This window comes from Acinetobacter sp. (assembly GCF_036666595.1).
GTDB lineage: Bacteria > Pseudomonadota > Gammaproteobacteria > Pseudomonadales > Moraxellaceae > Acinetobacter.
Genome location: NZ_JAVWVO010000002.1, coordinates 213,476 through 328,818, shown reverse-complemented (window position 1 = coordinate 328,818; position 115,343 = coordinate 213,476). Strand labels below are relative to the sequence as shown.

At 41.8% G+C, this 115,343-nt stretch carries 100 protein-coding genes, 7 tRNA genes, 1 other RNA gene and 1 pseudogene (1 of these 109 cut by a window edge); 47 read left to right on the top strand and 62 right to left on the bottom strand.

Annotated features, from left to right (window positions below):
- On the top strand, positions 1 to 281 hold the end of the coding sequence (gene trpD / locus RR876_RS04770; protein WP_332476552.1) for an anthranilate phosphoribosyltransferase. Its footprint begins 766 nt before the window's first position; the window shows 281 of its 1,047 coding nt (coding positions 767–1,047); the start codon falls outside the window, past its left edge; its stop codon occupies positions 279 to 281.
- 16 nt (positions 282 to 297) lie between these two features.
- Positions 298 to 1,104, top strand: coding sequence for an indole-3-glycerol phosphate synthase TrpC (gene trpC, locus RR876_RS04765; RefSeq protein WP_332476553.1), 807 nt, complete (start codon positions 298 to 300; stop codon positions 1,102 to 1,104).
- Between the two features lie 112 nt (positions 1,105 to 1,216).
- Here the strand turns inward: trpC and RR876_RS04760 are convergent, their stop codons facing one another.
- On the bottom strand, positions 1,217 to 3,871 hold the full coding sequence (locus tag RR876_RS04760) for a LuxR C-terminal-related transcriptional regulator (protein ID WP_332476554.1): 2,655 nt from the start codon (positions 3,869 to 3,871) through the stop codon (positions 1,217 to 1,219).
- Positions 3,872 to 4,227: 356 nt separating this feature from the next.
- Between RR876_RS04760 and RR876_RS04755 the strand changes: the two genes are divergently transcribed.
- The 6 genes from RR876_RS04755 (at position 4,228) to RR876_RS04730 (ending at position 9,309) form a co-directional block, all read left to right on the top strand.
- On the top strand, positions 4,228 to 4,743 hold the full coding sequence (locus RR876_RS04755) for a 2,4'-dihydroxyacetophenone dioxygenase family protein (RefSeq protein WP_332476555.1): 516 nt from the start codon (positions 4,228 to 4,230) through the stop codon (positions 4,741 to 4,743).
- Positions 4,744 to 4,790: 47 nt separating this feature from the next.
- Positions 4,791 to 6,425, top strand: a complete 1,635-nt coding sequence (locus RR876_RS04750) for a long-chain fatty acid--CoA ligase (RefSeq protein WP_332476556.1) — start codon at positions 4,791 to 4,793, stop codon at positions 6,423 to 6,425.
- Between the two features lie 32 nt (positions 6,426 to 6,457).
- On the top strand, positions 6,458 to 7,279 hold the full coding sequence (locus RR876_RS04745) for an SDR family NAD(P)-dependent oxidoreductase (protein ID WP_332476557.1): 822 nt from the start codon (positions 6,458 to 6,460) through the stop codon (positions 7,277 to 7,279).
- A gap of 255 nt (positions 7,280 to 7,534) precedes the next feature.
- Complete coding sequence (locus tag RR876_RS04740; protein WP_004695682.1) at positions 7,535 to 8,221, top strand: Smr/MutS family protein; 687 nt, start codon at positions 7,535 to 7,537, stop codon at positions 8,219 to 8,221.
- A 93-nt stretch (positions 8,222 to 8,314) separates the two neighbouring features.
- Complete coding sequence (folE, locus tag RR876_RS04735; RefSeq protein ID WP_171054237.1) at positions 8,315 to 8,863, top strand: GTP cyclohydrolase I FolE; 549 nt, start codon at positions 8,315 to 8,317, stop codon at positions 8,861 to 8,863.
- Positions 8,864 to 8,949: 86 nt separating this feature from the next.
- The gene (locus RR876_RS04730; RefSeq protein WP_010327244.1) at positions 8,950 to 9,309 is read left to right on the top strand and encodes a cupin domain-containing protein; all 360 of its coding nucleotides are present in this window, start codon (positions 8,950 to 8,952) and stop codon (positions 9,307 to 9,309) included.
- A gap of 56 nt (positions 9,310 to 9,365) precedes the next feature.
- Here the strand turns inward: RR876_RS04730 and RR876_RS04725 are convergent, their stop codons facing one another.
- The 5 genes from RR876_RS04725 to hemE all read right to left on the bottom strand — a co-directional run bounded on the left by RR876_RS04725 (position 9,366) and on the right by hemE (position 15,413).
- Positions 9,366 to 10,742 (bottom strand): diguanylate cyclase, encoded by a 1,377-nt coding sequence (locus RR876_RS04725; protein ID WP_332476559.1) that lies wholly within the window; start codon positions 10,740 to 10,742, stop codon positions 9,366 to 9,368.
- Between the two features lie 196 nt (positions 10,743 to 10,938).
- Entirely contained in the window at positions 10,939 to 12,822 is a 1,884-nt protein-coding gene (locus RR876_RS04720) for a DUF4105 domain-containing protein (protein WP_332476560.1), read from the bottom strand.
- 69 nt (positions 12,823 to 12,891) lie between these two features.
- Complete coding sequence (locus tag RR876_RS04715; RefSeq protein WP_332476561.1) at positions 12,892 to 13,362, bottom strand: DUF3015 family protein; 471 nt, start codon at positions 13,360 to 13,362, stop codon at positions 12,892 to 12,894.
- Positions 13,363 to 13,508: 146 nt separating this feature from the next.
- Positions 13,509 to 14,306, bottom strand: a complete 798-nt coding sequence (locus tag RR876_RS04710; protein WP_332476713.1) for a DUF817 family protein — start codon at positions 14,304 to 14,306, stop codon at positions 13,509 to 13,511.
- A gap of 36 nt (positions 14,307 to 14,342) precedes the next feature.
- Entirely contained in the window at positions 14,343 to 15,413 is a 1,071-nt protein-coding gene (gene hemE / locus RR876_RS04705) for a uroporphyrinogen decarboxylase (protein ID WP_062034002.1), read from the bottom strand.
- Positions 15,414 to 15,615: 202 nt separating this feature from the next.
- Between hemE and RR876_RS04700 the strand changes: the two genes are divergently transcribed.
- From RR876_RS04700 to RR876_RS04690, 3 genes are all read left to right on the top strand, one after another.
- A complete protein-coding gene (locus RR876_RS04700) occupies positions 15,616 to 16,857 on the top strand; it encodes a L,D-transpeptidase (RefSeq protein ID WP_332481830.1) in 1,242 nt (413 codons plus the stop codon).
- 82 nt (positions 16,858 to 16,939) lie between these two features.
- Positions 16,940 to 18,001 carry a hypothetical protein gene (locus RR876_RS04695; protein ID WP_332476563.1) on the top strand — a complete coding sequence of 354 codons (1,062 nt, stop codon included), beginning with the start codon at positions 16,940 to 16,942 and terminating at the stop codon, positions 17,999 to 18,001.
- A 121-nt stretch (positions 18,002 to 18,122) separates the two neighbouring features.
- Positions 18,123 to 18,818 (top strand): pirin family protein, encoded by a 696-nt coding sequence (locus RR876_RS04690; protein WP_332476564.1) that lies wholly within the window; start codon positions 18,123 to 18,125, stop codon positions 18,816 to 18,818.
- Positions 18,819 to 18,895: 77 nt separating this feature from the next.
- Here RR876_RS04690 and RR876_RS04685 read toward each other — a convergent pair whose 3' ends face one another.
- The 3 genes from RR876_RS04685 to RR876_RS04675 all read right to left on the bottom strand — a co-directional run bounded on the left by RR876_RS04685 (position 18,896) and on the right by RR876_RS04675 (position 20,930).
- Entirely contained in the window at positions 18,896 to 19,249 is a 354-nt protein-coding gene (locus RR876_RS04685; protein ID WP_332476565.1) for a DUF1304 domain-containing protein, read from the bottom strand.
- Between the two features lie 67 nt (positions 19,250 to 19,316).
- Complete coding sequence (locus RR876_RS04680; RefSeq protein ID WP_332476566.1) at positions 19,317 to 20,294, bottom strand: zinc-binding dehydrogenase; 978 nt, start codon at positions 20,292 to 20,294, stop codon at positions 19,317 to 19,319.
- A 3-nt stretch (positions 20,295 to 20,297) separates the two neighbouring features.
- Complete coding sequence (locus RR876_RS04675; protein WP_259233076.1) at positions 20,298 to 20,930, bottom strand: TetR/AcrR family transcriptional regulator; 633 nt, start codon at positions 20,928 to 20,930, stop codon at positions 20,298 to 20,300.
- 171 nt (positions 20,931 to 21,101) lie between these two features.
- Here RR876_RS04675 and RR876_RS04670 point away from each other — a divergent pair, with 171 nt between their 5' ends.
- Positions 21,102 to 22,250: a heparan-alpha-glucosaminide N-acetyltransferase domain-containing protein gene (locus tag RR876_RS04670; protein WP_332476567.1), complete on the top strand. Its 1,149-nt coding sequence runs from the start codon at positions 21,102 to 21,104 to the stop codon at positions 22,248 to 22,250.
- Between the two features lie 139 nt (positions 22,251 to 22,389).
- Here RR876_RS04670 and RR876_RS04665 read toward each other — a convergent pair.
- From RR876_RS04665 to greB, 6 genes and pseudogenes are all read right to left on the bottom strand, one after another.
- Positions 22,390 to 23,263 (bottom strand): annotated as a pseudogene (locus RR876_RS04665) (EamA family transporter).
- 25 nt (positions 23,264 to 23,288) lie between these two features.
- On the bottom strand, positions 23,289 to 24,194 hold the full coding sequence (locus RR876_RS04660; RefSeq protein WP_332476568.1) for an EamA family transporter: 906 nt from the start codon (positions 24,192 to 24,194) through the stop codon (positions 23,289 to 23,291).
- Positions 24,191 to 24,769 carry a TetR/AcrR family transcriptional regulator gene (locus RR876_RS04655; RefSeq protein WP_332476569.1) on the bottom strand — a complete coding sequence of 193 codons (579 nt, stop codon included), beginning with the start codon at positions 24,767 to 24,769 and terminating at the stop codon, positions 24,191 to 24,193. Before RR876_RS04655 ends, RR876_RS04660 begins: the two co-directional genes overlap by 4 nt.
- A gap of 560 nt (positions 24,770 to 25,329) precedes the next feature.
- Positions 25,330 to 25,419 (bottom strand) — tRNA-Ser (locus RR876_RS04650).
- A 220-nt stretch (positions 25,420 to 25,639) separates the two neighbouring features.
- A tRNA-Ser gene (locus RR876_RS04645) sits at positions 25,640 to 25,729 on the bottom strand.
- Between the two features lie 89 nt (positions 25,730 to 25,818).
- Positions 25,819 to 26,313, bottom strand: coding sequence for a transcription elongation factor GreB (gene greB / locus RR876_RS04640; protein ID WP_332476570.1), 495 nt, complete (start codon positions 26,311 to 26,313; stop codon positions 25,819 to 25,821).
- Between the two features lie 365 nt (positions 26,314 to 26,678).
- Here greB and RR876_RS04635 point away from each other — a divergent pair, with 365 nt between their 5' ends.
- The gene (locus tag RR876_RS04635) at positions 26,679 to 27,791 is read left to right on the top strand and encodes a transglycosylase SLT domain-containing protein (RefSeq protein ID WP_332476571.1); all 1,113 of its coding nucleotides are present in this window, start codon (positions 26,679 to 26,681) and stop codon (positions 27,789 to 27,791) included.
- Positions 27,792 to 27,857: 66 nt separating this feature from the next.
- Here the strand turns inward: RR876_RS04635 and RR876_RS04630 are convergent, their stop codons facing one another.
- Entirely contained in the window at positions 27,858 to 28,241 is a 384-nt protein-coding gene (locus RR876_RS04630) for an SCP2 sterol-binding domain-containing protein (RefSeq protein ID WP_004695646.1), read from the bottom strand.
- A 227-nt stretch (positions 28,242 to 28,468) separates the two neighbouring features.
- Positions 28,469 to 29,392 (bottom strand): tRNA 2-thiocytidine(32) synthetase TtcA, encoded by a 924-nt coding sequence (gene ttcA / locus RR876_RS04625; protein WP_332476573.1) that lies wholly within the window; start codon positions 29,390 to 29,392, stop codon positions 28,469 to 28,471.
- A 503-nt stretch (positions 29,393 to 29,895) separates the two neighbouring features.
- On the opposite strand from ttcA, the gene RR876_RS04620 reads away from it, so the two are divergent.
- Together RR876_RS04620 and htpX are read left to right on the top strand one after the other, a co-directional pair.
- Positions 29,896 to 30,768 carry a lytic transglycosylase domain-containing protein gene (locus RR876_RS04620; protein WP_332476574.1) on the top strand — a complete coding sequence of 291 codons (873 nt, stop codon included), beginning with the start codon at positions 29,896 to 29,898 and terminating at the stop codon, positions 30,766 to 30,768.
- 117 nt (positions 30,769 to 30,885) lie between these two features.
- The gene (gene htpX, locus RR876_RS04615) at positions 30,886 to 31,791 is read left to right on the top strand and encodes a protease HtpX (protein ID WP_004695643.1); all 906 of its coding nucleotides are present in this window, start codon (positions 30,886 to 30,888) and stop codon (positions 31,789 to 31,791) included.
- Between the two features lie 83 nt (positions 31,792 to 31,874).
- Here the strand turns inward: htpX and RR876_RS04610 are convergent, their stop codons facing one another.
- The 4 genes from RR876_RS04610 to RR876_RS04595 all read right to left on the bottom strand — a co-directional run bounded on the left by RR876_RS04610 (position 31,875) and on the right by RR876_RS04595 (position 37,528).
- On the bottom strand, positions 31,875 to 32,228 hold the full coding sequence (locus RR876_RS04610; protein WP_332481829.1) for a hypothetical protein: 354 nt from the start codon (positions 32,226 to 32,228) through the stop codon (positions 31,875 to 31,877).
- A gap of 6 nt (positions 32,229 to 32,234) precedes the next feature.
- Positions 32,235 to 32,828 carry a DUF4112 domain-containing protein gene (locus RR876_RS04605; protein ID WP_332476714.1) on the bottom strand — a complete coding sequence of 198 codons (594 nt, stop codon included), beginning with the start codon at positions 32,826 to 32,828 and terminating at the stop codon, positions 32,235 to 32,237.
- A 115-nt stretch (positions 32,829 to 32,943) separates the two neighbouring features.
- Positions 32,944 to 34,290: a magnesium transporter gene (gene mgtE / locus RR876_RS04600; protein WP_332476577.1), complete on the bottom strand. Its 1,347-nt coding sequence runs from the start codon at positions 34,288 to 34,290 to the stop codon at positions 32,944 to 32,946.
- A gap of 133 nt (positions 34,291 to 34,423) precedes the next feature.
- Positions 34,424 to 37,528 (bottom strand): multidrug efflux RND transporter permease subunit, encoded by a 3,105-nt coding sequence (locus tag RR876_RS04595; RefSeq protein ID WP_332476578.1) that lies wholly within the window; start codon positions 37,526 to 37,528, stop codon positions 34,424 to 34,426.
- A 257-nt stretch (positions 37,529 to 37,785) separates the two neighbouring features.
- Between RR876_RS04595 and RR876_RS04590 the strand changes: the two genes are divergently transcribed.
- Both RR876_RS04590 and RR876_RS04585 read left to right on the top strand, forming a co-directional pair.
- Positions 37,786 to 38,925: a glycerophosphodiester phosphodiesterase gene (locus RR876_RS04590; RefSeq protein ID WP_332476579.1), complete on the top strand. Its 1,140-nt coding sequence runs from the start codon at positions 37,786 to 37,788 to the stop codon at positions 38,923 to 38,925.
- 215 nt (positions 38,926 to 39,140) lie between these two features.
- Positions 39,141 to 39,515 carry a diacylglycerol kinase gene (locus RR876_RS04585; RefSeq protein ID WP_332476580.1) on the top strand — a complete coding sequence of 125 codons (375 nt, stop codon included), beginning with the start codon at positions 39,141 to 39,143 and terminating at the stop codon, positions 39,513 to 39,515.
- Between the two features lie 103 nt (positions 39,516 to 39,618).
- On the opposite strand, the gene RR876_RS04580 is transcribed toward RR876_RS04585, so the two are convergent.
- Positions 39,619 to 41,223 carry an isocitrate lyase gene (locus RR876_RS04580; RefSeq protein ID WP_332476581.1) on the bottom strand — a complete coding sequence of 535 codons (1,605 nt, stop codon included), beginning with the start codon at positions 41,221 to 41,223 and terminating at the stop codon, positions 39,619 to 39,621.
- 646 nt (positions 41,224 to 41,869) lie between these two features.
- Between RR876_RS04580 and RR876_RS04575 the strand changes: the two genes are divergently transcribed.
- The 4 genes from RR876_RS04575 (at position 41,870) to RR876_RS04560 (ending at position 46,299) form a co-directional block, all read left to right on the top strand.
- Positions 41,870 to 42,859 (top strand): LysR family transcriptional regulator, encoded by a 990-nt coding sequence (locus tag RR876_RS04575; protein ID WP_332476582.1) that lies wholly within the window; start codon positions 41,870 to 41,872, stop codon positions 42,857 to 42,859.
- A 129-nt stretch (positions 42,860 to 42,988) separates the two neighbouring features.
- Positions 42,989 to 44,317 (top strand): hemolysin family protein, encoded by a 1,329-nt coding sequence (locus RR876_RS04570; RefSeq protein WP_332476583.1) that lies wholly within the window; start codon positions 42,989 to 42,991, stop codon positions 44,315 to 44,317.
- 235 nt (positions 44,318 to 44,552) lie between these two features.
- On the top strand, positions 44,553 to 45,893 hold the full coding sequence (locus RR876_RS04565; RefSeq protein WP_005400436.1) for a CitMHS family transporter: 1,341 nt from the start codon (positions 44,553 to 44,555) through the stop codon (positions 45,891 to 45,893).
- 121 nt (positions 45,894 to 46,014) lie between these two features.
- The gene (locus tag RR876_RS04560; protein ID WP_332476584.1) at positions 46,015 to 46,299 is read left to right on the top strand and encodes a hypothetical protein; all 285 of its coding nucleotides are present in this window, start codon (positions 46,015 to 46,017) and stop codon (positions 46,297 to 46,299) included.
- A 48-nt stretch (positions 46,300 to 46,347) separates the two neighbouring features.
- Here the strand turns inward: RR876_RS04560 and RR876_RS04555 are convergent, their stop codons facing one another.
- On the bottom strand, positions 46,348 to 46,860 hold the full coding sequence (locus tag RR876_RS04555; protein WP_004695616.1) for a hypothetical protein: 513 nt from the start codon (positions 46,858 to 46,860) through the stop codon (positions 46,348 to 46,350).
- Positions 46,861 to 47,033: 173 nt separating this feature from the next.
- Here RR876_RS04555 and RR876_RS04550 point away from each other — a divergent pair, with 173 nt between their 5' ends.
- Positions 47,034 to 47,762, top strand: a complete 729-nt coding sequence (locus RR876_RS04550; protein WP_279043662.1) for a hypothetical protein — start codon at positions 47,034 to 47,036, stop codon at positions 47,760 to 47,762.
- Positions 47,763 to 47,800: 38 nt separating this feature from the next.
- Here the strand turns inward: RR876_RS04550 and RR876_RS04545 are convergent, their stop codons facing one another.
- A complete protein-coding gene (locus tag RR876_RS04545; protein WP_332476585.1) occupies positions 47,801 to 49,567 on the bottom strand; it encodes an alkaline phosphatase D family protein in 1,767 nt (588 codons plus the stop codon).
- Between the two features lie 213 nt (positions 49,568 to 49,780).
- On the opposite strand from RR876_RS04545, the gene RR876_RS04540 reads away from it, so the two are divergent.
- Positions 49,781 to 49,866, top strand: a tRNA-Leu gene (locus tag RR876_RS04540).
- Positions 49,867 to 49,963: 97 nt separating this feature from the next.
- Complete coding sequence (locus tag RR876_RS04535) at positions 49,964 to 50,332, top strand: hypothetical protein (protein ID WP_332476586.1); 369 nt, start codon at positions 49,964 to 49,966, stop codon at positions 50,330 to 50,332.
- 55 nt (positions 50,333 to 50,387) lie between these two features.
- Here RR876_RS04535 and RR876_RS04530 read toward each other — a convergent pair whose 3' ends face one another.
- The 4 genes from RR876_RS04530 to rlmE form a co-directional block, all read right to left on the bottom strand.
- Entirely contained in the window at positions 50,388 to 50,699 is a 312-nt protein-coding gene (locus RR876_RS04530) for a DUF5713 family protein (protein WP_004982696.1), read from the bottom strand.
- A gap of 160 nt (positions 50,700 to 50,859) precedes the next feature.
- Positions 50,860 to 51,711 carry a dihydropteroate synthase gene (gene folP / locus RR876_RS04525; protein WP_332476587.1) on the bottom strand — a complete coding sequence of 284 codons (852 nt, stop codon included), beginning with the start codon at positions 51,709 to 51,711 and terminating at the stop codon, positions 50,860 to 50,862.
- A 134-nt stretch (positions 51,712 to 51,845) separates the two neighbouring features.
- Positions 51,846 to 53,738 (bottom strand): ATP-dependent zinc metalloprotease FtsH, encoded by a 1,893-nt coding sequence (gene ftsH / locus RR876_RS04520; protein ID WP_005400430.1) that lies wholly within the window; start codon positions 53,736 to 53,738, stop codon positions 51,846 to 51,848.
- Positions 53,739 to 53,870: 132 nt separating this feature from the next.
- Complete coding sequence (gene rlmE / locus RR876_RS04515; protein ID WP_004695608.1) at positions 53,871 to 54,521, bottom strand: 23S rRNA (uridine(2552)-2'-O)-methyltransferase RlmE; 651 nt, start codon at positions 54,519 to 54,521, stop codon at positions 53,871 to 53,873.
- 194 nt (positions 54,522 to 54,715) lie between these two features.
- On the opposite strand from rlmE, the gene yhbY reads away from it, so the two are divergent.
- The gene (yhbY, locus tag RR876_RS04510; RefSeq protein ID WP_004982701.1) at positions 54,716 to 55,039 is read left to right on the top strand and encodes a ribosome assembly RNA-binding protein YhbY; all 324 of its coding nucleotides are present in this window, start codon (positions 54,716 to 54,718) and stop codon (positions 55,037 to 55,039) included.
- 12 nt (positions 55,040 to 55,051) lie between these two features.
- A complete protein-coding gene (locus RR876_RS04505) occupies positions 55,052 to 55,591 on the top strand; it encodes a DOMON-like domain-containing protein (RefSeq protein ID WP_332476589.1) in 540 nt (179 codons plus the stop codon).
- Between the two features lie 86 nt (positions 55,592 to 55,677).
- On the opposite strand, the gene RR876_RS04500 is transcribed toward RR876_RS04505, so the two are convergent.
- Positions 55,678 to 56,124 (bottom strand): hypothetical protein, encoded by a 447-nt coding sequence (locus RR876_RS04500; RefSeq protein ID WP_010327273.1) that lies wholly within the window; start codon positions 56,122 to 56,124, stop codon positions 55,678 to 55,680.
- A 308-nt stretch (positions 56,125 to 56,432) separates the two neighbouring features.
- Between RR876_RS04500 and carA the strand changes: the two genes are divergently transcribed.
- The 4 genes from carA (at position 56,433) to RR876_RS04480 (ending at position 62,224) form a co-directional block, all read left to right on the top strand.
- Positions 56,433 to 57,575 carry a glutamine-hydrolyzing carbamoyl-phosphate synthase small subunit gene (gene carA, locus RR876_RS04495; RefSeq protein WP_332476590.1) on the top strand — a complete coding sequence of 381 codons (1,143 nt, stop codon included), beginning with the start codon at positions 56,433 to 56,435 and terminating at the stop codon, positions 57,573 to 57,575.
- Between the two features lie 14 nt (positions 57,576 to 57,589).
- Complete coding sequence (gene carB, locus RR876_RS04490) at positions 57,590 to 60,823, top strand: carbamoyl-phosphate synthase large subunit (RefSeq protein WP_332476591.1); 3,234 nt, start codon at positions 57,590 to 57,592, stop codon at positions 60,821 to 60,823.
- A 93-nt stretch (positions 60,824 to 60,916) separates the two neighbouring features.
- Positions 60,917 to 61,393 (top strand): transcription elongation factor GreA, encoded by a 477-nt coding sequence (gene greA / locus RR876_RS04485; RefSeq protein WP_332476592.1) that lies wholly within the window; start codon positions 60,917 to 60,919, stop codon positions 61,391 to 61,393.
- 213 nt (positions 61,394 to 61,606) lie between these two features.
- The gene (locus RR876_RS04480; protein WP_332476593.1) at positions 61,607 to 62,224 is read left to right on the top strand and encodes a CatB-related O-acetyltransferase; all 618 of its coding nucleotides are present in this window, start codon (positions 61,607 to 61,609) and stop codon (positions 62,222 to 62,224) included.
- Here RR876_RS04480 and RR876_RS04475 read toward each other — a convergent pair.
- Both RR876_RS04475 and RR876_RS04470 read right to left on the bottom strand, forming a co-directional pair.
- The gene (locus tag RR876_RS04475) at positions 62,196 to 63,083 is read right to left on the bottom strand and encodes a P-loop NTPase fold protein (protein WP_332481834.1); all 888 of its coding nucleotides are present in this window, start codon (positions 63,081 to 63,083) and stop codon (positions 62,196 to 62,198) included. The genes RR876_RS04480 and RR876_RS04475 overlap by 29 nt on opposite strands.
- Positions 63,084 to 63,107: 24 nt before the next feature.
- Complete coding sequence (locus RR876_RS04470; RefSeq protein WP_332476594.1) at positions 63,108 to 63,623, bottom strand: P-loop NTPase fold protein; 516 nt, start codon at positions 63,621 to 63,623, stop codon at positions 63,108 to 63,110.
- Positions 63,624 to 63,920: 297 nt separating this feature from the next.
- Here RR876_RS04470 and RR876_RS04465 point away from each other — a divergent pair, with 297 nt between their 5' ends.
- Positions 63,921 to 64,361: a universal stress protein gene (locus RR876_RS04465; protein WP_004695589.1), complete on the top strand. Its 441-nt coding sequence runs from the start codon at positions 63,921 to 63,923 to the stop codon at positions 64,359 to 64,361.
- A 43-nt stretch (positions 64,362 to 64,404) separates the two neighbouring features.
- Here the strand turns inward: RR876_RS04465 and RR876_RS04460 are convergent, their stop codons facing one another.
- Positions 64,405 to 64,728: an MGMT family protein gene (locus RR876_RS04460; protein WP_332476595.1), complete on the bottom strand. Its 324-nt coding sequence runs from the start codon at positions 64,726 to 64,728 to the stop codon at positions 64,405 to 64,407.
- 114 nt (positions 64,729 to 64,842) lie between these two features.
- Entirely contained in the window at positions 64,843 to 66,342 is a 1,500-nt protein-coding gene (locus RR876_RS04455; RefSeq protein WP_004695584.1) for a cation:proton antiporter, read from the bottom strand.
- A 223-nt stretch (positions 66,343 to 66,565) separates the two neighbouring features.
- On the opposite strand from RR876_RS04455, the gene RR876_RS04450 reads away from it, so the two are divergent.
- A complete protein-coding gene (locus RR876_RS04450; RefSeq protein WP_332476596.1) occupies positions 66,566 to 67,123 on the top strand; it encodes a hypothetical protein in 558 nt (185 codons plus the stop codon).
- Positions 67,124 to 67,176: 53 nt separating this feature from the next.
- Here the strand turns inward: RR876_RS04450 and RR876_RS04445 are convergent, their stop codons facing one another.
- Both RR876_RS04445 and RR876_RS04440 read right to left on the bottom strand, forming a co-directional pair.
- Positions 67,177 to 68,082, bottom strand: coding sequence for a neutral zinc metallopeptidase (locus tag RR876_RS04445; protein ID WP_332476597.1), 906 nt, complete (start codon positions 68,080 to 68,082; stop codon positions 67,177 to 67,179).
- A 41-nt stretch (positions 68,083 to 68,123) separates the two neighbouring features.
- Complete coding sequence (locus RR876_RS04440) at positions 68,124 to 69,050, bottom strand: DUF808 domain-containing protein (RefSeq protein WP_279734907.1); 927 nt, start codon at positions 69,048 to 69,050, stop codon at positions 68,124 to 68,126.
- Between the two features lie 197 nt (positions 69,051 to 69,247).
- Here RR876_RS04440 and trpS point away from each other — a divergent pair, with 197 nt between their 5' ends.
- From trpS to RR876_RS04425, 3 genes are all read left to right on the top strand, one after another.
- On the top strand, positions 69,248 to 70,261 hold the full coding sequence (gene trpS, locus RR876_RS04435) for a tryptophan--tRNA ligase (protein ID WP_126037504.1): 1,014 nt from the start codon (positions 69,248 to 69,250) through the stop codon (positions 70,259 to 70,261).
- A 460-nt stretch (positions 70,262 to 70,721) separates the two neighbouring features.
- On the top strand, positions 70,722 to 71,366 hold the full coding sequence (locus tag RR876_RS04430; RefSeq protein ID WP_332476598.1) for a YqiJ family protein: 645 nt from the start codon (positions 70,722 to 70,724) through the stop codon (positions 71,364 to 71,366).
- A 45-nt stretch (positions 71,367 to 71,411) separates the two neighbouring features.
- Entirely contained in the window at positions 71,412 to 73,124 is a 1,713-nt protein-coding gene (locus RR876_RS04425) for a flotillin family protein (protein ID WP_087012764.1), read from the top strand.
- 298 nt (positions 73,125 to 73,422) lie between these two features.
- On the opposite strand, the gene RR876_RS04420 is transcribed toward RR876_RS04425, so the two are convergent.
- A complete protein-coding gene (locus RR876_RS04420; protein ID WP_332476600.1) occupies positions 73,423 to 73,797 on the bottom strand; it encodes a hypothetical protein in 375 nt (124 codons plus the stop codon).
- Between the two features lie 433 nt (positions 73,798 to 74,230).
- Between RR876_RS04420 and pgaB (RR876_RS04415) the strand changes: the two genes are divergently transcribed.
- Entirely contained in the window at positions 74,231 to 75,391 is a 1,161-nt protein-coding gene (gene pgaB, locus RR876_RS04415; RefSeq protein WP_332476602.1) for a poly-beta-1,6-N-acetyl-D-glucosamine N-deacetylase PgaB, read from the top strand.
- Here pgaB (RR876_RS04415) and pgaD read toward each other — a convergent pair.
- From pgaD to sdhC, 13 genes are all read right to left on the bottom strand, one after another.
- On the bottom strand, positions 75,288 to 75,848 hold the full coding sequence (gene pgaD / locus RR876_RS04410; RefSeq protein ID WP_332476603.1) for a poly-beta-1,6-N-acetyl-D-glucosamine biosynthesis protein PgaD: 561 nt from the start codon (positions 75,846 to 75,848) through the stop codon (positions 75,288 to 75,290). The two genes, pgaB (RR876_RS04415) and pgaD, sit on opposite strands and share 104 nt — an antisense overlap.
- Complete coding sequence (gene pgaC / locus RR876_RS04405) at positions 75,835 to 77,109, bottom strand: poly-beta-1,6-N-acetyl-D-glucosamine synthase (protein WP_332476604.1); 1,275 nt, start codon at positions 77,107 to 77,109, stop codon at positions 75,835 to 75,837. Before pgaC ends, pgaD begins: the two co-directional genes overlap by 14 nt.
- Positions 77,109 to 78,944 (bottom strand): poly-beta-1,6-N-acetyl-D-glucosamine N-deacetylase PgaB, encoded by a 1,836-nt coding sequence (pgaB, locus tag RR876_RS04400; protein WP_332476605.1) that lies wholly within the window; start codon positions 78,942 to 78,944, stop codon positions 77,109 to 77,111. Before pgaB (RR876_RS04400) ends, pgaC begins: the two co-directional genes overlap by 1 nt.
- The gene (pgaA, locus tag RR876_RS04395; RefSeq protein ID WP_332476606.1) at positions 78,944 to 81,400 is read right to left on the bottom strand and encodes a poly-beta-1,6 N-acetyl-D-glucosamine export porin PgaA; all 2,457 of its coding nucleotides are present in this window, start codon (positions 81,398 to 81,400) and stop codon (positions 78,944 to 78,946) included. The genes pgaB (RR876_RS04400) and pgaA overlap by 1 nt, the downstream gene beginning before the upstream one ends.
- 214 nt (positions 81,401 to 81,614) lie before the next feature.
- Positions 81,615 to 82,505: a succinate--CoA ligase subunit alpha gene (sucD, locus tag RR876_RS04390; protein ID WP_317113070.1), complete on the bottom strand. Its 891-nt coding sequence runs from the start codon at positions 82,503 to 82,505 to the stop codon at positions 81,615 to 81,617.
- Between the two features lie 11 nt (positions 82,506 to 82,516).
- Positions 82,517 to 83,683, bottom strand: coding sequence for an ADP-forming succinate--CoA ligase subunit beta (gene sucC / locus RR876_RS04385; protein ID WP_005400414.1), 1,167 nt, complete (start codon positions 83,681 to 83,683; stop codon positions 82,517 to 82,519).
- Between the two features lie 172 nt (positions 83,684 to 83,855).
- Positions 83,856 to 85,289, bottom strand: coding sequence for a dihydrolipoyl dehydrogenase (gene lpdA / locus RR876_RS04380; RefSeq protein WP_332476607.1), 1,434 nt, complete (start codon positions 85,287 to 85,289; stop codon positions 83,856 to 83,858).
- A gap of 59 nt (positions 85,290 to 85,348) precedes the next feature.
- The gene (gene odhB, locus RR876_RS04375) at positions 85,349 to 86,563 is read right to left on the bottom strand and encodes a 2-oxoglutarate dehydrogenase complex dihydrolipoyllysine-residue succinyltransferase (protein WP_004695562.1); all 1,215 of its coding nucleotides are present in this window, start codon (positions 86,561 to 86,563) and stop codon (positions 85,349 to 85,351) included.
- Positions 86,564 to 86,579: 16 nt separating this feature from the next.
- The gene (locus RR876_RS04370) at positions 86,580 to 89,402 is read right to left on the bottom strand and encodes a 2-oxoglutarate dehydrogenase E1 component (protein WP_332476716.1); all 2,823 of its coding nucleotides are present in this window, start codon (positions 89,400 to 89,402) and stop codon (positions 86,580 to 86,582) included.
- A gap of 804 nt (positions 89,403 to 90,206) precedes the next feature.
- Complete coding sequence (locus tag RR876_RS04365) at positions 90,207 to 90,917, bottom strand: succinate dehydrogenase iron-sulfur subunit (protein ID WP_125280000.1); 711 nt, start codon at positions 90,915 to 90,917, stop codon at positions 90,207 to 90,209.
- Positions 90,918 to 90,931: 14 nt separating this feature from the next.
- Positions 90,932 to 92,830, bottom strand: a complete 1,899-nt coding sequence (sdhA, locus tag RR876_RS04360; RefSeq protein WP_332476608.1) for a succinate dehydrogenase flavoprotein subunit — start codon at positions 92,828 to 92,830, stop codon at positions 90,932 to 90,934.
- Between the two features lie 12 nt (positions 92,831 to 92,842).
- Positions 92,843 to 93,208: a succinate dehydrogenase, hydrophobic membrane anchor protein gene (gene sdhD, locus RR876_RS04355; RefSeq protein WP_004695554.1), complete on the bottom strand. Its 366-nt coding sequence runs from the start codon at positions 93,206 to 93,208 to the stop codon at positions 92,843 to 92,845.
- Positions 93,208 to 93,606, bottom strand: a complete 399-nt coding sequence (gene sdhC / locus RR876_RS04350; protein ID WP_005400408.1) for a succinate dehydrogenase, cytochrome b556 subunit — start codon at positions 93,604 to 93,606, stop codon at positions 93,208 to 93,210. Before sdhC ends, sdhD begins: the two co-directional genes overlap by 1 nt.
- Positions 93,607 to 94,632: 1,026 nt before the next feature.
- Between sdhC and gltA the strand changes: the two genes are divergently transcribed.
- The gene (gene gltA, locus RR876_RS04345) at positions 94,633 to 95,907 is read left to right on the top strand and encodes a citrate synthase (RefSeq protein ID WP_004695551.1); all 1,275 of its coding nucleotides are present in this window, start codon (positions 94,633 to 94,635) and stop codon (positions 95,905 to 95,907) included.
- Between the two features lie 146 nt (positions 95,908 to 96,053).
- On the opposite strand, the gene RR876_RS04340 is transcribed toward gltA, so the two are convergent.
- From RR876_RS04340 to RR876_RS04325, 4 genes are all read right to left on the bottom strand, one after another.
- Positions 96,054 to 97,646: an NAD(P)/FAD-dependent oxidoreductase gene (locus RR876_RS04340; RefSeq protein ID WP_332476610.1), complete on the bottom strand. Its 1,593-nt coding sequence runs from the start codon at positions 97,644 to 97,646 to the stop codon at positions 96,054 to 96,056.
- An 18-nt stretch (positions 97,647 to 97,664) separates the two neighbouring features.
- A complete protein-coding gene (locus RR876_RS04335) occupies positions 97,665 to 98,510 on the bottom strand; it encodes an SDR family NAD(P)-dependent oxidoreductase (protein ID WP_332476611.1) in 846 nt (281 codons plus the stop codon).
- 15 nt (positions 98,511 to 98,525) lie between these two features.
- Entirely contained in the window at positions 98,526 to 99,482 is a 957-nt protein-coding gene (locus tag RR876_RS04330) for a metal-dependent hydrolase (RefSeq protein WP_332476612.1), read from the bottom strand.
- A gap of 183 nt (positions 99,483 to 99,665) precedes the next feature.
- The gene (locus tag RR876_RS04325; RefSeq protein ID WP_332476613.1) at positions 99,666 to 100,172 is read right to left on the bottom strand and encodes a type IV secretion protein Rhs; all 507 of its coding nucleotides are present in this window, start codon (positions 100,170 to 100,172) and stop codon (positions 99,666 to 99,668) included.
- Positions 100,173 to 100,375: 203 nt separating this feature from the next.
- Between RR876_RS04325 and RR876_RS04320 the strand changes: the two genes are divergently transcribed.
- On the top strand, positions 100,376 to 102,001 hold the full coding sequence (locus RR876_RS04320; RefSeq protein WP_332476614.1) for an NAD+ synthase: 1,626 nt from the start codon (positions 100,376 to 100,378) through the stop codon (positions 101,999 to 102,001).
- Positions 102,002 to 102,118: 117 nt separating this feature from the next.
- On the opposite strand, the gene RR876_RS04315 is transcribed toward RR876_RS04320, so the two are convergent.
- Positions 102,119 to 102,195: transfer RNA gene (locus RR876_RS04315), tRNA-Met, on the bottom strand.
- A 178-nt stretch (positions 102,196 to 102,373) separates the two neighbouring features.
- Here RR876_RS04315 and RR876_RS04310 point away from each other — a divergent pair.
- Entirely contained in the window at positions 102,374 to 102,790 is a 417-nt protein-coding gene (locus tag RR876_RS04310) for a hypothetical protein (RefSeq protein WP_332476615.1), read from the top strand.
- A gap of 173 nt (positions 102,791 to 102,963) precedes the next feature.
- On the opposite strand, the gene RR876_RS04305 is transcribed toward RR876_RS04310, so the two are convergent.
- The 4 genes from RR876_RS04305 to coaD form a co-directional block, all read right to left on the bottom strand.
- A tRNA-Met gene (locus RR876_RS04305) sits at positions 102,964 to 103,040 on the bottom strand.
- Between the two features lie 73 nt (positions 103,041 to 103,113).
- Positions 103,114 to 103,491: RNase P RNA component class A (gene rnpB / locus RR876_RS04300), an RNA gene on the bottom strand.
- Positions 103,492 to 103,517: 26 nt separating this feature from the next.
- Positions 103,518 to 103,781 carry a YfhL family 4Fe-4S dicluster ferredoxin gene (locus RR876_RS04295; protein WP_004695536.1) on the bottom strand — a complete coding sequence of 88 codons (264 nt, stop codon included), beginning with the start codon at positions 103,779 to 103,781 and terminating at the stop codon, positions 103,518 to 103,520.
- A 1-nt stretch (position 103,782) separates the two neighbouring features.
- Positions 103,783 to 104,274, bottom strand: coding sequence for a pantetheine-phosphate adenylyltransferase (gene coaD, locus RR876_RS04290; protein ID WP_004695534.1), 492 nt, complete (start codon positions 104,272 to 104,274; stop codon positions 103,783 to 103,785).
- Positions 104,275 to 104,415: 141 nt separating this feature from the next.
- Here coaD and smpB point away from each other — a divergent pair, with 141 nt between their 5' ends.
- Positions 104,416 to 104,892, top strand: a complete 477-nt coding sequence (gene smpB, locus RR876_RS04285) for an SsrA-binding protein SmpB (protein ID WP_004695532.1) — start codon at positions 104,416 to 104,418, stop codon at positions 104,890 to 104,892.
- A gap of 41 nt (positions 104,893 to 104,933) precedes the next feature.
- Here smpB and RR876_RS04280 read toward each other — a convergent pair whose 3' ends face one another.
- From RR876_RS04280 to rluD, 3 genes are all read right to left on the bottom strand, one after another.
- Positions 104,934 to 105,500, bottom strand: a complete 567-nt coding sequence (locus RR876_RS04280) for a flavodoxin family protein (protein WP_205667703.1) — start codon at positions 105,498 to 105,500, stop codon at positions 104,934 to 104,936.
- Between the two features lie 107 nt (positions 105,501 to 105,607).
- Positions 105,608 to 106,348, bottom strand: coding sequence for a peptidoglycan editing factor PgeF (pgeF, locus tag RR876_RS04275; protein WP_332476616.1), 741 nt, complete (start codon positions 106,346 to 106,348; stop codon positions 105,608 to 105,610).
- A gap of 30 nt (positions 106,349 to 106,378) precedes the next feature.
- On the bottom strand, positions 106,379 to 107,431 hold the full coding sequence (gene rluD / locus RR876_RS04270; protein ID WP_332476617.1) for a 23S rRNA pseudouridine(1911/1915/1917) synthase RluD: 1,053 nt from the start codon (positions 107,429 to 107,431) through the stop codon (positions 106,379 to 106,381).
- Between the two features lie 71 nt (positions 107,432 to 107,502).
- Here rluD and RR876_RS04265 point away from each other — a divergent pair, with 71 nt between their 5' ends.
- Both RR876_RS04265 and RR876_RS04260 read left to right on the top strand, forming a co-directional pair.
- Positions 107,503 to 108,486: an outer membrane protein assembly factor BamD gene (locus RR876_RS04265; RefSeq protein WP_332476618.1), complete on the top strand. Its 984-nt coding sequence runs from the start codon at positions 107,503 to 107,505 to the stop codon at positions 108,484 to 108,486.
- A 193-nt stretch (positions 108,487 to 108,679) separates the two neighbouring features.
- Positions 108,680 to 110,575, top strand: a complete 1,896-nt coding sequence (locus RR876_RS04260) for a DNA primase (RefSeq protein ID WP_332476619.1) — start codon at positions 108,680 to 108,682, stop codon at positions 110,573 to 110,575.
- A 24-nt stretch (positions 110,576 to 110,599) separates the two neighbouring features.
- Here the strand turns inward: RR876_RS04260 and hemA are convergent, their stop codons facing one another.
- Positions 110,600 to 111,883, bottom strand: coding sequence for a glutamyl-tRNA reductase (gene hemA, locus RR876_RS04255; protein ID WP_332476620.1), 1,284 nt, complete (start codon positions 111,881 to 111,883; stop codon positions 110,600 to 110,602).
- Between the two features lie 78 nt (positions 111,884 to 111,961).
- Between hemA and RR876_RS04250 the strand changes: the two genes are divergently transcribed.
- The 5 genes from RR876_RS04250 to RR876_RS04230 all read left to right on the top strand — a co-directional run bounded on the left by RR876_RS04250 (position 111,962) and on the right by RR876_RS04230 (position 115,340).
- Positions 111,962 to 113,671 carry a hypothetical protein gene (locus RR876_RS04250; protein WP_279045086.1) on the top strand — a complete coding sequence of 570 codons (1,710 nt, stop codon included), beginning with the start codon at positions 111,962 to 111,964 and terminating at the stop codon, positions 113,669 to 113,671.
- Between the two features lie 5 nt (positions 113,672 to 113,676).
- Complete coding sequence (lolB, locus tag RR876_RS04245; protein ID WP_332476621.1) at positions 113,677 to 114,258, top strand: lipoprotein insertase outer membrane protein LolB; 582 nt, start codon at positions 113,677 to 113,679, stop codon at positions 114,256 to 114,258.
- A gap of 11 nt (positions 114,259 to 114,269) precedes the next feature.
- A complete protein-coding gene (ispE, locus tag RR876_RS04240; RefSeq protein WP_332476622.1) occupies positions 114,270 to 115,100 on the top strand; it encodes a 4-(cytidine 5'-diphospho)-2-C-methyl-D-erythritol kinase in 831 nt (276 codons plus the stop codon).
- A 1-nt stretch (position 115,101) separates the two neighbouring features.
- A tRNA-Gln gene (locus RR876_RS04235) sits at positions 115,102 to 115,176 on the top strand.
- Positions 115,177 to 115,265: 89 nt separating this feature from the next.
- Positions 115,266 to 115,340 (top strand) — tRNA-Gln (locus tag RR876_RS04230).
- The last annotated feature ends 3 nt before the right edge of the window (positions 115,341 to 115,343 follow it).

Sequence of the window (115,343 nt, the reverse complement as noted above, 5' to 3'; positions counted from 1 at the left end):
GGATCGAATCGCAAACTTTAACTGGTTTAATCATTCAAGATTCTGCTGAAAGTTTAAGCCTAATTAAAGATGCCTTAGGTAAAAACAAATCCGATAAAGGCGAAAAAGCAGCCACTATGATTGCTTTAAATGCAGGTGCCGGTTTATATGTCTCTGGACTTTGTACCAGTTATAAACAAGGCGTGGCTTTAGCACATGACATCATCTACGGCGGACAAGCCTTAGAAAAGATGAGCATCCTTGCTGAATTCAGCAAAACCCTTAAACAATACGACGCTTGATAGACAGGATTTTGTCATGGTAGATATCGCAAATACGATTTTAGGCAAAATTGTGGATCGCAAGCAAGAAGAGTTTGCTGCACGCCTCAAACTACGTAGCTATAAAAATGTTGAAGAATGGGCACTTGAGGCAACTCCTGTGCGTAGTTTTGCAAAATCTTTACTGAGCAAACAACCGGGTGTAATCGCTGAAATTAAAAAAGCATCACCATCTAAAGGCATCATTCGTGAAAACTTTGATCCTGCTGAAATCGCGCAGCAATACGAAGCCGCAGGTGCAGCATGTTTATCGGTTTTAACCGATGTCGATTTTTTCCAAGGTGCCGATGAAAATATTCAAATTGCACGTTCTCACTGTGCCCTGCCTGCATTACGTAAAGACTTTCTGATTGACCCTTATGGGGTGATTGAAGCACGTGCTTTACACGCGGACTGTATTCTTCTGATTGTGGCCTGCTTGTCCGATCAACAACTCGAAGAAATGTCTAAAACGGCTTTTGAGCAGAATTTAGATGTCTTGGTTGAAGTACACGATGAAGCAGAACTTGAACGTGCTTTGCGTCTATCTGAGCGTTGCGTATTGGGTGTCAATAACCGTAACTTAAAAACCTTTGATGTTGACTTAAACACCTCGATTCGTTTGAAAAAACTGCTTGAACCGTCTCGTCTACTGGTCACGGAAAGCGGTATTGCGACCCCAGCAGATGTGGCGATGATGCAAGAGCATGACATTCACACTTTCTTGGTCGGTGAAAGTTTTATGAAGCAGCCGCGTCCAGATCACGCCTTTACCGAGCTGTTTGGAACACCTAAATCACTTTAATGGCATATTCAGGGTAAGGCATGCTCTTGCCCTGAATACTTTATGATGTGCACTTTCAAAAAGCTGTTGAAGATCTCGTTAAACAGCAACACATAAAAAATTCAACCTTAAATTACTCAATTAAACCCTGCTTCTTGGCCTCATTCACCGCTTCCATTCGAGAGCGGACCTGCAACTTGTTATAGATTTTACGCAAATGCCATTTCACCGTATTGATGGACAAAAAGATCGACTCGGATATTTCAGCATCGGTACAGCCGTGGCTTAATTTTTCTAAAATCTGGATTTCACGTTTCGATAAGGCCTCAAGACCAGAACTGCCGATCAAAGCTTCAGCACTGATTTCAGCTTGATTGAGCTTTTGCAGTTGCTGGATATATTCTAGCAACATAGCTGTATGTTTTTGCTTCTGCCGACTTAAATGCTGACTTAAGCCGCTTAACATATCCCAAATTAAAGGGTCTTCATCTAGAACGACTCGCACCGCCTGAGTCGGCATGAGGGTTTCAAGTGCTTGTTGTAGCGCCTCAAAAGCCAGTTCATGTTGATTCAACTGATACAGGGCAAGTGCAAACAAGATTTGAACACGCGCATGGCGTATCGGATAAATCCTAAAAAATGCTAACTGCTGGCTTAAATATTCTTTGGCTTGCTCGGCTTGCCCCATGAAAATTTGCTGACGTACCAGCATTAAATCATCGCCACGCAGCAAATGCGTAAAATTTAAATACGGCTGAAATGCTGCCTGTTCAGTATCAGCTAATGCAGAAAGCAGGCTTGATTGTTGCGCATAGGCTTGTATGGTTTGGGCAAGTCGAGGTAATGACCATTGGGTACTGCGGGTGTGTGCTTGGTGCAAACACGTTTGTATCGTGGCTTGATCTTTATGCAAGGTAGCTAAACGCATTTGTAAAATGTAGCCCACCACCACCATATCAGGTAGTGCTAAATGATCGCCGCCATTGAAGTCCATTAATGCCGCTTCGACTTGCGATATTTGGTTCATTTCATAATAGAGGTCTGCTTTAAAGCTGCTCAGAATATTCATGATGACCGCTTGATTGTCTTCATCTAAGCCCAATTTACGATATTCCTCGCTCTGCCCAACTTGAGCAAATTTTTCTGCTGCGAGTAGTGAATCTCCCAATAAATAATCACATAGGGCGTCAATACAATCGACTATCGCCAAACCATATAGGTTATGCCCTTGCAAATAGATAATGCGCGTTTGTAGTAATAGCTTTCGGGCTTCGCTCATTTGCCCCAAACAAATGTGGTACAAAGCCCCAATTCCGATCAGCGGAGCACGAGCAAAATAAGCCGTACTGGCCAGCTGTGCTAAGTTTTGTTGCGCTAAGGCATAAGCCACATCTAACTTGTCTTCTAAAACTGCAATGAGAGGCGCTAAACCCAATTGATCCTTATGTTGTAATAAGGTTTCATGTTGATCCACGCTATGCCAGAGCTGTAGATAATGATTGGCTAAGGCACTTTGATGAGTCAGCACCAAGGTCCAAATAATGTCATAGAGCAAATTTGGGTTTTGCACCAAAACAGAATCAGGGATCTGTTTGACCAACTCCAACAAGGTATAGTGTCGGCCTTCTAAAATTAGTTCACGACACACCGAATTGAGCAATGACAAAATCAACTGCTGATCTTCTGCCTGTTGGGCGTGATAAATCGCCTCCATCAGATAACGCTGTTGTTTGAACCATTCTGCCGCTTTACGATGCATTTGCTGATATGCATTGGGCTGTAAAAGCTTAAACTTGGATTGCAAAAAGTCCCGAAATAAATGATGCACGCGATACCACGTACGCTGTTCATCTATTGCTTGAATGAACAAACCTTTTTGGCTGATAACATCGAGAATCTGCTGTGCAGCATGATTACCCGTTAAAGCGATAACTAAAGCTGGATTAATTTTCCTCAGTACACTAATTTGCAATAAAAATTGCTGAATTTCAGGGTCTTGTTGTAAAAAAACCTGCTCACTGAGGTAATTCACAATTTGATGGTGTGCACCACTTAAGTTTTGAATAAAGCCATGAATATCTTGGTGTTCTTTCAAATATAAATTGGTGAGCTGAATGCCTGTAAACCAGCCTTCCGTTTTATCAATCAGTTGTTCTGCGAGTTCTGCACTTAAAGCCACATGATCAAAATTTTGCTGCTCTAAAAAATGAATGAGCGCACTGCTTTCTTGCTGTTTGATGCTGAGGTGGGACTCTGTGACCCACTTTAAACGGCCTAATAGATATTCTTTTGCAAAACTCCAGTTGGGCTTCACCCTTGAGGCAATCACCAAATGACAATTTTCAGGTAAATACAGGTACAACCACCAGAAAATATTTAAGCACTCAACATTTTCCAATACATCAAATTCATCAATAAACAAAACAATATCAGCATCCATTTCTGCTATTTTTTGTACCAACTCAATGATATGTTGCTTATGAATCTGTCCATGAGAGATCGAATGCGGCGGTTCTAAATCTAAAAACGCCAAACGCAAGTATTGATAGAGTCGAATCGGGTCATTGTCATCATCATCCAAAGTCAACCAACAGACTTTCTTTGCTTTTGCTAAAAGAGACTCTGAGAGTTGATGCATCAGTGTGGTTTTTCCATAACCCGCAGCAGCATGAATAAACACCAAAGAAGACTGACAATAGTCCACGATCTGACCTAACAGTTCGGGACGTTGCATTGCCCTGTTCTTCATGATGTTTGGACGACTGAGTTTAGTCTTCAATACGTGCATCTATACTCATCCAATCTTGCTTATTACATTGCATTAGCTGAATTCACTTCCCTGAATTTCGCACTTAGCCGAACATGGTTTTCGACCGCGATCTTATGCTGATTTTGAATTAAAAGCGCTTATAAATTAGTAGCGGTGATGTGATTACGCAATGTGAAATTGAATCAAAATGACCATTTCACATTAATATCTTTTCAACCTTCCATTCGAACAGTTATCAAACAATGTTAATTCCATTCTTTCGAGTGGTTTGCATCACCCAAAACCTTGCTATGCTCAAGTATATGGAAATAACAAATATTTGCTGTTCAGTATTTTGATATCTCATTCTCAAAAAGACATACATGGAGTTTGTCATGAACATTGCACAGTCTATCAATCATGCAAAGCACTTATTAACAATCAATGTTAATCATGATGGCGAAATCAGAGATGCTTTGCCTGGCGTTCATGTCAGCCCATGTTTTCTAGATCTGGACAATGGAGTATGGGTTATTTACACACGTTTCGATGCTAGCACGCTTTTACCACGCAACTTCCACACAGGTGTTGTACATTTCTACACCACAGCAGGTTCATGGAATTATGTCGAATATCCAGAAGATGTTCAAACAGCGGGTAGCTATTTGTTTGAACCTGCAGGTTCTATTCACACCTTCTCTTCAAAAGAAGGAACCGAAGGTTTCATGGTCATTAATGGCGCGAACGTGAACTTAAATGATGACGACTCACTGATGCTCATTATGGATGCTGGATGGATTGAACGCACATTGCATGCTATTGCACAGCAATCAGGTCAAAAATCACCTCGATATATCAAGCCTAGTTCGGCAGTTAATTTCAGTGACAAACACCCTCTTAATGGCTTTTAACTTCGATTAAAAGTCTGTTTATAACTTAGCCACCAAGGATGAATAAAATGTTTGGCAAGATGATGCACCAATCTTTGTTGATTAGTAACTTAATCGAACATGCAGCAAAGTACCACGCAGATACTTCTATTTTTTCACGCGAAGTAAATGGTCAAGTGACCACCACCAACTGGCTGCAGGTCCAACAAAACAGCAAACGTTTAGCCAATGCTTTCACGTCTTTTAATGTTAAACAAGGTGATCGTCTTGCAACGATCGCGTGGAACAACCATCGTCATTTAGAATCTTGGTACGCTATTTCAGGGAGTGGTTATGTTTGCCACACCATCAACCCTCGCTTGTTCCCAGAACAACTGGTGTTCATTATTAATGATGCACAAGACAAAGCAATTTTCTTTGATTCGACTTTCCTACCGTTAATTGTCGCAATCCAAGGCAAAGTACCAACCGTTGAAAAATTTATCTGTTACGGTGCACATGATGAAAAAATCTTAGCCGCACTGCCAGATGTTATTTTCTATGATGATTTAATTCAAAACCAATCTGCTGAATTTAGCTGGCCACAATTCGGCGAAGAAACCCCAAGTTCTTTATGTTACACCTCAGGCACCACAGGCAATCCGAAAGGCGTCCTATATAGCCACCGTTCTACCCTACTCCACACCATGGCGATTAGCTTACCAGACTCCTTAAACCTGTCTGCAAATGATGTGGTCATGCCTGTTGTACCCATGTTCCATGTCAACGCATGGGGTGTACCATATGCAGCAGCGATGGTCGGTACCAGTGTGGTTTTACCAGGACCAAACCTAGATGGTGACAGTCTCGTTGATCTGATCGACAGCTATAAAGTTACTGTGGCTTTAGGTGTACCCACCATCTGGCAAGGCTTACTTGCAGCTGCGAAAAAACGCGGGACAAGCTTAGAGAGCATGACGCGTAACATCGTGGGTGGTGCTGCGTGCCCACCGTCGATTATTCGTGATTTCAAAAACAACTATGCTTGTGACACCATTCATGCATGGGGAATGTCTGAAACCAGCCCACTCGGGACAGCGAACCAACCGAAAGCCAAACATGCCATTTTAAGTGCTGAAGACTTTGAAAAGTTACGCTTAACCCAAGGTCGTCCACCTTTTGGGGTTGAATTACGTATCGTTGATGAAAGCACCAATCAAGTCTTAGCCAACGATGGCCATACCCAAGGAAATCTACAAATTCGTGGCCCTTGGATTGTCGATCATTATTTCAACCAAGAGCAAAGTGCGACCACAGCAGATGGCTGGTTCGACACGGGTGATATCGCGACCCTAGATGCAGACGGTTATATGACCATCTGTGACCGTGCCAAAGATTTAATCAAATCGGGCGGTGAATGGATTTCTTCGGTTGAACTTGAAAATATTGCCGTGGGTCACCCTGAAATTCGTATGGCAGCAGCCATTGCGGCACGTCATCCAAAATGGGATGAGCGTCCAATTTTGATTGCCGTAAAACAAGAGAACTCAACACTGACTGAAGAAGAAGCGCTGGCTTACTTTGATAATAAAATTGCCCGCTGGCAGATTCCTGATGTGGTTATTTTTGTTGATGCACTGCCAATCAACGGTACAGGTAAAATTGTGAAAGCGGAACTGCGTAAACAATTTGGTCATGTTTTACTTCAAGACGAAGTCGTTTAAGACTCATTCGAAACATTCAAAAGGATATTGATGTGAAGAAGAATTTGAAAACAGCTTGGGTGACAGGCGGCAGTAGTGGTATCGGTCTTGAGTTGACTAAACGTTTACTTAAAGACAACTTCCAAGTGTGTATTTTTGCCCATGCTGGGATTGAACAAGCGGTGATTGAGTTGCAAAAGTGTTCTCCTGCTGTCTGTGGTTTTGACGTGGATGTGCAAAATGAAAGTACGATGGAGGCAAAATTTGCTGAAGCGACTGCTCAATTTGGTGCACCAGATTTGTTGGTTAATTCAGCAGGGATCAGTATTGCTAAGAATTTCGATGAAATGACTTCTCAAGAATTCGAAAGACAAATCAATATTAATCTTATCGGTAGCCGTAATGTCGCACATGCTGCATTACCGCATCTCAAACAAGCCGTTCAACAGGGTAAACATCCGAAACTGGTGTTTATTGCCTCTGCTGCGGGCTTAGTCGGTTGTTATGGTTATACAGGTTACTGCTCATCTAAATTTGGTGTCGTCGGTTTGGCTGAAGTGCTACGTATGGAACTTCGTAGTCAAAAAATTGACGTTGCTGTGGTTTGCCCGCCCGAAGTGGACACGCCACTTGTAACGGAAGAACGTAAACACGGTTCGCCAGTCACAGCGGCATTAAAGCAATTGGGTGGTAGTATGCCTGTGGAGAAAGCCTGCCAAGAAATTTACATCGGCATTTTTTCTTCGCAATTTATGATCATTCCAAGTGCTCAAGCACGTATTCTTGCGAAAATTTCGCGGGTCTTGCCTGACCTTTATCGTAACCAAATCGATAAAAAGCTGGATAAAATCATCCGTACTTTACGGGCAAGTTAAGTCGCGACTGACTTAGCACGCCAAACCTGAACCCGAGTACATCATTTGTCTATCTAGATAGAATAATGGTTACTCGGGTTCAATCATTTTAAGTTCTTCCACAACTATCGTTCTCTTGAACACCCCGCAGAATACTGTTAGCCATTTGACATGCAATTTTTTGCCATTCTCTATGAATGCAATTCAGTTCAAATATAGGGAAAATCAGACTATAATTATCGCCTAATTCCTTATTTTGCATATTTTTCTGACACTATGAGCAAACATGATTCATCGCTTTCTAAAGAACAGTTTAATTTACTGAAAGACTTTAAAAAGCAAATCACCAATCCGCATTCGACTGCCATCAAACAGTCTGAGGCCCAAGCTCAAGTTGCTCCGCCCGAGCCAGAAGATGATTTCGCGTTGTTTCAAAAACAAATGCAAGGTGTCCAAAAAATGGAGACCGCGAACATTGCCAAAATAGAAAAAAATCCAAAGAAAAAAATCGATGCGCAAACTTTAGCAAAACGTGCAGCGGCTGAAGGCCCAATGCATACCGATGCAACTGAGCTATCCGATACTCAAGCAATGCTCAACCCTGTAGCGAGCCAAGCCGCACTCAGTTATCGTATTGCTACACTACAACACAAAGTATTTGAAGATTTAAAAGCGGGTAACATTCGTTGGTTTGAAGCAGTCGACTTGCATGGTTGCACCGTTGAAGAAGCCCGTGTCGCAGTTTTACAAGTCATTCAAATGGCCAAAGATGAAAATCAAAATGTCATTAAAATTGTACACGGCAAAGGTCCAGAAGCCATTTTAAAAACCTATGTGAATGGTTGGCTGCGTCAACACCGCGATGTATTGGCTTTTGTAAGTGCACCAGAGAAACAAGGTGGCACAGGTGCAGTTTTAGTGTTGCTAAAACGTGCTGAAAAGAACCCAAAGTTTAAACAGTAATCGGATTTTTGTCCAAAATAAGGCATTGGAATAGTTTTCTGCTACAATGCCGTCCTTGTTCAATATCAGTGTAAGTGAACACGTCTTATGTCTATGCAGCAATCCTACGCTAACATCTTAACTGCCGTTGGTGAAGACCTAACCCGTCCAGGTCTCCTCGATACGCCTATGCGTGCTGCTAAAGCTTTTTCGTATTTAACGTCTGGTTATAGCAAAAGCTTAGAAGAAGTGACCAATAATGCGGTGTTCCCATCAGACAACCGTGAAATGGTGCTGGTTAAAAATATCGAATTTTATTCACTCTGTGAACACCATTTATTGCCTTTTTATGGTCGCGTACATATTGCGTATTTACCTGAAGGCAATGTCCTTGGACTCTCTAAATTTGCACGCATCACCGAAATGTTTGCACGTCGTCTACAGATTCAAGAAAACCTGACGCAGCAGATTGCAGAAGCGGTTGCAGAAGTGACAGGTGCACGTGGCGTGGCTGTTATGATTGATTCTGCACATATGTGTATGATGATGCGCGGCGTCGGCAAGCAAGAATCGACTACACGTACCGTTTCCTTTATTGGTGACTTTAAAACCAATAAAGAAGAGCGCCGCGAGTTTTTAAGTGCAGTCCCTGAAAGCTATTAATTGAAACATTAAGCCTCAACCTTTGTTGAGGTTTTTTTTATGCATATATCATTGAACGATTCATTTTTTGTTTAGAGGAATACGCAATGTCAGCAATTTGGTTAGCAGGTCATGGTTTGACCCAAGGCGAACAGAGTATTGATTTTCCACGTCCAGACCGTTTGGTTCAAGGCAACCCACAGCGCCAGACCTATAGTCTATATGAACACCCACACATGGGCTGCGGGATTTGGCACTGTGAGGTTGGTTCATGGAATATTCAATTTGCCGACAATAAACAAGAATTCTTTCAAGTGATGGAAGGCAGCATCCGTATTCATGATGCCCACACTCAAGACTTCATTGAAGTCAAGGCCGGTCAGGCAGGAATTATTCCACCGAGTTTTATCGGCACATTTGAAGTGGTTGAAGCTGTTAAAAAATACTATGTGATTGTTGAGGTATAAATACCTCAACAACCGATTGGAAACGTCTTAGAACAGCTCGTGTTTAAGTCTGAGATTTAAACACTTAGCACTTTTTCAGTCACATGAATACAGTTACGCCCTTTATTTTTGGCGGCATAGAGTGCCGAATCGGCAGTGTCTAAAAAGCGTTGATAGTCAGGATGACCATTATAAACCGTACAACCAATACTGACGGTAAAACTAAAACTTTGCCCATGAGCGGTACGAATTGGGGTTTCCTGTATCCGCATGCGAATCGTTTCAGCAATTTGTAAAGCACGTGTGAGATCACTGTCGACCAACAGCAATAAGAACTCTTCGCCACCGACACGGAAGGCATAGTCACTACCCTTCGCAACATCTAACAAGACTTCAGCAATAAAACGCAGTGCCAAGTCCCCTGCGGTATGCCCATACTTATCATTAATACGTTTGAAATAATCCGCATCAATTGCTAGTAAGCTCAACGCAGCATCATTTTTACGGGAAAAATTAATTTCACGCGACACAATCGTACTTAAATATCGACGGTTTAACAGCTGAGTCAGCGAGTCATTGCCTGAATCTATATATTCGGTCACTTGAAACAGTTGATCGACCAAATGCTGAATCTGTCGATTCACATCACGAATTTCTTGAATGCGTTCTACCTTCTGAGTCTGATCCTGACAGTCGAGCACGTCAAAATTGAGGGTATCGACCTGTTGAATCAGCCTGATAATGGTCTCAACCTGCTCTGCACCCGTAAAGGCATACGCTGCTTTATGCACAAACCATAGACCAAATTCCGACTTAGACAAAGCAATATGTTGCAACTGCGGATGCTCGGAGAAAACTTTGAACATCAACTCATTTTCCCAGTCGAGCAAAATGCTACGCTGCTTATCTTTTTGTACCGCGACATCTTGCATTGCAGAAAATAAACGATAGCTATGCTTAACCTCATGGCTCCGCTCGGTATTGGCTTCATAGGATCTGCACATAATTTCTGTCGCAAAACCCATAATTTGCAGCATATAACTCAGCATGTGGTGGTTATTTTCTAGCGGAAGTCCAGCCAAGAGTTCCAAGATCTTGTTTTCAATCTCACGAATACCGCGCATGATCAACCAAGAAGGAATGCCCACCCGCGCATGTACCTGCCCAACTTTTTGTTGTTTTTCAACTGCTGCATAATAAGCTTCATTCACAGCCACGTCGAAACTTTCAATGAGCCATTGGTTTAAACTGTTTTTTAAACGTTGTTGAATGATGTCATCTTTAAAAAAATCTGCAGCCTCAGGCTCCAAGACAATATTGCTATAAAATTCATTGACCAATACAGACGAATGCTGCTGAATAAAATTTTGCGCTTTAACGTGATCATTCACTGAATAATGTTGGCAAATTTTCCCCCATTGCTCGGCCAATTTAGCCATGCATTCATCATTCATAAAACTTACCTATTTATATATTTTTGAGACTTACTAGACATTTATGTGATTAATATAACAAATTTCAATACTTATTTTCACCATCAGCATTCATTTTCAGCACTTTATAAAAAGTAAGGCTCACGTTTGGTTGTTTTAACAGCAATGACTTTCATAAAAAAAGCCCCTTTATTGGAGCTTTGAAAAGAGGATCGAACTAAAAGAAATGGATATAACTCAAACCCGTCTGATCCCAATCTTTGCCTTTTTGCTGTTGATACTGCCAATGAAGCCTCAACGCATTTTGCTGATTGAATAAATATTGCAACTGAGTATTCAGTCTGACTTGCCATTGATGGCTATCTTCCCAATATGGCAGCTCGACCTGTACCAAACTATTGATATGTTCGCTCCAGATGTTCTGGCAGCCTACCGTTGGCCCAAGTCCCACGCGCCAACCTCGGTCTAAAGCTTTGCCTGCTTGAACATGATTTTGCAATTGTGCATAGCATAAATGTTGACGCTCTTGATCTGCCACACTATAGCCAAACTGACTGGATAAATTGAATACACCGTGTTGATCCTGTTCACTAAATGTACCATCTCGATCTAGTGCCTCTTGTTGCCAGCCCATGTTAAAACCCCAGCTTAATGGTGTTTTAAAGGCAGTCAGTGGACTGTAGGCATTGACCTCCAGCACATTCAGCTCTTGCAGTTTTAGTCGATCATCGCGATATTCGAGGCTACCATCTAGAAACTTAAGCTGTGTACCCAAACGAAAGCCGCCTTGTGGGTCAATCAAGTCATGATAGGCCTGACGATGACTCAGTCGGAAATAAGAGTCTCCTTGTACTTCACCCGATTCAAGCTGGACCGTTCGCGCCTGATGACCTTTTACTGGATCTACTTTTGGCGCTTCGACCACTTGACGTTGCTTTTCCAAGTCAATCTGACTCCGCAAACCCAGCAGTTGTCGAATACGCGGCTGGGCGTCTTCTGCCGCAATCTTTTGTGCAATTAACTGTAAATACACATGGTCATAGGCCATTTCTAAAATACGTGCCTGATCCACCAACGCATAGCGATTCAAATAATCTTGCATTTGAGCAGGTTCAAGTTGCGCAACCTGATGCGCAGCCGCTGCCAAGGCTTGTCCGTGTTGTTTGGCTTGTGCCAACAACTGAGTTTCTAAAGCTGGACGGTAAACACTTTCTGCAATTAAATGGTTTTCATCGACCGCTTTAATAGTCTCAACAGGAATCGCAGCAGTTTTAAATTGTTTTTGTAGGTTGACCTCTGGCCGTACCAAATCAATTAAACCCAGTAAACGATAGGCACAGTTATCACTAATAAAATAGTAAGGAAATTGCACATGCTTGAGTTCCCAAATATGCTCAACCATAGTTTTGGTTTCTTCTGGCGTCAGGGCTAACTCATACTCCCACAAATCGCGGCTTTCCAAATCACCATATTCTTTCACTTTTCGATAGTACGGCATGAGTGAGTACTCACCTGGGTACTGCCCGGTTAAGCCCTTCCATGCAAAAGAAAAACTGTCGCTATTGGCCACTGTCGCTGCATAATTCACGGCATAAGAGACTAAGTTCAGCTGTTTTTGGTCTTTAGGATCGAGCCTTAACAGGGTATGGCCAAACATCGAACTGGGATTGCCCATAAAGTCCGTGGCGTAAATTAAAGTCGCCTTATACGGCTTAATTTGCCCAAGCCACTCATCCAGCTCAGGACATGAGGCTTTAGGCAATTGAGTCGATGCAATATTCAGTTGTTCTATAAGCCATTTTGAACGTGCTGGAAAGCGGCACTGAATCGATTGATTGGCTGCGGCTGGAGTAAAAAGTGCTGCAATATTGGCATCAAGCTCTTGTTTAAGCTGATTTTGTCCGTGTTCACTATAAAAAAACGGACGGTATGTGACTTCACTTTGTCCTGAAGCATTGGCATACATCAAACGTTGCCACGTCACATTTGAAGCTAGCTTAAGCTGCTGTGCTTTTTCAATATAAACCTCTGCTGAGCTAGGTGCTTGAGCAAAGATGCTGGTGCTGAATAGCACACTAAAGAGGAGGACAACAGATTTCATGCAGTGTTAGCTATTCTTCTTTTTTAGATATGAAAAACCCTGCCTGAATGGCAGGGTTTTATGGTGCAATTAAACGTATGCTTTTAATACGCTATCTGTTGCCATGACTGCTTGTAAAGATGCTAACACTTGAAGTGCATCTTGGTTTTCAGCTGAATAGATTTTTGCGAAGTTTTGTTTAGACACTTCAAAGAAACGTGCTTTATCATCAGACTGGATGTTCAGTAATTCAGCCAGTACATTTAGACTTTCGCCCTCACCAACTGCCATATCACGCGCCAATGCTTCCGCATTTTCGTTGGTAAATGTTACTGCCTGAGCAGTCACTGTACCTGTACCGCTACAACCTAAAGTACCAAAGGTAATACCGAAAAGTTGGTTAGCAAAAAGACCATTGGTTGTACCCGCTAAAATTTTAGCGACTTTACCAGACTGGCCAGCCCAAATTTGTGAACCAATACCACAACCTACATCTTTATCTGCAAATGCAGCAGTAGAACCAACAGCCAAAACTGCAGCCAATGCCATTTTTTTCAACATAAGGTTTCTCCAGACTCGATTATCTCCGAGTATTTTTATTGTTCCTATTGTGTGTATTTTGAGCTACACCCTTGTAAGATAGCGGTAACAAGCCCATAACGCAAAACATTTTATATTAAAGTGAAGCAGGTCTTAAAAAATGTGCTTTAGCGGTATAATGACCAACTGCCACGTAGGTCTCGTTTCCCTAAAATCTTTAGCACTAACACCAGACTGAGCAATAGTAATAAATACCAAGAACCCAACTTGCCCCAACCGACCATATGCCATGCATCGACTTGACTTGGATACAGCCAGATTTGGTAAAACGTACTGATATTTTCCGCAATCCAAATAATAAAAGCCAACAGTAAAAGTACGGGTAACATCGGTAGTTGAAAACGATGCTGCTGCAATTCAAAGCCAATCTTGGTTTTGCAAAACAGCACTACACTCCATGCAAACAACAGATAGCGAATATCGGGAATAAAAAACTTGGACATAAAGTTGATATAAGACAACACCGCCAAGGTTAGCATGGCTGAGAAACGGGGTAAGTGTTCAAAAGAAACATGATAGAGACGTAATGAGCGCGCAAAAAAACTGCCTACAGCCGAATACATAAAACCTGCAAACAACGGCACGGTGAGAATTTTAAACACGGCGGGATGCGGATATTGCCAAGATGCAATTTGCGGATGGGTCAAAAAGATTTCCATCACCATCGCCATCACGTGAAATAGCGCAATCACTTTGGCCTCGGCCCAAGACTCAAGTTTTAAATACAGCAGACAAACTTGAATCAGCACGGCATAAAACAGGAGATAGTCATAACGGAAAAATCCGAAATATTCCTGACTTCCCATACTGGCTGTGAACGCAAAAGCCAATAACAGTAATATCCCAAATAAGGCAGCCGAAGCTGCCTTAGATGAGAACTCAAAACATGATTTTAAAATCGTGATCACGCATGAACCCTAATAGAATTGAAGCAGTGAAACTTAGAGATATTTGGCACTGTATTCATGCACAGTATCAATAAAGGCTTTCGGGTTTTCAGGATCAACCCACTGAGTAATGCCGTGACCTAAGTTTGCAACATAACCCGTTTTCTCACCGCCTGCATAAGCGTCATCTAACATGGCTTTGGTGGCTTTAACGATGGTCTCATGTGAACCATATAATGTTGCAGGGTCTAGGTTACCTTGTAGTGCCGCACGGCCAGCCACCGTTTGGCGAGCCACATTTAATGGCGTCGTCCAATCTAGACCGAAAGCATCCGCCCCTGTTGCCACCATTGGCTCAAGCCACTGACCGCCACCTTTGGTGAATAAGATCACAGGCACTTTACGTCCTTCATTTTCACGTTTTAAACCTGCAACAATTTTTTGCATGTATTTTAAAGAAAACTCTAAATATTCACGGTGCGCCAATGCCCCGCCCCAACTGTCAAAAATCTGTACGGCTTGAGCACCTGCATCAATTTGCGCATTTAGATAGTCAATCACCGCATCAGCCAAACGATCGAGCAACGCATGTAAAACTTCGGGTTGCGCATACATCATTTGCTTGGTGAAACGGAAATCTTTGCTCGAACCACCTTCAACCATATAAGTTGCCAGCGTCCAAGGGCTACCCGAAAAGCCAATTAATGGTACTTGTCCACCTAAGGCTGAACGAATCGTCTTGACTGCATTCATCACATAGTCGAGATCAGATGCAGCATTAAACTTAGGTAAATTCGCCACATCTTGTTCAGTACGAACCGTTTTATGAAATTTAGGCCCTTCCCCAGCTTCAAAATAAAGCCCTAAACCCAAAGCATCGGGTACAGTTAAAATATCTGAAAACAAAATGGCAGCGTCGAGCTCATAACGACGTAAAGGCTGTAAAGTCACTTCACAAGCAAATTCGTTATTTTTACACAGCGAAAGGAAATCACCCGCTTGAGCACGGGTTGCACGATATTCAGGTAAATAACGCCCTGCTTGACGCATCATCCAGACGGGTGTGGTATCTACAGGTTCACGTAATAAAGCACGTAGAAAACGATCATTTTTAAGCGTCGTCATTTACTTTCCCATCTCAATTAAATTTGCCCACCATCATAACAAAAAGGTCGAATTTTTAATAACTTCTCATAACACTAAAATTCGATCAGGACAAAGATACAAACGAATATTTACACAAAACAAATACTGCATCTCCATCTTTTTTCTGTAATACTTCACTAGTTTTTACTTTGTAAATGAATAATTCTTAAGGTTGAATTACATGTTCGTTCGCACAATACTCGCGATGAGTTTAAGTTGCATTCTTGCTGGTACAGCGTTTGCTGCATCTACTACTGAACAACCCTTGACGCCAAAAAAGATCATTGATACTTCAGTTCAAGATCCTATTGATCCTTTAGCAACAGATGTCGCTTCAGCTTCTACTGCGGTTGCAAACAGCCAAATTACAGCAAAAGAACAAGCAGACTTAAACCAAGCTTCGCAAACTTTAGATCAACTTGAACGATTTGAAGATAAAACAGCTGACGTTGGTGCGGCTCCAAGCAAAACCAGCACTGCACCGACCACCACGACGACCAATCCTGCTGCAGCAAAAGCATCGTGGACATTAAATGGTTTAAACAGTGCAGAATGGTTTGACAACATTGGTAAAGGCCAATTTCCTGTCTATGCACGTGCTCACGTGATGCTAAATAATGCGCATGCGTCTCCGGGTGCAATTGATGGCATGAGCGGTAAAAATACCCTCAAAGCCATTGCCTCGTTCCAGCAAATGAGCGGTTTAAAAGCAACAGGCACTTTAACCAAAGAAACTTGGGATGCCCTACTGGCAAGCCAAGGTTCTAAGCCTGCATTTATTGAATACACCATTACCGAAGCAGACCTAAAAGGTCCTTATGCCGCATCAATTCCACGCGATTATGCACTACAATCCAAAATGAAAGGTTTGTATTACACTCGCGTGACTGAAATGTTAGGTGAAAAGTTCCATATGGATGAAGACTTCTTGCAGAAGTTAAATCCAAAAGCGACCTTCAAAAAAGCGGGCGAAAAAATTATTGTGGCGAATATCCGCAATGAAGTGCCAGAAGACATTCATTTGATCGTTGCGCACAAAGGTGCAAAACAGCTGTATTTATTTAACAGCCGCAACCAAATGATTGGTTCTTTCCCTGCAACCATTGGTAGCTCGGACACTCCATCACCAGCGGGTACCTATAAAGTCACTGGTGTTGCGCCAAATCCTTGGTATAGTTACTCACCAAGTAACTTTGTACAGGGTAAAAACTTAAAACCACTTTCTCTACCACCAGGTCCAAATGGTCCTGTAGGGAATATCTGGATTGGTTTAAGCAAAAAATCATTTGGTATCCACGGTACACCAAACCCTTCTGCTATTTCTAAAACAGCATCACACGGTTGTATCCGTTTGACCAACTGGGATGCCAATGATCTTGGCAAAAAAGTGAAGTCGGGTGTAACGGTTAAATTCTTAGAATAATTGGCTTTCTAAAGCATTTACGCTATAAAAGGTGTTCTCTTGAGAGCACCTTTTTTTCAATTACAACAACATAAAAATGACGATGAACGCTTTAAAAATAATACTGCCCGTGGCCTGCTTACTAGCTTTCTCAACTTATAGCTTTGCCGAATTAGATGAAGAAATCGTGACCAGCGTGGATGCTTCTGCTTATGCGGTGGAATCTGACAATCCATATGACAATCTGGATGATCATGAAAAAATCCGCCATCCCTTATACATTCCAGAGCAAGACAGTCTCAGAGAGCCACTTTTGAATGCACGCTATTACGTCATCGCAGGTAAATCTCCGATTCACTATTACGCGATTCGAACGGGGCAAAAGCCTAAACTGCTTTATTTAAACTCGCCCCACTCGGCAGTTTTTTCAATAGGCGAGGCTTATGCTGAAAATCGAGAAAAAATCACCCTACAGCCCCAACTCAACAACACCGTCAAAGATCATGAGCTGTTTTCGATTATGCCTGTCGCTCAGCATTTCGCCCTGATCTTTCGTACTCGCTATGCCTATACTCCTACAGAGTTAAAAGCCAATGCGGTCATGAACTCCATCTATACCAACAATCGCTACCGATACAGCTATGAAATTATTGAAATCGACACGAATGCCAAACAACTCCACCACGTGCAATTTGTGGCTCCAGCCATTGAAGATGGGATGAGTTTCGGTCCCAAATGGGATGAAGACTTATCAGATTATAATAATGCAATACTTGAATACAGTACCAAGTCTCCAGGCGACTACCAAACCGTGCATCCTTATAATATTGAAACCCGGTATGAATACAGACAAGGTCAATTGAAGCACTTTGAACAGAAAATTCTACTCACCGCCAGTGACAAAGTATTTTTGAAGAATCCACCCAACTCGATTAACTATGAAAATTATCTCGATGATCAAGATGTACCGCTCTCCGTTGAAAGCAGCACTTGCCTTGATGACTATTTTGTTTTTAAAGACAAAGCGGCTCCGCTCGGTGTGAAATGGGGCAATGACTGGATGCAACAGCAGCCGAAGCTACATCAACAATTTTTAGCTGAATATGCGCAAGGCAAAAACTACGTCTGGAAAGATTTCCGTGTACGGTATTGTGATTTAGACTGAGGCTGGAATGTGTGTTGTATCATTTCAATATTGAAACGCAACATTGCAAATGCACTATTTTAGAGATAAATATAAAACGCTAAAATTACTCCATAGATTAAAAATAAGATTGGAGTTCAAAATGGATGCATTCATTCATCGCAGTCAAGACCGTGGTCATGTCAATATCGGCTGGCTAGAGTCTAAACACAGCTTTTCTTTTGGCAGTTGGTATAACCCTAAATATATGGGTGTAAGTGCTTTACGTGTCATCAATGACGACGTGATCGCGGGCCATCAAGGTTTTGGACAACACCCCCATGACAATATGGAAATCTTGACCTGTGTGATCAAAGGCACCATCACCCATAAAGACAGCATGGGCAACCACGGCGGTATTTCTGCAGGTGAATGGCAACTGATGAGTGCAGGTACGGGTGTACAGCACAGTGAAATGAATCAGGGTGATGAGCCGGTACATTTACTACAAATTTGGATTACCCCAAATCAAAGAGATGCAGCGCCAACCTATCAACAGATTCGTCTTGATCCACATGAGCAGCCAAATCAATGGCATGTGATCTGTGGTCCAAATGACAATGCTGCAATGCATATCCGTCAAGATGCCGAAGTCAAAACAGCTGTGATTGAAAAAGATCAAATGCTAGAAGTTAAAGCTACACAGCATATTAACTATGTGCATGTGATTTCAGGTTCAATCCAAATTGCAGAACATACTCTTCATGCAGGTGACGCGATTGCGTTCTTAGAAACAAGCGACGTTAAAGCTTTAGAAGATGCACAAGTGATTTGGTTTGATTTGCCTGAAGCCAAATAAGTCCTCACTCACAATAAAAAGCCAACGTCGAGAAGTTGGCTTTTTTAATGTAGAACTCAAGCAATTTTTCTCTTGCCTTAGAAAAAATTCACCACAAGTAACGCCACAGCCGCAGGTAAGGCTTGAATGTAGATAATTTTCTTACTGGCGGTCAGGCCACCATAAATCCCAGCAACCAAAACGCAGCCTAAAAAGAAATTGGCCAGTGGCAGTGCATAAGTTTCAGGTGCACATAACGCCCAAAATAGACCTGCGGCCAAGAAACCATTGTATAAGCCTTGATTTTGCGCCATAACTTTGGTCAGTTGTGCTTTTTCAGGCGTATTGCCAAAGGCCTTTAAGCCATATGGCTTATCCCATAAAAACATCTCTAAAACTAAAATATACACATGCAACAGTGCAATTAAAGCAATCAAAATTTGTCCCATCATACGCTTTATCCTTATTTTTTGATGAATGATGCTAGATCAGCTTCACAGCTGACCTAGGTCGAAACTATTAGGGTTTCAAAAGTACTTTACCCTGACGTGCGCCTTGCGTCGCTTTCAGTGCAGCATCTTTAATTTGTGCAAAGCTGAAGATACCTTCAACAGGCAAAAGTAACTTTTTCTGTGCAGCAAGTGTCAATAACTCCACAATTAACGCCTTTTTGCGCTCAGCAGACAATTGCTTATTCACCACACTCGCCCAAAAACCTTTGACTGTAGCTTGTTTAAAAATCAGATCTCCCGAAGAAATCTGCATGGTCTCACCCGTCATGCTACCAAATGAAACCAATAGACTATTTTCACTCAGCAAAGCCAACATTTCACCACTGGCCTGACCACCAATGGAGTCTACACCCGCGATCAGTGGCTGATCTGCATGAATCGCTTTGACTTGTTCCTTCCAATCGGCTTGGTCTGTTGCCACCACATTTTGAATGCCTAAGGCCTGCATTTCAGCTACAGCCTCAGTACGGCGAACCAAATGAATCACCTTTTGACCACGCGCTTTTGCAATCATTGCTACGGTTTTACCCACCGCACCATTGGCGGTGTTCTGAATCAACCACGAATCTTCCGGTAAGTCGATAAAATCTAAGAGCATCAGTGCACTGATCGGCATCCCAATCAACTGAGCAGCCGTTTCATCATCAATCGCATCAGTTAAAGGCACGACGCCATGCGCTGGCGCAATAAAATACTCAGCCCAACTGCCATGAATTCCTGCAACCGCTACACGCTGCCCTACCGATACGCCTTGTACACCCTCACCAAGTGCATCAATTACACCCACAGCTTCGCTGCCACCAATCGCAGGCAGTGTCGGTTTATAACCATAACTACCACGCACTGTCCACACATCATGGTTATGCATTGGTGATAGAATCATTTTAAGACGTACTTCACCCGCTTTTGGTTCAGGTTGCGGCATATCCGCAGCTTCCAAGACGTCAACAGGTTCACCAAAATGGTGATGAATAATACTTTGCATTTGCTATTCCTTTATCGGTTGTAATAGTTGTTGAGTAGTTTCCAAAGCGAGGTAAAGGGGCTGCTTATCTTGGGCCAGTCTTGCCAATAAAGCTGCCCCCAACCACAGTTGATACATCGTCTGTGCCATTTTTTCAGCATCAATATGCGCTGGAATTGAACCGTCTTGCTGCCCTGCTTGGATTAGACCCGAAATACGTTCTGTTAACTTACGCACCCCGAAGTTCAAAATCTGACGCATATCTTCAGACAAATCTGAGACTTCTGCTGCCAATTTGACGATCAAACAATTCTCCGCCCATCCCCCATCGCTATGATGTTCAACGCCACTTTCAATATGTGATGGGTTATCAATCCATGCTTGCCAAAGTGCCACGAGACTTGCATAGGCGCTTCGCTGTTCTTGCTGTATCAGCTGATCGATTTTGACTTTATAGTCGGCCAGATACTGCTGGAGTAGCGCACAGCCGAAAGCCTCTTTCGAAGCAAAGTAGTAATAGAATGAACCTTTCGGCACATCACAATTCTTTAGAATTTCCTGTAAGCCCACTCCGACAAAACCTTTATGTAATACCAGTTGAAAACTGCTATTTAAAATGTGTAGTCGTGTTGCTTCACTTTTATCTGATCGTTTCATATCCACACTATAAATCAATAATAGACCAGTCGTCTATAAAATAATGCATCTACCTTTGATACTTCATCTCGAATCATTGGATTACATATAAATTTTGCTGATTAAATTTTAGATATAAATGATTGAAATAAATGTTACATTATACTATAACACTAACTTTCAATTCATCTTATGTCTATACCTTCACAACGTTTACAAGCAATTGATGCCCTCAGAGGACTGGTTATTCTGATTATGATGGTCGACCATGTCAGAGAAACTTTTTATCTGCACCAGCAAGTCCCCGACCCGATGCTGATTCCAGGAACCGAAGAATCCCTTTTCTTTAGCCGAATCTTGGCTCACTTATGTGCCCCTGTTTTTGTGGTTTTAACAGGCTTATCAGCTTATCTTTACCAAGCAAAAAACAACAGCGTTCAAATGACACGTGAATTTTTACTCAAACGCGGTCTATTTCTGATTTTTCTCGAACTGATCATTATCAACTTCGCTTGGACTGGACAGTTCCCGCCCGATGTCATCTATTTACAAGTGATTTGGGCCATTGGTCTCAGTATGGTTGTTTTAGCAGGCTTGATTGGGCTATCGCAAAAATGGCTCTGGGTGATCAGTCTCAGCATTATTTTTGGACATAATGCGCTGGATCAAGTGTCATTTTCACAAATACCTATCCTGCAAAATCTGTGGTTTATTTTACATGAACGTGGTTGGATCGAATTTGGAGATCTGATTCGCTTTAGAACCTCCTACCCAGTACTGCCTTGGATTGGGGTGATTACCCTTGGCTATTGCATCGGTCATACCATATTTAACAGCACACATGATGTCGCGAAAAGAAATCAAATCTTATTAGGCTTCGGGCTTGCCAGTATCAGCTTATTTATCGTTTTAAGAATGGTTAATTTCTATGGCGACCAAGCATGGTCAATCATGCCGACCAGCACTGAAACCGTTATGAGTTTTTTGAACTTGACCAAGTATCCGCCATCGCTGCTGTTTATTTTGTGGAATGTCGGACTAGGTTTAATCCTGTTAGTGTTACTTCAAAAGGTTGAAAGTAAACCTTGGATCAAGCCCTTGATTGTCTTTGGTTCCGTGCCGATGTTCTTCTATATCATACACTTATATATGCTAAAGGCCCTCTATCTCATTGCAGTCGCACTGTTTGGCACGACCCATGGCGAATACTTCGGAGTCGATCATGTCTCCACCCTCTGGCTCATTTCGATTATCTTAACTGTGGCTCTCTATCCATTGATGTTGAAATTCTCAGCCTTTAAACATAAAAACAAACACATTCGCATTCTTAAATACCTCTAAGAATTTAAGATGTATAGCCAATTTCACTGAAATAAGATTGATGCTTAGTCCAACGAGGCATCAATCTTGACCTTATATCGGGTTATAAATAATGGCGCTTAAATAGTGTACTGCCCTGCTTTAACTTTTATAGACAGATCTAGTCTGCACATGTTTGAGCGATAACTGTCTTTTGATAAGAACAATAGAAGAATCCTGCACACGATGCCATGATAATTGACACCCCTGTCATTTGATAAAGGTTTAAATTTTCACCTAAAATAAGCCACCCCGCCAATGCACTGACGATTGGTGAAGCACTTAACAACACCCCCAAATATTTTGGGTGACAAATGCTTCATTGCAAAAATATCCAGTAAAAATGGAATACAACTCGACAGCAATGACACCACGATGCATAGACCGAATACTCCATATGTACTAAAAGCCTGTCCAACATTAGATATTCCAAAAGGAACAATACATAGCGTCGCAATCATCATGCCGATTGCTACCGTGTTACTGCCGCCTTTGGCCACTTTGGTTCCATAAATAATATACAGTCCCCAGCAGATAGCTGCACCAAGCGCATATAACATGCCAATATAGCTAAAATTATTATCCGCCTTCCCTAAGGGAAATAAGATTAAACCAATCAGCGATAAGCCACCCCAGACAAAGTCCGATTTATTTCGTGACATAAAAATAGCTACAGCCAAAGGCCCTAAGACCTCAATTGAAATCGCGATCCCGACCGACATATAGGAAAAGGCTTTATAAATAAGTAAATTCATCAAGCTTAAAATCACGCCATAACAAAAGAGATCTTTCCATTCCATGCTGTTTTGACGAAAAGTTTTCCATGGCTGAAATACAATCCATAAAAAGACAGCGGATAAACCCAAACGCACCAAAGCGACCGTTTCAGCTCCAAGGATGGGAAAAAGCATTTTTGCAAACGTAGCACCTACCTGTACTGAAATTAAAGACAATACGGCTGCGAAAAGCGCTGTTTCTTGTTTATGTATCATCATGTATGAAACGACCCAATCAGAAAATTTACTTTGCTTTGGTGAGTAATGCTAAGCAGATTGAAATTAAAACCATCCCAATCCAACCGATTGGTGCAAGTTGTTCTCCCACCAACAGGATTGCAAAAACAGCAGCAACCAAAGGTTCAAACAATGTCAAAGTAATGGCTTTACAGGCAGGCACAGTTTTTAAGCCATATCCAAATAAAACATAGCCCAAAAACATGGGGATCAACATCATATACCCCACGACATAAAGGTTGATGTTTTCTTCAAACAAGTTTGAACCCGTTATCCATAAAGTCGGAAGTAACAATAAAGACCCGAGTCCGAAGATGAGCCCCATAGACGCTTTTGCATCCACTCCTCGGTCAATCATTCGTTTTGCCGCCCAAGAATATAAAGCATAGGTCAATCCAGCAACCGTCCCTAAAGCAATACCCAACATTGGTCGGTTTTGGGACAGATTCTCCGTGGTTGCCACAGCATGTGATTCCCCGAGAGAAAGTAGCGCAACGCCCGTCACGCCCAATACGAAACTCATCAGCCATGTCATCGAAAGCGCTTTTCGGTCAAACAGCCTTTCTAAAAGTGCGGTAAATAAAGGCGCCGTACCAATCGAAACGACTGTCCCAATGGTGATCCCTGCATAGTGCATAGATGAATAAAAGGCCAAAGGATAAATAAAAACCGCAATTACGCCTACACCGAGCATCACAACATGGGCTTTGATATGTGCCAGATGGTAGATAATACTTTTTCGCGCCAAAAGTGCCTGCAACAGTCCACCACCGCCCATGGCGGCAGCGCCAACAGCCAAAGGACTCAAATTAGGTGCAAAAGATGCGACTGTGCCCGTCGTTCCCCATAGAAAAGCAGCGAACAGCACAGCGAAAAAACCATAATTTGGTACCGCAGAAACAGACTGATTCACGTACTGATTTCCTGTGCTAAAAGTATTTTCACCATCGCTGTTGCAGCTTGCACTTTTTCACTCGAGCTTTCCAAGCCTGCTCGCGCAATCGATCCCTCTAAAACAAAAGACAACAACAAAGCCATTTGTTTGACCTTGTCTGCGTCCGAAATGATATAGGCAAGCTGTGTAGAGATAATGTTTTCAATTTCATCCTTATGCGCTTTCACAGCCAAACGCTCGGCGCTGTGTGCTGGGAACTCAGCAGCAGCATTCAACAAACCACAGCCCCGAAAGCCTTTTTCATAGGCAAACTCGGCATGGTCTTGATAGGCCTCAAAAACCGCGACAATTTTATCAATAGGAGTATGTGCTTGTTGATTTCGAAGCGCATACAAATCTAACCACTCTTGATGCCGTGCTTCTATATAAGAGGTGATCAAGTCAGCCTTAGTCAGGAAATTATTATATAAGGACATTTTGGCAACTTTGGCCTTATCGGTAATGCTGTTAATCCCTGTACTGGTGATGCCATCGTTATAAAACAAAATCGCGGCTGCATCTAAAATTTTCTGTTTCGCAGTTTTTGCATTCATCACATTCAACTAAGTAGACCGATCTACCTAATTTATAGAATCTGTAAAAATATACAAGTCACCTTTGCTTATTTAATGGAGGAAATATCAGATGAATCAAATACGGGAGAATACCCTTCAATCACCCCATTACAATGACGGTGGATAAAAAGCGAAACAGAACAATCGCTCTATACTTTTACACAGCATATGTAGTTCCAACTTATATACAATGAGTTGCTATATAGGCTGAACAACGCGTGCTAAAAACCTCTCAGATGAAATTGAAAACTGATCTATAGAAATGACTGCTACACAGTCCAGTCTATTAACTGCTTGTCTGAAACGAATAGCGAATCTAAAAAGGGATCAAGTTGGACAGCTCAATATAGCTAAATAGTTATAAAAAAGGCTTAAATACCTTAAATAAAAAAAAGCAGCAAGAGAAGGTCTGACTGCTTTTTTTAGAATTTGATCACTGACATTATATGTGCTGTTCCCCACACTACTTGACGTAATGGCTCAACTTAAATTTGGGTTATCGATTAATGATTAGTTTTAATTTGTATTTAAAAATAATTTGGCGGAAGCGGTGAGATTCGAACTCACGGAGGACTCACACCCTCGTCGGTTTTCAAGACCGGTGCATTAAACCGCTCTGCCACGCTTCCATGGGCGCTATCATATAAATAAAAAAAAAATTTGGCAAATATTTTTCATCTCACGGCCTTCAAAAAGCCACTATTCAGCTAAAAAATGTTCAATCTCAATAAGATATTAAATTTACAGCCTCTATAGGATGGAAAATTGATCAATAACTCTGGCATCTTTTAAAAATTAACTTTAAAAAAGGCATAAAAAAAACCCTGACTGAATCAGGGTTTTTGAATTTGGCGGAAGCGGTGAGATTCGAACTCACGGAGGACTCACACCCTCGTCGGTTTTCAAGACCGGTGCATTAAACCGCTCTGCCACGCTTCCATGGGCGACATCATATAAACATTCAATCTACTTGGCAAATACTTTTCTTCAAAAATCACACCAAGTGGCTAAAATTAAAACAAAATCTTTTAGTTCTCTGAACTTTCAGGTCTGTCATAACGAATTGAATTGACATACCAGTGTTTTTTTCCAGTTGGGGTCAACACTTCAATTTCATCATCGACTTGTTTGGACAGTAAAGCACGTGCCATCGGCGAGTCGATGGAGATGTGCTGCGGGTGATGATCGTAAATTTCATCCACCCCTACGATGCGTAAGGTTTTTTGTTCCCCTGCGTCATTTGCAATTTCGACCCAAGCCCCAAAATAAATCTTGCCAGCCTGCTCTTCAGAAAAGTCGATAATACGAAGTTCTTCGAGACGTTTTCCCAAGTAGCGAACCCGTCGATCAATCTTACGTAAGATCTGTTTGTTGTACTGATAATCCGCGTTTTCACTACGGTCGCCAAGGCTCGCCGCCCAGTTTACTTTCTTGGTAATTTCAGGGCGTTCTTCATGCCAAAGCTGCTTTAATTCCGCCACCAATTTGTCGTGACCTGCACGTGTAATTAAGTTTGATTTCATGATGAATGCCGTCTAAATCTGCTTATTGATTTACAACAAAGGATTATTTTATCCCTTATTTCTCCACAACAGAAGTCTATAAAATAAATTCATGAATTAAATTAAATCGTTATGTTACATTTTTCAAAAAAATATTGCACAAAATTTGACACTTTTAAAATTGCTATATATTATGCGCACATCTTAAATTAGTTGCCTATTTTTTAATCTATGTAGTTTTTCTACATAATCTTCTTAATCCCATGTCATTTTGAATGACGTCATGAATGCCCAACCTCTTATTGAATTTAGACAACTTGAACTCGTTTTAAGGCATGTTTTTGCCTTTGCGTTCTAGGGCATAAATTACTTGTAGCGGAGACAACATGCACAGTAGTTCAACTTCTGGATCGAGGCTTTGCCTTAATTCATTAACTTTCTCTCTCCCGTTGAAAGCCCTTGCTTTAAGTACTTTGTTAATTCCATTTCATAGTATTAATGCAAGTAAGACCTACCAATATGATAACGTCGTCAATCATAATAAATTGACTGTCGTTTCAGTGGAAAACCCAACGACCGTTTTTAAAGATGGTCAGCATTTGCATGGTTTTGGTTATGACCTTGCACGTAACTATGCAGACAGCTTAAATGTAAAGCTAGACTTCAAAACCGTCCCCGATAATGCTACAGCACTTAAGTGGGTAGCACAGGGCAAAGCAAATTTTGCAATGACGACAGCAAGTGTTCAAACTATTGAACAAAAAAGTCTCGCAACCTTTTCTGCAACTTGTGGTGATTTAAACGTTTTACGTAAAAATGGCCTCAATACTGAGCTGAACTGGGTGTTTAAACATGCGAACGATCCATTGACGCAAACTGCGAGTGGATTTGTCTGCCGTGGTAAACAATCTGGTTCAATTGGTCAATTGGCTTCTTTTTACAACCGCAATGTCGTGAAGCCTGAAAACTGGAATACGATTCAACGCGATTTGCGTCAGCGTATGCCGATCTATAAGGCTAGTTTTAAAAGTACAGCGCAAAAGTACGATTTAGATTGGCACTTATTGGCAGCGATTGGTTATCAGGAGTCTTATCTTAAGCCGAACTCCGTTTCTCCCACGGGTGTACGTGGTTTGATGATGTTGACCAATAGCACAGCCAAAGCCATGGGTGTAAGTAACCGTACCGATCCAGCGCAAAGCATTCAAGGTGGTGCCAAGTACTACGACCAAATGCTGAGTCGCTATGAGAATATCCCCTTTCCTGACCGGAACTGGTATGCACTGGTTGCGTACAATATGGGACCGGGTGCGGTGAATCAGATTCAAAAACGCATTCAGGCACAAGGTAAAGACCCAAATAACTGGCTCAATTTGTATGCTTACTTACAACAGAACCAAGCGAAGAATGGCCGTTACCGTCAAGCACTACAGTATGTGACACGTATCCGTGCTTATCTTGAGCACATTAAAACCACGCCGCAGTTGGTCAATATCTAAAAGATCATCTCTATCGGCATAAAAAAAGCTTACCTATAAAGGTAAGCTTTTTTTATTTCAGAACACTTAAGCCGTTTGCTCAAGCACTTTCTTAAATAAATCTTTTTGCTCTTGGCTAGGCTTCGCTGTTTGCAATGCCATCAACTGTGACATATCACCTTGAACTTTTATTTTACCCGTCATGAACGCTTGCATTGCTGCAGCCATATCAAACTCAAGGAACACCTTACGTAGTGTTTCAGCATCCATGTTCAAGGTTGTTTTCGCGTTCGAAGACAAACCTTTTTTAATTGCGCCACCATCTAAAGATAATTCGGTATTACCCGCATTGTCAGCAACAACTAAGTTAATTGCAAGATTCGCAAGTGCTGGCGGCAGGTTCAAATTCCCCGCTTGAGCAGTTAATGTTTCTACAGTTGAAAACCAATCATCAGTTAAAAAAGCAGGCATGATGTTTCCTCAATTCTTTGTTCGTTGTGTGCTGCCTATCCAGACGGCATCATTGTGAAGCTAAATACGCTCGGAGATTGTTATAGCATGTATATCCTACATGTGCCTAAAGTTTTTTGTACGTACCGTTCATATTTTATATTTCTTATACAAAGTTTATCAAAATCATCCACATAAAAAAAACACCAATCATTGATTGGTGTTTTACATTGGCCTAACTGACAAAATTAGTCTACAGCAAAGCCAAGATTAACCATGTTAATGCGTTTGTTCTCCGGTTCATCTTCCGTTGAACAACTTTCACCTTTAAAGTCGAATTCACGTTCACTATCTAACGCTTCAAAGTCGAATAACTCACGGTCTGCCAGCTGCGATGGCGAGACATTTTGCAAAGCACCAAAAATACTGTGTAGACGCTTTGGATGTGCTTTATCCCACTCACGCAACATGTCATTTAACATGGCACGTTGCAGATTTTCCTGAGAACCACACAAGTTACACGGAATAATCGGGAACTGACGCATTTCAGCATATTTAATGATGTCTTTTTCTTCCACATAAGCCAGTGGGCGAATCAAGATGTTCTTTTTATCTGAGGATAACAATTTAGGAGGCATCGCCTTTAAGCTGCCGCCATGGAATAAGTTCAAGAAGAAGGTCGCCAAGATATCATCACGGTGATGGCCCAACGCCACTTTGGTCGCGCCAATTTCTTGCGCAAAGCCGTATAAAGAGCCACGGCGTAAGCGTGAACAAACTGCACAGTAGGTTTTGCCTTCAGGCGTTAAGCGTTTGGTGATGCTGTAGGTGTCTTTTTCTAAGATATAGTAGGGAATATTATTCTCTTCTAAATAACGTGGTAACACGTCCTCAGGGAAACCGGGTTGCTTCTGGTCCAAATTCACAGCCACCACATCGAAATTGATCGGTGCAATGCGTTTAAACTGCAACATAATATCGAGCAAGGTATAACTGTCCTTACCACCGGAAATGCAGACCATCACTTTATCGCCTTCTTCGATCATTTTAAAATCGCGAATGGCATGACCCACCTGACGGCGTAACTTTTTCAACAGACGATAATACGCAGAGCTAGTGGGTAGTTCTGGTTTAAAATTAAATCCCTGATTGGACTCAACTGGCGAGAACATAGACGAGTTAAACCTTAAAAAAAATACCGCGCAATTTTATCCGATTCACAGCCATCTCGCACCTAAAGAATGTAAATTCTCATGAATTGTCATTGCTGTCATATTCATGCATTGAAATTGGTTTAACTTTGAACGATTGCGTTCATATTTTAGCTGAACTGCTTATGTTTTGGACTTTTCCACATTTTTCCACAAAAGCTGGGGATAACTTTGTGGATTCTAATCGACTTGACAGGGTGTCCCCCCTACTCTTTAAGGCTTCTATTTAAATTGATCATTTTTTGATCAATTTATTTACCATTAAATTTCAACAACTTAACCCAGTCAAGCAATCCTCATTAAAAATAAATTAATTATTTTTTTTGATTACTTGCTCAACAATTTGACTTGATTTTTACAAAGATATGGATTTTTTGAACTTAAAATAGTTTCAGATGGTTCTTTTTTTGCTAAACTCATTTCTAGTCACTGGAATCGATTTTTTTTACGATTAATAATAGATAATGAAAAATAAGCTGCTTTTGAGTCGTTTTTACGTTTTGGGGTGTATGACGATTTCGTTCATGGCACTGGATTGTCACGCGGGTCAAACCATCTACCAATTGAGAGATTCCAACGGCACGACCTTGTTAACCAATAAACAAAGTCGTTATAGCAACTTAAAAGTCGAAAAGAAAACCTATTATCCCGACAGTAATATCCACAGTTATAGTAACTGGGGGGCTTCTGAGTCTTCCGTGCTGCCCAGTTATAGTCGCAACAAAAATGCTTTTGACCACATTATTCGCCAAGCCGCTCAAACCCATGGCGTTTCTGAAGGCTTAATTAAAGCGGTCATGCATACCGAATCAGGCTTTAATGTGAATGCACGTTCACCTGTTGGGGCTCAGGGTCTGATGCAACTCATGCCTGCGACAGCACGGCGCTTTAATGTCTCTAATGCGTATGATCCACAACAAAACATTAATGCGGGTGCCAAGTATTTGGCATGGCTAATGAAACGCTTTAACGGCAATACCAGTCTTGCGCTTGCAGGCTACAATGCTGGCGAAGGCAATGTACAAAAGTACGGTGGTATTCCACCCTTCCGTGAAACTCAAGACTATGTTCGCCGGGTGAGTAGCCGTTATAGCAATTTATATGCGGGCGGGATCAACATCTCTGCAGGCTCGAATAACACACCAGCCAATGCTCAAGTCATTGCTCAATCTACACATTACGATGCAGACTCTTCCCCAAGCACACAACTCAGTGTGAGTCGTAGCGCACCTTCACGTCAAATTATCCTCGCAGCCGATGGCAGTTTTACTGATGCGCCGGGTTCCTATGCCACAGCCAATGCAACCGCCTCTGCCCGCATCCAAATTTCAGAATAATTTTTATAGCAGTTTTATTATTTTTTCTTGAATTTTGAAGAGTTTCACCTCATATTGAGATCAATGATTTTCGATTTATAAATCAGATTATTTTTTTATTATAAGAGGATTTTCTCAATGATGCGGATTGGTTTGTTCTTGCTAACCAACCTCGCGGTACTGGTTGTAGCTGGCATTATCTTGTCACTCTTCGGTGTCGGTAGTTACCATGGCGCGGGTGGCTTAAATCTAGGTAACCTACTGGTTATCTGTTTTGTCTTTGGTATGGTTGGCTCAATGATTTCTCTATTCATGTCAAAATGGATGGCGAAAAAAACAACTGGTACAGAGTTAATTGACCCCAATGCCCCCCGCAACCAAGCTGAAGCATGGTTGTTACAAGAAGTCGCTCAATTGGCGCAACGTTCTGGTATTAAAATGCCAGAAGTCGGTATTTTCCCGTCTTACCAATCTAATGCTTTTGCTACAGGTTGGAACAAGAACGATGCATTAGTTGCAGTTTCTACCGGCTTACTTGAGCGTATGAATAAAGACGAGCTTCGCGCAGTCTTGGCTCACGAAATTGGTCACGTGGCTAATGGTGACATGGTGACTTTGGCGCTCGTTCAAGGTGTCGTGAACGCCTTTGTAATGTTCTTTGCACGTGTCGCAGGTGATTTCATTGACCGTAATGTCTTTGGCCGTGAAGACGGTGAAGCACCAGGTTTAGCTTATTTTGCCATTACCATCGTGCTTGATATTGTCTTTGGTATTTTAGCTTCTGCAATCGTGATGTGGTTCTCCCGCTACCGCGAATATCGTGCAGATGAAGCAGGCGCGCGTCTTGCAGGCAAACAAGCAATGATTTCTGCCTTGTTGCGTTTACAAGCGGAGTCACAACTTCCAGATGCTATGCCTAAAGAAATGAAAGCGTTTGCGATCGCGGCCGGTCAAGAGCAAGGCTTTAGTTTAGCGGCTTTGTTCCAAACCCATCCGACGATTGAACAACGTGTTGCTGCTTTACAACAGCTCGATTGTCCATAAACAATTCGTTCACTAGATTTTAAAAAGCCTCCATATGGAGGCTTTTTTGTGACTCTGCACAACAGAACATTTTCATTCAATCGTTACTTCGATACAGCGTAATAAACTGCCATTTGGGTCAATGATGAAAACTGGCGGATCTCATCAAAATCCTGAATATCGGTCATACGAGCGCTTTCCCACAACGACCAATTCACTTTAGACCAGTATTCATAATAGGATTGAATCTCCGCTACCCGAATACAGGCACTATGCCATGAACTATTCGGGTCTAAATGCGGATGATGGAAAAATTCCAGTGTCATTTCGCCCAAACGCATAATCATCCACTCTGCGGACTGATAAATCAGATCAAAGCCCAAGCTTTGATAAAATGAAGCAGTGCACGCCAACTCAATCGCTGGCAAATTTGCCGTAATCTGACCTTCAAATTTCATTAGTGGCTATCCTAAGTTTAGTCCCTGTAACCACTGCCACATCACACTACCACCCCACCACAATAAGCCAATAAAACACACCAAAAAGATCAGGCCAAACAAATCTGGGATGTGTAGCCAAAGCCATGCCACTACTGGATTTCGCCAAAATGCAGACTGTTGCTGTTTCTTTTCCAATTTTTCATGAAGAAAAGGATGAGTCACATGATGCTCTGAATGGATTTGGTATTCTTCCCGAATATGATCATGAACTACATCCAGTGCTTTACGACTCGGACGGATAAAAATATCAAACAGTGTCCCTAGCACAGGGATAAAACCGACGACAGCGTCAATCATAGCCAGCTTCAATACTGGACTCAATTTCTCTTGCGGTACGCCAATTTGCTTGGCTTTATAAATGGCATAACACGTTAGGGCAAAACCAGCGATATCCCCAGCAATCGGAACAGTACTCAACGCAGCATCGGCACCGACACCCTGTTTGGTGAACGGGATACGCACCACAGAATCCATCATATTGGCATATTTGGCCAAATCACGCTCTAAACGAATGACCTCTTGCTGGCTCATTTTTTTTTGTTCTAAGGGTTCAGGCATGTTGTTACTGACCTCCATAATTTCAACCACATTAACATCATAAAACCACTGAATTATGCTGGTTTTCATGACTTTTTTCTGTGCTAACTTTGTGCTGAAACAATTGCTTATAAGCTTAAGACAAGGTCAAAATTTGCGACGCAATCAGCAGATATACCACCACGCCAGACGCATCACAAATTGAGGTGACTAAAGGTGCAGATGCACTGGCTGGGTCGAGTTTCATGCGGTTTAAGATAAACGGCAGGCTCATACCAATCAGACAACCCATCAACACAATGCCCATCATACTCAGTGCCAATACTATGGCGACCAGAATGTCCCCACGGAAATAGCCCAAGATGGAGACTGCCGTTGCCATGGTTCCACCTAAACACAGCGCAACTAGACTTTCCCGTCCTAGCAAATAAAACCAGTCTTTAAAATGTACATCGCCCGTTGCCAGTGCACGTACCATTAAGGTTGCAGACTGAGACCCCGCATTTCCTCCACTTCCCACCAGTAACGGTAGGAAAAAGACCAAAACGATATGTGCCGCAATCAAGTCCTCAAAGTGTGCAATTCCTAGCCCCGAGAGTAAACTGCCAAAAACCAGAAACACCAACCAAAACACCCGCTTCTGATACAGTAAGAGGATTGGAGCCGTTTTAATACTCATCTGCGGACTGGCCGCAACCGCACTACTTTTTAGAATATCTTCTGTGGTTTCTTGTTGCACCACATCCATTGCATCGTCATAAGTCACAATCCCCAATAGACGCTGCTGCTCATCGACAATGGGCAAAGCCATAAAATCATAGTGAGCCAGTTTCTGTGCAATACTTTCCTGATCCTCACTGACTAAACCCGTGATGACATGGCTTGTCATAACCTGTCCAATCAATTGCTCAGGCGGAGACTGGATAATTTGCCGCAGCGAAATCACACCGTGTAAATAACGCGAGGCATCGGTCACATAGATGAGATATAAAGTTTCACTTTCCGCTGCATGCTGTCGTATATGTTGAATCGCCTGTTGCATGGTCATTTCGGCATGTACCGTAATGACCTCAGTGCTCATAATTGCACCCGCAGACTCGGCAGGATAATCCATCAAGGTCTTCAGCTGGGCTTGAACATGCGCATCTAGCTGCGGAAAAATCTGACCTTGAACCTCTTGTGCCAAGCTTTGAAATAAATCGGTACGGTCATCCGAATGCATATGAGCCAATAACTTCACCAGCAAAGCCTGAGGCAATTGCCCTGCTAGCTGCTGCTGCTCGGTTAATGCTAAAAACTCAAAGACATAACTGGCTTGTGGTAATTGTTCCAATAGCCGAATTTGGTCATTTATAGGCAGGCCCATTAAAATATCAGCCAAATCCGCAGTGCTGTACTGTTTCAAACTTTGGATAAAAGCATGGTTATCGGGCTGATTTAATTGCTCTTGGAAATCTTGCTGTGAAAAGGACGAATTTGGCATACACCACTCAAATATTATTTTTCTTTATCTATGCGAGTATAGCAAAGGATCTTTAAATGTCAGGCCTTTCGGCCTGATTGGGTTAAAGGTTCGCTTTACCTATTCGCTGCATACGAATGTTTCGGATTCAAGCTTAAACTTCGTCCTGAGGTGTTCGTCCATGAAACACACGGCGAACCAAGACATACATTAAAGGAATAAATAGCAACACTAATACCGTGCCAAAAATCACGCCACCGAGTACACTCACCCCAATTTCCTGACGACTTGCTGCCCCTGCACCAAAGGCAAAGACCAGAGGTGTAACACCCGCGCCAAAAGCCAAAGACGTCATTAAAATCGGGCGTAACCGTAAGCTTGCTCCTTCCAACGCTGCTTCAATTGCGGTCTGGCCTTTTTGCTGCGCCAATGAAGCAAATTCCACAATTAAAATCGCATTTTTACAAGATAAACCAATCGTGGTCAGCAAGGCAATTTGGAAGTAAATATCATTCGGAAAACCCGTCAGATAACTGAACAGAATATTGCCGCCAATACCGAGTGGAATCGCACTCATGACTGCCGTTGGAATACTCCAACTTTCATAAAGTGCAGCAAGGCATAAAAAGATAAAACCTATTGAGACCAAATACAGCAGCAATGCTTGGTTATTGGACTTGTTTTCTTCGAACGATAATCCGCTCCATGCCAGATCAATACCGTCATGCGCTCGTACCATGTTTTGTACCTCTTGCATGGCTTGTCCCGAACTGACATTTTGTGTTGTATCCGCCTCCATTTCTAGCGCGGTATAGCCCATAAAGCGATTCACCACCTCAGGGCCTCCGCTCCAAGACACTTGGGCAAAATTTGTAAAAGGAATCATTTGGTTCAGATCATTACGTACAGTCCACGCTTGAAGATCATCAGGTTTTGAACGAAACTCGGCATCCCCTTGCATAATCACCCGTTTAATCCGACCACGGTCAATAAAGTCATTGATATAACTTCCACCCCAAGCACTGGATAAGGTGCTATTAATAGCGGTCTGACTAAGTCCATTGGCCAAAGCTTGCTTTTGGTTTACATCCACTTTGAGCTCGGCTTTATCAGGGTTAGAACGTTTATCTAAATTGCTAAAACTAGAGTACTGCTTGGATGCTTCCTGCAAAGTTTTAAACTGGGCTTCTAAATAAGCACGACCTTCGCCATTGATATCACGTATCCAAAACTCCATACCATCGGTTTGACCTAAGCCACTGACTGAGGACGGCATATTCACATTAATTTGCGCATTTCGATGCGACCTAAAATGAGCAATCGCCCGTTCTCGAATCACCTGTGCGGAGTTCTCTTTCCCCTTACGATCATCCCAATGTTTGAGCGCAATAAAACCTTGACCTAAATTTTGTCCTGTTCCTGAAAAATTGCGACCATAGCGAATCATCACCAAATTAATATTGGACTGTTCTTGGTCTAAAAAGTATTGGCGAATTTCTTCTCCTACCACACGGCTTTGACTCAGCGGTGCACCATCGGCCAGTTTAAACTGGACACTTAAAATACCCTGATCTTCACTGGGAATAAAACTGGTCGGTAATGCCCGATAAAACAGCGCAAAGACGGCAATGAGCGCCACAAAAACCACTAGCATGATTTTACTGTGCTGAATGGTCTGGCTACTCAGCTTTAAATAACGCTGTTTTAGCTGATCTAACTTCAGATTAAACCAAGTTGCCCATCGTGCCGATTTATCATTGGGTTTTAAAATTAAGGCGCACAACGCTGGCGTCAGGATCAATGCGACTAGCAATGATAGCGCCATGGCAGCAACTAAGGTCATTGAAAACTGACGGTAGATCACTCCTGTCGAGCCACCGAAAAAAGCCATGGGAATAAACACTGCGGTTAACACCAAAGTAATCCCAATCAATGCCCCACTGATTTCCTGCATCGATGCAATTGAGGCTTGTTGAGCACTCATCTGCTGTTCATGCATCAGCCGTTCAACGTTTTCCACCACCACAATCGCATCATCCACCAGCAGCCCGATAGCTAAGACCAATGCAAATAAGGTTAAGGTGTTGATACTCATCCCGAGCACATACAGAATGGCGAGCGTGCCCAAAATTACAACAGGCACAGTGATGGTCGGAATCAGTGTCGCGCGCCAGTTTTGTAAAAATACAAACATGACCACAATCACTAAAAGTACTGCTTCAAACAGTGTTTTGACCACTTCCTTAATCGACTCTTGTACAAAAGGCGTGTTATCACGTGGATAAACAATTTGATAGCCTTCAGGAAGTTTAGAGGACAAACGGCTGACTTCTTGTTTGATCAATGCCGAAGTTGCCAGTGCATTGGCCCCTGAAGACAGTGAAATACCCATGCCCGCTGAAGGAAAACCATTGATGGTATTAAACGACTGGTAATTTTCCGCGCCCAGTTCCACCCGTGCGACGTCTTTTAAATAAATAAAACTACCATCGCGGGTCGATTTGACAATGATGTTCTCAAATTCTTCAACGGTTTTTAAACGTGTACCTGAGGTAACTTTGGCATTTAAATATTGATCTGACAGGCTGGGTAACTCGCCAATTGCCCCTGCGGCCACTTGCGTATTTTGCGCTTCAACCGCTGCACGAATATCACTCGGCATCAATCCATATTGGCGCAGTTTATGCGGATTCAGCCATAAGCGCATGGCATACTGCGCACCAAAAACATCAACCTCACCAACTCCATCAATACGGGCTAAATCTTGCTCCAAATGCGTCATCATATAATCTGACAGTGCAATATTGCTGCTTTTGCCTGTTTGGTCATATAGGCCAATCACCATATGCGTATCGCCAAGCGACTTATAGACATTGACCCCTTGACGCTGTACATCTTCTGGTAAACGGTTAATCACCCCATTGATGGCATTTTGAACTTGAACCTGAGCGGTATCTGGGTCAGTTCCATTCTCAAAACTAATGCTGATTCGACTACGGCCATTCGAGTCACTGCTCGAACTAAAATACAGCAAATGATCAATCCCTTTAATTTGCTGCTCTAAAACCTGAGTGACGCTCTCCTCCACCGTCTCTGCTGACGCACCTGTATATGTTGCACTCACCGTAATTCGCGGAGGTGCAATATCGGGGTAGCGCTCTACAGGCAACTGGAAGGTGGCAAATAAACCAAATGCCATCACGATAATCGCCAGCACACCAGCAAAAATTGGACGATGAATAAAAAATTTAGACAGCATGGGTCTGCGGTACTCTTCGGTCTGAGGCTAGATCTAGCAACTGGATATCACTTCATGCTTGATCTTCTATGACGAATCATTAAAAAACAAGACTTAACAACATGAAATAGAACATTAGACCTAAATATGAAGAAACTATGAAGAAAGCTTTTTGACCAATTGATGACATCCTGTAATTTTTCGCAATTTGTCATTGATCTGAGATATTAAAATTGAACACTGACTCCGCAACACCACAATAAAATGTTGAGGAACACATGTTAAAAAGAACATTATTAAGTTTTATTTTTTTAAGTTTATTGGGCTGTCATCATGATGAGAAGGATAATGCAGCGTCACAAGCACCGCCAAACAACGCCGAATACCTTGAGCCTACATTGCTCATTATTGGACATCGCGGCGCCAGTGCGCTACGTCCTGAACACACCTTAGCCGCTTATCAAAAAGCAATTGATGACGGTGCAGATTTTATTGAGCCAGATTTGGTGCCGACTCTAGACGGTTATTTAGTCGCTCGCCATGAAAATGAAATCGGAGGAACCACCAATGTCAGCAGCTTACCGCAGTTTGCAGCGCGGAAGACCAGTAAAGTCGTTGATGGCGTGACTTACACAGGTTGGTTTACTGAAGACTTTTCTTTAAACGAGCTGAAGCAACTGAAGGCACGAGAACGTATTCCAGAAATTCGCCCAGCGAACATCCAATATAATGATCAATTTGATCTTCCCACTTTAGATGAAATTATTGAACTCGTAGATGCGCACTATAAAAAGACAGGAAAAATTGTGGGCCTGTATATCGAAACCAAACATCCCAGTTATTTCCAAGGTCTCAATTTAGCCATGGAGCAACGTCTATTAACCACGCTGGCCAAACACAGCTATAGTCGTGACATTGCGCCTATCTATATCCAGTCATTTGAAGTTAGCAACTTAAAACAGATGCGTCAGCAGTTAGATCAATTAAAATCGATTCGACATGTCAAAATTATTCAACTCTATGGTGGAAAGTCCGAACAACCAGCCGATGCCGTGCTTGCCAAATCGACACTCCGCTATAGTGATATGGCAACGCCTCAAGGACTAAAAGACGTCGCAAGTTATGCGCATGGTATTGGGCCAAGTAAAACATATATCGTGCCGAATACTCAGCCGGCGACCCCGACCAGTTTTGTGAACGATGCACATGCAGTGGGCTTAAAAGTACATCCTTATACCCTACGCCCAGAAAATAATTTCTTACCAGACTATTTAGACTGTAGTGCCTTTGCCGCTGAAAAGTGCGAAAAAGGCGCGCTGGCTGAGTTTGAAATTTTCTTTAAAGCTGGAGTTGATGGTGTCTTTACCGATGATCCTGCTTTAGGGCGTAGAGCCGCCAATACCTTTTTGAAAAAATAGAATAAATCACTCACAAAGTAAACCAGACAACTGAGCATCTCGTTTGCTTCAAACCCATATCCATCCTTTAACTATAGAGATTAAAAAGCAGGCTTTTTTAATCTCTTTCTCCTTATTTTAGGTGTGCATAGATTAAGCACTTTTTGAATACTATAATTAAGTGACTTTTAATATAGATCATGTATTGTGGCTGAAATTTTAAAATGGTTGATGGTATGAGCCAATATTCCCCACTCAAAGGCAAATCAGGTTTTAAACGTATTTTTAATGCAACACATTATTCTATTTCAGGTTTTAAGGCCGCATTTGTGCATGAAGCTGCTTTTCGCCAAGTCCTGTTGATTAACCTGATTCTGATTCCAACAAGCTTTTTCTGTGAGGTCAGTCGCTTAGAACAAGCCCTCATGGTAGCCGTCTGCTTACTTGCAATTATTGTTGAATTGTTCAATTCAGCCATTGAGGCGATTGTGGATCGTATTTCACTAGAGCGCCATGAGCTTTCAAAAAATGCCAAAGACATGGGTAGTGCTGCACAGTTTGTTTCTTTAAGTATGATCTTTATTGTTTGGCTGCTGATTCTGATGCCTTAACGTTTTTGTTCAATATTTCACTTTCAAGCTGTTCAACAAGCTCAAAATTAACTCATAAAAAAACCCTGCTTTCGCAGGGCTTTCTTTTGAATCAGTTCAGTGCTTAGTGAGCAGCGAATTGGTTCATTGTGTTTTTAGCATCATCGTGCGCTTTAAGAGCGTTGTCACCAGAGAAGATTTCTTTGTGATCATCACCGATGTCAGAACCTGCCATTGCTTGGTGTTTAACACAAGCGATACCACCACGGATTTCTTTACGTTGTACGCCAGCAACATAAGCCAACATACCTTCAGAACCGAAGTAACCTTGTGCAAGCTCATGAGTAGAAAGCGCAGCAGTGTGGTAAGTCGGAAGTGTGATCAAGTGATGGAACACACCCGCTTCACGAGAAGCGTCTGCTTGGAAAGTACGGATCTTAGCATCAGCATCAGCAGCTAATTCAGTCGCATCGTACTCAGCGCTCATTAACTTAGCACGGTCATAAGCAGAAACGTCTTTACCTTCAGCAACCCAACGGTCATAAGACTGTTGACGGAAGTTTAACGTCCAGTTGAATGATGGAGAGTTGTTGTAAACAAGCTTCGCATTTGGAACAGTTTCACGTACACGGTTAACCATGTGCGCAATTTCGTCAACGTTTGGAGTCGCAGTTTCGATCCAAAGAAGATCAGCACCATTTTGTAAGCTAGATACGCAGTCAAGTACAACACGATCAATTTGAGTGTCAGCACGGAACTGGTACAAGCCAGAAGCTAAACGCTTAGGACGGTGAAGTTTACCATCACGCTTGATCAAGATTTCATCTTCTTGAGCATCAGCAATGTCAATTTCAACAGTGTCTAGGAAACCAATGTATTGAGAAGCGATGTCGCCTGGCTCTTTAACCACTGGGATTTTTTGAGTCAAGTCTGCGCCTTCAGAGTCAGTACGCGCAACGATGATACCGTCATCAAGACCCATTTCTAAGAATGCATAACGTAATGCATGGATTTTAGAGATGAAGTCTTCGTGTGGAACAGTTACTTTACCAGCTTGGTGACCACATTGTTTCGCGTCAGATACTTGGTTTTCGATTTGTAGTGCACAAGCACCAGCTTCAATCATTTTACGAGCAAGTAAGTAAGTCGCTTCTTCGTTACCAAAACCAGCATCGATGTCCGCAATAATTGGTACGATGTGAGTTTGGAAACCGTCGATTTGAGCAGTGATTTCAGCAGCTTTAGCAGTATCGCCTGCTTCGTTTGCTTTTTTAAGCGCACGGAAAAGGTCGTTTAATTCTTTCGCATCAGCTTGACGTAAGAACGTGTAGATTTCTTCGATCAACGCAGGTACTGAAGTTTTTTCATGCATAGATTGGTCAGGAAGTGGACCAAATTCTGAACGAAGTGCAGCAACCATCCAACCAGAAAGGTAGATATAACGACGGTCAGTTGTGCCGAAGTATTTTTTGTTCGCAATCATTTTTTGTTGTGCGATGAAACCGTGCCAGCAGCCTAAAGACTGTGTGTATTGGCTAGAGTCAGCATCATAAGCAGCCATATCACGACGCATAATTGCAGCTGTGTATTTAGCGATATCTAAACCAGTTTTGAATTGGTTTTGCATTTGCATACGTGCAGCATCTTCTGGGCTAATATCGCGCCAAGTGCTACCGAATTTTGCTTTTAATTCGCGGATTGCATCAATCGCTGTTTGATATGTAGTCATGATATTTCCTGTAATAATATTAGGATTTTCTTCAACGAAAAGCTAAAATCAGACCCTCAAGCTTTTGCTGAGATTTAGAGCGCTTCGTTGCGATGAATACAGATTAGATTGACAGAATAAATTAATCCAATATTCTGCATTAATTTTCAGTATTTATTTAAAAAATACATAGATAAAAGTCTAATTATATTTCGATAAATCAAAATTAAGTATTTGTTATTATTAAAATTAAATAAAATAAGAAAAACCTAAAAAATACATACTTTGTCGAATATTTCTTCATTAGACTTAAGTCTCGGCCATTGAGAAAAAGAGTCCCAACCGAAAATCAATACTTAATTTGACCCAAATGACAAAACTCAATTTTCAGAAAAAAGAATATTTATCACGCTTTTATTCCACCAATAACAAGCCATCTCAAGCCATTTTCTATGGCGATATTATTAGACTCAATTCACACATATTGAGACATTGTTTTGAGCTGATACTCCCTCTATTTTAAGCATAAAAACCCATTTTCTGAGAAAATGAAGGGGATATTCTTTATCCAACCCGATGCTTTTTTTTTCGTCAGTTTATTACACAAGCCCGATGGCTTATGGCATAATGCAAATAATTTCATGATTTTATTCTCGGTATTTATTTTATGAATCTGGAGCGGGTTGATCTAAACCTCTTAATTTACTTGGACGTACTTTTACGCGAAAAAAATGTAACCCGAGCAGCTGAACAATTGGGTGTCACCCAACCAGCAATGAGTAATATTCTACGTCGTCTTCGTAACTTATTTAATGATCCCCTGCTAATTCGCTCTTCTGAAGGTATGACACCGACCGAACGGGCTTTAGAATTACAACCCCGCATACGTGACGCTCTTTCTGATCTCTCCATGATTTTGGAACCTCGTACCGAGTTCCGTCCTTATACTTCAAACCGTGTTTTCCGTATTATGACTTCGGACTATGCCGAAGCTACTTTAGTTCCCCGCCTCGTTAAAGCACTGCGTTCAGAAGCACCCAATGTGGTCTTAGACTTCTTAACCCCAAGTGATGTGTCATATCGTGATATGGAACAAGGTAAAGTTGATCTAGCTATTAACCGATTCAATGAAATTCCACAAAGCTTCCACCAAGTTTTAGTCTGGCGTGACAGTTTTTCATGTTTGCTCAATGGTAAACACCCCGCTGCCAGCAACTTAAACCTAAAAAGCTATCTTGATGCACAGCATATTTGGGTTTCTAAAACAGGTATGGGCGTTGGTTTCGGTGTTAACCCTGAAAAACAAGCAGGCCTAGGTTGGATTGATCAAGCTTTAGAGCGTATTGGACAGAAACGTAAAATTTCGGTCTTCACTCGACATTATCAAATGCCTGCACTATTGGCTTCAAATGTAGACTTAGTCGCGACTTTACCTACCCGTATTGCACGCCTACAAGCCAAAAGTCAAAATCTCCTGATTAAAGACCCACCTTTTTATATTCCAGAATTTGAGTTGAAAATGGCATGGTGCCCACTGTTGCATCACCATCCTGCACATCGCTGGCTTAGACAACTGATTCTGTATGTGGCACGTCAAATGATTGAGGAAGAAAATCGTGAGTTTTTAGGCAATAACACGCAATTCTCACATTATTAAGTATTCAAGCTCTAAATAATTCATTTTCATACCAATAACTCAGGTATGATAGAAGACAGTAAGTGATTACTGTCTTTATTTTTTTGTGTTAAAAATATTCATAATAACGATGAATCACAGGTGGATTCCGTGAGCCTTTTTCAAAACATAGTTATCATTCTAATCCTGATTGCTGGGGCGGGTTTCTTGTCTCTGACAGAAATTGCACTGGCAGGAGCACGTAAGGTCAAGCTAAAAATCTTGGCTGAGTCGGGCGATGATCGCGCACAGAAAGTTTTGAATTTACAAGAAAATTCTGCTGACTTCTTTGCCGCTTCACAAATTGGCTTAAACGCAGTGGCAATCTTGGGCGGTATCTTAGGTGAAGGGGCTTTTCGTCCTTACTTCATGAGCTTTGTTTCTCGTTTTTATACTGGCCCTTGGTCTGAAACCATTAGCTTTGCTCTATCTTTCACTTTAGTCACCTCCTTGTTTATTTTGTTTGCCGACCTTATGCCCAAACGTTTGGCCATGATTGCCCCAGAGAAAATATCTATTGCGGTGATTAATCCCATTCAGGTGTTTATTAAGGTCTGCAAACCTTTGGCTTGGATTATTAATGCTCTTGCCAACTTGTTATTCCGCCTGTTTAAAGTGAATACCACCCGTGATGACAACATTACCTTTGATGACATTTCTGCGGTGATGGATGCTGGTGCGCAAGCAGGAGTCCTGCAAAAGCAAGAACATCATTTCATTGAGAACGTATTTGAACTTGAAGAGCGGAACGTACCTTCAAGTATGACCACGCGTGAAAACGTGGTGTATTTTACTTTAAATGAATCCGAAGCCAGCATCCGTCAAAAATTAGCCGAATATCCCTATTCAAAGTTCTTGGTGTGTAGTGTAAATATTGACGATGTAATTGGCTATGTCGATGCCAAAGACATTCTGGTTCGTATTCTGAATAATCAATCTTTACTCCAACTCAATGAAAGCACCATTCGTAATGTTCTCACCATTCCGGACACATTGACCTTGTCTGAGTTGTTAGACCGTTTCCGCTCCACCAAAGAAAAGTTTGCAGTGGTGATTAACGAATATGCTTTGGTAGTAGGCGTCATCACCTTGTCAGACATTATGATTACGGTGATGGGCGATTGGGTGACTCCTATTGAAGCCGAACAACAGATTATTAAACGTGATAATAATTCATGGCTGATTGATGGCAGCACGCCGATTGAAGACATGAAGCATGCACTGGCCATTGATGAAATGCCTGATGAAGAAAATTATGAAACTTTGGCAGGTTTTATGATGTACCGTCTACGCAAAATTCCACGCCCTGCCGATACTGTTGAATACGCAGGCTTTAAATTTGAAGTGGTCGATGTCGATCATTTTAAGATTGACCAACTTTTAGTGACGCGCTTACTTGAAGAAACACTACAGCCTGAAACCAAAATAGTCGATGAATAGAACATCGCCTTGAATCAAAACCTTGCAACTGCAAGGTTTTTTTGGCTTCAGATTTAACTATATGGAGTTATACAAAATAAGTATCTTAACCATACTTTATAGATATATATTATTTATTAGAAAAATAGAACGAAAAATCACATATGTTTAAGAGCATTTAAAAATCATGCCGAATTGCATACTATCGCTGTCACTTGATGAATAAACAGACTTAACACGTTCAAAGGATTGATCCATGCTGACCATTTTAGGTTTAGGCATGATTATGTGCTTCATGTACTTAATCATGTCCAAACGACTGAGCGCTCTCGTTGCTTTAACTTTAATCCCTATCATTTTTGCATTACTTACTTATGTTTTAAGTCTCTTTGTTGACAACCTTGCTGGATTTGATATTGCTGAACTTGGCAATATGATGATGGAGGGCATTAAAAAGCTCGCTCCTACGGGCGTAATGCTTCTTTTTGCAATCCTTTATTTTGCAATTATGATCGACACGGGTTTATTCGACCCTTCAGTAAAATGGATTTTAAAGCAGGTTAAAGGCGATCCTTTAAAAGTGACCCTCGGCACCATTACGCTGACTTTAATTGTTTCTTTAGATGGTGACGGTTCAACCACATACATGATCTGTGTTGCCGCAATGCTACCACTGTATAAGCGTATTGGTATGAGCCCTTTAATTATGGCCTGCCTAATGATGCTCGCGAGCGGCATCATGAACCTAACCCCATGGGGTGGACCAACAGCACGTGCTGCAACTGCATTGCATGTCGATCCAAACGATGTTTTTGTTCCGATGATTTTACCAATGCTGGTTGCAATTGGCTGGTTATACTTCCTTGGCTTTATGTATGGCCGTATGGAGCGTAAGCGCATTGGTATTGTGGAATTAGATATTAGCCATGGTGACAGCATTCAGATTTCACAAGAACCTGAAGCCAACCGTGCCCACTTAAGATGGTTTAACGCACTACTGACTTTGGTCTTGATGGTCTGCTTAGTGATGGGTGTTTTACCTGCGGCTATTCTATTCATGGTGGCGCTGTGTATTGCCTTGGTGGTGAACTATCCTGATTTAGACATGCAAAAGCGTTTGGTTGGTAACCACTCTGCCAGTGCCTTAGCTGTAGTCGGGATTATCTTCGCGGCAGGTATTTTTACCGGTATTTTGTCCGGTACAGGTATGGTGGAAGCCATGTCTCAAGAACTGGTTGCCATTATTCCAGAAAGTATGGGGCCGTATTTAGCACCAATCACGGCTGTGATTAGTATGCCGCTGACCTTCTTTATGTCGAACGATGCCTTCTACTTTGGTGTACTGCCTGTACTCTCTGAAGCTGCTGGACACTATGGTATCACTCCTGTGGAAATGGCCCGTGCATCGATTGTTGGTCAACCTGTACACTTACTGTCTCCATTGGTTCCATCGACTTACTTACTCTGTGGGTTGGCAGGAATTAACTTTGGTGAACACCAAGAATTTACCATCAAATGGGCGGTGATTACCTGTTTAGTCATGCTAGTTACAGCAATGGTCTTTGGTATTTTCCCACTTTACTCAACGCTGGGTTAATCAAATACCCACACTGAGTTATAACGACCAGAAAGCTCAATAACCGATAAATACCCGATGTATCACATCGGGTATTTTCATTTATAATGCCTTGATATAACAATACAATAGAGTCAAGCTTATGTCTTTTTCATTGCCTGCTGTGCTGGCATGTACTTTCTTTTATTCTGCGCTTTATCTGATTTACTATTATTTCACCCAATACAGCCACACGCTGCTGATCGTAAGTGCGATTGTTTTCCTGATTTTAGCATGGCGGATTACACCTTATGCTTATGAACGTGGGCAACGAAGCTTTAACGAGACTCTGTCTTTTGGACAGTATTTCTGGAATCCACTCATTACATGGTGGCGACTGTTCATTTGGCCCATCAGTTTATTACTGTCTTGGATTTTCCATAGTTAATATAAATCTATAAAAAAAGCACCTGAAGGTGCTTTTGAAACGAAGATCTTAACGACCATACAATTCAAGCAATTTATCTAAAGTCGCTTGATAGTGAATGGTAATATCTTCAGATAAAATTTTATATGCGCTGTCAAACTGAACCATTGGCCAGCCTTCTTTCCAAAATGGGAAGATGTTGTGCAAATCATGTGTCACGGTCGCATCTTCACGTACAATTGCTTGTGCAACTTGTGACAAGACCTGTGCTGTTTCCGCACCATCAATCGCCATGTAGTCAATCCCACGTACTTTTAAAATACGGATGCGGTCTTTTTTATAGCGAATTTTTTTGGCTTGACCTTCGTTCAGGCCTAATGCCAAAGCTACAGCTTCAACAAATTTACTTTCAAAAGATTGGTTTAAAGCCACAATCGCAAGTTTATGTGCTTCTTGACGACCCGCTTTACCACCTTTACGAATCTCTTCTTTTGCCTCTGTATCAAGCTCATCGTCTTTCATAGACTGCAATATGTCTAAAATTTCGATATCACTTAAAGATTCAGGAGAATGATCAGTCATGAACTGCCCTTAGACAAAAAAATTGAATCCGACATTTTCGCATAATTCAGAGTGAAAAAGCGAAATTGTTGTACTTTTCTCTGTGAATATTCTGTTTCATGTATTTTTTTGAGTCTTCCCCTTCCAAATCTACTATAGTAAAGGCTGTTTTTCTCATACGCTCTTTTTTGACGATGCAATCCAAACAAGTTCAACTGTTACTGCAACAATTAGAGACCCGCTACCCTGCCGCTTTTAAACGCAATTACTTGCTTTATAGTCAAATAAAAACACGTGGTATTTTAGATGACCAGCGTGAAGTTATTCCGTGGGTTTTGGCGGTGATGATTTTTATTCCAATCAGCTTAATTCTGAAAGATTTTTACTTAACGCATTTGGAGAATCTCGATCCGCTCCAAAGTCATAGTTACGCCATTATCAGTATTTTATTAGCGCTGATGTGGATCTTACCTTTTGTCATTAAGCAAATTAAACATTCATCAAACTCCTTGTATCAACTGCAACGTCATGCGCCCATCAAACTCGCTGCGGTGATTCTTTTAAGTGGACTAAATCTGATGTTCATTGAAAGCAGTTTGCTGATGTGGATCTTGTTTTATTTTGGTGCGAACTTTGGTTTTGTGCGCTTCTATAAAGAAAATTTATTTCGAGACCACAGCCAGTCGGTTGAACATCACCAGTTACAACAACTCAGACGTGTCTGTTTTTGGGCCTATAAGCAAACGGTCAAATCTCGACTCCAATTACGCTTTAGCTCCCATAAATCTGAAGATTATCAGGCACGGAAAACCCAGCTGGGGCATGAAGCAGATTTGTATGTACAACTGCTGAAGTATGAGCATGCTTACTGTAAGCAGATTAAGCACATCGATCTCGACAGTTATATCGATGAAAAATTATAAAAAACCGAGCAATGATGCTCGGTTTTTCTAAGGTCATTTTATGCCGTTTGCTTTAACGCACTGACTGGCAATAATGTCGGGTCTAATATCACTTGATGCGAGCGAGTTTCATCAACGATGTATTCTTTGTGCTTAATGCTATCCACAAAAATCCAATCCGCTTGTACTTGCTCTGCGGTAAAACGGACTTTCAAATAACCACGTTGATTCAAGTTGCAATAATTCAACTCCTCAATCAAACTGGTAAATGCAAATTCAAATGCTTGTAGTTGCTGCATAGGAATGGACAAATATTTCTCCAACCCAGGGGAAGAGACTGAACTGGTTGCCAACTCCACGCCAACCACCACCCCATCTTTACTTGATAAATCCGAAGCCCAAGCATTATGGGTATCTCCAGCAAGGACCACAACTTTTTTCTTAAGTTGTGCCAAAGTGCCATACAAAATTTCACGCTCAGCAAAATAACCGTCCCACGCATCTAAGTTATAAGGTGCAGTAACCGAAAGACGCGCTTTCTCCTCTGGACTTACGGTTGGATCAGCTGCATCCATTCGAGCTTTAATTTTTAATAGTTCAGTGATTTGTGTGGTGATTTTGCTTAAGGTCTCAGGACTAGGATTTCCTGCTGTAATTTCTGCCAGCGACATTAACAATTCTGCTGGAACAAACATTTTGCTCATCAGAATCTGCTGGCCGAGTACATTCCATGTTGCCGTAGATTGCTGAAGTTTATGCAATAACCAATTTCGCTGCTCCACACCCATCAAGGTACGCGCAGGATTGATTAAATCGGCTTGGAATTTTGCAATATCTAAACCTGTAGCAGTCATATAGTTTGCATAATCTAATTGCACATTACGCGCAATAGTCCGTGTATCCAGCATCGTCAGTTGAACAAGCGTGCCAAAATCAAATTGACGATAAATCTTGATATGCTGATCATCAATTGGACGGATTGGCATCCACTCAAAATAGGCCGCCAGTGCCGCAAGTTTACGCTCAAGGAAATCGCCTTCAGTATCTGACTGATGATTTTCAGCACCCTTTTCCCAGGTATCATTTGCGAGTTCATGGTCATCCCAAATCACAATAAAAGGATGACGTTGATGCGCGGCCTGCAAATCTGGATCTAGTCGGTATAAAGCATAACGTTTGCGATAGTCATCTAAGCGAATAATTTCTGTATTATTATCATCCGCCAGTGCACGCCCCATCGCCACAGCCTCTTCCGTTGCGTATCCCCCCATGCCATATTCGTAAATGTAATCCCCCAAATGAATCACAACATCTACATCCTGTTTTGCTATTTCTTTATAAACATGGAAATAGCCTGCTGGATAATTTGAGCATGAGCACACTGCAAACTGTACCGACTGTACTTGCGTTGCCAAGGTTTTGGTTTGCCCTGTGATTGAATACTTCGACGCCGATTTAAAACGGTAGAAATAAACTTGTCCCGCAGCAAGTCCCGTCACATCCACTTTCACAGTAAAATCTTGTGCAACTGTAGTCAGCACCTTTCCTGTTGCTGTAATGTGTTTAAAGTCTGCATCTTTTGCCACTTCCCAGAGCACCTCTAAGCGCGCACTGCTGTCCGTCGGTGTTACACGTGTCCAAATGATAACTTGAGTTTGTAAAGGATCACCACTGGCAACCCCATGCAAAAACTGCACTTGCGTAGTGGGCTGTGTGTTTGAATCGGCGTCATCACCACAAGCGGTCAGTGAAATAGGTAAAGATAAAGCACCAAATCCTGCCAAAGTTTTTTGAATGAGTTCTCGGCGGTTCATTTTTTTTGTCATGTGGATTGCCTAAAGACGATATGGACTTGAAATTTATGCGAAAAAGATGACATTCATATCTCTAGTCGATGACACTTTTATGAAGCTTGAACAAGTGCAGCACAGTTAATTTTGCTATTTTTTAAACATAAACCGCTGAATTGATTGAAAAGAAAGCAAATAATCACAAATAGACTTGCCAACTTTTATTTCGTCCTCTATTATTGCGCTCATGCCCGAGTGGTGAAATCGGTAGACACAGGGGATTTAAAATCCCCCGCCCACAAAGCGTGCCAGTTCGAGTCTGGCCTCGGGCACCATTCTTAAGCTAATTAAGATGGTGCAATAAAAAATCCAGCAATATGCTGGTTTTTTTATGTCTATAATTTATGCTTCGAAGCACATAACAATCACAATATGAAAAATAACACTCTCATTATCATCTTATGCCTAATTTTTTCAAACGTCAGCCATGCAAAAACTTCTTCACAGCAAGCAGATAGCGATACGTTTTATGACTTGTTTGCAGGCACGATTATTGAAAAAGACCGCCAACTCTATTTACATGCGTGTAAATCAGTAGATGCTCATTTTAAATTAGGCTTTAATCATGCTAAAGATGAGCAACATATTCGTGAGCTCATGAAAAAGCATCCAAAATTTTGGCTGAATCTCAGTGCAAATGCTGAAATGGTCGAAGGCGAATACCTGATGACGGTCGATGCGATTGGAGATGAGCATTTAAATCAAAGCTGTCATCTCACCGATCTTTTAGATGAACTGTAAGAGCAATCTCAGCTTCTAAAGCAAAAACCAACTGAACTTGAAATGAGAGAGTGACTCACCACTCTCTGTTCACCACCAATTCTTCCATTTCAATATCCATAAAGCCAGCATCTTGCACCACCATCATCATCGCTTCAGCAATAAAATCGGCAGCAGAATCATCTAACGATGAGTCTAGATCTTCAAAATGCGGCTTCATTTCATTAATTTCAGCCACTGTGGCATTGGCGTATTGATAAATATCACCCTCAGATTTTGCTTTTACAATTTTTTTAGCAAAAGTCTCAACATGCTGCTTCACTTCAGCAACAAGAATATCGGGATAATATTCATCATCAAACATAGGGAGAAGTAAATCTGCAAACATACAGGCACTCAAAACGAGAAACTTAAAAAACGAGTCTGTATAACATAAACCAAACAAATCACCAAATAAAAAAGCAGCATCTCAAAATGCTGCTAGTCTAACAATCTGATATAGATCAAATTTTCAAATTAAATCATTCGTTCGGCATTCCGCCGCCGCATTAAGCCATATTCATCGCTTGCCAAACCTTGATCGCATCACTCATGGCTTTGACATCATGGGCGCGTACCATACACGCACCTTGTTGAATACTCAGCAAATGTCCCGCTACAGAACCCACAGCCCGCTGGCCTGCATCTGCCCCACCTAAAGCTTCGCCGATAAAGCGTTTCCGTGACAATGCGGACAAGATGGGATACCCAAGTTGATTCAGCTGATGGAATTCTTTTAAAAGCTTAAGATTCTGCTTTGCATTTTTAGCGAAGCCAAAACCCGGATCAATCATGATATTTTCAGCTTTTACACCAGCCTTGTGTGCATCCGCCACACGCTGTGAAAGCTCAGTCATCACATCTAGAGTGACATTATCATATTGATCTAAACCATTCATAGTGGTCGGTTCACCACGCATATGCATGATGATCACTGGAATATTCAGTTCAGCTGCCGTCTCTAAAGCATTCGGGCGTGTTAATGCTCTCACATCATTCCAGATATGTGCGCCTGCTGCGACCGCAGCTTGAATTACTTCAGGTTGAGAGGTATCAATCGAAATGACCACATCAAGTTCAGCCAAAGCTTCCACCACTGGGACGACACGACGAATCTCTTCCTCAACCTCAACCACAGATGCACCTGGACGCGTCGATTCACCCCCAACATCGATAACTGTCGCCCCATCCGCAATCATTTGCTGAGCATGCGCAAGCGCTTGTGCTTTGCCATTATGTTTGCCGCCATCACTGAACGAGTCTGGCGTCACATTTAAAATACCCATCACATGCGGTACAGACAGATCCAGTGATAGCTCACCACAACGTAGGATTTTCTTCGGCAAAGCCATCAATTGCATGTGATATTCTCCAGTTCAACTCGCGTTATCTTAACGCTTTCCCTACTTTACGCGCTAATTTTTCTTCATCAGTAGTGGAAATTTGCGCAATAAAAAACCACCCGAAGGTGGTTTTTTATTTTAACTTTTTAAAATTAAGTTGCAGATGGTAATGGTGGTGGTGTGCTTGGACCATCCGTTGGAGTTACATCAATCACAGGATTTTCTGCAACATATACTTTTGGTGGCTGTGGCTCACGACCTTCCATAATGTCACGAATTTGCTCGCGATCAATTGTTTCCCATTCCATCAATGCTTTCACCATCGCATGAGCAATATCTTTATTGTTTTCCAAGATATTGCGTGCTACATGGTATTGCTCATCGATGATACGACGAACTTCAGCATCTACTTGTTGCTGTGTTGCTTCAGAAATCGTACGACTACCAATGCTGCCCATGAATGATTGCTGAGAATCATCTTCATAAACCATTACACCAAGTTTGTCAGACATACCGTACTTGGTCACCATCGCACGTGCCATTTTAGTTGCACGTTCAAAGTCGTTTGAAGCACCTGTCGACATTTGATTAATAAAGATTTCTTCGGCAATACGACCACCAAACAAAATTGAAAGTTCATTCAACATTTTGTCTTTATAGTGGCTGGTTTGGTCATGTTCAGGCAACTGCCATGTTACACCCAACGCCCAACCACGCGGCATAATGGTTACTTTGTGTACAGGGTCTGTACCCGGTAGAATTTCAGCCACAATTGCATGACCAGCTTCATGGTACGCTGTTGCACGACGTTCTTCTTCACGAATCACCATCGACTTACGTTCAGGGCCCATGTACAACTTGTCTTTTGCATCTTCAAAATCATGCATATCGACAGTATTCTTGTTACGACGTGCAGCAAATAATGCAGCTTCGTTCACAAGGTTCGCCAATTGTGCACCTGAGAAGCCTGGCGTACCACGTGCAAGCACTTGTACATCGACACCAGTCACTGAAGGCAATTTCTTCATGTGAACATTTAAGATTTGCTCACGACCTTTAATGTCTGGTAAGCCAACCATTACTTGGCGGTCAAAACGACCTGGACGGAGTAAAGCTTTATCCAGTACATCGGCACGGTTTGTCGCAGCAATGACGATAATACCTTCATTGCCTTCAAAGCCATCCATTTCAACTAACATTTGGTTCAAGGTTTGCTCACGCTCATCGTGACCACCACCTGTACCTGAACCACGATGACGACCCACAGCATCAATCTCATCAATAAAGATGATACATGGTGCATGACGTTTCGCTTGTTCAAACATGTCACGGACACGAGACGCGCCAACACCCACGAACATTTCAACAAAGTCAGAACCAGAAATACTAAAGAATGGTACTTTCGCTTCACCTGCAATTGCTTTTGCAAGTAAAGTTTTACCTGTACCCGGTGGACCCACCATTAACACGCCTTTAGGAATCGTTGCACCTAAGCGTTTAAATTTTGAAGGGTCTTTTAAGAAATCAACAATTTCTACAACTTCTTGCTTTGCTTCATCACAGCCAGCGACATCAGTAAAAGTTACTTTAATTTGGTCTTCTGCCAACATTTTTGCTTTTGACTTACCAAAACTCATTGGACCGTTCTTACCACCTGCTCCGCCACCCATGTTGCGCATAAAGAACATGAATAACAAAATGATTAAAAGTACAGGGAAGCTTGCGATCAAAAGTTGCATCAATAAACCTTGACGTGCAGGTGCAGTACCTTCAACGACAACGTTATTTTTAATCAGATTAGGCATAAGCTCTGGGTCTTGAACCGCAGGACGAATACTTTCAAACTCTGAACCGTTTGATTTTTGGCCATGAATTCGTTCGCCATCAATTGTCACTTGCTTAATTTGACCAGCATTCACCGCAGCAACAAACTCTGAATAATTCATCGCTGTCGGCTTTTCATTGCTACTGACATTACTGAAAATAAGGATCAGTACGCCCAGTATCACTAGCCACAATATGGCATTCTTGAAGAGATCGCTCAAAGCTTTATTCCCATATCAATCTAATTTGATCATGCCCTATCGGGTGACCTTAAAGTTTCTGCTGAAAATCAGCTTCGCAAAATAATAAAAAGGTACAAAATGCACAATTTTTAACGACTTGGCAAGTAAACTTTATTTGAAAGCCTTCTTACGGCCTTGCCCAACTAAGAATACTTCCTTAGATCGGGCACGTGATGCAGCAGGTTTTACTGTTTTTAACACATCAAAGTTGTCGACTACTTGCTTACGGAACTCGTCAAAGCCTGTACCTTGGAATACCTTTACAACAAATTGACCATTTGGACCGAGCACTTTCGTAGCAAAATCGATGGCCAATTCACAGAGGTAAATCTGGCGAGGTTGATCTACAGCCTTATTACCTGAAGTATTGGGGGCCATATCTGAAATTACAACGTCTACTTTACGTCCATCTAAAATATTTAACAATTTATCGAATACTTCTTGCTCACGAAAGTCACCTTGCAAGAAGGTCACATCTGGGAGTGCATCCATTTCCAAAATATCAGATGCAACCACCAATCCTCGATCACCGACCAGCTTTCCTGCAATTTGTGACCAACTTCCAGGTGCAGCACCCAAGTCAACCACGGTCATGCCTGGACGAATGATGTTATATTTTTCTTGAATTTCAAGTAACTTATAAGCTGCACGTGCTCGATAACCTTCTTTTTGCGCTTTTTTCACAAAATGATCATCCAGGTGCTCTCTCATCCACGCACGGCTACTTTTGGATAACTTTTGGTTGGTAATGCGTGTTGCCATATCTCTCTAAAACATTAAAATTTCTTAAACTTAATTGTACGTTAAATTCTCTAGGCTTGCAGTATACATCTGTATCCAAATCTTGGGTTTTAGTTCTTTTTTTCTATTATCTAAATCGATTATTTCCACAGAATATAAAGCGTTTAATTTCGCAGTTTGTTATACTAAGCCGTTTTTAAAATTAGGTTATCTTTATGGCGACTTTATCCATTCAGGAACGCAAGCGTTTGCGTCAAATCGGTCATGCTTTAAACCCTGTGGTAATGCTTGGCGGTTCAGGTCTGACTGAAAATGTCGTTGAAGAAATTTTACGTGCTTTAAACGACCACGAATTGATTAAAGTCAAAATCGCAGGCGAAGACCGTGAAGAGCGCGCTGCAATCATTGCAGAAATTGCCTCAACTACAGGTGCAGAAATTGTACAGACCATTGGTAAAATTGCGTTGCTTTACAAAAAAGCGGCGAAACAAAATGCCAAATTGTCTAATTTAGTTCGTTTCGCTCACGCAGCAAAATAATTGTAGTTTTTTATGGCAAGTTACGAACTCAGTGCATTTGATCGTCGCTTTCAAGCTATTTCGCTTGTTGGTGCGATTGAACAACAAAGCCCATATGCTCTCAATATCGGCTTTTGGTTACGCGATCCCAATTTGTACATGCACTGGCCCGAAGTCGTGAATGCAAATCCTCGTCAAGACTTTTTATGGGAAAATACCTGTTTTGAAATCTTTATCGGGGTAAAAGGCGAAGATTATTATCGCGAGATCAATCTCTCCCCTTCGCAAGCTTGGCAGGCCTATCATTTTGAGGAATATCGTTATCCTGAAGATATGCCGCCACAGGTCGCTTACGATATTGAACTAAATCAATTGAAGCGCACCCACTATGGTTTAAATGTCAGCATTGATCTGACTGAATTTATGCTGCAACACAAACTCAAATGGGCTGACCTCTATCTAGGTTTATCCGCGGTGTTGAATACGTCACAAGGTCATCAGTTCTATGCCATGCAGCATAGTGGTCAACAAGCTGACTTTCACAATAAACGTGATTGGCTACATCAGTTTTAATCCAGACAAATAAACCAGATCAATAAAAAAGTGAGGCCATGACCTCACTTTTTTATGCACTTAATCTTGAGCTTCGTACAGCGAGATTACTTGCTTGAAACTTTATTCCACGCATCTAAGGTGTGTTCTTTTGAACGTTTGAAAGTTTCAGTCAACTGATCTTTATGTTTCACTGAAATCTCGCTGACATCACCTTTTAACTCTTTACCTAGTTTGGTTAAGTCATCTAAAACAGCAGTAAACTCAGTTTTAACAAACTCTTTTAGTTCAGTTAAGTCTTTTTGAGAGTTCGATAACTGCCCTTTAATGGTTTCTAAGCGCAGTAAAAGATCTTGTTTAAACTGGCGGAGTTGCTCTTGCACACTAGCATTCAACTGCTTCGCTTCAGCCTCAAGCTTTTCTTTACTTTCAACTACCGCTTCAGTGACCTGCTCTGTCGCTTCTTTCGCCACTTGCTCAAGCTTTTCAGTGCTTTCTGCAACGACTTCTTTCAACGCTGGCTTTGGTTTGGTCACTTTGTCTTGTTCAGTCATGATGTTATTCCTGTTGTTATATATACAGCGACAGCTTAACGTGATTCGATAAAATTTAGATTTTGATTTGTTAGACAATTATTTGTTGTTACATTTTTCTTTACAAAACTTAGAAACAGCTTCCGCTACAAAATAAAAGCACTTTATCTTGTTAATTCCATCTTATTGGCATGGACTTTGTTAGTAAAGTTGCGTATAGTGCCATGTTAAGTTCAAGCGAGCAGACATAGGGAGGGTAGGTTTTTAGATAGCCTTCCTTTTTTTTCGTCTACTCGCTTTTTTACAGCCTAAATTTCAGGAGCTTTGGTTTGAGCACCCCAGCAATTTTAGCCCTTGCCGATGGTACGATCTTTAAAGGAACGTCTATTGGTGCATCGGGTAGTACGACTGGTGAAGTCGTTTTCAACACTGCCATGACTGGCTATCAAGAAATTTTGACTGACCCGAGTTATGCACAGCAACTTGTGACTTTAACTTACCCTCATATCGGTAACACAGGTTGTAATGATGAAGACGCTGAGTCAGGTCGAATTCATAAAGTGTGGGCCAACGGATTAATTATTCGTGACCTGCCTTTATTGCATAGCAACTTCCGATCAACGCAATCTTTAGGCGAATACTTAAAAGAACATAATGTTGTCGCAATTGCAGATATTGATACGCGTAAATTAACCCGTATTTTGCGTGACAAAGGTGCGCAAAATGGTTGCATCCTTGCTGGTGAAAATATTACTGAAGAGCAGGCTTTAGAAAAAGCACGCGCATTCGGTGGTTTAAATGGTTTAGACCTAGCGAAAGAATGCTGTGACCCAACTGGTTTCGAATGGACAGAAGGTTCTTGGGTATTAGGCAAAGGCTTCACACAACCTGAACTTAAATTCCATGTTGTTGCATACGACTACGGTGTCAAAACCAACATCTTACGTATGCTTGCAGACCGCGGTTGTAAACTCACTGTCGTGCCTGCACAAACTCCTGCTGAAAAAGTTCTTGCTTTAAATCCAGATGGCGTGTTCTTATCGAACGGCCCTGGCGATCCAGCTGCATGTGACTACGCAATTGAAGCTGTAAAAACAATTGTAGAAGACGCTCGCAACCTACCAGTCTTTGGTATTTGCTTGGGTCACCAAATTCTTGCACTTGCCTCAGGTGCAAAAACGGTGAAAATGCCGCATGGCCACCACGGTGCTAACCACCCTGTTCAAAACATGGAAACAGGCATAGTGATGATTACTTCTCAAAACCACGGCTTCGCAGTGGATGCAGAAACACTTCCTGCAAACTTGAAAGCTACGCACAAGTCTTTGTTCGATCAAACTCTTCAAGGGATTCATCGTACAGACAAACCAGCGTTCAGCTTCCAAGGTCACCCTGAAGCAAGCCCTGGTCCGCATGACTGCGCACCATTGTTCGATCATTTCATCGAACTTATCGAAGCATCTAAGAAGTAATTAAGGAAGCGATCATGGCTAAACGTACAGACATTAAAAGTATCTTAATTATTGGTGCAGGTCCGATTGTCATCGGACAGGCATGTGAGTTTGACTACTCAGGTGCGCAAGCGTGTAAAGCTCTTCGTGAAGAAGGCTACCGTGTTATTTTGGTGAACTCTAACCCAGCAACCATTATGACCGACCCTACAATGGCAGACGCAACGTATATCGAGCCAATCACTTGGCAGACCGTTGCACAAATCATTGAAAAAGAGCGTCCAGATGCTGTTCTTCCAACAATGGGTGGTCAAACAGCATTGAACTGTGCGCTGGCACTGGATGCCAACGGTATTTTAGAAAAATACAATGTTGAATTGATCGGTGCGAGTAAAGAAGCGATTGAAAAAGCGGAAGACCGTAAACTGTTTGATGAAGCAATGCGTAAAATTGGTCTTGAATGTCCAAAAGCTGCGATTGCTGAAAACATGGAAGAAGCTCTAGAAATTCAAGCACGCTTCGGCTTCCCTGTGATTATCCGTCCGTCATTCACGATGGGTGGTTCAGGTGGCGGTATCGCTTATAACAAAGAAGAGTTCCTTGAAATCTGTGAACGCGGTTTCGATCTTTCTCCAACCAAACAATTATTGATTGATGAATCTTTAATTGGTTGGAAAGAATACGAGATGGAAGTTGTTCGTGACAAAAACGACAACTGTATTATCGTTTGTGCGATCGAAAACTTTGACCCAATGGGCGTGCACACAGGTGACTCAATCACTGTTGCGCCTGCGCAAACATTGACAGACAAAGAATATCAATTGATGCGTAATGCATCTTTAGCAGTTCTTCGTGAAATTGGTGTTGAGACAGGTGGTTCTAACGTTCAGTTCGGTATCTGTCCAGATACTGGCCGTATGGTGATCATCGAGATGAACCCGCGTGTATCGCGTTCATCTGCACTTGCATCAAAAGCAACTGGTTTCCCAATTGCAAAAATCGCTGCGAAACTGGCTGTTGGTTATACCCTTGATGAATTGAAAAATGACATCACAGGCGGAACAACTCCTGCTTCGTTCGAACCTGCAATTGACTACGTGGTAACAAAAATTCCACGTTTCAACTTCGAAAAATTCCCGCAAGCAGACGCAACACTCACCACGCAGATGAAGTCTGTCGGTGAAGTAATGGCAATTGGTCGTAACTTCCAAGAGTCTGTAAACAAAGCACTTCGTGGCCTTGAAGTGGGTGCGTGTGGTTTTGATGAAAAAATCGCAGTAGGTACTGAAGGCGCGAAAGAAAAGATCTTGGTTGAACTTAAAGTTCCGGGTCCAGAGCGTATTTGGTATGTAGCTGATGCATTCCGTCATGGTTTCACATTAGAAGACGTGTTCCAAGCGACGAAAATCGATAAATGGTTCTTGATCCAAATCGAAGACATCATCAAAACTGAAGATGAAATCAAAACTTTAGGTTTTGGTGACTTAAACGCAGACAACATCCGTTCGTTCAAACGTAAAGGTTTATCTGACCTTCGCATCGCGAACTTGATGGGTATTTCGCAAAAGCAATTCCGTAAACATCGTTGGAACTTGGGCGTGACTCCAGTTTACAAACGTGTGGATACCTGTGCAGCAGAATTCGAATCTGACACTGCCTACATGTATTCAACTTACGATGATGAGTGTGAATCAAACCCATCTGATAAAGATAAGATCATGGTGATCGGTGGTGGTCCTAACCGTATTGGTCAAGGTATCGAATTCGATTACTGCTGTGTACACGCGGCGCTTGCAATGCGTGAAGATGGCTACGAGACCATCATGGTGAACTGTAACCCTGAAACAGTTTCAACGGATTACGACACTTCTGATCGTTTGTACTTCGAACCAATCACTTTGGAAGATGTACTTGAAATCGTTCGTACTGAAAAGCCAAAAGGCATTATCGTTCAGTACGGTGGTCAGACTCCGCTTAAATTGGCTCGTGCTTTAGAAGAAGCAGGTGCGCCAATTATCGGTACATCACCAGACGCAATTGACCGCGCAGAAGACCGTGAACGTTTCCAACAAATGATTCAACGTCTTCAACTTCGTCAGCCAAACAACAGCATCGTAAAATCTGCTGAAGAAGGTATGGCTGAAGCATCGAAAGTAGGCTACCCACTTGTGGTACGTCCTTCTTATGTACTCGGTGGTCGTGCGATGGAAATCGTATACAACGACGACGAACTTAAGCGCTATTTACGTGATGCGGTACAAGCATCAAATGAAGCGCCTGTTCTTCTTGACCGTTTCTTAGATGATGCGATCGAAGTTGACGTAGACTGTGTATCTGACGGTAAAGACGTTGTGATTGGCGGTATTATGCAGCATATTGAACAAGCAGGAATTCACTCAGGTGACTCAGCATGTTCGATTCCTCCATATTCGCTCTCTGACGAAATTCAAGATGAAATGCGCCGTCAAACTGTTGCAATGGCGAAAGAACTTGGCGTTATTGGTTTAATGAACGTACAGTTTGCTGTGAAAGGCGAAGACGTTTACATCCTAGAAGTGAACCCACGTGCGTCTCGTACTGTGCCATTCGTTTCTAAATGTATCGGTGAGTCTTTAGCGAAAGTTGCTGCGCGTTGTATGGCGGGTCAGTCTTTAGAATCTCAAGGATTCACTAAAGAAATCATCCCGACTCACTTCTCTGTAAAAGAAGCAGTGTTCCCGTTCAACAAATTCCCGGGTGTTGACCCTATTCTTGGCCCTGAGATGAAATCTACAGGCGAAGTAATGGGTGTAGGTAAAACATTTGGTGAAGCATTCTACAAAGCTGTGTTAGGCTCGAATGAACGTGTACCAGGTCTTCCTACAGAAGGCGAAGTGAAGCATGCATTTATCTCTGTGCGTGATTCAGACAAGCCTCGTGCTGTTGGTATTGCGAAGCAACTGGTAGGCTTTGGCTTCAAAGTACTTGCGACTGGCGGTACTTATGAGTTCATTAAAGCTGCAGGTATTGAGTGTGAACGTGTAAATAAAGTCACTGAAGGCCGTCCTAATATCGTGGACCGCTTGAAAAATGGCGAAGTTCACCTCATTATCAATACAACTGAAGGCAAACAAGCTCAACAAGATTCGTTCTCGATTCGTCGTTCAGCGCTTCAAGCGAAAGTGTATAACACTACGACCTTGAACGGTGCTGATGCTGTATGCCAAGCTTTTGCGATTCAATTGCCAATGGATGTATACCGTTTGCAAGATTTACAAACTGTAGGTTAATTCGTTTACCGAGAAGTCCCGTCACCTCTCGGTGGCGGGCTTTTTTCATTTATAAACCTATATTTTTTACACTCACAGACTTGAGGGACAACAATGCAACGTTATCCTATGACTCCCCAAGGCAAATTAGCCTTAGAGAAAGAATTACATCAATTAAAAAGTATTGAACGTCCACGTATTATTGCGGCAATTGCTGAAGCACGTGAGCACGGGGATTTAAAAGAAAATGCGGAATACCATGCTGCGCGTGAGCAACAAGGTTTCTGTGAAGGTCGTGTTCAAGACATCGAAGGTAAATTGGGTGCGGCTCAAGTTATCGATATCAAAGAACTTGAACAGAACGGTCGTGTGGTTTTTGGGGTGACAGTCACTATCGAAAACTTAGACACCGAAGAACAAAAGACCTATATGATCGTGGGTGATGACGAAGCTGATTTTAAAATCAATAAAATTTCAGTGAACTCTCCTATCGCGCGCGGCCTTTTGGGTAAAAGCGAAGGCGATGAAGTAAAAATTCAAACTCCTCAGGGTGAAGTTGAATACGAAATTGTAAAAGTTGCATATATCTAAGTTTCTTTGATATTTACGGCTGTAGAAACCCCTCGATTGAGGGGTTTTTTGTTTTTATATTTTCCCAAATAGCTCTTCCTAGCCCTCTACTTATGCACGTGGGAAATTCACTCCAAGAATGAGATAGATTTAAGGCATTCATTTCCCCCTCTCTTTTTCAAAGCAAGACTGTTATTTGTTATAATTTCTCACACTCTCCAGCGCTGTCTTTTTATGTCTGAACCTTTGATCAATTCTCCTGTCAAACACTGGTGTGAGTTTGAGTTCATCTCTAAAACGGTGAAGAATCCGAATATTCACATTAAAGGGAATTACTCTTACTATTCAGCGTATTGGGATCAAGGTTTTGAACGTTGTGTCGTGCGTTATTTGCATGATAAGCCCTCGACCGTAGATAAACCGATTGATCAGCTCTATATCGGCAACTTCGTTTGTTTTGGTGCAGAATGCGTAATTATGATGGGCGGTAACCAATTACATCGTACTGACTGGATTTCAGCTTTTCCTTTTGATACGCGTAGTTTTGTGCCCGCAGGTAATACCATCATTGGCGATGGATGCTGGATTGGTTCACGTGCCATGATTATGCAGGGTGTAGAGCTAGGTGAAGGTGCAGTGGTGGCAACGGGCGCTGTCGTGACCAAAGATGTTCCACCCTATGCCGTTGTGGGTGGTGTGCCTGCCAAGATTATTAAGTATCGCTTTCCCGAAGCAGATATAGAAAAACTGCTTGCACTGAGGCTCTATGACTTAGATGAAAAGCTGTTTTTAAAGATGCGTGAGCAGTTACAGACGGATGATGTTAACTCTCTGCTTGAGCTTCTGAAATAAAACCAGATTCAATATAATTTTTCCAACTATCAACAAACTCGTCTGATTTACTCAACTTAGTCACGGAATAATTTGAATATAGCCTTAAGAGAGCTCCTTCCTTTTCCTGTTGTTGCCCAGAAGTTGTATAGATTTTTATAGTGTTTTCTAACTGATCTGCCAGTTCTAAGAGTCCAAAGCTTGTTAACTCATACTTTTGCTTTAAACTATTTATTAAGTTTCTTGCTATATAACTTTCATTATCCCGTTGATGAGTATGATTAGTTATATATTCTAATAATCTCTTTAGAACTCTTCTAAAATATTGCACTGTAACTTGGAAATCCCTATCAAATATTATTGCTATTACAATCATATCTTTATTTAAATTATTTGTTCTTAATAGAGCATATTGATTGACTTTTCTAATAAGTTCTCGCGAATTGTAATTTTTATATAATTGCAATGCCAATACCCAAAAATAAAAAGTACTAAAATGCTCTTTATTTTCAATTTCACCTATTCTAAAAAGCTGCTCTTTTAAGAGCATTTCATAATTATTTATAGCATCCAACTGAGGAAATTTAATCGTAAAATCGACAAACTTTGTTAAGTATTCCTCACCAAGACTTTCATCATAACCATAATTATGACAAATCACTTTTGAAAATTGAGTTTTATCCATTACCAAAACAAAAACAATTTTAGGAATATCAAAAAAGTGTTTAATACGCTCAATCAAACGAATTGCAAAATCAGGACGACAACGATCAAGTTCATCAATAATAAAAACTAGTGGTTTGTCTAACTTTTCAACTGTTTGAGCTAGATGTTTTTTGAATTCTTCTAAAGTTTTCTTTTCAGCTTCATGACCTGCAATTTTCTCTTGAATACTTTCTTTAATTCAATCACTCGTCTCATCTGATAATTTATCTATTTCATCCTGCGCATTTTCATAACCTTGCTGCAAGATTCCACCTAAAAATCCAGCTCCAACAAGATGAAGTCCAAGCGTTAATGCAATTTTCGGTAAAGATGGCAACAATGCTGTTCCTACAGATGCTGATAGATCTATTAGTTTTTTAACCTTACTTTTGGTCTTTTTGTCTTTACTTAAAGTATTTGTAATTTCTGAAGTCACAACTAAAAATGGATCATCTAAATAGTCATTTGCAAATGCATCTAGATAAATCACATTATGATTCTCATCTTCTAAATGTTTTTTCCAATGTCGAACGAACCAAGTTTTACCCTCCCCCCAACGAGCATCTAAAGCGAGTACAGCCCCACACTGCAAACGATCAACATAATTCGTCAGTTGAATACTCAAACGCTTACGATCCCAAAGATCACCTTCCCAAGCTGTTTCTATATTCTCTAAATTTGTCCGTTGCCAATTCAGTTGATTCGTATCTGTCATCGTATTTATAAAGTAGTAAGTTATTCATAAATATAAGCTATTTTCTAGACAAAGCCTATGTTTCTTAAACGCTACATATACATTCAACTTTAGTGTTAAATTGATTATTATTCACACGCTTTTGTGCTAATTTATAAGTGAGAAATTAGCATTTTATATGCAAATATCCATATGAATTTACTAGGTTTTATTCTTTAAAAAATATAGCTAATATCTAGATATAAGCTGTATTTAACCAGTGATACATTAGAACAGAAATCTGCACGTATAATCAGTTGATAATAAGGAGAAACAACCATGGCATACCAAAACATTTTAGTCCCTGTAGACGGTTCAGAAACATCATATGCAGCAGTTGCGCAAGCAGCTGAACTTGCCAAAGCATTTGGCGGTAAAATTACAGTCGTTCAAGTACTTGCACTTGACCCTTACATTGCTGCTGAATACATTTCTGCAACTCAAACCAATGACTTAATTGAACGTGCGCGTACTTCAGTTTTGAAAACACTTGAAGAAGCAGCTGCTAAATTTAGCGATCTGGGCATTCCTGTTGAAGCAAAACTACTTGAAGGTCAGGTGGTGCACCGTGAAATTATCAAAGAAGCAGAAACATCTAAAGCAGACCTGATTGTCATTGGCTCTCATGGCCGCACAGGTTTAAAACGTTTATTCCTAGGCAGTGTTGCACAAAGTGTTTTAGGTGAAGCGCACATTCCTGTTTTAGTTGTTCGTCAGTAATACATCGAATGCTCTACTTCCACGGAGGTAGAGCATTTCTATTTTAAATATTCCACTGAAACTCTTTCATTTTTACTTTTCCCCCAACCACTAAAATACCTTCCGCCAGAAGTAACTGTGCTTGGATGTTCTGTCCCTGATCATTCAGTTTACTTAGGCTAATCTTCCCTTGTGAGTTGATTACCCGATACCAAGGCAAACTACTGTCTGCATCCATATGTTTCAGCACATAGCCCACTAAACGCGAATGTTTTGGGATGCCTGCTAAACGTGCAATTTGTCCATAACTGGCTACCCGCCCATAAGGAATCTGAGCGATCACCTGAAAAATCATCGGTGCCAGTTCTTTGACTATCGATTCTGCCATTTCAAATGTGTCCTGTTTTAATCACTCCATAATGGCATCATTATTTGATTCAAATAAACCCTCTCATTCATTCTAAAAAGCCCCAATACAGAGGCTTCTCTATTGGCCAAATCATTAAAAGTTATCAGGACTTTCCAGACGTTTCACTTCCTGAACTCGCTCAGGGTTATGCACCGCAGCAATGCCATCATCTGCTTTAACATCAATCAATGCTTCAGGTTGATAGACGATAATGGTTTCATAGCCCTGTGCATCTTCACCAATAATGTACTTAAAGCCTTTACGGTTCATTTTATTACACAGACGTTGATACCAACCTTTAAAACCTGTCTTTTCTTCATTCGGGTTGTAGTAGAACGCATTCATTACAGCAGGTAATCCTAGGCCACAGACCATACCTGAAAGCAACACGGCGATAAAAGTATAACCTATCAAAATACTGCTATATTCGCTCAGCTCAGGTACGTTGGCTACCGCTAAGATCAGTGCTAAGGAAATCCCACCCCGCACTCCGCCCCATGACAAAATCGCCAAACTCCCGTTATAACTTTTCTTACGGAAAGAGGGAAAAAAGGCAAAAGATAAATAGTTCGCTGCAAAACGTGAAGCATGCAGAATAATAAAAGCGACGATGCCACCAAAAATCAGACTAAAGCTGAGATCTAAAATAAACAGTTCCAAACCAATTAAGGTGAATAAGAACGAGTTAATAATCCCTTCAACCGTATGCCAAAAATGGTTTACTTCCCGTATTTCGCGCTCTTGTAAAATTTCTTTCCACTTGTTCCCGACAATCAAACCACCGATGACGCAAGCAATCGGTGCTGAAGCGTGGGCAAACAGTGCAACCAAGTACGAACCGCAGGCCAAAAGTGCTGTGGTTAAAATGAGAGACTCCATTTCATGCTTACCACGTAGCAGTCGCAAAATCCCTAAACCAAAGGCCCAACCAATAATAACGGCGACAAAAATTTCATAGAGTAAGGTCTGCAACACGCCCATGACGGTAAAGTTTTCACCCTGTAAGACGTTTAAGAGCGTCATAAATAAGGCAATACACATCGCATCATTAAACAGTGATTCGCCCTCAAGCTTCACCATTAAATGATGCGGTGCACGTACCGAACTGAGCACACCTTTGATCCCAATCGGGTCCGTTGCACCCAATGCAGCCCCCAACAGCAAAAGCACCAGTAAATCGACATGTTGCCCAATGATGAACTGATAACCATAGAGCACCACCCCAAAGAACACGGCGCACAGTACCAACGCAATACTGGCTAAAATGCTGATCGGCTTCCAATAACTACGTAAATCTGAGACTTTGAACTTCAGTGCCGAAGAGGTCAAAATGAAGCAAATTACGCCATTGATTAAAAAGTCATAAAAGTCGATATGACGAACCGCTTCTTCAATGTTGTGAATATTGATGGTAATAAACTGATTACCACTCAGCAGGCTCGCGCCCCACTGTAAAATAAAGACAAAAATGGCGGAAACGATGGGTACGCCAATGGCTTGGGGAAAACCTAAAATACGTTTATTAAAAATAGTCGTTGCAATGGATAATGCAAAAATAACGGTAAAAACTTGTAGAAAAAAATAATTTCCCATTGAACTTCCAAATTGGGCGGTTGGGGAGACGGCGGCTTTCAATGCTGATATATGGAATAAAAGTTCATTTCATACAAATTGATGCTCGAAATATTTTAATCATTTTTCAGTTCAACGCCCGAAAAAAATAATTTTTTTAACATTTCTCCTGATGATGAATTAACATAGCGCATATGCATGTTTTTTATGCGTGAACTTTCCCTTTGGCCAAGTTTGATCTCCTATGCAATTCACTTTTAAAACCATCTTTCGGATGTTCTTCGCACTGATTATTTTCCTGACCACCTTTGCGTTGTTTCTGACCTGCTTTGCAAAAACCAAAGAAATTTTACAGGCCGAGCAAACTTTTGCCTCAGCACAAAGTTTTAAAATGAACTCTCGTCCCGATCAAACACTGGTTCTACTTTCAAATAATAAAGCTCCCGATGATCATATTTATTTGCATGTGGCCAATCAGGGTTATATCGCCAAACTCAGCTGTAATCATTATTTAACCGACATTTGTGTAGATGACTACAACGAACAACATACCCGCCAAATTCAGTCAATTGAACTACTCAAAGCAGGGCAATTTAATTACATTCAGCAAGTGAATTATCTCGATACACGCACACAAGATGTTAAAACATTGCGTTATACGCCTGAGCAAATTCAGCAGTTTTACCGTGCGGATATGAGCAACTTAAAGTATGTGGTGTTTGGGGTATTATTATTTGCCTGTATTGCGTTATATGTGAGCATCCGTATTGCTCGAAACTTTAAGCAGTTCTTAAACCGCTAGAATGAATTGCTTGAAATAAAAAGAGGCGATCAATCGCCTCTTTTTTTTATAGCTTAAATGGCTTGATTAAAAGTATCGCAACTTTCAACTTGACCCGATTTAAAGCCCGTGCCAAACCATGTCATACGCTGTTGGCTGGTTCCATGGGTAAAGCTATCAGGGACCACTTGGCCTGTTGCCCGCTTTTGTAGGTAATCATCACCAATCTTATGTGCCGCATCCATCGCTTCTTCAACATCGCCTTGCTCTAAGAACTGGGTCCGTTGATTGTTATGATGCGCCCATACTCCTGCTAAACAGTCAGCCTGTAACTCTTGGCGTACCGATAAAGCATTGCCTTGCGCTTTTGAGCCCTGTGCACGAGCTTTTTGTACTTGTTCAGAAATACCTAAAATGCTCTGAATATGATGTCCAACTTCATGTGCCACCACATAAGCCTGCGCAAAGTCACCCGCCTGATCTTGGCGCGCCAACTCCGTTTGGTTTTGTTCACCACCAATCCCCATTTGAGTTCGCATGTCTTTAAAGAACGCAGTGTCGATATACACCTTCTGATCTGCTGGACAGTAAAACGGCCCCATTGCAGACTGTGCAGTACCACAACCCGAATTGATCACTCCTGAAAACATCACTAACTTCGGCGGAACATATTGCTGTCCCAATTGCTGTTGGAAAATTTGACTCCATGTGTCTTCAGTATCAGCCAGTACCGTACCGACAAAGTCCATCGCTTCCTGCTGATCAGGCGTTGGGTTATCTAAACCTTGGGTTTCTGCCGCTCCAGTTTGTGCGGTCACTTGTTTAGTGGCTTGGTAGGCTTGCTGCGGATCGACTCCTAGAAATTTCCATGCCACAAAGGCCACGATCAGCCCTAAAATACTGATGCCACCCGCCTTGACACCGCCACCACCGCGACGATCCTCGACATTGCTACTGACACGACGTCCCTTCCAACGCATAGCACTCTTCCTTCTTCTAATTCATGCTGACCCGATCCAGTTTATGCCTTTTTTGAGCTCGGCCAAACTTTTTTAATCAAGCTCACGATAGCCAATACAATCAAACCAGCCACAAAACCGATCACTAAATTAATCAGTGTTGGGGTTAATGCTCCCACAATGCTTCCCACAGTTGGAATATGTTCAGCATAATCCACTGAACCTTCCGTGAAATGATGCAATAAAGGCACGCCGTGGGAAATAATGCCACCACCCACTAAAAACATCGCGATAGTGCCCACGATGGTTAAGGTCTTCATCAGCTTTGGTGCAAAAGCCAATAAACCACGGCCAATAGTTTGCTTAAATGAAGAGGCTTGCTGAGTTAGATACAGCCCTAAATCATCAATTTTGACAATCATCGCCACAAAACCATACACACCGACGGTCATTAAAATGGCAATTACAGACAACACCATGACTTTGGTTGAAAAAGTTGCAGCCGCCACAGTCCCCAGTGAAATCACCACAATTTCTGCCGACAAAATAAAGTCGGTACGAATCGCGCCTTTGACCTTATCCTTCTCAAAAGTCGCCATATCGGTTTCAATCGCAGCTAATTCTTGGCTGGCTTCCTCTTCGGTTTTGGCTTTTTTATGATGCAAACTGTGCAGGACTTTTTCCACCCCTTCATAGCATAGAAATAAACCACCAATCATCAACAATGGCGTAATCAGCCACGGCGCAACCACACTAATCAACAGCGCGGCAGGGACTAAAATCAATTTATTAACAAAAGAGCCTTTTGCCACAGCCCAAACCACAGGCAGTTCACGGTCAGTACGAACCCCACTGACCTGTTGTGCATTGAGTGCTAAGTCATCCCCCAAAACACCTGCCGTTTTTTTTGCCGCCATTTTGCTCATGACCGCAACGTCATCTAATATCGTGGCAATATCATCTAGTAATATTAATAAGCTACTCGCCATTTATTTTTATCCATCTTGAGAATTCTTACATTTTAATCTGTGATCTAAGCTTTTGAATATTTGTTTTTTGAAATTTAACTGATTTTATAATTTTTTCACTGCAGTTTTTTTAAGACTGACATTGAAAAAGATTATGCCGTACAATGTCTGCATTCTTTGAAAATAGCATGTCGCTACGACGACTTTGGAAATAGATAATGAGTAATCAAGACAACCGTCCTGTTATTTTGACAGGCGACCGTCCAACGGGACAACTTCATTTAGGGCACTTTGTCGGATCTTTACGTTCACGTGTGGGTTTGCAGGATTCACACCATCAGCATTTATTATTGGCAGATGCGCAAGCCTTTACTGACAATGCAGATAACTTCGAAAAAGTTCGCCGCAATATTCTTGAAGTTGCCACAGATTACTTAGCTGTCGGAATTGACCCAACCAAAACCACCATTTGTGTGCAGTCGAGCTTACCCGCGCTAAATGAACTCACCATGTTGTATCTCAACTTTGTGACCGTGTCTCGTTTAGAACGTAATCCAACCATTAAGTCGGAAATCCAGATGCGTGGTTTTGAACGTGATATTCCAGCTGGTTTCTTATGCTACCCAGTTGCACAAGCCGCAGATATCACCGCATTTAAAGCAACGGTTGTACCTGTGGGTGAAGACCAGATTCCAATGATCGAACAGACCAATGAAATCGTACGCCGCATAAACCGTCAGATTGGTCAGGAATTACTGCCTGAATGTAAAGCTCTGCTTTCCAATATGAGCCGTTTACCCGGCTTTGATGGTAAAGCCAAAATGTCAAAATCTTTGGGCAATACTATTGTGTTGGATGCAACAGATAAAGACATTAAAAAAGCTGTGAATGCGATGTACACCGATCCGAATCACCTGCGTGTTGAAGACCCAGGTCAGGTTGAAGGTAATATCGTATTTACGTATTTAGATGCGTTTGATCCAAACAAAGAAGAAGTTGAAGAACTGAAAGCACATTACCGCCGTGGCGGTTTGGGCGATGGTACGGTGAAAAAACGTCTTGAAGGCGTATTGAAAGAGCTGATCACGCCAATTCGTGAACGTCGTATGGAACTTGCGAAAGATCCTGATTACATCATGGATATTTTGAAGACAGGTACAGACAAATGTCGTGACATCACTCAACAGACTCTAGATGAAGTGAAATCGGGTTTAGGGGTGTTTCATTTCTAATCCGATCCTAAACTAATGCGCCTCTTTAAAGCCTTTCTCACTGAGAAAGGCTTTTTTAATCTCTAAATAGACAAAAATAAGCCACATGCATCTCAAAAACTGACATTTATTGTCGTTTGTTAACCTAAATTTACAGTATTTAACGTGAATACTCATGAAATAAGAATGCGCAACCCTTATGATGAGTTCATAGCTTAGATTAACCCCTGAGATATAACATTTCTCCTTTTTACCGAAACTGTGTAACAACAGATTCGTGTTCTACGCAATGAATACCCCAATCATTGCGTATTTTTTTGCCTAAAATTTATTAAATCACAATTAAACTACTCACTCTTTCCATGCCAACAAACTTAGACATTATATTTTTTGAATGCTATGCTAAAGCCCAATTTCAATACAATTCTTTTTAAAAATTTACACTTAACAGATAACAGCATAAAAATAGAGACCCTTTAAAATGTGGGAATTATTTACTCACCCATCCAATTTAATTTTTAGTATTTGCCTCAGCCTCATGTTTTTATTGGGACTACTCGAATTGATTTTATTGGTGTTAGGCGGCGGCTCACAAGGCCTACTCGACCAATTCCTACCTGATGACTTAGGCAGTACTAAAGACGTCAACATTGCACTAGATGCCGATCAAAGTTGGCTCAATGCCCTGCTGGATTGGTTGTTTATCGGCCGTGTCCCTCTTTTAGTTTGGCTGATTATCTTCCTCACCTTGTATAGCTTAAGTGGCTTTATTCTACAGTCCATTCTTCAAACTTGGACCGGGAGCTATTGGAGTGCATGGATCATGGCACCTCTTTGCCTCGTACTTTCGATGCCTATGATTCGTTATAGTGCCATGCTGATTGCTAAAATTTTGCCGCAAGATGAAACCACAGCAATTTACAGTGAAGAGCTGATTGGACGAACAGCACTGATTATTTTAGGTGAAGCTAAAGTCAACTCACCTGCTCAAGCACGGGTTCAAGATCAGTTTGGGCAAACACATTATGTACTGGTTGAACCTGAAACAGACCTTCATTTTTCTCAAGGTCAAGAAGTCATCTTGACTCAAAAAACCAAGATTGGCTTTAAAGCCATTTCACTTTAATTCTTTCATTTTGTACTTATAACTTTAAATAAAATCGGGACCCTTATGCTCAGCAACAATTTCTATAACATTCTGATTCTTGCAGGGATTATCTTTGCAGCTCTCGTAATTATCGGCATTATTATTGCCCGTCTGTACCGTCGTTCAAGCAAAGAAATCTCTTTCGTACGTACAGGTTTTGGCGGCGAAAAAGTTATTTTAGGTGGCGGTGCAATTGTACTGCCTGTATTACATGAAATTATCCCTGTCAACATGAACACGCTACGTTTAGAGGTTCGCCGTGCTGATGATCAAGCGCTCATTACCCGTGACCGTATGCGCGTCGATGTCATGGCCGAGTTCTATGTCCGTGTGAAGCCACTAGCAGAATCAATTGCAGTTGCCGCACAGACTCTAGGACAAAAAACCATGTCTCCAAATGAGTTGAAGAACCTTGTAGAAGGGAAATTTGTCGATTCCTTGCGTGCTGTAGCAGCTGAAATGGCGATGGAAGAGTTGCATGAAAAACGCGTGGATTTCGTGCAAAAAGTACAACAAGTCGTGTCCGAAGACTTACATAAAAATGGTCTAGAGCTAGAAACTGTGTCATTAACAGGTTTAGACCAAACAGGTTTTAAATACTTTAACCCTCAAAATGCATTCGATGCCGAAGGTTTGACTAAGCTAACTGAAACCATTGAAGACCGCCGTCGTAAACGTAATCACATTGAGCAAGACGCTGACCTTGCCATTAAGACCAAAAACTTAGAAGCAGAACAAGCACGTCTACAAATCATCCGCGAAGAAGAATACGCCAAACTACAGCAAGAGCGTGAAATTGCAATTCGCCGTGCAGAACAATTGGCTGAAATTGCCTCACAAGAAGCTGAGAAAAAACGTGAAGCAGAAGAAGCACGTATTGCAGCTGAGCGTGAAGTCGAGTTAAAGCGTATTGGTGCAGCGCGTGATGTAGAAAGCCAAAATATTCAAAAATCACAAATTATTGAACAAGCACAGGTTGAACAAAAGAAAACCATCGAGTTGGCTGAACAGTCACGTGCCATTGCAATTGCTGAAAAGTCGCGTGAAGAGTCTGAAGCCAAAGCTTCTGCTGACCGTGCCCGTGCTGAAGCAGTTAAAGCTGAAGAAGAAGTGATTACCGTACGTGAAACCCAACGTGCTGAGCGTCAAAAAGCCGTTGAGTTGGTTGCGGCGAAGCAAGCTGCAGAAAAAGATGCTATTGCGATTACGGTTGCAGCTGAAGCAGGCAAACAAGCTGCTGCCGATGATGCCGAAGCCGTTCGTATTGCAGCGGAAGCTCAAGCCGAACAAGCTCGCTTAAAAGCCAAAGGTGAAGCAGATGCCAAAATACTTTTGGCTCAAGCGATGGAAAAACAATACCAAGTCGACGCAGATGGTACACGTGCTGTCAATGAAGCCAACAACGTCTTATCTCCAGAGCAAGTCGAAATGCAAATTCGCCTAGCATTGTTAAAATACTTACCTGAAATCATTCGTGAAAGTGTTAAACCGATGGAAAACATTGATGACATCAAAATTCTACAGGTCAATGGTTTAGGCAATGTCGGTTCAGTAGCATCAGGAGTTGATGGTGCGGAGTCGTCTCAAGTTGCTTTGTCTGATCAAGTGGTGAATAGTGCGCTACGCTATCGTACCCAAGCGCCATTAATTGATAGCTTGATGAATGAACTGGGAATTCAAGGCGGCGACATCAATGGTTTAACCCAAAGCTTAAAACCGCAAAGCAAAGCTCAATAGTAGTTAGACTTACAAGCAAAAAACGCGACGATCTGTCGCGTTTTTTATCATCTATTTTAATATTCAACTTTCTACAAAATACATATTTCAGCTTTTAAAACGATAAACCTAAAAATTCACTCAGCACAGTAAGCGTATCATCTATTATAAAAATTTAAGTTAGTTTAGCTTGGTAAGCCATTCGTCGACCATCAGAAATGCAAAGCAATAATGTAAACATCCTAGACTCTATAATTCAGTGAAAATATTCTAAACTGCAATGGAAAATTTTTTTTATGAATAAACAGAATTAAGCCATTTAGTGCAAACGCACCCAAAAGAAACGGATCAATTGCCCACGATCATAAGGAAAATTTGAAAGGTACTCATATCCAACTTTATTTCGTTTGTTGATTTTAATTTCAATACCATACCCAAATGAAATACTGAGTGCATCCAAGTCTGAACTATGAAACTCCCCTGTCCCCAATTTATGGCTCAAACCATCCGAGTTGTAGGCCGAGTAATTAAATACGCGAATATATTCATTCTCATAAAAATCATTATTGATCAAGGTATAATCGTTTTCCTCTTCATCATGTTGTGCAGCTAACTGCTGATAATAGTGGAAAATATCATCACTCAAAGACTCAGCCAAGTAGACGTCTTCATTTTCGGCATAAGCACTGTTCATTGCTAGCCCGAACAAGAATAAGCAGCGACAAAACAATAAATGAATCGGCTTCAACATCTGCAATACTATGTCTTCAAAAGAATTATTTTAATTATGAATATAGCATAGTCACCTATAAAGAGACTGCTTCTCAAGCAGACGAATAGCAATAGCTGCGTTAGACCTCATCGCTGAATAAAAACTTGTCCTTACCTTGAAACTGCTACTTAATACTTAAATAATTGAATGAGGCATTGAAAGTGGCAACGTTAATTTTGACTTAACTCAACACAGAACAATACATAAAAAAATCCAGCCCGCGAACAATTTCGATTACAGTATTCATCCATACTTTATTATTCTCTTAAGCACTATGGCTTATTTTCTGAACAATAAAAAACTGAGCAAACTATTCATTTGCATTTCAAGCTTCGCTTTATTTGCGTGCAGTGTAGTGTCTCAGTCAGCGCCTCTCATTAAAATAAAAAATCATCCGATCGATGCGCTTGTCACTCAATATCAAGCTGAAACTACACTACCGTCTATGGCAACCCAAATTAAGCAGATGCGTATCATGCATATTGATTTAGACTATGTCTTCGATCCAGATAAAACCCAACAACAGCAAAACATCCAAGCATTAATTGCACGTATACAACAAATCCAACCGAATACTATTTTTTTACAAGCCTTTGCTGACCCTGATGCTAATGGTTCGGCAGACCAAGTTTATTTTGAAAATCGCCATATCACGACTCGTGATAATTTATTCCCCCAAGTTCTCAGTGCGATTCGAGAGCAAACACAAGTTCGACACGTCTATGCATGGCTTCCGCTGATTGCGTGGGAGTTTCCCAAACAAGAACACTTACAATATGTAGAGAATAGCCAAAAACCCTCACATGGCTATATTCGTGTCAGTCCCTTTGATCCGAAAAATATAAGTTTGATTGCAGAAATTTTTAGTGATTTTCTTCAAAAAAATCCAGTCGATGGCATTCTCTATCATGATGATATTACCCTCAGTGACTATGAAGATAACTCTGCCGCTGCACAAAAAATGTATACGGCATGGGGCTTCAAAGATCTCTCAGTACTACGTAATCCCAATCATCCCCAACAGTTTAAATTTGCCCAGTATAAAACCGCTTATCTCGATCAATTTGCAGCAGGAATCAGCCAGATCTTAAAAAAACAAAAGCCGAATTTGCTGACAGCACGCAATATGTATGCGCCAGTGGTACTCAATCCGAAAAGTGAACAATGGTTTAGTCAGTCTCAAGTCAGTACCCTGCATCACTATGACTACAATGCCATCATGGCAATGCCCTATATGGAAGAAAGTTCCAACCATCGTCAGTTTTATTTAGACCTGATTACTCAGGCAAAAAAATACGACCCAAATTTGGATCGTACTATTTTTGAACTCCAAGCCGTCAACTGGAAAAACAATCGTAAAATTTCCAGCCAAGAACTGGCAGAAACCATGCAGTTATTAAAGCAACACGGCGTCAAGCATTTTGGCTATTATCCAGATGATTTTGTGCAGCAACATCCACATGCATCGACCTTGAAGTCGGCGTTTTCACTGGATCATTCAAATCATACGCCTTAAGGTCACCCTCTTCACTATAGTGCAAAGTAATGTGCTCGGCTTGTTGCAAACGCTTAATGTCCAGCTCACTAACCTTAAAACTGTTCGCAAGGTCTGCAGCCATGACATTGCTTGGAAACAAGCGCTTTTCGTTATTATGAAAACGATACCAATTATAACTCGCCCACAGAAACAGACACAAAATCAAGATACTAATAAGCCCAGCCAAGTGGATCAAATTCAAAGGCTTTTTAGGCGCAGCGGCTACAACCAATTGCTCATAGGCCAAGTTCCCTTCAAACCACCAAAACAGGAGCGTGAGCAGTGGCAAAAACAGCCACATCCACATTATCCAACCCAATGCCAATAAGCTATAACCTGCCGTTTTATTTCGAACATATTCAGGCCGATCAATATAGGTGGGAATATCGAGTTTCGTATCATCCGTGATGATTTTAAATGCTTCATTCTTTTGCATCGTTTATCTCCCCTCTAAAGCCCCGGTCTGGACTCACCCAACGAGCACGCTTTTGTGTTTTCAATAAGGTTTTAGGAACTGAAACAACGGTCGTCATCATGGTTAAGAGCCAAAAGAACAAGGGATACCAGATAACCCAAAAATAATTTCTTAACATTCGTCCACGATCATAGCGGCTATCGATCATCAGACTAACAAAAAACTGGATTAAACACGTTACACCCAAGATCACCCCATACCACTGTGGGACAAAGGACTGAATCGCCCACTCTCCGGGTAAAGGAAAAAATAACCCATAGAGGTAAAGAAGAATAATCCCAAACATCACATAAGCCCACATTACACTGATCATTGATTCAATTGCGACAGGCCACATACGTCTTAAATGCCATTTGAACATTTGAGGGGTATAGGCCAATAACACTTCAATCCCGCCTTGCGCCCAACGTAAACGCTGTTTCCACAAGCCGCTAAAGGTTTCAGGCATATAGATATAACCTAAAGCATTCGGTACATAATGCAGATCCCAATGGTCAAATTGCAAACGCCATGACACGTCAATGTCTTCTGTAATCATATCGTCACGCCAATAACCAATGCGGTCTAAAGCGGTTTTACGAAAGGCAACCAGTACTCCTGAAACGGTAAAAATACGCCCATAGGTGCGCTGTGCACGTTTAATTAAGCCAATAATAGATGAAAACTCACCCACCTGAATTTTGCCTAAAATACTGGAACGGTTAATAATTCTTGGGTTTCCTGTTACCGCACCCACCCGTGGAAAGCGTGTTAAGTGATGCATCATCCACAGCACAGCATGCGGATGGAGTAATGCATCACCATCAATACACACCAAATATTCATGCTGGCTGACCATAGCCCCTGCTCTTAGTGCATAAGCCTTCCCTTGGTTTTCAGCCAGATGGACCACACGTAAACGTGAATACACTTGTTGTAATTCATCAAGTATTTGAGCCGTTTTATCACTACTTCCATCATTAATCGCAATCACTTCAAAGTCAGGGTATTGCGTTTGCATCGCATATTTGATGGTTTCACGTACCTGCTCCTCTTCATTAAAACAAGGAATCAAAATACTACACGCATGCTCACTCGGCTGAGGAATCTCATTTTGGTTATATTCACGTTTTAGATAAAACCATATTCCACCTGCAATCCATAACCAAGCCATAAAGAGTGGATATAAGAATGCAAAACCAAAAAAATAATCATTGAAACTTAAATTAGATAACCATTGCATTATTTTTTCTCCAAAACTTTTTGAGCAAATGGATCGCGGTAATTCAATGGGCCACTATTTAGGCTCAGCTCTGGGTAGAGATTCTGATGAATCACCTTTGCTTGGTTAAAACTGTAATTATTCACACCTACTTTTTGAATCGCTAAACTTCTTAATTGTTGATAATCCTTTTTCAATTGTTTAGCTTGTTGTTTTGTTAATTGTGCTGGCACATTAAAGCTGGCAATTAAATACTGCTGTTCTTTATCATTGAAGGTTTTAAGTTGCTCAACAAAAGCTTTAAAGACCTCGGGTTGCTGAATGGGATCTAATTCTACATAAAGAAAATCTGCATAATCGAGTGTATAGTCAAGTAGCGGTTTTAAACCTGAAAGTTGAGTTTGATCTAACTTAAGCTTTAATGCCGTCTGGTTATTAATACTAACGTTAGCGTAATATTCCGCCTGAGCTTTAACCCGCTCTTTAATTTTAAAAACGTGTTCCACTTGGGCTTCGCACGCAGCATCCCATTTTTGTTGCTGTACCGCACAATCTAACATTGACCCAGTATCCAGCATTAAACCTTCTATAGAGGTATTGCTTTTCACCAAATCAGCCGTTAAAGCGGTCAAATCTAGCTTTTGCTCGGTCTCTAAACTCAAGGGGAGTTCTGCATAAATACGATTATTAATTCGTGTACGAGACTGCCAAACCACTCGATTCAGCATGTCTTGCTGCATTTTTAGCTGACGGTTTGGAAAATAGGCGACATCAATTTTTCCATCCCCATCACTATCTGATACTGCTTTAAGAATCAGCGTGCTGGTTTTTAGCCCATCAACAGCATCGAGAAATTGCCCGAGCTTCTGATTAAATTGCTCATTATTAACCGATTGCATTTCAGCCAAATCAAAGCGTAAAAAACTCTTGCGCTGTTTATAGGGTGCACGTACATAGTTTAAAAATTCCAACATTTCCTGATTAATCATTTCAGGAGTTGGATTATCCATAATCAAGGCTCGTTGATAGGTTTTCACCGAGTCAGCTAATGGCGCCGTACTGCCCAAACTAAAAGACATTGGAAAACCCGCTTTGGCAGCCAACTCTTCACTTTCAGTCGTCACCGCACCATAAGGCCAAAAGATGGCTTTACTATTAATACCTAACTCAGTGTCTAGGATTTGCTTCGATTTTTTTAAATCTGCAATCACCCGATTTTGATATTCTGCCTCTGTTTCATAGCGTTTCTGCTTCTCAAGATATTCACGGGTAATCGCAGCAGGTTGCATATTTTGTTGTGGATTCGCCAAAATCCCGCGGTGCATATTGTCAGAGTGAGAGACAAATTCAGCATAACCCGATGCCACCATTTCACGCATCTGCGGCCATGTCATTAAGTTGCCCTTACCGTACGCTTCATAGGCATCTTTGGTATTGCCATTAATCCAGCTGGTTGGGATCGCAAAAACTGCTGGGGTTTTATATTGCTTTAACAGTGGGAAAACGCGGTTATAGCTACTTAAAGCACCATCATCAAAAGTTAAAAGTAGTGCTTTATTCGGTAATGTTTTTTTACCTTGACGTGCCAACCAAACATCTTCTAAACGAATCGGATGCCATCCTTCGCGCTGAATCCACTCCAAATACTGCGCCAGATTTTTGGTGCTAATCGCATAGAGATCGCGGTCTCCTTGTTTTGCAACATCATCCCGTACATCATGGAAAGTTAAGGTCACAAATTGGTTGTCTTGTAATTTAATTTGTCTTGGTTTTGGTAATTCCGCATGAGAAAGCAGTGGTACGCCTGCTGTACCGACTAAACTCAACGCCATTAAAATATGAGTCAATGTTTTCATTAGAAGCGCCCCTCAAAACCGATGACACCGTAAGTTCGTTCCTCAGAGTCGCCATCATATGGATGTACACCCCAACCAATGCCGTAGTTCAACTTCCATGTTCTCGAGAGTTGCCAGTCATGTTGGTAATAGAAGTTATAAATCGCTTTTGCTGAAAAATCCGTCTGTTTATATGTCCCCACACTGGCTTCAAAGTGCTGGCTAAAATGACGATCATAATTACGCCATGTCATCCAATCATGAGCTAAAGCTACTTCTAAACTATAGTTGGATTCGGGGTTGAAATAATCCGCTTCGATATCATCATTTTTTCCGTAGTAACCACGTAAGGTGGCTTGCGTAATATGATGCGGTGCTTGAAAAATCTGCTGCATAAAATACGCAGCAGCTTCTTGACGTGTATTACCATCATCGATATCGGTCAGCTGATAAGTTGCTCCTGCTTTTCGCGACTCATTTTGTTGCCAATCCACACCCACAGCATAAGATTCACCTTCAAAACCACGATCAAGTGCTTGTAATGGAATATCTGCTTGACTGTTATAGCCTAAATGATAGTTCCAGTGATCATTAAGCCAATGTGACCATTCCAATTCAGCTCCGAAACGGTCACCATCTGTGGCTTGAGATAGTGCGATACTGGCATGTTTACGATTCGACGCCCACTCAAGACCTAGCCCAATACGGCTATCGTCCACTTCACCATCATCAAAATCTGACCAACGGTAATCATGTGTGGCATAAGCACGGTAATTGTCGTAAAACCATGGACTGTTTAGACGTGTTTCATGGTCGCGCTCACGAGAACCTTTTAACTGTCCCAGCAAATCACGACTATCCGATTTACTTCTTGAAATGGTACTTTGGTGTTGAATCGTCGCTCGATTACGGTCATTTAATTCCTTCTGACTGAGCTTCACCCCAGTATCCAATGGTGCTCGTTGTTGCAAATCTGCAGTTTGCGCTTTCCATGCTTGGATGTTGCCTAATGCCTGACTATTTTGCATATGGTTAATACGTGTTGCCTGATCTATTGGCTCTACCCCATTGAGTTGAGATAAATTGCTCTCCGACAGCTCTGGTTTTTCACGCCAACGCTGAATCAGGGCTAAATTATTTTGATAACTAGGATTGTTCGGAGCCTTCGCAAGCAATTGCTCAAAGTATTGTTCAGCTTTCGCATGTTCATTGCGATAAGCATAATTCAATCCTTTTAATGCCAAATATTCAAAGCGATCATCGTGCGTTGCTTTATTTACCCCTTTTGCCTGACTATAAATAAAAGTCGGCAATAAATGATCCATCTGCACAATCAACTGATCTGCTTGCTTAAATTTTTCCTGTTCAACAAGTGAATAATACAAGCCTGCATAAACATCATAATTAGGATAATTTTTTTCCAACAATAAGCTGCGATAGTAAATTTCAGCTTGCTGCGGTTGACGTAAACGCAGATAACTGTCTGCCGCAGCATGACGGACATAGGCAGGCATCTCTAAAATAGGGATATTCACTTTCTGTAATGTCGCCAAGGTTTGTTTGGATGCTTGGCGTGCATTTAGAGCATAACCATAGTCATAATAAAACTTACGACGAATCGCTTGATCCTCTGGAAGTTCAGCCTCATAACGCTGCATATCCGCAATGACTTGATCGAGCTTGTTATAGGCCAGCATACCCTGATCGCGATAGGTCAACATGCGCTGCGACTGAATCGCATTTTGTATCCGCTGAGAAAACTCATTGAGTTTTATACTATGCTGTAGATTAGGCCGTGACTTATTGAGTCGATGTGTTTGAATATATTGCTCTGCTTCCGCATAGTCACTATTGACCATCAACGCTAAAACATATTGCTCTTGTATGTCAGGGTTGGTTTCTTGCTTGCTTAATGCATATTTAGCCGTTTCCAGTGCTTCCACGGGCATATTCAAAACACGGTAGGCATACGACATTTGTGCTAAGTAGTCTGGACTGAGTTGCCCCTTGTTAACTTGTGCCAGTTTTTGCTTTGCCTGAACAGATTGACCTGCCTCCGCACTTAACACCCCATCCCATACCAACCACTCCTGCTGTTGGCTTTGTTGATAAAAAGTTGCTGCCCACTTTACAGCAGATTGAAATTGCTTTAAGTCCCGCTGTCCCTTTACGACACTTAGCCATGCGTAGTTGGGAAAATCCTGAACTTGAATATTCTGTAAATACCCCAAATCAGCCAGTGTTAGCTTCTGATGAGCTTGTGCACTTACGATGTAATCAGCAATAAGCTTTTGATTTTGTGGTTGTTGATTTAAAAGACTCCGTAATTGTTCTAGGCCTTGTTCAACCTGTCCCGATCGAATCAGAACAACCCCTTGTTCCCTGAGTTGATCAATATTATCTGCGGCTTGTAAATGCGTCATGGGTGAAGTACTGGCTAAAATACAAATCGCCCAAATGGATTTTTTATAATTCATATTCATTTCACACTATGCTGGTAAATATCACCACACAATTTAATTATGCTTATTAATTATGTGTCTTTGATCCAGTATATTTTATCAAATGAATAAAATGTAAACTGTTTTGTAAATAAATTGTGATATAAATCTCAATTTTTACATGGTGTTATGCCGTATTTTAGATTTAAAAAAAATCCCCTAAATAGGGGATTTTTCCAAATGTTAAAATTTAAGCGAGGCCTTTATCCTTTAAAAGTTGGAACATCGTTGAACCGAGTTCTGCTGGGCTACGCGTATACGCCATCCCTGCCTTTTCAAATGCTGCAAACTTTTCTTCCGCAGTACCTTTACCTCCAGAAATAATTGCTCCCGCATGCCCCATACGCTTGCCTTTCGGTGCTGTTACACCTGCAATATAACCCACAACAGGTTTAGTCACATGCGATTGAATATATTCAGCTGCTTCTTCTTCAGCCGTACCACCAATCTCACCAATCATGATAATCGCTTCAGTTTGCGGATCTTCTTGGAACAGTTTCAAACAATCAATTTGGTTCATGCCCGGAATTGGATCACCACCAATACCAATACAGGTCGATTGTCCTAAGCCCAGTTTCGTCGTTTGAGCAACCGCTTCATAAGTCAACGTGCCTGAACGCGAGATGATGCCAATTTTACCTGGTTGGTGAATATGACCCGGCATAATCCCGATCTTACATTCACCCGGAGTAATAATACCCGGACAGTTTGGACCAATCAGACGCGTACCATTACCATTGGTTTCAAGATAACGCTTGGCTTTAAGCATGTCTAAAGTTGGTACGCCTTCCGTGATGACCACAATCAGTCCAACACCTGAATCCACTGCTTCAATAATTGAATCTAATACAAATGGAGCTGGCACATAAATCACCGTCGCATCTGCACCTGTACCTGCAACTGCATCTTTCATCGTGTTAAATACAGGTAAATCTAGATGAGTTGTGCCGCCTTTACCCGGTGTAACCCCACCGACGACTTTGGTTCCATAATCTAGTGCTTGTGCAGAATGGAATGTACCGTTTTTACCAGTAAAACCTTGTACCAATACTTTGGTGTCTTTATTAATTAATACGCTCATATTGATACTCCTTACGCTTTTACTGCAGCAACAATTTTTTCTGCGGCATCCGACAAGCCATTTGCAGAAATAAGTTTTAAACCTGATTCATCAAGTAATTTGGCACCCAATTCAGCATTGTTCCCTTCTAAACGAACAACCACAGGTACGGTCACATTTACTTCTTGAACCGCTGCAATAATTGCTTCAGCAATCATGTCACAACGTACAATTCCACCGAAGATATTAATCAACACCCCTTGTACAGAGGTATCTGCCAGAATAATTTTAAACGCTTCAATCACACGGTCTTTGGTTGCACCACCACCCACATCAAGGAAGTTCGCAGGTTGACCGCCATAGAGTTTAATAATATCCATGGTTGCCATTGCAAGGCCTGCCCCATTAACCATACAGCCAATGTTGCCTTCAAGCGCGACATAGTTGAGGTCAAATTCAGATGCTTTTAACTCACGTTCATTTTCCTGTGACTTATCGCGCAGCGCAGCAATTTCAGGTAAACGATACAGCGCATTTGAATCGATCCCTACTTTGGCATCAACACATAGAATATCGCCATTTTCACGCACAGATAACGGGTTAATTTCAAAAAGTGCAAAATCATTTTCAATGAATGCTTGATATGCCGCAGACATCACTTTCACAAATTGATTCACCTGACCATCTTTAAGATTCAACTTAAATGCAACTTCACGTGCTTGAAATGGCAATAAGCCAACCAAAGGATCGACTTCAACTTTGATAATTTTTTCAGGGGTTTCTTCGGCAACCTTTTCAATTTCGACGCCACCTTCGGTCGAAGCCATAAAGGTCACACGACGGCTTGAGCGGTCAACCACTGCACCTAAATACAGTTCACGCTCTACAGGATAAACATCTTCTGCGACAAGCACACTGTTGACAGGTTGGCCATGGCTATCAGTTTGATAGGTAACGAGGTTTGTCCCAATGATACTTTTTGCATATTCAGCGGCTTCCGTTGCTGACTTTACAACTTTTACGCCACCCGCCTTACCACGACCACCCGCATGCACTTGGGCTTTCATTACAGCAAATTTTCCGCCTATTTGTTCAAAGGCTTTTACTGCTTCTTCTGGAGTGGTGGCAAGTACGCCCTCTTGGACAGGCATACCATATTTTTTTAATAGCGCTTTAGCTTGATATTCATGTAAATTCATCGACTAACCTTTTTATTACTGCTTATTTACTTTTTGTTGCACCGAAGCTGTTTACTATCACAGTGAACATTTTGGATTTTTAAAACTTCTTGTCTTTATTTTTAGATGATTCTTCATGAGAAGACAACACCTGAAACAAAAAAGAGCGACCATAGTCGCTCTTTTCGTTGTCTTATTTGCGTTTACGCTGAATTGCGTGAATCGCTCGACCATCCACTGCAAGTGCAGCTTCATGAACCACTTCTGAGAATGTTGGGTGACCAAAAGTCATCAACTGTAGATCTTCAACCGAAGATACAAACTCAAGCGCAATCATACCTTGGTGTACGATATCAGACGCAGCAGGCCCAATCACGTGCATACCCAGTAAACGGTCAGTTTTCGCATCAGCAACAAACTTCACGAAACCAGCATTTTCACCCGCAGCCATTGCACGGCCGTTTGCAGCGAAACCGAATTGACCCGTTTTCACTTCGTGGCCTTTCTCGATCGCTTGCTGTTCTGTTAAACCGACCCACGCCGCTTCTGGGTGTGTGTAAATCACAGAAATGATAGTGTCATAGTTGACTTGAGCTGCATGACCATGAATACGTTCAACAGCCATTACGCCTTCTTCCATTGCTTTATGCGCAAGCATTGGACCACGAACTAAGTCACCAATTGCATATACGCCTTCAACAGATGTTGCACACCAATCGTTCACTTCAACTAAACCACGTTCGGTGAGCTTGATGCCGCAATCATCAGCCAATAGACCTTCAGCATATGCACGACGGCCTACACAAACGATCAACTTATCAAACGCTTGAGTTTTTTCTTCGCCACCTTGAGTATATTTAACAGTCACTTCAGAACCATTAACTTCTGTACCCGCAACTTTAGCACCAACACGGATATCAAGACCTTGTTTCGTCAAAAGTTTTTGGTAGTCTTTTGCCAATGCTTTATCGGCCATTGGTAAGAATGCATCCATTGCTTCAAATACAACAACTTCAGCACCCAAACGACGCCAAACAGAACCAAGCTCAAGACCGATTACACCCGCACCAATGACACCTAAACGCTTAGGTACTTCTTGGAATTCTAGTGCGCCAGTTGAGTCAACGATAATGTTTTGATCAACTGGTGCTGATGGAATGTTAATTGGCACAGAACCCGTTGCAAGAATCACATATTTAGGCTCTAAAACTTGAGTTTCACCTTCGTGAGATACAAATTCTACTTTTTTACCTGCAAGTAATTTACCTGTACCTTTTAACCACTCGATACCGTTACCTTTTAAAAGGCCATCAATACCCATGGTCAGTTGGTCAACAATTTTGTCTTTACGTGCAAGGAGTTTAGACAAATCAAAGTTCACTTCACCTGTTGTAATACCATGATCAGCTAAGTGATGCACTGTATCTTCATAGCGGTGAGAAGAATCAAGCAGTGCTTTAGATGGGATACAACCCACGTTTAAGCACGTCCCACCTAAAGATGGTTTACCTTTATGAATACGTTTTTCAATACAAGCAACTTTAAAACCAAGTTGCGCTGCACGAATTGCTGCTTCGTAACCACCTGGGCCACCGCCAATTACAACAAGATCAAATTGTTGAGACATTTTTATCTCCAAAAATGGGCTTAGAGGATCGCTCTAAGCCCATGTTTTATTCTTTAGAATTAAAGGTCAAGGATCAATTTAGCTGGTTCTTCTAACAATTCTTTGATTGTTACTAAGAAACCAACCGCTTCTTTACCATCGATTAGACGGTGGTCATAAGAAAGCGCTAAATACATCATCGGTAAGATTTCTACTTGACCGTTTACAGCCATTGGACGCTCTTGGATTTTGTGCATACCCAAAATCGCAGTTTGTGGTGTATTCAAGATCGGAGTCGATAACAATGAACCGAAAGTACCACCGTTGGTGATTGTAAACGTACCGCCAGTCATGTCTTCGATGCCTAATTTGCCATCACGTGCTTTATAAGCAAAGTCACGGATACCATTTTCAACTTCAGCATAGTTCATGCGGTCTGTATCACGAAGCACAGGTACAACTAGACCACGCTCAGAAGATACTGCTACACCGATGTCATAGTAACCGTGGTAAACAATGTCATCACCGTCAATTGAAGCGTTAACTGCTGGGTAGCGTTTAAGCGCTTCAGTTGCAGCTTTAACAAAGAAAGACATAAAGCCAAGACGCGCACCGTGACGCTTCTCAAATGCGTCTTTGTATTGTGCACGCATTTCCATGATTGGCTTCATGTTCACTTCGTTAAACGTCGTCAACATTGCAGTTTCTTGAGTTGCAGCAAGCAGACGCTCAGCAACACGCTTACGAAGACGTGTCATTGGAACACGTTTCTCAACACGCTCACCCACAGCAACACTTAATGGTGCTGCAGCTGGAGCTGCTGGCTTAGTTTGGTGATTTGCTACATCTTCTTTCGTGATACGACCACCACGGCCTGTACCTGCAACATCAGCAGCTGGAATGCCAGACTCAGTCAATGCTTTACGCACAGCAGGCGCTTGATCAGCAACTTGAGCACGTTCAACAACTGGTGCAGCACCCGCTTCAGTTTGAACAACCGCTTGTTCTACTTTCGCTTCAGACTGAACTGCTTCAGTTTGCGCAGCGCCAGATACAGCACCTTCTTCAAACTGTGCAATCACTTCATTTGAAAGAACAGTGTCACCTTCACCTTTAATGATCGATGCAATTGTACCGTCAGCAGGAGCAACAACTTCTAAAACAACTTTATCTGTTTCAATATCACAGATCACTTCATCACGTGATACTGCTTCACCTGGTTGTTTGTGCCAAGTTGCGATTGTTCCATCCGCAACTGACTCAGGGAATACCGGTGCTTTAATTTCGGTTGCCATTACTAAGAATCTCCTGTTATTCAGCTACGATCGCTAAAGCGTCATTTACGAGCTGAGCTTGTTGTTTTGCATGCAAATATGGTGAACCACAAGCCGGTGCAGCAGAAGCTTCACGACCTGCATAACTGATACGTACTGGTTTAGCTGACTTCATTACATCATCATATAGACGAGGAGCAATAAATAACCAAGCACCTTGGTTCTTCGGCTCTTCTTGCGTCCAAACGATGTCTTTAAGATTTGGATATTGAGCAAGAACTTCAGCAATACGTTGTTCAGGGTATGGATACAATTGTTCAATACGAACGATTGCAGTGTTATTCAACTCTTGCTCACGACGTTTCTCAAGCAAGTCGTAGTAAACCTTACCACCACAAAGCACTAAACGTGTTACGTCTGCTTTGTTGATGTTATCGATTTCATCAATCACAGTTTGGAATGTACCGTTTGCAAGTTCACTTAAAGTAGATGTTGCAAGTTTGTGACGAAGTAAAGACTTCGGCGACATGATGATCATTGGCTTACGAATTGGGCGAATCGCTTGACGACGTAAAGCATGGAAAATCTGTGCAGGCGTAGTCGGCGTCATCACTTGCATATTGTCTTCAGCACATAGCTGTAAGAAACGTTCTAAACGTGCAGATGAGTGCTCAGGACCTTGACCTTCAAAACCATGAGGAAGAAGTAGCGTTAAACCACATACACGCTCCCACTTGGTTTCACCTGATGCGATGAACTGATCAATCACAACCTGTGCACAGTTTGCGAAGTCACCAAATTGTGCTTCCCAAATTACCAAGCTCTTAGGCAGAGTCGTTGCATAACCATACTCAAAACCTAACACCGCCATTTCAGACAATAATGAGTCATAAATAGCAGTACGTGGTTGATTTTCTTTGATATGGCAAAGCGGAATATACGTTGAACCATCCACTTGGTTATGCAATTTTGCATGACGGTGTGAGAAGGTACCACGACCTACGTCTTCACCAGTTAAACGAACCAAATAGCCATCATCTAAAATAGATGCATAAGCCAAAGTTTCCGCAGCACCCCAGTTTAATGGAATTTCGCCAGTTTGCATTTTCAAGCGATCATCAATCACTTTTGCAACTTGACGCTGCATCACGAAGCCTTCAGGAAGCTCACGCATTTTGCGACCAAGTTCTTTTAGGCGATCTTCAGAACATGTGGTATCCCATACGTCTGTATAGTCATGCCCTAAGTACGGTGCCCAATCTACAAACATTTTTGTATTTGGTTCAAGTACCAGTGCATTGGCAACGTGCTTACCTGCTTCTAGATCCGAACGGTAGTCTTCAACCATTTGATCCGCTTTAGCACGATCTAATACGCTTTCTTGAACCAATTGGTCTGCATACAGCGCACGCGTTGTCGTTTTCTTGCTGATGACTTGATACATCATTGGCTGAGTTGCAGCTGGCTCGTCCGCTTCGTTGTGACCACGACGACGGTAACAGAACATGTCAATGACAACGTCTTTACGGAAAGTATGACGGAAGTCATGTGCCAATTGCGCAACAAACAATACTGATTCAGGATCATCACCGTTCACATGGAAAATCGGTGCTTGGATCATTTTCGCGATGTCCGTACAGTATTCTGTAGAACGCGCATCACGTGGATCAGAGGTTGTGAAACCCACTTGGTTATTCACCACAATGTGAACCGTACCACCCACTGTATAGCCACGTGTTTGTGACATTTGGAAGGTTTCTTGGTTAACACCTTGACCTGCAAATGCAGCATCACCGTGAACAATTACTGGCAATACGTCATCACCACCAATGTCTTTACGACGAACTTGACGTGCACGTACTGAACCTTCAACCACAGGGCCAACGATTTCTAAATGGGATGGGTTAAACGCCAATGCCAAGTGAACTTCGCCACCTTGAGTCATGACGTTTGAAGAGAAACCTTGGTGGTACTTAACGTCACCAGAACCTTTTTTATGTAAGCTCTTACCTTCGAACTCACCAAATAGGTCTGCTGGGTTTTTACCCATGATGTTTACAAGAAGGTTCAAACGACCACGGTGAGGCATACCAATGACCACTTCTTTACAACCTACAGAACCTGCACGCTGAATCAAAGCATCAACCATTGGAATGAAAGATTCACCACCTTCCACGCCGAAACGTTTTGCACCAACGTATTTATTACCTAGGAATTTTTCCAGGCCTTCAGCCGCAGTTAAACGCTCTAATACGTGTTTTTTCTGTTCTGCAGTGAAGTTGAATTGACCGCGCGCACCTTCAAGGCGTTGTTGAATCCAACGTTTTTCTTTGGTATCAACAATGTGCATGTATTCTGCACCAATTGAAGCGCAGTACGTTGCTTCCATGGCTTGAACCATTTCACCTAGAGTTGCTTCGTCTTTACCAATCAAAAGATTACCTGTATTGAATACAGTGTCGAAATCAGATTGGGTTAAGCCATGTGCAGCAAGGTCAAGATCTGGCACGATTTCACGTTTTGCCAAACCTAAAGGATCAAGCTTCGCTTTTTGGTGACCGCGGTTACGGTACGCTGCGATCAGTTGTAGTACGCCAATTTGACGACGTTCATGTTCTGTACTAACAGAACTTTGTACCACTGCTTGAACACGACTTGAATTACGACCTAGTAATAAGAATTGCTCACGTACATTGCTGTGTGGTTGATCACCTTTCGGGTATTTATCGAAGTATGCACGCCAGTCAGCTTCTACTGAGTCTGGTGCAGCCAAGTACTGCTCATAAAGTTCTTCAATATACGCTGCACTATCAGCGGAAAGTTCAGTGTCAAGACGCAATGCGTCAGCAACTTCTTGCATTTGTGGACCCATTTCCTATTGCAAAAACATTTCAGGATGCTTTTTAAGCTAACCCATGATTAGTAATGTCAAATTGGTAACATGACATTAGTCCCCATAAGGCGGATGCCATGAGGCGTTATCACTACATTAGAATTACCCAATGTGACAATGAATCATAACGCCCTCAGCGGCATCATCACTCATTCATACCCGGCCAAAACCGAGCAATTTTTTGCAAATCGACTTAGAAAAAATAAGGCATTGCATTATTTTTTCTAAAGCGACTAACTCTTCATTTATACTCGCTCTAATGCGGCTTAAATGTTGAATTAATGTACATATTTAGCGCGTATTTTTTAAATATAAATGTGCAAAAATTTTAACATACTCCCCATATTTCAATTGATTTTTTTGACACATACCTTTCATAAATTGGCGAAATACACATATCAAAATTTCATCTAATATATGGTGCTTTAAATAAAACCGAGTTTCAACGTAGACCAAAGTCTACTCCAAAAAACACATACGAAAAGAGAGCATCATCTTTCAATATGCCCTCCCCATCAACAACATCCATCTTAACATCTTCATAACTTTTTTTGCAGACTCATACTTGCACTTATTTATGACATTTGTTTTAAATCGCCGCGCTTTTCACCAATCTGGTGCAATTTCTACAAGAGCCACCTATCACAAACAAAAATAGTGCCAACCTCACGCTTTCACTCAACTTTATTTTTTACAGCAAAAATCTAGCTATAAAATAAAAAAGCACACCCCAAAGGTGTGCTTTTTCTAACTGATAAATCAGCCTACAGATTAACCCGCAGCATCTAAAAGCATGTTACGGATGTGACCGATTGCTTTAGTTGGGTTCAAACCTTTAGGACATACTGATACACAGTTCATGATGCCTTTACAACGGAATAGCGAGAATGGGTCGTCTAGACGAGCCAAACGCTCTTGAGTTGCTGTATCACGAGAGTCGATGATAAAACGGTATGCATTCAACAATGCTGAAGGACCCAAGAACTTATCTGGGTTCCACCAGAATGATGGGCATGAAGTTGAACAACATGCACAAAGAATACATTCGTATAAACCATCTAGGTGTTCACGCTCTTCAGGAGACTGTAAACGCTCTTTTGGCGGCGCAGGTTGGTTATTGATCAAGAATGGGTGAATTTTGTTGTACTGATCGTAGAACTGGTTCATATCCACAACTAAATCTTTAACCACTGGCAAGCCAGGTAAAGGACGAACTGTAATCACTTCTGGCAAATCATTTAGGTTCAAAAGACACGCTAAACCATTTTTACCATTGATGTTCACACCATCCGAACCACAAATACCTTCACGGCATGAGCGGCGGAATGTTAATGATTCATCCTGTACTTTCAATGCAAGAAGCGCATCAAGCAACATACGGTGCTTATCAGTCAACTCTAGTTTGAAAGTTTGCATGTACGGCGCTGCATCCTTATCAGGATCGTAGCGGTAGATATTAAATGTACGAGTACCTCTACTCATCTTACTTCTCCCAATTAGAATGTACGTGGTTTAGGTGGAATTGCAGCAACAGACAATGGCTTGTAACGAACTGGCTTGTACTCAAGACGGTTATCGCTAGAGAACCATAATGTGTGCTTCATCCACTCATCATCACGACGACCATATGGGTAAGCTGGGTGATCAGGCGACTCTTCAAAGTCTACAACTGTATGCGCACCACGACACTCTTTACGAGCAGCAGCTGAAATCAATGTCGCTTTAGCCACTTCATACAAGTTTTCAACTTCTAAAGCTTCTACACGCGCAGTGTTAAATACTTTAGATTTGTCTTTCAAGTGAATGTTGCGTACACGTGGTTCAATCGCAAGAATCTGCTTCACACCTTCTTCAAGAAGTGCAGTTGTACGGAATACACCAGCATGGTCTTGTACGATGTCACGGATTGCATCTGCAACCTCTTGTGCATTTTCACCTGTTGTTGAGTCATCCAATTTACGGATACGCGCAACAGTTTGCTCAAGTACAGTGGTAGGAAGTGGCTGGTATTCATCACCGTGGTGTTTAGTCACATAGTCGATGATGTGCTCACCCGCAGCTTTACCAAATACAACCAAGTCAAGTAATGAGTTCGTACCTAGACGGTTTGCACCATGTACAGATACGCAAGAACACTCACCAATTGCATAGAAGCCTTTAACAGGTTTCGTAAAGTTACGATCGCCTGCATTAGTCGAATAGATATCGCTATCTTTGTCATAATGAGCTGTAAATGCTTCAGTTTCAGAACCTTCAGGCAACACCACTTGACCATGGATATTCGTTGGAATACCACCCATTTGATAATGGATTGTTGGTACAACTGGAATTGGTTCTTTAGTGATGTCAACGTTCGCGAATTTCTTACCAATCTCAAAAACAGATGGAAGACGTTTCATGATCGTTTCAGCACCCAAGTGCGTCATATCAAGCAAGATGTAGTCTTTCTTCGGACCACAACCACGACCTTCTTTAATTTCTTGGTCCATAGAACGTGATACGAAGTCACGTGGTGCCAAGTCTTTTAAAGTTGGTGCATAGCGTTCCATGAATGGCTCGCCTGCATCGTTACGAAGGATTGCACCTTCACCACGACAACCTTCAGTTAACAATACGCCTGCGCCAGCAACACCCGTTGGGTGGAACTGCCAGAATTCCATATCTTGTAATGGAATACCTGCACGCGCAGCCATACCAAGGCCGTCACCAGTGTTGATGTAAGCATTGGTCGATGCACGGTAAACACGGCCCGCACCACCTGTAGCAAACAATGTCGCTTTTGCTTGGAATACTGCAATCTTACCCGTTTCTTGGTCAATTGCTGTTACACCAAGAACATCACCCGCTTCGTTACGAATTAGGTCAAGTGCAATCCATTCAACAAAGAATTGCGTACCCATTTTCACATTGCTTTGATAAAGCGTGTGAAGAAGTGCGTGACCTGTACGGTCAGCAGCAGCACATGCACGTGGAACTGCTTTTTCACCGTAGTTTGCAGAGTGACCACCGAATGGACGTTGGTAAATCGTACCATCTGCGTTACGGTCAAAAGGCATACCCATATGTTCAAGTTCATAAACAACTTGAGGCGCTTCACGCGTCATATATTCGATTGCGTCTTGGTCGCCTAACCAGTCAGAACCTTTAACAGTGTCATAGAAGTGGTAGTGCCAGTTGTCTTCTTGCATGTTACCAAGAGATGCACCAATACCACCCTGCGCTGCAACAGTGTGCGAACGAGTTGGGAATACTTTAGTTAAAACAGCAACTTTCAAACCAGCTTGAGCAAGTTGGTAAGACGCGCGCATACCTGAACCACCACCACCAACGATGACAGCATCGAAAGTTTCGTGTGGAATATTTGTGTAATCTTCTTTAGGGGTTATAGCGCCCATGATCTATTCCTATCAATTCGCCCAAAAAATCTGGATTGCCCAGATCGCATATGCAAATACAGCAATAATTACTGCTGAAGTCAGTACAAGGCGTAAACCTGAAGCTGAAGGACCCATTTGACGAGTAGTCACATAGTCAGTGAATACCTGCCACATACCAATCCAAGCATGTGCAACAAGAGATAAGACGGCCAATAAAGATAAAATCTTCATTGGAGCTGTCATCATAAAGCCGTACCACTGTTCATAGCTAAAACCGCCATTGCATAGGATCCAACCTAAAACAACAACTGTATAAACCGCTAATACGACAGCACTTACACGTTGGATAAACCAATCGCGAGAACCTGAACCCGTTAAACCAGTAGCACTTTTCATTAGATAACAATCCATACAAATGCCGCAACGATACCGATTGCAGACAAGATCAATGAAATAGTAGCTGCGATACGACCACTTTGCAGTTCTTCAGCAATACCGATATCTGCAAGTAAGTGCTTAACGCCCGCAATAAAGTGGAAAATTAAGCCGGCTACAAATACCCATACGACAAAACGCACAATGAAGCTATTAAAAATAGCCTGAACTTGAGCAAATCCTTCAGGCGAAGACAATGACTTGTCTAAGATCCATAGAAGTACCGGTACGAGTAAAAATACGATGACACCTGATAGACGGTGTAAGATTGATGCAATAGCCACAGGGGATTTTAAGTTTACTTCTAAAACTTGACCCATGGACAAATTGACAGGTCTGTTGCTTTTCACAGCGGGCATCCTGTAAGTAAAAACTCCATCCGGAGTTTGTTGGAATTAATTCGAAGGAAAGCTGGCATTGTTCAGCAGCTACTTTAAAACTCTAAATTAAATAGCGTTTGAACTTAAAACGACACTGAATTATAAGACGTGAACTATCAAAATACAAACAATGCCCTTGGCCTTTTTGCATAAAAATTCTTTAAATAAGAATCATTAACACATAGATAAATACCTTGCGCTACAACACTTTAGCTTCAAATCTCAGCTATATGGTTGGTTTTTATAAAATAAACACCAAATTCAAGCGCTAAAATTTATACAAAAACGGTAAAATTCGACTTTAGACTAAAGATGCACAAAAAAGTCTTGTTTTTAAAACTGGCTAATTTCACTACATTATTTTAAGCATTTTTTATTTATATATAAAATGTTCATTATTTTATTTTAATATAGTGGCATAAATATGCATGATGTTGGTGCAACAGATTAATCCCCTACAAGATTGAAATATCTCGTAATAAATTTTAATTAAAACAATTTTTTCACATCCGTATAAATAAAAAAGTGACTTATATATCGTTTTCGAAATACCAAATAAGCTATTTTTTATACAATTAAATCATTTTTTTTGAGTCACTTATTGTTTTTAACAATGACTACGAAAGCAGCATTTTCTTTTTAAAATGATGCGTAAGTTACGAGAATCATAATAAATGTAAATATATGACGACTTGAATTTTGTTTCTTTTCAAGCGCTTTTTTCAATATAAAACTGCTTACAATTGCGCCAGCAACATTTTTTATTTATGCACTTGCTCCTTGAATTAACTTATTATAGTGTGTCGGTGCTGTGATTTTATGCAAATTTTAATGGATTAAATCTTAACTATAACTTCGGAAGTCATCATTTTATCCATAAGTATAATTGACAAAATTTCAGCACTCTCTACTCTTAGAGCAAATTTTTAATCCGTCTGATTCGTGCATTAAAAGATGAGTATTTCGAGTCAGATAAATCATTCACCAGGACAGGAGATCTATTGAATGTCTGAAGCAACTGGCAAAAAAGCCGTTTTACAGCTTGATGGCAAAGAAATTGAATTACCAATTTACAGCGGCACATTGGGCCCAGATGTAATCGACGTTAAGGATGTATTGGCCGCAGGTCACTTCACTTTTGATCCTGGTTTTATGGCTACTGCTGCATGCGAGTCTAAAATCACTTTCATCGACGGTAACAAAGGTGTGCTTTTACACCGTGGCTACCCAATCGACCAGTTAGCAACTAAAGCTGACTACTTAGAAACTTGCTACTTACTACTCAATGGCGAGCTTCCAACAGCTGAACAAAAAGAAGTATTTGATGCTAAAGTTCGTAACCACACCATGGTTCACGATCAAGTTAGCCGCTTCTTCAATGGTTTCCGTCGCGATGCTCACCCTATGGCGATCATGGTTGGTGTAGTTGGTGCGCTTTCTGCGTTCTATCACAACAACTTAGACATCGAAAATGTTGATCACCGTGAAATTACAGCGATCCGCTTAATTGCTAAAGTACCTACTTTGGCTGCGTGGAGCTACAAGTATACTGTTGGTCAACCATTCGTTTACCCACGTAACGACTTAAGCTACGCTGAAAACTTCTTGTACATGATGTTTGCTACTCCAGCAGACCGTGATTACAAAGTAGATCCTATCCTTGCTAAAGCAATGGACCGTATCTTCACGCTTCACGCAGACCACGAACAAAATGCTTCTACGTCTACAGTACGTTTAGCTGGTTCTACTGGCGCGAACCCATATGCATGTATCGCTGCAGGTATCTCTGCACTTTGGGGCCCTGCTCACGGCGGCGCGAACGAAGCTGTTCTTAAGATGCTTGATGAAATCGGCACTGTAGAGAACGTTGCTGACTTCATGGAAAAAGTGAAAACTAAAGAAGTTAAACTCATGGGCTTCGGTCACCGTGTGTACAAAAACTTCGATCCACGTGCGAAAGTAATGAAAGAAACTTGCGACGAAGTTCTTGGTGCGCTTGGCATCAACGATCCACAGCTTGCTCTTGCTATGGAACTTGAACGTATCGCTCTTTCTGATGAATACTTCATCAAACGTAACCTATACCCGAACGTAGACTTCTACTCAGGTATCATCCTTAAAGCGATTGGTATCCCGACAGAAATGTTTACAGTGATCTTCGCGCTTGCACGTACTGTTGGTTGGATCAGCCACTGGTTAGAAATGCACAGCGGTCCGTACAAGATCGGTCGTCCTCGTCAGCTTTACACTGGCGAAGTTCAACGCGACATCAACCGTTAATTCGGTCTGCGTTGATAGACAAAAAACCACCCGCATGGGTGGTTTTTTTATGTTGAACTCTAAACCTACCATTTATGAGTGGCACTCTTAAAGTATTAAAAGGCCTAAACAAACTCAGGCTTTTTTCAATACTTAATGCAGCTACATTAAGCCTCAACAACATCGTAGTGTTTTAGCTCAAGCGTAGATAAACGTTGCTTTAACTCGGCCAAGGACCACGGCCAAGCCGCGAAGTTACGCCCATTTTGATCTAAATAATAGCTTGAGCAGCCGCCTCGGTTAAATACGGTGGTTTTTAAATGAGTTTGTACCTTGGCATTGTGATAACGCAGAACATCTCGTTTCACCATCATACGTTTAAAGCCTTGCTGCTTCATTTTTAGTAGACCATCTACAATGTACTGAATTTGTGCTTCAGCAATGCCAATAAATGAGTCATAGACCAAGATATTTGGCCCCAATACTAAAAACGCGTTCGGTACATCTTCCAAACTTGTACCTAAGTATGCTTCTGGAGAACTATCCTTCCAAAGGTCAGCCAATCGCTCACCTTGGGCATTCCATACACGTTGGCCAATCGGAGGATGAGCCACTTCAAAACCAGTTCCCCAGATAATGACATCGGCCTCAAATCGCTCCCCATTTGCCGCAATGACACTCTGTCCATCAATCTCGACCAAACCTTGGGGTAACAGCGTGACATTGTCTTGTTGCAGTGCTGGATAATAATTGTTGGCAAATAAAAGTCGCTTACAGCCGATCGAAAAGTTAGGCGTTACGGCTTTACGTAAAGTGTCATCCTGTATTTGTAATTTTAATAATTGACGGCTTAAAACATTGACTGGCTCAAGTAGTGACGGGTGACGAAGCCCAAAGTTGATCCCATTTAAAATACTGGAAACACTCTTCCTCCAGCCTCGCTGAATCATCGGGAATTTAGCCACCAGCGACTTCACGCTAGCATTCAGCTGCATATCCGCTTTGGGCAAAACCCACGGCGCAGTCCGCTGAAATACGATCAACTCTTTCGCCAACGGCTGAATTTGTGGAATAAACTGAATGGCCGATGCGCCTGTTCCAATCACTGCAACCCGCTTTCCCGTTAAGTCATAATCATGTTTCCAACGGGCTGAATGGAACATCTCTCCTTTAAATCCTTCTATCCCTTTAATGTTAGGTAAGGATGGTTCTGTAATCGGCCCTGTGCTAAAGATCACGGTTCGTGCTTGATATGCCCCTTGAGAAGTTTCGAGTTGCCAAATACCCGCCTCTTCACTCCACTTCGCACTGAGTAACTCATGCTGAAAGCGGATTTTGTCTTGCAATCCAAACTGCTCAACCACCTGTTCTAAGTAATTTAAAATCTCAGGTTGTTTCGCAAATAAATGGCTCCATTGATGACTAGGCGCAAAGGAAAATGAATACAAGGCCGAAGGTACATCACAGCCACAGCCGGGGTAATTATTATCACGCCACGTACCGCCAACTCTCTCCGCCTTTTCTAAAACCAGATAGTCCTGATAGCCCACTTGTTTCATTTTATACGCCGCAGCAATGCCCGAAATCCCTGCACCTACAACAATGGTACCGTAAGTATGTAGGACTTTAGAACGAAGCACAGCCTTTTTACTGGTCTGCTTAGGTTGAGCTGCTGCACTTTTTGGCGTGGTGCTTTGATCTTGCATTTGATCAGACGGCGCTTGCACATCTGCTTGCTCTATCTCTAATTGCGTTTCCATATTCATTTTTCTCTATTCTTATTTTGTGATTTGATTAAACAGTGGGTAACCCAGACCTAAAAGTTTGACGTATAAGCTTGGCGATGCACGCTTCATCCACCAGAACAATTTGGCATCGGGTTGTGGAATGGTATAAAGCTTGCCTGCATCTAAGCGATTTAATGTTTTTTTGACTACAGCATCACTGGTTGTAAACGCATGGTTCATCAGCAGTTTGTCAGCCAGTCCAGAATAGCGACTTGGCAAACGCCCATTCTTCATAATATTGGTCGGCACCAAGGTCGGACACAGCACATTGACTGCAATGTTATAAGCCTGAAGCTCTGAAGCTAAGGTTTCTGATAGTGCCAAAACACTAGACTTAGTCACGTTGTACGCTGTCATTTCAGGGGCTGCGGTATAGCCCGCTGCCGATGCCACATTGATAATGGCACCAAAACCTTGCTGTTTAAATTTAGGTACAAAGTAGTGGCAACCATGAATTACCCCCCAAAGGTTGACGTGCATACACCACTGCCAATCCTCCAGCGATACCTCATCAAACTTACCACCTAACCCAACTCCCGCATTATTGATGAGCAAAGTAACAGGATGTCCCAAAAGCTGTTCCGCTTGCTCCGCCAAAGCGTATACAGATTCTTTTAATCCAACATCACAATGCACCGCATAGGCTGACGAAGATGTCATCGACTGAATCAAATCTACAGTCTCCTGTGCTGAGCTTAATTCAATATCTGCACAGATGACATCACCACCGCGTTTTGCCAGTTCCAGTGCAAAGCTACGACCAATTCCACTACCTGCACCCGTTACAACTGCGTAGGCCTTTTGACTTGGTTTATTTTTTTTACTCAACAGTCCCATGTCATAACCTCCTTTTTATGATTTCAGTACTGGAGTAAATTCTTTAGTGAAATAGGGGGTTAACACTCCTGTTTCAGGATGTAGTAAACGCTCTTTGTAATAATCTAAAAATGCAGAAGTGTCATAGTCATTCGGGTGAAAGCTCGGACGTAAATAGTCAAAAATATGCATCCAACTACTGCCATAAACACCTCGTTTCAACCCAAACAAGAGGCTGAAACTGCGCGGCACATCCTTCCAGTAACTAAGGCTCACCAAATTAGACGGTTTGCGATAAAACGGGACAAAAACCGATGCCACAGAAATCAGCAGTAAAATGGTGATAAGGGCTGGAAAAAAGCCTGCAATACGTAAGGCATAATTATTGGAAAGTGATTGAAACACATCATATGCAATGTCTTTATGCTCAGATTCCTCTAGCATGTGCCACATCCAAATCGCACGCTGCTTTTCATCTTGAGAATCAAAGAAAATCTCTTCATGGTTCATCATATATTCAGACAGCACTGCGGTAAAATGTTCAATGCCTGCCATCAAAGACAATTTCATCGGTTGTGGTAAACGGTTAAAACCGTAATCAAAAACGATTTCAGCTAAATAGCGAAAAATGCCAACGGGTAAATCAACCTGTTTAAAGGTATCGTTCAATTCTTCATGTAGTTTTGAATGCAATGCCTCCTGTCCAATTAAAGAAGTCACACGTTGTTTTAATACAGGGTCTGTGAGGAAATCACGGTGATAACGGGCGGTATCAATCACCAAGTCTTCACCATAGGTCAGAAAGATCGAGAGTGATGCAAAGTAAGCACTGGCCAACTCGGCATTTAAGTAAAATTTGGGATCAATTTTTTCAGCTTCAAAGTCAAATTTCATATGCCGAATTGGAATAATCGCAGACTGTTTTTCAGCATCAAATACTGATCCTGCAAAAATTTGGCTGGCTTTACCTTTCAATGGAAGAGCAATACGCATAGGACATTCCTTCTTATTTTTAGCTCATTTTTCAGGCTCAATCTCACGATTTTTACCTGTGCTTTACATTCAAAATAAGAGTCCGCTTCCCCTATGCCACTGGCATTTTTCTTCAAATGATTTGCAATTTATGACTTTAAAATCTGTTGTCTAACAATCACTCCACAGATTTATCTATCGGGGTCAGAACGAGGCTTTGTGTGCCACAAAGGGAATACACTGCTCATAGGCTGAGCATTCTTCGCCATAGTGTTTTTTGAGAAAGTAGTCTTGCACCATTTGCGCCTGCTGTTCAATGCCATAGCTTAAAAACTGCTTTCCTTGTTTTAATGCATAGCGGTATTGACGGTTAAAAAGTGCTTGACGGACTACAGCGAGTCCCTGCTGAATTTGCCAAACATGCGTTAGCTCATGAATCAACCAAGCTTGTTGATGAATGGATTGATCGGCAAAATTTTCGCACCAGTCTTTGATATTAAAATAGACATATCCATTCGGGCTAATCGCATAATGTGGCAGCACTGCCCGATGCGCGATAATTCGAACCGAATCCATGTTCAGACTGTTCCCAAAAATACTGCTGGCGAGCTTTTTCTCCGCTTCAGTCAAGGGCCGATTTTTAAGTTCAAACTTTTGCTGTATTTTTTGTAAAAGCGGTTGAAACCACACAATCACACTCCATAAAGACATTAGAATAATTTGTTCTTTTTAAGGACATTTACGGATTTTTTTTAGAATATCCCTTAAAAAAAATCGCATTTCGTATATAGTATTCGCACTTATTATTGATTAATACTTCTATTTGTTTATCGTCACTTACACCACGTAGAACTTATAGCTATAACAAACTCAATCGTCGTGTATATCCCTATAGGTATAGGATTTAGTTGGAAATGAAAAGTTTTAAAATTGCACTTGCACAGTTCTCTCCGCACATTGGCAACCTTGAAGCAAATGCCCAAAAAATGTTGGAACAGGCCAATGAAGCAAAAAAACAAAATGCTGATTTAATTATTTTTCCAGAACTTTCGAGCATTGGTTACCCAGCAGAAGATTTACTTCTACGTCCAAGCCTAACCAAACGCACGCAACAAGTTTTTGAACAACTTAAAACAGTAAAAGACATTGTAATGGTCTTTGGTTTTGTCAATCAAACCGAAGATGGTCAACGCTACAACGCCGCTGCGGTCATGAAAGATGGACAGGTTTTGGGTGTGTATAACAAACAAAACTTGCCAAACTATAGCGTGTTTGATGAAAAGCGTTACTTTACCGAAGGGCATCAACATCTTGTTTTTGAATATCTGGGGCATAAGTTTGGTGTGTTGATTTGTGAAGATGTTTGGTCACTTTCAACCGTACAACAACTGGCACAGCTCAATGTAGAAACGGCATTGGTTTTAAATGCTTCACCATATGAAGTCGGTAAACCGCAGCACCGCGTTGAAACCATGTCTGCATTGGCAAAACAAATGAACCTCAACTTGGTTTATGCCAACCAAGTCGGCGGTCAAGACGACCTGATCTTTGATGGTACAAGCTTCGTGATTGCCAAAAATGGTTCAGTTGTACTTCAAGCAGAAAGCTTTAAAGAGTCTCTGTATTTCGCTGAATACGAAGCAGAACAACAAGCTTTTAAGGCCAATGCTCTGCCGCCTGCTTTAGACACTATGGCAGAGATTTATCAAAGCTTAGTGATGGCGACTCGCGACTATGTACAACGCTCAGGTTTCCCTGGGGTGATTCTTGGTTTATCAGGCGGGATCGACTCAGCTTTAACTCTTGCAATTGCAGCTGATGCGATTGGCGCCGACAAAGTCCAAGCCGTAATGATGCCATATACCTATACCGCTCAAATCAGTGTAGAAGATGCTGCTGAACAAGCGAAGAGTATGGGGGTGACTTTTGGGATTGCTGAAATCAACCCGATTGTGAACAGCTTTATGCAAACGCTTTATCCGTTCTTTGGCAACAGCCCTGCGGATGCAACTGAAGAAAACTTACAAGCGCGCGCCCGCGGTACACTTCTGATGGGTTTATCAAACAAATTTGGTAATTTAGTCCTGTCTACAGGCAACAAATCAGAATTGGCTGTGGGCTACTGCACGCTCTATGGTGACATGGTGGGTGGTTTTGCAGTACTGAAAGATGTGTATAAAACCATTGTGTTTGAACTTGCGAAATACCGAAACAGCATTTCAGACAAGCCAGTGATTCCTGAGCGTGTGATTACTCGTCCACCTTCAGCAGAGCTACGTCCAGATCAAAAAGACCAAGACTCTTTACCGCCATATGATGTACTGGATGCCATTTTGTATGCCTATATCGAAGAAGATATGAGCCAAGATGACATCATTGCCAAAGGCTTTGATGCTGAAGTGGTTACAAAAGTGATTCGTTTGGTCGATTTCAATGAATACAAACGTCGCCAAGGCGCAATTGGTCCGCGTATCAGCTCACGTGCATTTAGCCGTGAACGTCGCTACCCGATCATGAATGGCTGGAAAGCAGGCATATAAGCAGCTGTTCCAATAAAAAAGCCCAAACAGATGTTTGGGCTTTTTTATATCGACATATTCAAATCTATTTTTTAAGCAAAAAAAAAGAGACCAAGCTGAGAGCTTGGTCTTTTAAAATGGTGGCTATGACGAGACTTGAACTTGTGACCCCCGCATTATGAGTGCGGTGCTCTAACCAACTGAGCTACATAGCCGTAAACTGTGCGCGCATTATGCAAAGTTCAAAGACAAGCGTCAACCCTTTTTACACACAAATGGTTATTCCATAAACAAATACACTTTAAACTATCAATTTTTCAGCAAACTACTCTTTTTAAACTTATTTTTATACTGCAAGCTATATTTAAGTTAGGCATATTTACGAGAAAGATAATGAAAAAGAGAGTCTGTTTTTTCTTCATCCTAAGCACTACAGCATTGAGCAGTTGTCAGCTGATTTCCCCCATGATCACCGACTATAATGGTGTACGGCGTGATGTAGCGACCTATATCAACTCCAACCTATTATTTAGCCTAAAAGATCGAGAGATATTGGTCAACTATGCCAAAGGACAACAAAAAATCCTGACGGCAGATCGCTTAAGCCCAACTGCACAACAAAACTTGGCTTTAGAAAGAGCCGAAGGACGCTACTGTGCAAGTCAGCACATCTCTTTAAAAAAACTCAATTTAGTCGATCATCAAATCTTTGCATTGCCCGAACATCAAGCCAATTGGCAACACATTCAAAACTTACAGATGCAGATCAATTTAACGCCTGAAAACCTTCACTGCGAGGGGAAGTTCTAAAAGGATCATAAATGTCAGCAGCCATAGCTTTGGTTTAAATATCGAAATAACGGTGCATTGAACCACAAGGCCATTTCAGAAATGGCAAGTAAATAAAGACAGTTTTACGGCCTTTATTTCTCGCAAATTCCCCACAAAAAAAAAGATCATGCTGAGAGCATGATCTATAAAAATGGTGGCTATGACGAGACTTGAACTTGTGACCCCCGCATTATGAGTGCGGTGCTCTAACCAACTGAGCTACATAGCCGTAAACTGTGCGCGCATTATGTGGTTTTCTCACTAGTACGTCAAGTACCTTGCGCGCTTAATTGATCAAAATTTGTTGAAGTGAGCCGATAAGCCGGGTTCTGTCGAGAACGATCATTCCTCTAGGCGTACAATCACTCATACGCTCAAGCGACCTACCCGGATCCAGCATGGGCCATGCCTAAAGGATCCCTATTTGGTCTTGCTTCCGGTGGGGTTTACCATGCCATGAACTGTTACCAGCCATGCGGTGCGCTCTTACCGCACCCTTTCACCCTTACCTCCGATTTCGATTGCTCGAAACCATAATGAAGGCGGTCTACTCTCTGCTGCACTTTCCGTCGGCTCACGCCGCCCAGGCGTTACCTGGCACCTTGCCCTATGAAGCCCGGACTTTCCTCCCCTGCTTCAATCACGGAGATCTCCACAGCAGCGATCGTCTGGCTCACTTCGAGGCGCATAGTATCAAATCTTAGACTTAATTGCTTGCGCTTTTTTGAGCAATCAGCTTTTTATATTTATCCATGAGCTCATCCTCAGTTTCCGCATGATTGGGATCAAGCGGAATACAGTCCACTGGACAGAACAATTGACACTGCGGTTTATCATAATGTCCGATACACTCTGTGCATAAGTCTGGATTGATTTCATAAATCAATTCCCCCATGAAAATGGCTTCATTGGGACACACAGGTTCACAAACATCACAATTGATGCATTCATCGGTTATATATAAAGACACATTACCAACCTTGTTGATGTTTACGTTCAAAAGCAGCGACTACAGCTTGCGGTACAAACTTGGTCACATCACCTTTTAAACGTGCTATTTCACGAATCAACGTCGATGAAATAAATGAATACTGCTCTGACGGCGTTAAAAATACCGCCTCAAAGTGTGAATCAAGTTGACGGTTCATATTGGCTAACTGGAACTCGTATTCAAAGTCAGACACTGCACGCAATCCTCGCAGTACAGCCGTTGCTTTTTGTTCACGGAAGAAATTCACCAACAAACCATCAAAACCTACAAACTCAACATTATCAAGATGGCTTAATGATGCTTTGGCCAAGCTCACACGCTCTTCTAAACTAAAGAGAGGGTTTTTATGATGACCAATGGCAATGGCCACCACCACTTCATCAAACATACGTGATGCACGTGTGACCAAATCAATATGACCATTGGTAATTGGATCAAAAGTCCCCGGGTAAATGACGCGAGTTTTAGACATCCATTTTTACTCTGTTGATTTTGTAGAGCCATATTTTAGCAAAAACTTGTTTTATAGGTGAAGAAACTCCATAAATTTGAAAAAACTTCACCTTAACCCTGCTTTAAGGCACAATAGGTACATTGTTGGAAGTAATTGATTATGGCGAAAGCAACTGTAGTTAAAAAAAATACCAGCGGGACGATTGCACAGAATAAACGTGCACGTCACGACTATTTTATTGAAGAAAAATTTGAAGCTGGCCTGTCACTGCAAGGCTGGGAAGTGAAATCATTACGTGCAGGTCGTATGACGCTGTCTGAGAGTTATATCACCTTTAAAAATGGTGAAGCTTTCCTGTTCGGTGCTCAAATTCAGCCTTTACTCAGTGCATCTACGCACATTGTTCCTGAGGCGACCCGTACCCGTAAGTTACTGTTGAATCGTCGTGAACTCGATAAGTTACTCGGCGCAGTGAATCAAAAAGGTTATTCATGCGTTCCGCTTGTTGCTTATTGGAAAGGACCACGTGCGAAATTAGAAATCGCTTTAGTGAAAGGCAAACAGCTGCATGACAAACGTGCCACGGAAAAAGACCGTGACTGGCAACGTGATAAAGCCCGTATTATGCATAAATAATAAAAAACCTCCCATGTGGAGGTTTTCTATTATTAGAACTGTTAATAGTCAGCTTTTAGCTCGACCAGATATTTTCCGAACTTTCGAGCAGTTTCCAAGTCACCTTCGGGTGGGGTTATTTCAACACTGGCGTTGTCTGACTGAGTCATCAAACCTAAAAAGCTCGACATCCGATTAATATCGTGTTGGCTACGTCCCGTCGGCATAAACGGTAAACCAGCCCACAGCATACCATGCTGCATAGCAAATAAATTAATCTGTTGTAATACCGCCAGTTTATCGCCACTTAAGCCACCACCATTGGTAAAGCCTGCAGCCAGTTTTCCTTGCCAAGCCCGTGCTAACCAACGCTTAGAGGAATCTTCCATAAACTGCTTAAGCGCTGCTGTAAGACTGCCCATATACGTTGGGCAACCCATCACAATAATATCAGCCTGATCTAACAAGTCCCACTGCACTGCAGCAACAGAAATTAAATGCACATCAGCACCCGCCTGCTCTGCACCTTGTGCAATATACTGAGCGACTTTCGCCGTATGACCATAGGCGCTATGATAAACCACACACACATGAACAGGTGTAGCAGAAACAAGATCAGGTACAGACATGGAAATTTTTAAGACCAAAGAATTGAGTTAAGTTTAACACTTCCACTCGTAGAGTGGGGAGTAAGTGCAAGGATTAAAACAGCCAAGCACTTGATCAGAAACCCAAACTATTGCATAAACACAAAGGTCGCCATACGCCCAGTTTTGGCATGACGTCGATAAGAAAAGTACTCATTCGACTGGCTAAAGGAACACTGATCACCACCAGAAACCACTTCAATACCGTGCTGTTTTAGAATGAATTTGGCGATCGCATATAAGTCAGCATAATATTTTCCAGCTTGCGCACCTGTTTGAAATGCAGACTCAAGCTCAGCATACTTTGAACAAAAGGCTTCTTTTACTTCCGCCCCAATTTCAAAACAAGGTTGGCTAATAGCTGCGCCCAACCAAGCCCATGTCGGCTGAGTGTTCATGCTGGCAATGGTATTTTCAATAATGCCATGCGCCAGCCCACGCCAACCTGCATGCAAATTGGCCACTTCGCTTCCATCAGCATTACCTAAAACCACAGGTAAACAATCGGCTGTCATCATCATCAGGGCATGCTTTGGTCGCTGTGTCACCAAACCATCCCCTTCTTGAGCATCAAAGCCAATTTGCTCATTCACTACACGGCAAATGGTGCTATGGGTTTGCGTCATCCATGTGATTTTATCGACCCCATAGCCTGCAAACTCTTCGAGCAAGATCATGCGATGCTGTTGCACACGTGCAGCATCATCCTGTACATGCAAAGCCAAATTAAAGCCTTGTAGTTCAGTTTGAGTGGTCTCTAAAGCACGATCATGATGTACACGGGTTTGCCCCACAAAAACACCTGCCGGAAGTCCTTGAACAAATTGCATATACTGTCCTTATGATGATTCAGCTATAACTTAGTAGGCTTTGTTTTCCGTACGGAGTACATCGACCAAGGTCGCCAAGTCTGTCGGCCACGGCGCTTTAAACAACATTTCTTCACCTGTACGTGGGTGTTTCAAACCGAGCTCTGCTGCATGCAAGGCTTGACGTCTAAAACTACGCAAGGTCTCATCTAGAAGTTCTGTTGCACCTGCGGGCACACGCACACGCGGCATATACACAGGATCGCCAACTAAACCAAAACCAATATAACTAAAATGCACACGAATCTGATGCGTACGTCCAGTTTCAAGACGCGCTTGGATACGGGTGAAATGTTGGAAGCGTTCTTTCACGTTGTAGTGTGTTACAGCGTCTTTACCACCTGGTAATACCGCCATTTTGACACGATCGACGGGGTGACGTTTAATCGGTTCATCCACCGTGCCGCCAGCAATCACATTGCCATACACAATTAGGTCATAAACACGATAAACCGTTTTTTTAGCTAATTGCTTGCTCAGTGAAAATTGCGCTTCTAAGTTTCTCGCAACGACCAACAAACCAGAAGTATCTTTATCAATGCGATGCACCAAACCCGCACGAGTCAGTTCTGCCGATTTTGGATAGTGATGCAGTAATGCATTTACCAACGTACCTGATGAGTTGCCCGCACCTGGGTGAACCACCATACCAACAGGTTTATTGACGACAATAATGTCATCATCTTCATAGACGATATCCAGTGGAATATCTTCAGGCAGACTACGAGTTTGGGCTTCTAACTCAACTTCAAGGGTTAACAGTTCAAATCCTTCACATTTATATTTCGGTTTGACACTGTTACCATTTACCAACAAATGGCCTTCTTTTAGCCACTGTTTGAGTTTTTCACGCGAAAAGTCGCTCCAAATCGTTGCTGCGACTTGGTCTATACGCTGTCCGAGATAAGTTTCATCCAATTGAAATTGCAACGATAAACGTGTTGCAGTAGAGCTTGAAGTATGGTTATCTGCATCCTCAGAATCTTCAAGTAAATTGAAATCGGTTTCAGGGAAATTTGGATCGGAAGATTGTGCTTGAGCCATTTGATCATTCAAATAAAAGTGATTTAATAGCGCAATTGTAGCTCATTGCCCGTATTAACAGAGGAATTTTTATGTCGCTACCACATTATAAAATGACAATGCTTGCTCTAACGATTGGCATTGCATCTGCAATGGTAGGCTGTAGCAGCAATCCCAAGAAAGAAGTGGTAGATACCGGTCCACAATCGAGTGAACAGGTTTATATTCAAAAAGCAGAAAAAGCACTGCAAAGTGGTCAATATACCGACGCTGCAAAACACTTAGAAGCATTAGATACCTATTACCCTACAGGTGAATATGCACAACAAGCTCAACTAGAGCTGCTCTATGTGAAGTTTCAGCAAAAAGATTATGAAGGTGCAATTGCACTGGCTGATCGTTTCATTCGTTTGAACCCTCTACATCCAAATGTGGACTATGCCTACTATGTACGTGGTGTAGCCAACATGGAACAAAACTATGATGGTTTGATTCGTTATACTTCTTTAAAGCAAGCACATCGCGATGTCAGCTATCTTAAAGTGGCGTATCAAAACTTCGTAGACTTTATTCGTCGTTACCCTTCAAGTACTTATGCTGTAGATGCCGCACAGCGCATGAAATTTATCAGCAATGAGTTGGCTGAAAGCGAAATGAATGCCGCACGTTTTAATATCAAGCGTAAAGCATGGGTCGCAGCACTAGAGCGTGCTCAATGGGTGATTGAACATTATCCGCAAAGCCCTCAAGTGCCTGAAGCTTTAGCAACTGTCGCTTATTCGTACAACCAATTGGGTGACAAGGAAACTGCGCAACAATATACCGATGTCTTGAAACTAAATTATCCAAATTTAGTGAAATCGAATGGTGAAGTGAACTTACGTGCTGCCCGTAAAGAAGCCAGTTGGGTCAACCGTGCGACTTTAGGTGTGTTTGGTCGTGAAGAACAAAACAGTTCTGAAGAAAAAATCGAACAGCCGAAACAAACAACAGAGCGCAGCTTTACCAACCGTATCAGTTTCGGTTTACTCGATCGCCCTGAGACACAGCAAAACATCAATACTGAAACCGAATAATTCCTCTGAAATATTCGCTATTTTAGAAAGGGCAAGTTATCATACTTGCCCTTTTGTTTTGTGCGATTTCCGCTTGATCAAAACGCCTAAACGGTATACAAAACAAACTAGATCCGATGGGTTTTTGCATTTTAAAACCTCCATCTCTGCTTCTTTTCACGGTTTTCAAAACATCAGCGACTGACGATTCGACATGGCTATTCCTCAACACACCATTGACCAAATTTTAGATCGGACCGACATTGTCGACCTGATTGGTCAACGTGTGAAACTTAAAAAGTCAGGTCGAACCTATTCAGGCTGTTGTCCGTTCCATCAAGAAAAATCACCATCTTTTCACGTGTATCGTGACAAACAATATTTTCACTGTTTTGGTTGTCAGGCCAATGGTAATGCCATTCGTTTTTTAATGGACATCGACAGTCGTAGCTTTATTGATGTGATGAAGGATTTGTCGAGCCAAACAGGCATCGAACTTCCAAAAGACAACCGTGACTCGAAAAAACTGGTGTATAAGCGCGAAGCTAAACCTGCCCAAAAACCACAGGTCGATGTCGCAGAAGCCAAGAAAACCGAGCCAGCTCCAGCACAACCTGAGTTTCAGATTGAGCATGATCCTTTTGCTGAATTTCAGTCCATGGACTACCAAGAGGGTTACGCTGATTTTGATACCTTCGAGGGCTTCAACACCACACCCGTTCAGGAAGGCAACTTATACGACCTGTTAGAAAATATTGCGCAATACTATGAGCAACAACTACCGCATAGTCGCGCTGCTCAGCAGTACTTTAAACAGCGCGGACTCAGTCGAGATACCATTGCATATTGGCGTTTAGGCTATGCACCTGAGGACTGGCAACACTTAGAAAAAGCTTTCCCGCAAGATATCGAAGGCTTAAAGCTACTCGGACTGATTCGCACCAGTGACAATGGTCGTGACTTTGACTTATTACGGGATCGCGTCATATTTCCGATTCGTGATGCCAAAGGTCGCGTGGTGGGCTTCGGTGGTCGTGCTCTAAATGACGAAATTAAACCCAAATACATCAACTCGCCAGACTCTGAGGTATTTCATAAAAACCAATTGCTTTATGGTTTATATGAAGGCCGTAAACAAAAAGCCCAAGACTGGCTGATGGTCGAAGGCTATATGGATGTGATTGCGCTACAGCAGTATGGCATTGCAGGTGCCGTGGCGACCTTAGGAACTGCCAGTAACACCGAACACTTAAATATTCTGTTTAAACAAAACAACCGTATTACCATTGCCTTCGATGGTGACGTGGCCGGACAAAAAGCGGCACGCCGTACTTTAGAAATTGCGTTACCTTTACTCAATGATGGTCGTGAGCTGAAGTTCTTTGTGCTGCCAAATGATCATGACCCCGATTCATTGATTCGTCGCGAAGGCATTGAAAACTTTAATAAGCTGCTCCAACAAGCTCCACTACTGTCAGACTTTGTATTTGCACATCTGACGCAGAACCATGACATCAGTAGCCCTGAAGGTAAAAGTCAGGTCATGAGTGAGTTACGTCAACTGACGGACTTATTGCCGAAAACGGGCTCTTTCCGTTATTTGCTGAATCAATCCTTCAAAGAAAAACTCGGTTTTGGTCGCCGCTGGACACCTCAAGTCAGCAACGATGCCTCGTTGTCTTTTAATATTCGCACCAAAGATGAAGACTTCGCCCTCGCCGTTCTAATCCATCATCCGTTTTTGTATATTCACTTTGAAACTCTACGCGCCTATTTACCTGAAGATGAACTTTTAGCGCATGTGCTACAAGTCTTAGATGGCATCTTTGATGATTTACCTGATGACCAAGAACTGGCAACCTATTATGTTTTGGGTGCATGTAGCCGTTATGCCAACGCGATTGCCGATATTATGCAGCGCACCAATATTGAAGTTCTGACCAAAACACCTGAAATGGGCGACAAGCTGGCCAGTGAGTATGCCCTTTCGCTTGAAGAAAAATATTTAAAACTTAAACTTAAAGCCCCAAATTCATTAATTGAGACACGAAATTTAAAACATAAACTCTTTGAACTGACCAAAAAAATAGGCTTAAGACTGATTACTTAAACCTATTGCATTTTTTATCTGGGTTTACTTTTTAGTTTTACGACGTTTGTCAAAAGTCTCATTTAAACATATTTGCATTTGTTCAAAATGACTTGGATCTTCTGATTTGGCTGCTTCACGCAGCATAATCGAGGTCGGATGTAATAACTTCTGCGTCAAACGATGTGCAAACTCTTGCATCACCTGTTCCGCCTGTTCCCCTTTCTCAATTCGTGCCAATGCCAGTTCTAATTCTTCTTGTCTTAACTGTTCACCTTGCTGACGGTAAGCATGGATCGTTTCACCTGCGAGATTGACCTTCTGCTGGGTCACCAACTCGGTTGCTAGTTGGTTAACCATCACCTCTGCTTCAACCGCCGCCTGACGACGCTGAGCAAGATTTTCATCAATCACCGACTGCAAGTCATCTACACCATATAAATAGACGCCATCCAAACTTTCCACTTTCGGGTCGATATCACGCGGAACAGCCAAATCCACCATCAACATTTGTTGATAACGACGCTTTTTTAAGGCCACTTTGACATCTGGATAATCAATTACTTGATGTAAACTTCCCGTACAACTGGAAATGACATCTGCACGCGCTAAGTTATTGGCCAACTGATCAAACTCAATGATTTCAACATCTACACGATGGGCTATTTCTTGAGCCAAAATTTCAGCCCGCTCGCGGGTACGGTTACAAATGAGGATTTTCGCGACGCCCATTTCAGCCAAATGCTTCGCCACTAAGCTATTCATTTCACCTGCGGCCACCACCATGACCGTCAATTTTTCAGGCTTACTAAACACTTGTAATGCAAGCTGAGCCACCGCGTAGCCCATCGATACGGCATGACTACCGACAGCCGTTTCCGAGCGGACGCGTTTCGCCGCATAGAAGGCATATTCAAAAATTCGGTTTAAATGAGGAGAAACAGTATGTGCAGTCTTCGCCAAAGATAGTGCAGATTTAACCTGCCCCAAAATTTGCGGTTCACCGAGCATGAGTGAATCTAAACCGCTTGCAACACGCATCAAGTGAGTGACAGCCTGCGCATTTTCATAACGGTATACATGATTCAACAATTGTTTAACATCTATGCCATTTGCTTGGGCGAGCCAGTTCAATACCATATCTGAGTTTTCAGACATGGCATACACTTCTGTTCTGTTACACGTAGAGACCACCACCATTTCATTTAAGTCTTGGTTTTGACCTTGTTGCTCAAGCAGTTGCGTTAACTTTTCAGGGTTAAATGCAATTTGCTCGCGCAATTCTACGGAGGCGGTTTGATGGTTGACACCCAATGCAAAGAAAGACATATCAGATCATCATTTCGCTAAATTTATGCTATTGTGCAATAACGGTGTCATAAAAAGCATTACTTGGATCAAGAAAAATTGCGTCAAACACATTGCCGACTGAGCGGCGCGAGAATTAAGCAATATTCTACCACATTCTTACTCGTCGGTAGCATGGCATCTAGTGCTCATCTTAGAGCAGCTGGAGATTTTTCGCTATCTAATTATGATGCAATTCAACAAAGTATGATTGCCGAATTTGCACTGGCTTACCAAGACAGCGCGACTGCCCTGCACAACTATACTGTGCTAGCGATTAAAAGTAATTCCACCACCATTAAACAGCGCGCTTTAAATATTGCCCTTGAACAAAATGATTTGCATGCCGCACTCGACATTGCAACGCATTGGGTGGTGCAAGAGCCCACCGATGTTCCTGCATTATTTTATTTGTCTCACATTGCACTCAAAGCACATGAATATGAACTTGCAGCTGAAACGCTCGATAAAATTCTAAACATTGATGCCAATGCCGATTTAGAGCAAATCCTTGCTGGGATTGCCCCTGAAGAACCTGAAGATCAAGAAATTCTCATCCAAGCGCTACGTTCGAGTAAAGAGCGGAATAATCCCTCTATTTTGGCATTAATTGCAGGTTTAGAGGCGCAAAATGGACAGCTTGAACAAGCCCTGACTACCATCAATAAAGCCCTAAAAAAGCGCGGAAAAGTCACAGGCTACATTCTGATGAAGGCCAACTTACTCAGCGCACTCGGCCAAGAGGAAGAAACTCGTAATTGGTATGCAAAATCGAGTCGTAAACACCGCGACAATGTCGATGTTCGTTTAGCCGAAGCCAAATATCTGATTAAAATTAATGCGTCAAATGAAGCCTTAACCAAGCTTGAGAGCCTGATTAAAAAATGGCCTGACCAAGAAGAAGCCTTGTTTATCGCGGGGTTAACCAGTATTGACTTAAAGAAGTACGAAAAAGCAGAAAAATATCTGGTTGAACTACGTAATTCGGCCGAATATCAAAATGAAGCCTATTACTATCTTGCGGTGAATGCTGAACGAAAACAGCATTTTGAAACAGCCAAGGCCTACTATCGTCTGGTCGATGGTAGCCTGTATACCGTATCGCGCCGCAGTCTCATCAGTATCTATACCCTGCAAAACAAACCCAATGATGCTTTACGCTTCTTAACCCAAGAACGGGTGAACTACCCACAACATGCAAGCTTCTTGTATCAGGCACAAGCCGATATTTTAAAGCGCATGAATAATAAAGCCGCAGCCATGCGACTGTTAGATGAGGCGATTAAGAACTTACCAGATGATCCTGAACTGATCTATTCTGAAGTGCTAATGTTGGATCCACATACAGATAAAGACAAACTTGAAAAGTTGCTCAATCAACTGTTAAGTATCGAGCCTAATAGCCCAACCTATCTCAATGCTTATGCATACACTTTAGCCTTGCAAAACAGACGCTTAGATGATGCACGTAGATTTGTTGAACATGCTTTAGAGTATGCCCCTGAACAGGCCTCCATCTTAGATACCTTAGGCTTTATTTGTTACTTACAAAATGACTTTAGCACGTCAGCCAAAGTCTTAGAAAAAGCCTATCTCATCAGTGGTAGTGTCAATATTGGCGTGCGTTATGCGCGTTCAGTCTATATGCTCGGTGATCTGCAAAAATTCTCCACTGTGTTACAACAACTCAAACAAAAACACCCAAATGATCCTCAATTGGATCAACTTAATACTTTATTGTTACCCCAACAACTGAAAAAGAGCTCATAGTTTTTATGCGTATTTTCTCAAATCTGAGCTTAAGCTTACTTGCTGCAAGTAGCTTGGCACTAACAGGCTGTCAACAATTTACCAAACCACAGCTTGATCCAAACACCATACAAACTGAATCTGATCAACAATTTAGCTTACAAGGTAAAATTGGGGTGCGTACGCCAGAACAAACAGGCAGTGCTTTTTTTACATGGGTACAACAGCAACAAGAGTTTGATATTGAACTCAGTGGAATTTTAGGCGTTGGTAAAACGCAAATTACAGGCCGTCCAGGTGAAGTTAGCCTGAATAGTGCTAAAACTGGCCTCATCCAAGCTGAAACCCCTGAAGAACTTTTAAAAACAGCAACAGGTTGGCAGGCACCCATCACCCATTTAGTCAATTGGGTTCAAGCCAAACCGGCAACAGTTCAAGCACAAATCCAACGTGACAGTGCTAAACGAGCGGTACAGATCATTGAAGATGGTTGGAGCGTTGAGCTGAGCTATAACGAACAAGCCTATATGCCAAATCGATTGATTTTAAAACAAGCACTTGAAAATGGTGCAGAAAACCGTATTACAATGGTCATTCAAAACCGCTAGTTTATCTCGTTATGATCCGTGTCCCTGCCCCATCAAAACTGAATTTGTTTTTACACATTACGGGTCGTCGTGAAAACGGCTACCATGAACTGCAAAGTATTTTCCAGTTGATCGATCTATGTGATTGGTTGGAATTTGAGCCTCGTACGGATCAAGAGATTCATATTGAAGGCTTAAACAGTGTCGATTTGAGTCAAAATTTGATTTATAAAGCGACGCAGATACTTAAGCCGTATGCACAAACAACTACGGGTTTATCCATTCATCTTGAAAAAAATGTTCCGATGGGTGCAGGCTTAGGTGGAGGTTCATCGGATGCCGCGACGACATTAATCGTAGTCAATCAACTGTGGCAGTGCGGGCTAAATTCTGAGCAATTAGCAGACTTGGGTGTTCAGTTAGGCGCAGATGTTCCCATCTTTGTCCATGGTCGCAATGCATGGGCTGAAGGCATAGGTGAGCACTTAACATTCATAGACTTAGATCAAAAACAATACATTGTGTTAAAACCTGATTGTTTTATCAGCACTCAATTGCTTTTTTCACAAAAAACATTGACAAGAAACACGAAGAGCTCTAAATTTTGCGCCTATCAGTTAAAGCCATCTGATTTTGGAAATAATTTTGAGCCTTTGGCAAGAAGTTTATATCCAGAAGTAGATGAAGCGATGCAATATCTCGACCAGTTCGGTGTTGCAAAACTTACAGGTACAGGTGCTTGTGTTTTTGCTGAAGTAACGAGTGATATGAACATTGATGATGTTCTTGCAAATGCACCATGTAAAGCTTACTTGGTCAACAGCTTGAATGAATCACCAATAAGACATTTCCACGTTACCTGATAGGGGTATCGCCAAGTGGTAAGGCACCGGTTTTTGATATCGGCATCCGTTGGTTCGAATCCAGCTACCCCTGCCATTTTCCAAAAAGACAGAACAATACTTTGCTGTTCTACTGTTAATTTACCTTGACAGAAAGACGCAAAAATATTAAAGTTCTGCCGCATTAGGGGTATCGCCAAGTGGTAAGGCACCGGTTTTTGATATCGGCATCCGTTGGTTCGAATCCAGCTACCCCTGCCATAT

Excerpts from the sequence above, each read along its gene's own strand:
- RR876_RS04670 (WP_332476567.1), top strand. The coding sequence starts at position 21,102 with ATGTCTATACCTTCACAACGTTTACAAGCAATTGATGCCCTCAGAGGA.
- RR876_RS04430 (WP_332476598.1), top strand. The coding sequence starts at position 70,722 with ATGTGGGAATTATTTACTCACCCATCCAATTTAATTTTTAGTATTTGC.
- RR876_RS04700 (WP_332481830.1), top strand. The coding sequence starts at position 15,616 with ATGTTCGTTCGCACAATACTCGCGATGAGTTTAAGTTGCATTCTTGCT.
- RR876_RS04505 (WP_332476589.1), top strand. The coding sequence starts at position 55,052 with ATGGCAAGTTACGAACTCAGTGCATTTGATCGTCGCTTTCAAGCTATT.
- odhB (WP_004695562.1), bottom strand. The coding sequence starts at position 86,563 with ATGGCAACCGAAATTAAAGCACCGGTATTCCCTGAGTCAGTTGCGGAT.
- RR876_RS04630 (WP_004695646.1), bottom strand. The coding sequence starts at position 28,241 with ATGCCTGCTTTTTTAACTGATGATTGGTTTTCAACTGTAGAAACATTA.
- RR876_RS04720 (WP_332476560.1), bottom strand. The coding sequence starts at position 12,822 with ATGAAATCTGTTGTCCTCCTCTTTAGTGTGCTATTCAGCACCAGCATC.
- sucD (WP_317113070.1), bottom strand. The coding sequence starts at position 82,505 with ATGAGCGTATTAATTAATAAAGACACCAAAGTATTGGTACAAGGTTTT.
- RR876_RS04620 (WP_332476574.1), top strand. The coding sequence starts at position 29,896 with ATGAAAAATAAGCTGCTTTTGAGTCGTTTTTACGTTTTGGGGTGTATG.
- trpS (WP_126037504.1), top strand. The coding sequence starts at position 69,248 with ATGAGTAATCAAGACAACCGTCCTGTTATTTTGACAGGCGACCGTCCA.
- RR876_RS04675 (WP_259233076.1), bottom strand. The coding sequence starts at position 20,930 with ATGAAACGATCAGATAAAAGTGAAGCAACACGACTACACATTTTAAAT.
- RR876_RS04425 (WP_087012764.1), top strand. The coding sequence starts at position 71,412 with ATGCTCAGCAACAATTTCTATAACATTCTGATTCTTGCAGGGATTATC.
- RR876_RS04575 (WP_332476582.1), top strand. The coding sequence starts at position 41,870 with ATGAATCTGGAGCGGGTTGATCTAAACCTCTTAATTTACTTGGACGTA.
- RR876_RS04340 (WP_332476610.1), bottom strand. The coding sequence starts at position 97,646 with ATGGAAACGCAATTAGAGATAGAGCAAGCAGATGTGCAAGCGCCGTCT.
- greA (WP_332476592.1), top strand. The coding sequence starts at position 60,917 with ATGCAACGTTATCCTATGACTCCCCAAGGCAAATTAGCCTTAGAGAAA.
- RR876_RS04655 (WP_332476569.1), bottom strand. The coding sequence starts at position 24,769 with ATGAATGCAAAAACTGCGAAACAGAAAATTTTAGATGCAGCCGCGATT.
- RR876_RS04365 (WP_125280000.1), bottom strand. The coding sequence starts at position 90,917 with ATGAGTAGAGGTACTCGTACATTTAATATCTACCGCTACGATCCTGAT.
- RR876_RS04715 (WP_332476561.1), bottom strand. The coding sequence starts at position 13,362 with ATGTTGAAAAAAATGGCATTGGCTGCAGTTTTGGCTGTTGGTTCTACT.
- RR876_RS04605 (WP_332476714.1), bottom strand. The coding sequence starts at position 32,828 with ATGCCTGAACCCTTAGAACAAAAAAAAATGAGCCAGCAAGAGGTCATT.
- sucC (WP_005400414.1), bottom strand. The coding sequence starts at position 83,683 with ATGAATTTACATGAATATCAAGCTAAAGCGCTATTAAAAAAATATGGT.
- RR876_RS04740 (WP_004695682.1), top strand. The coding sequence starts at position 7,535 with ATGAGCAAACATGATTCATCGCTTTCTAAAGAACAGTTTAATTTACTG.
- RR876_RS04595 (WP_332476578.1), bottom strand. The coding sequence starts at position 37,528 with ATGCTGTCTAAATTTTTTATTCATCGTCCAATTTTTGCTGGTGTGCTG.
- mgtE (WP_332476577.1), bottom strand. The coding sequence starts at position 34,290 with ATGCCAAATTCGTCCTTTTCACAGCAAGATTTCCAAGAGCAATTAAAT.
- RR876_RS04440 (WP_279734907.1), bottom strand. The coding sequence starts at position 69,050 with ATGGCGAGTAGCTTATTAATATTACTAGATGATATTGCCACGATATTA.
- sdhC (WP_005400408.1), bottom strand. The coding sequence starts at position 93,606 with ATGCCCGCTGTGAAAAGCAACAGACCTGTCAATTTGTCCATGGGTCAA.
- carB (WP_332476591.1), top strand. The coding sequence starts at position 57,590 with ATGGCTAAACGTACAGACATTAAAAGTATCTTAATTATTGGTGCAGGT.
- RR876_RS04635 (WP_332476571.1), top strand. The coding sequence starts at position 26,679 with ATGCACAGTAGTTCAACTTCTGGATCGAGGCTTTGCCTTAATTCATTA.
- sdhD (WP_004695554.1), bottom strand. The coding sequence starts at position 93,208 with ATGAAAAGTGCTACTGGTTTAACGGGTTCAGGTTCTCGCGATTGGTTT.
- pgeF (WP_332476616.1), bottom strand. The coding sequence starts at position 106,348 with ATGCAATTTGTTCAAGGACTTCCGGCAGGTGTTTTTGTGGGGCAAACC.
- RR876_RS04725 (WP_332476559.1), bottom strand. The coding sequence starts at position 10,742 with ATGAATGATGAATGCATGGCTAAATTGGCCGAGCAATGGGGGAAAATT.
- RR876_RS04565 (WP_005400436.1), top strand. The coding sequence starts at position 44,553 with ATGCTGACCATTTTAGGTTTAGGCATGATTATGTGCTTCATGTACTTA.
- RR876_RS04550 (WP_279043662.1), top strand. The coding sequence starts at position 47,034 with ATGCAATCCAAACAAGTTCAACTGTTACTGCAACAATTAGAGACCCGC.
- RR876_RS04545 (WP_332476585.1), bottom strand. The coding sequence starts at position 49,567 with ATGACAAAAAAAATGAACCGCCGAGAACTCATTCAAAAAACTTTGGCA.
- RR876_RS04560 (WP_332476584.1), top strand. The coding sequence starts at position 46,015 with ATGTCTTTTTCATTGCCTGCTGTGCTGGCATGTACTTTCTTTTATTCT.
- RR876_RS04680 (WP_332476566.1), bottom strand. The coding sequence starts at position 20,294 with ATGCAAAGTATTATTCATCACCATTTTGGTGAACCTGTTGACGTCTTG.
- RR876_RS04450 (WP_332476596.1), top strand. The coding sequence starts at position 66,566 with ATGCAATTCACTTTTAAAACCATCTTTCGGATGTTCTTCGCACTGATT.
- RR876_RS04460 (WP_332476595.1), bottom strand. The coding sequence starts at position 64,728 with ATGGCAGAATCGATAGTCAAAGAACTGGCACCGATGATTTTTCAGGTG.
- RR876_RS04455 (WP_004695584.1), bottom strand. The coding sequence starts at position 66,342 with ATGGGAAATTATTTTTTTCTACAAGTTTTTACCGTTATTTTTGCATTA.
- RR876_RS04760 (WP_332476554.1), bottom strand. The coding sequence starts at position 3,871 with ATGCACGTATTGAAGACTAAACTCAGTCGTCCAAACATCATGAAGAAC.
- pgaC (WP_332476604.1), bottom strand. The coding sequence starts at position 77,109 with ATGCAATGGTTATCTAATTTAAGTTTCAATGATTATTTTTTTGGTTTT.
- hemA (WP_332476620.1), bottom strand. The coding sequence starts at position 111,883 with ATGTCTTTCTTTGCATTGGGTGTCAACCATCAAACCGCCTCCGTAGAA.
- RR876_RS04730 (WP_010327244.1), top strand. The coding sequence starts at position 8,950 with ATGTCAGCAATTTGGTTAGCAGGTCATGGTTTGACCCAAGGCGAACAG.
- lpdA (WP_332476607.1), bottom strand. The coding sequence starts at position 85,289 with ATGTCTCAACAATTTGATCTTGTTGTAATTGGCGGTGGCCCAGGTGGT.
- RR876_RS04690 (WP_332476564.1), top strand. The coding sequence starts at position 18,123 with ATGGATGCATTCATTCATCGCAGTCAAGACCGTGGTCATGTCAATATC.
- RR876_RS04530 (WP_004982696.1), bottom strand. The coding sequence starts at position 50,699 with ATGTTTGCAGATTTACTTCTCCCTATGTTTGATGATGAATATTATCCC.
- htpX (WP_004695643.1), top strand. The coding sequence starts at position 30,886 with ATGATGCGGATTGGTTTGTTCTTGCTAACCAACCTCGCGGTACTGGTT.
- ttcA (WP_332476573.1), bottom strand. The coding sequence starts at position 29,392 with ATGTTCTCGCCAGTTGAGTCCAATCAGGGATTTAATTTTAAACCAGAA.
- sdhA (WP_332476608.1), bottom strand. The coding sequence starts at position 92,830 with ATGGGCGCTATAACCCCTAAAGAAGATTACACAAATATTCCACACGAA.
- RR876_RS04310 (WP_332476615.1), top strand. The coding sequence starts at position 102,374 with ATGAAAAAGAGAGTCTGTTTTTTCTTCATCCTAAGCACTACAGCATTG.
- pgaD (WP_332476603.1), bottom strand. The coding sequence starts at position 75,848 with ATGCAAAAGAATGAAGCATTTAAAATCATCACGGATGATACGAAACTC.
- coaD (WP_004695534.1), bottom strand. The coding sequence starts at position 104,274 with ATGTCTAAAACTCGCGTCATTTACCCGGGGACTTTTGATCCAATTACC.
- RR876_RS04610 (WP_332481829.1), bottom strand. The coding sequence starts at position 32,228 with ATGAAATTTGAAGGTCAGATTACGGCAAATTTGCCAGCGATTGAGTTG.
- rlmE (WP_004695608.1), bottom strand. The coding sequence starts at position 54,521 with ATGGCAACACGCATTACCAACCAAAAGTTATCCAAAAGTAGCCGTGCG.
- hemE (WP_062034002.1), bottom strand. The coding sequence starts at position 15,413 with ATGACGACGCTTAAAAATGATCGTTTTCTACGTGCTTTATTACGTGAA.
- RR876_RS04590 (WP_332476579.1), top strand. The coding sequence starts at position 37,786 with ATGTTAAAAAGAACATTATTAAGTTTTATTTTTTTAAGTTTATTGGGC.
- RR876_RS04335 (WP_332476611.1), bottom strand. The coding sequence starts at position 98,510 with ATGGGACTGTTGAGTAAAAAAAATAAACCAAGTCAAAAGGCCTACGCA.
- RR876_RS04330 (WP_332476612.1), bottom strand. The coding sequence starts at position 99,482 with ATGCGTATTGCTCTTCCATTGAAAGGTAAAGCCAGCCAAATTTTTGCA.
- RR876_RS04470 (WP_332476594.1), bottom strand. The coding sequence starts at position 63,623 with ATGACAGATACGAATCAACTGAATTGGCAACGGACAAATTTAGAGAAT.
- folP (WP_332476587.1), bottom strand. The coding sequence starts at position 51,711 with ATGCAATTGATGGCTTTGCCGAAGAAAATCCTACGTTGTGGTGAGCTA.
- smpB (WP_004695532.1), top strand. The coding sequence starts at position 104,416 with ATGGCGAAAGCAACTGTAGTTAAAAAAAATACCAGCGGGACGATTGCA.
- RR876_RS04445 (WP_332476597.1), bottom strand. The coding sequence starts at position 68,082 with ATGCGTTGGAAGGGACGTCGTGTCAGTAGCAATGTCGAGGATCGTCGC.
- RR876_RS04465 (WP_004695589.1), top strand. The coding sequence starts at position 63,921 with ATGGCATACCAAAACATTTTAGTCCCTGTAGACGGTTCAGAAACATCA.
- RR876_RS04695 (WP_332476563.1), top strand. The coding sequence starts at position 16,940 with ATGAACGCTTTAAAAATAATACTGCCCGTGGCCTGCTTACTAGCTTTC.
- yhbY (WP_004982701.1), top strand. The coding sequence starts at position 54,716 with ATGGCGACTTTATCCATTCAGGAACGCAAGCGTTTGCGTCAAATCGGT.
- RR876_RS04535 (WP_332476586.1), top strand. The coding sequence starts at position 49,964 with ATGAAAAATAACACTCTCATTATCATCTTATGCCTAATTTTTTCAAAC.
- RR876_RS04265 (WP_332476618.1), top strand. The coding sequence starts at position 107,503 with ATGTCGCTACCACATTATAAAATGACAATGCTTGCTCTAACGATTGGC.
- ispE (WP_332476622.1), top strand. The coding sequence starts at position 114,270 with ATGATCCGTGTCCCTGCCCCATCAAAACTGAATTTGTTTTTACACATT.
- RR876_RS04555 (WP_004695616.1), bottom strand. The coding sequence starts at position 46,860 with ATGACTGATCATTCTCCTGAATCTTTAAGTGATATCGAAATTTTAGAC.
- RR876_RS04420 (WP_332476600.1), bottom strand. The coding sequence starts at position 73,797 with ATGAACAGTGCTTATGCCGAAAATGAAGACGTCTACTTGGCTGAGTCT.
- gltA (WP_004695551.1), top strand. The coding sequence starts at position 94,633 with ATGTCTGAAGCAACTGGCAAAAAAGCCGTTTTACAGCTTGATGGCAAA.
- RR876_RS04280 (WP_205667703.1), bottom strand. The coding sequence starts at position 105,500 with ATGTCTGTACCTGATCTTGTTTCTGCTACACCTGTTCATGTGTGTGTG.
- RR876_RS04750 (WP_332476556.1), top strand. The coding sequence starts at position 4,791 with ATGTTTGGCAAGATGATGCACCAATCTTTGTTGATTAGTAACTTAATC.
- RR876_RS04500 (WP_010327273.1), bottom strand. The coding sequence starts at position 56,124 with ATGACTGAACAAGACAAAGTGACCAAACCAAAGCCAGCGTTGAAAGAA.
- greB (WP_332476570.1), bottom strand. The coding sequence starts at position 26,313 with ATGAAATCAAACTTAATTACACGTGCAGGTCACGACAAATTGGTGGCG.
- RR876_RS04585 (WP_332476580.1), top strand. The coding sequence starts at position 39,141 with ATGAGCCAATATTCCCCACTCAAAGGCAAATCAGGTTTTAAACGTATT.
- RR876_RS04480 (WP_332476593.1), top strand. The coding sequence starts at position 61,607 with ATGTCTGAACCTTTGATCAATTCTCCTGTCAAACACTGGTGTGAGTTT.
- lolB (WP_332476621.1), top strand. The coding sequence starts at position 113,677 with ATGCGTATTTTCTCAAATCTGAGCTTAAGCTTACTTGCTGCAAGTAGC.
- RR876_RS04755 (WP_332476555.1), top strand. The coding sequence starts at position 4,228 with ATGAACATTGCACAGTCTATCAATCATGCAAAGCACTTATTAACAATC.
- RR876_RS04325 (WP_332476613.1), bottom strand. The coding sequence starts at position 100,172 with ATGTCTTTATGGAGTGTGATTGTGTGGTTTCAACCGCTTTTACAAAAA.
- RR876_RS04260 (WP_332476619.1), top strand. The coding sequence starts at position 108,680 with ATGGCTATTCCTCAACACACCATTGACCAAATTTTAGATCGGACCGAC.
- rluD (WP_332476617.1), bottom strand. The coding sequence starts at position 107,431 with ATGGCTCAAGCACAATCTTCCGATCCAAATTTCCCTGAAACCGATTTC.
- RR876_RS04685 (WP_332476565.1), bottom strand. The coding sequence starts at position 19,249 with ATGATGGGACAAATTTTGATTGCTTTAATTGCACTGTTGCATGTGTAT.
- folE (WP_171054237.1), top strand. The coding sequence starts at position 8,315 with ATGCAGCAATCCTACGCTAACATCTTAACTGCCGTTGGTGAAGACCTA.
- pgaB (WP_332476605.1), bottom strand. The coding sequence starts at position 78,944 with ATGAAAACATTGACTCATATTTTAATGGCGTTGAGTTTAGTCGGTACA.
- RR876_RS04320 (WP_332476614.1), top strand. The coding sequence starts at position 100,376 with ATGAAAAGTTTTAAAATTGCACTTGCACAGTTCTCTCCGCACATTGGC.
- RR876_RS04580 (WP_332476581.1), bottom strand. The coding sequence starts at position 41,223 with ATGACTACATATCAAACAGCGATTGATGCAATCCGCGAATTAAAAGCA.
- RR876_RS04370 (WP_332476716.1), bottom strand. The coding sequence starts at position 89,402 with ATGCAAGAAGTTGCTGACGCATTGCGTCTTGACACTGAACTTTCCGCT.
- trpC (WP_332476553.1), top strand. The coding sequence starts at position 298 with ATGGTAGATATCGCAAATACGATTTTAGGCAAAATTGTGGATCGCAAG.
- pgaA (WP_332476606.1), bottom strand. The coding sequence starts at position 81,400 with ATGAATTATAAAAAATCCATTTGGGCGATTTGTATTTTAGCCAGTACT.